This is a genomic window from Coprococcus sp. AM100_B19A (genome assembly GCF_027662015.1).
In the GTDB taxonomy this organism is placed as follows: domain Bacteria; phylum Bacillota; class Clostridia; order Lachnospirales; family Lachnospiraceae; genus Allocoprococcus; species Allocoprococcus comes.
The window spans coordinates 1-115,343 of the sequence record NZ_JAQDKN010000007.1; the positions used below are offsets into that span (position 1 = coordinate 1).

Annotated in this window: 119 protein-coding genes, 1 tRNA gene and 2 pseudogenes; 113 read left to right on the top strand and 9 right to left on the bottom strand. The window is 41.3% G+C overall.

Annotation, left to right across the window (positions count from 1 at the left end):
* From PGQ33_RS08465 to mraW, 19 genes and pseudogenes are all read left to right on the top strand, one after another.
* On the top strand, window positions 1-224 hold a 224-nt coding region (locus PGQ33_RS08465), incomplete at its 5' end, for a hypothetical protein (protein WP_270205596.1).
* Between the two features lie 17 nt (window positions 225-241).
* A complete protein-coding gene (locus PGQ33_RS08470) occupies window positions 242-868 on the top strand; it encodes a hypothetical protein (protein ID WP_007884654.1) in 627 nt (208 codons plus the stop codon).
* 327 nt (window positions 869-1,195) lie between these two features.
* Window positions 1,196-1,630, top strand: coding sequence for a helix-turn-helix transcriptional regulator (locus PGQ33_RS08475; RefSeq protein ID WP_007886453.1), 435 nt, complete (start codon window positions 1,196-1,198; stop codon window positions 1,628-1,630).
* Window positions 1,631-2,164: 534 nt separating this feature from the next.
* Window positions 2,165-4,132: an ATP-dependent DNA helicase gene (locus PGQ33_RS08480; RefSeq protein WP_110102393.1), complete on the top strand. Its 1,968-nt coding sequence runs from the start codon at window positions 2,165-2,167 to the stop codon at window positions 4,130-4,132.
* A 155-nt stretch (window positions 4,133-4,287) separates the two neighbouring features.
* The gene (locus PGQ33_RS08485; protein ID WP_006426957.1) at window positions 4,288-5,412 is read left to right on the top strand and encodes a tyrosine-type recombinase/integrase; all 1,125 of its coding nucleotides are present in this window, start codon (window positions 4,288-4,290) and stop codon (window positions 5,410-5,412) included.
* 28 nt (window positions 5,413-5,440) lie between these two features.
* Window positions 5,441-7,171, top strand: coding sequence for a tyrosine-type recombinase/integrase (locus PGQ33_RS08490; RefSeq protein WP_007886448.1), 1,731 nt, complete (start codon window positions 5,441-5,443; stop codon window positions 7,169-7,171).
* A complete protein-coding gene (locus PGQ33_RS08495; RefSeq protein ID WP_006426955.1) occupies window positions 7,161-8,660 on the top strand; it encodes a tyrosine-type recombinase/integrase in 1,500 nt (499 codons plus the stop codon). Before PGQ33_RS08490 ends, PGQ33_RS08495 begins: the two co-directional genes overlap by 11 nt.
* Window positions 8,635-9,018 (top strand): DUF6262 family protein, encoded by a 384-nt coding sequence (locus tag PGQ33_RS08500; RefSeq protein WP_015513361.1) that lies wholly within the window; start codon window positions 8,635-8,637, stop codon window positions 9,016-9,018. Before PGQ33_RS08495 ends, PGQ33_RS08500 begins: the two co-directional genes overlap by 26 nt.
* Before the next feature lie 140 nt (window positions 9,019-9,158).
* Window positions 9,159-9,902: a hypothetical protein gene (locus PGQ33_RS08505; RefSeq protein WP_006426953.1), complete on the top strand. Its 744-nt coding sequence runs from the start codon at window positions 9,159-9,161 to the stop codon at window positions 9,900-9,902.
* An 81-nt stretch (window positions 9,903-9,983) separates the two neighbouring features.
* Window positions 9,984-10,208 (top strand): annotated as a pseudogene (locus tag PGQ33_RS08510) (flavodoxin); the annotation flags it as partial.
* A 28-nt stretch (window positions 10,209-10,236) separates the two neighbouring features.
* The gene (locus tag PGQ33_RS08515; protein ID WP_270205597.1) at window positions 10,237-11,004 is read left to right on the top strand and encodes a carboxymuconolactone decarboxylase family protein; all 768 of its coding nucleotides are present in this window, start codon (window positions 10,237-10,239) and stop codon (window positions 11,002-11,004) included.
* Window positions 11,005-11,299: 295 nt separating this feature from the next.
* Window positions 11,300-11,605: a hypothetical protein gene (locus tag PGQ33_RS08520; RefSeq protein WP_173685289.1), complete on the top strand. Its 306-nt coding sequence runs from the start codon at window positions 11,300-11,302 to the stop codon at window positions 11,603-11,605.
* A gap of 151 nt (window positions 11,606-11,756) precedes the next feature.
* On the top strand, window positions 11,757-13,109 hold the full coding sequence (locus PGQ33_RS08525; RefSeq protein ID WP_055158302.1) for a DUF2961 domain-containing protein: 1,353 nt from the start codon (window positions 11,757-11,759) through the stop codon (window positions 13,107-13,109).
* 34 nt (window positions 13,110-13,143) lie between these two features.
* Window positions 13,144-14,469, top strand: coding sequence for an extracellular solute-binding protein (locus tag PGQ33_RS08530; protein WP_055158304.1), 1,326 nt, complete (start codon window positions 13,144-13,146; stop codon window positions 14,467-14,469).
* A gap of 24 nt (window positions 14,470-14,493) precedes the next feature.
* The gene (locus PGQ33_RS08535) at window positions 14,494-15,387 is read left to right on the top strand and encodes a carbohydrate ABC transporter permease (RefSeq protein WP_055158306.1); all 894 of its coding nucleotides are present in this window, start codon (window positions 14,494-14,496) and stop codon (window positions 15,385-15,387) included.
* 4 nt (window positions 15,388-15,391) lie between these two features.
* Window positions 15,392-16,198: a carbohydrate ABC transporter permease gene (locus tag PGQ33_RS08540; protein WP_055158308.1), complete on the top strand. Its 807-nt coding sequence runs from the start codon at window positions 15,392-15,394 to the stop codon at window positions 16,196-16,198.
* Window positions 16,199-16,210: 12 nt separating this feature from the next.
* A complete protein-coding gene (locus tag PGQ33_RS08545) occupies window positions 16,211-18,709 on the top strand; it encodes an alpha-L-rhamnosidase-related protein (RefSeq protein ID WP_270205598.1) in 2,499 nt (832 codons plus the stop codon).
* Window positions 18,706-19,695: a LacI family DNA-binding transcriptional regulator gene (locus PGQ33_RS08550; RefSeq protein WP_270205599.1), complete on the top strand. Its 990-nt coding sequence runs from the start codon at window positions 18,706-18,708 to the stop codon at window positions 19,693-19,695. The genes PGQ33_RS08545 and PGQ33_RS08550 overlap by 4 nt, the downstream gene beginning before the upstream one ends.
* 75 nt (window positions 19,696-19,770) lie before the next feature.
* A pseudogene (mraW, locus tag PGQ33_RS16995) lies at window positions 19,771-20,070 on the top strand (16S rRNA (cytosine(1402)-N(4))-methyltransferase); the annotation flags it as partial.
* Between the two features lie 337 nt (window positions 20,071-20,407).
* Here mraW and PGQ33_RS08560 read toward each other — a convergent pair.
* The gene (locus PGQ33_RS08560) at window positions 20,408-21,982 is read right to left on the bottom strand and encodes an IS1182 family transposase (RefSeq protein ID WP_270205600.1); all 1,575 of its coding nucleotides are present in this window, start codon (window positions 21,980-21,982) and stop codon (window positions 20,408-20,410) included.
* A gap of 171 nt (window positions 21,983-22,153) precedes the next feature.
* Between PGQ33_RS08560 and PGQ33_RS08565 the strand changes: the two genes are divergently transcribed.
* From PGQ33_RS08565 to PGQ33_RS08580, 4 genes are all read left to right on the top strand, one after another.
* Window positions 22,154-23,104, top strand: coding sequence for a MarR family transcriptional regulator (locus tag PGQ33_RS08565; protein WP_055158075.1), 951 nt, complete (start codon window positions 22,154-22,156; stop codon window positions 23,102-23,104).
* Between the two features lie 49 nt (window positions 23,105-23,153).
* Entirely contained in the window at window positions 23,154-23,927 is a 774-nt protein-coding gene (locus PGQ33_RS08570; protein ID WP_055158073.1) for a metallophosphoesterase, read from the top strand.
* Window positions 23,928-24,356: 429 nt separating this feature from the next.
* Entirely contained in the window at window positions 24,357-25,610 is a 1,254-nt protein-coding gene (locus tag PGQ33_RS08575; protein WP_055158071.1) for an ATP-binding protein, read from the top strand.
* A 48-nt stretch (window positions 25,611-25,658) separates the two neighbouring features.
* Window positions 25,659-26,120 carry a low molecular weight protein-tyrosine-phosphatase gene (locus PGQ33_RS08580; RefSeq protein WP_270205601.1) on the top strand — a complete coding sequence of 154 codons (462 nt, stop codon included), beginning with the start codon at window positions 25,659-25,661 and terminating at the stop codon, window positions 26,118-26,120.
* A gap of 241 nt (window positions 26,121-26,361) precedes the next feature.
* Here PGQ33_RS08580 and PGQ33_RS08585 read toward each other — a convergent pair whose 3' ends face one another.
* Entirely contained in the window at window positions 26,362-27,219 is an 858-nt protein-coding gene (locus PGQ33_RS08585; protein ID WP_270205602.1) for a class I SAM-dependent methyltransferase, read from the bottom strand.
* Window positions 27,220-27,508: 289 nt separating this feature from the next.
* On the opposite strand from PGQ33_RS08585, the gene yedF reads away from it, so the two are divergent.
* The 14 genes from yedF (at window position 27,509) to PGQ33_RS08655 (ending at window position 44,448) form a co-directional block, all read left to right on the top strand.
* Window positions 27,509-28,108: a sulfurtransferase-like selenium metabolism protein YedF gene (gene yedF, locus PGQ33_RS08590; RefSeq protein WP_117823709.1), complete on the top strand. Its 600-nt coding sequence runs from the start codon at window positions 27,509-27,511 to the stop codon at window positions 28,106-28,108.
* A gap of 357 nt (window positions 28,109-28,465) precedes the next feature.
* Entirely contained in the window at window positions 28,466-29,386 is a 921-nt protein-coding gene (locus tag PGQ33_RS08595; RefSeq protein WP_270205603.1) for a selenium metabolism-associated LysR family transcriptional regulator, read from the top strand.
* 86 nt (window positions 29,387-29,472) lie between these two features.
* Window positions 29,473-30,516 carry a selenide, water dikinase SelD gene (gene selD, locus PGQ33_RS08600; RefSeq protein ID WP_117558478.1) on the top strand — a complete coding sequence of 348 codons (1,044 nt, stop codon included), beginning with the start codon at window positions 29,473-29,475 and terminating at the stop codon, window positions 30,514-30,516.
* Window positions 30,517-30,540: 24 nt separating this feature from the next.
* Window positions 30,541-31,935 carry an L-seryl-tRNA(Sec) selenium transferase gene (gene selA / locus PGQ33_RS08605; protein ID WP_270205604.1) on the top strand — a complete coding sequence of 465 codons (1,395 nt, stop codon included), beginning with the start codon at window positions 30,541-30,543 and terminating at the stop codon, window positions 31,933-31,935.
* Window positions 31,932-33,848, top strand: a complete 1,917-nt coding sequence (gene selB / locus PGQ33_RS08610; RefSeq protein ID WP_270205605.1) for a selenocysteine-specific translation elongation factor — start codon at window positions 31,932-31,934, stop codon at window positions 33,846-33,848. The genes selA and selB overlap by 4 nt, the downstream gene beginning before the upstream one ends.
* Window positions 33,845-34,762 carry a selenium metabolism-associated LysR family transcriptional regulator gene (locus PGQ33_RS08615; RefSeq protein WP_270205606.1) on the top strand — a complete coding sequence of 306 codons (918 nt, stop codon included), beginning with the start codon at window positions 33,845-33,847 and terminating at the stop codon, window positions 34,760-34,762. Before selB ends, PGQ33_RS08615 begins: the two co-directional genes overlap by 4 nt.
* 13 nt (window positions 34,763-34,775) lie before the next feature.
* Window positions 34,776-35,915 carry an aminotransferase class V-fold PLP-dependent enzyme gene (locus PGQ33_RS08620; RefSeq protein ID WP_117834843.1) on the top strand — a complete coding sequence of 380 codons (1,140 nt, stop codon included), beginning with the start codon at window positions 34,776-34,778 and terminating at the stop codon, window positions 35,913-35,915.
* A 181-nt stretch (window positions 35,916-36,096) separates the two neighbouring features.
* Window positions 36,097-37,194: a YedE family putative selenium transporter gene (gene yedE, locus PGQ33_RS08625; protein ID WP_117823714.1), complete on the top strand. Its 1,098-nt coding sequence runs from the start codon at window positions 36,097-36,099 to the stop codon at window positions 37,192-37,194.
* Between the two features lie 69 nt (window positions 37,195-37,263).
* Window positions 37,264-37,467: a sulfurtransferase TusA family protein gene (locus PGQ33_RS08630; RefSeq protein ID WP_022220208.1), complete on the top strand. Its 204-nt coding sequence runs from the start codon at window positions 37,264-37,266 to the stop codon at window positions 37,465-37,467.
* Window positions 37,467-37,703 (top strand): DUF3343 domain-containing protein, encoded by a 237-nt coding sequence (locus PGQ33_RS08635; RefSeq protein ID WP_008372464.1) that lies wholly within the window; start codon window positions 37,467-37,469, stop codon window positions 37,701-37,703. The genes PGQ33_RS08630 and PGQ33_RS08635 overlap by 1 nt, the downstream gene beginning before the upstream one ends.
* A 171-nt stretch (window positions 37,704-37,874) precedes the next feature.
* Window positions 37,875-39,233 (top strand): Wadjet anti-phage system protein JetA family protein, encoded by a 1,359-nt coding sequence (locus PGQ33_RS08640; protein ID WP_270205607.1) that lies wholly within the window; start codon window positions 37,875-37,877, stop codon window positions 39,231-39,233.
* 27 nt (window positions 39,234-39,260) lie between these two features.
* Entirely contained in the window at window positions 39,261-39,887 is a 627-nt protein-coding gene (locus PGQ33_RS08645; protein ID WP_173687094.1) for a DUF4194 domain-containing protein, read from the top strand.
* Window positions 39,871-43,239 (top strand): SbcC/MukB-like Walker B domain-containing protein, encoded by a 3,369-nt coding sequence (locus PGQ33_RS08650; RefSeq protein ID WP_330663250.1) that lies wholly within the window; start codon window positions 39,871-39,873, stop codon window positions 43,237-43,239. Before PGQ33_RS08645 ends, PGQ33_RS08650 begins: the two co-directional genes overlap by 17 nt.
* A 6-nt stretch (window positions 43,240-43,245) precedes the next feature.
* A complete protein-coding gene (locus tag PGQ33_RS08655) occupies window positions 43,246-44,448 on the top strand; it encodes a Wadjet anti-phage system protein JetD domain-containing protein (RefSeq protein ID WP_195251608.1) in 1,203 nt (400 codons plus the stop codon).
* Between the two features lie 273 nt (window positions 44,449-44,721).
* On the opposite strand, the gene PGQ33_RS08660 is transcribed toward PGQ33_RS08655, so the two are convergent.
* Window positions 44,722-45,309 carry a TetR/AcrR family transcriptional regulator gene (locus PGQ33_RS08660; RefSeq protein ID WP_008372489.1) on the bottom strand — a complete coding sequence of 196 codons (588 nt, stop codon included), beginning with the start codon at window positions 45,307-45,309 and terminating at the stop codon, window positions 44,722-44,724.
* 136 nt (window positions 45,310-45,445) lie between these two features.
* Window positions 45,446-46,477, bottom strand: a complete 1,032-nt coding sequence (locus PGQ33_RS08665; RefSeq protein ID WP_117823717.1) for a proline racemase family protein — start codon at window positions 46,475-46,477, stop codon at window positions 45,446-45,448.
* 145 nt (window positions 46,478-46,622) lie between these two features.
* Between PGQ33_RS08665 and PGQ33_RS08670 the strand changes: the two genes are divergently transcribed.
* The 7 genes from PGQ33_RS08670 (at window position 46,623) to PGQ33_RS08700 (ending at window position 52,886) form a co-directional block, all read left to right on the top strand.
* Window positions 46,623-46,720: transfer RNA gene (locus PGQ33_RS08670), tRNA-Sec, on the top strand.
* A 421-nt stretch (window positions 46,721-47,141) separates the two neighbouring features.
* Entirely contained in the window at window positions 47,142-48,470 is a 1,329-nt protein-coding gene (prdC, locus tag PGQ33_RS08675) for a proline reductase-associated electron transfer protein PrdC (protein ID WP_008372495.1), read from the top strand.
* A 77-nt stretch (window positions 48,471-48,547) separates the two neighbouring features.
* Window positions 48,548-50,419 carry a D-proline reductase (dithiol) proprotein PrdA gene (gene prdA, locus PGQ33_RS08680; RefSeq protein ID WP_008372497.1) on the top strand — a complete coding sequence of 624 codons (1,872 nt, stop codon included), beginning with the start codon at window positions 48,548-48,550 and terminating at the stop codon, window positions 50,417-50,419.
* An 11-nt stretch (window positions 50,420-50,430) separates the two neighbouring features.
* Window positions 50,431-50,712 carry a CBO2463/CBO2479 domain-containing protein gene (locus PGQ33_RS08685; RefSeq protein ID WP_022220196.1) on the top strand — a complete coding sequence of 94 codons (282 nt, stop codon included), beginning with the start codon at window positions 50,431-50,433 and terminating at the stop codon, window positions 50,710-50,712.
* Between the two features lie 21 nt (window positions 50,713-50,733).
* Window positions 50,734-51,459, top strand: coding sequence for a D-proline reductase (dithiol) protein PrdB (prdB, locus tag PGQ33_RS08690; protein WP_082421153.1), 726 nt, complete (start codon window positions 50,734-50,736; stop codon window positions 51,457-51,459).
* Between the two features lie 177 nt (window positions 51,460-51,636).
* Complete coding sequence (prdD, locus tag PGQ33_RS08695; protein WP_118198963.1) at window positions 51,637-52,401, top strand: proline reductase cluster protein PrdD; 765 nt, start codon at window positions 51,637-51,639, stop codon at window positions 52,399-52,401.
* Between the two features lie 11 nt (window positions 52,402-52,412).
* Window positions 52,413-52,886, top strand: coding sequence for a glycine/sarcosine/betaine reductase component B subunit (locus PGQ33_RS08700; protein WP_055158009.1), 474 nt, complete (start codon window positions 52,413-52,415; stop codon window positions 52,884-52,886).
* 115 nt (window positions 52,887-53,001) lie between these two features.
* Here PGQ33_RS08700 and PGQ33_RS08705 read toward each other — a convergent pair whose 3' ends face one another.
* Window positions 53,002-53,622: a TetR/AcrR family transcriptional regulator gene (locus tag PGQ33_RS08705; protein WP_118198916.1), complete on the bottom strand. Its 621-nt coding sequence runs from the start codon at window positions 53,620-53,622 to the stop codon at window positions 53,002-53,004.
* Between the two features lie 197 nt (window positions 53,623-53,819).
* On the opposite strand from PGQ33_RS08705, the gene PGQ33_RS08710 reads away from it, so the two are divergent.
* Window positions 53,820-56,081 carry a hypothetical protein gene (locus PGQ33_RS08710; protein ID WP_270203897.1) on the top strand — a complete coding sequence of 754 codons (2,262 nt, stop codon included), beginning with the start codon at window positions 53,820-53,822 and terminating at the stop codon, window positions 56,079-56,081.
* Window positions 56,082-56,157: 76 nt separating this feature from the next.
* Here the strand turns inward: PGQ33_RS08710 and PGQ33_RS08715 are convergent, their stop codons facing one another.
* On the bottom strand, window positions 56,158-56,349 hold the full coding sequence (locus PGQ33_RS08715; protein ID WP_008372514.1) for a hypothetical protein: 192 nt from the start codon (window positions 56,347-56,349) through the stop codon (window positions 56,158-56,160).
* Between the two features lie 425 nt (window positions 56,350-56,774).
* Window positions 56,775-57,266 (bottom strand): nitroreductase family protein, encoded by a 492-nt coding sequence (locus tag PGQ33_RS08720; RefSeq protein ID WP_118198919.1) that lies wholly within the window; start codon window positions 57,264-57,266, stop codon window positions 56,775-56,777.
* A gap of 407 nt (window positions 57,267-57,673) precedes the next feature.
* Between PGQ33_RS08720 and rpsJ the strand changes: the two genes are divergently transcribed.
* From rpsJ to PGQ33_RS08985, 53 genes are all read left to right on the top strand, one after another.
* Window positions 57,674-57,991: a 30S ribosomal protein S10 gene (gene rpsJ, locus PGQ33_RS08725; RefSeq protein WP_008372521.1), complete on the top strand. Its 318-nt coding sequence runs from the start codon at window positions 57,674-57,676 to the stop codon at window positions 57,989-57,991.
* A gap of 90 nt (window positions 57,992-58,081) precedes the next feature.
* Window positions 58,082-58,762, top strand: coding sequence for a 50S ribosomal protein L3 (rplC, locus tag PGQ33_RS08730; protein ID WP_055297549.1), 681 nt, complete (start codon window positions 58,082-58,084; stop codon window positions 58,760-58,762).
* Between the two features lie 30 nt (window positions 58,763-58,792).
* Window positions 58,793-59,413: a 50S ribosomal protein L4 gene (gene rplD, locus PGQ33_RS08735; RefSeq protein WP_008372524.1), complete on the top strand. Its 621-nt coding sequence runs from the start codon at window positions 58,793-58,795 to the stop codon at window positions 59,411-59,413.
* Complete coding sequence (gene rplW, locus PGQ33_RS08740; RefSeq protein WP_008372525.1) at window positions 59,413-59,718, top strand: 50S ribosomal protein L23; 306 nt, start codon at window positions 59,413-59,415, stop codon at window positions 59,716-59,718. Before rplD ends, rplW begins: the two co-directional genes overlap by 1 nt.
* A 69-nt stretch (window positions 59,719-59,787) precedes the next feature.
* Window positions 59,788-60,630 carry a 50S ribosomal protein L2 gene (rplB, locus tag PGQ33_RS08745; RefSeq protein WP_055157800.1) on the top strand — a complete coding sequence of 281 codons (843 nt, stop codon included), beginning with the start codon at window positions 59,788-59,790 and terminating at the stop codon, window positions 60,628-60,630.
* Between the two features lie 25 nt (window positions 60,631-60,655).
* Window positions 60,656-60,937, top strand: coding sequence for a 30S ribosomal protein S19 (gene rpsS, locus PGQ33_RS08750; protein WP_008372528.1), 282 nt, complete (start codon window positions 60,656-60,658; stop codon window positions 60,935-60,937).
* A 31-nt stretch (window positions 60,938-60,968) separates the two neighbouring features.
* Complete coding sequence (rplV, locus tag PGQ33_RS08755; RefSeq protein WP_008372530.1) at window positions 60,969-61,355, top strand: 50S ribosomal protein L22; 387 nt, start codon at window positions 60,969-60,971, stop codon at window positions 61,353-61,355.
* Between the two features lie 11 nt (window positions 61,356-61,366).
* Window positions 61,367-62,023 (top strand): 30S ribosomal protein S3, encoded by a 657-nt coding sequence (gene rpsC, locus PGQ33_RS08760; protein WP_008372532.1) that lies wholly within the window; start codon window positions 61,367-61,369, stop codon window positions 62,021-62,023.
* Entirely contained in the window at window positions 62,023-62,460 is a 438-nt protein-coding gene (gene rplP, locus PGQ33_RS08765) for a 50S ribosomal protein L16 (RefSeq protein ID WP_008372535.1), read from the top strand. Before rpsC ends, rplP begins: the two co-directional genes overlap by 1 nt.
* Window positions 62,450-62,656: a 50S ribosomal protein L29 gene (rpmC, locus tag PGQ33_RS08770; protein ID WP_008372537.1), complete on the top strand. Its 207-nt coding sequence runs from the start codon at window positions 62,450-62,452 to the stop codon at window positions 62,654-62,656. The genes rplP and rpmC overlap by 11 nt, the downstream gene beginning before the upstream one ends.
* 29 nt (window positions 62,657-62,685) lie before the next feature.
* Window positions 62,686-62,940 (top strand): 30S ribosomal protein S17, encoded by a 255-nt coding sequence (gene rpsQ, locus PGQ33_RS08775; RefSeq protein WP_022220191.1) that lies wholly within the window; start codon window positions 62,686-62,688, stop codon window positions 62,938-62,940.
* Between the two features lie 36 nt (window positions 62,941-62,976).
* Complete coding sequence (gene rplN, locus PGQ33_RS08780) at window positions 62,977-63,345, top strand: 50S ribosomal protein L14 (protein WP_008372541.1); 369 nt, start codon at window positions 62,977-62,979, stop codon at window positions 63,343-63,345.
* A gap of 12 nt (window positions 63,346-63,357) precedes the next feature.
* Window positions 63,358-63,669, top strand: coding sequence for a 50S ribosomal protein L24 (rplX, locus tag PGQ33_RS08785; RefSeq protein WP_022220190.1), 312 nt, complete (start codon window positions 63,358-63,360; stop codon window positions 63,667-63,669).
* A gap of 23 nt (window positions 63,670-63,692) precedes the next feature.
* Window positions 63,693-64,232: a 50S ribosomal protein L5 gene (gene rplE / locus PGQ33_RS08790; RefSeq protein WP_008372545.1), complete on the top strand. Its 540-nt coding sequence runs from the start codon at window positions 63,693-63,695 to the stop codon at window positions 64,230-64,232.
* Between the two features lie 13 nt (window positions 64,233-64,245).
* Window positions 64,246-64,431, top strand: a complete 186-nt coding sequence (locus PGQ33_RS08795; RefSeq protein ID WP_008372546.1) for a type Z 30S ribosomal protein S14 — start codon at window positions 64,246-64,248, stop codon at window positions 64,429-64,431.
* A gap of 19 nt (window positions 64,432-64,450) precedes the next feature.
* The gene (gene rpsH, locus PGQ33_RS08800; protein ID WP_008372548.1) at window positions 64,451-64,852 is read left to right on the top strand and encodes a 30S ribosomal protein S8; all 402 of its coding nucleotides are present in this window, start codon (window positions 64,451-64,453) and stop codon (window positions 64,850-64,852) included.
* A 133-nt stretch (window positions 64,853-64,985) separates the two neighbouring features.
* Complete coding sequence (gene rplF, locus PGQ33_RS08805; protein WP_008372550.1) at window positions 64,986-65,528, top strand: 50S ribosomal protein L6; 543 nt, start codon at window positions 64,986-64,988, stop codon at window positions 65,526-65,528.
* 19 nt (window positions 65,529-65,547) lie between these two features.
* A complete protein-coding gene (gene rplR, locus PGQ33_RS08810) occupies window positions 65,548-65,916 on the top strand; it encodes a 50S ribosomal protein L18 (protein ID WP_008372552.1) in 369 nt (122 codons plus the stop codon).
* A 15-nt stretch (window positions 65,917-65,931) separates the two neighbouring features.
* Complete coding sequence (gene rpsE / locus PGQ33_RS08815) at window positions 65,932-66,441, top strand: 30S ribosomal protein S5 (RefSeq protein ID WP_008372554.1); 510 nt, start codon at window positions 65,932-65,934, stop codon at window positions 66,439-66,441.
* A 13-nt stretch (window positions 66,442-66,454) separates the two neighbouring features.
* A complete protein-coding gene (rpmD, locus tag PGQ33_RS08820; RefSeq protein ID WP_008372557.1) occupies window positions 66,455-66,637 on the top strand; it encodes a 50S ribosomal protein L30 in 183 nt (60 codons plus the stop codon).
* A 22-nt stretch (window positions 66,638-66,659) separates the two neighbouring features.
* The gene (gene rplO / locus PGQ33_RS08825) at window positions 66,660-67,100 is read left to right on the top strand and encodes a 50S ribosomal protein L15 (protein ID WP_008372558.1); all 441 of its coding nucleotides are present in this window, start codon (window positions 66,660-66,662) and stop codon (window positions 67,098-67,100) included.
* On the top strand, window positions 67,100-68,452 hold the full coding sequence (gene secY, locus PGQ33_RS08830) for a preprotein translocase subunit SecY (protein ID WP_270205608.1): 1,353 nt from the start codon (window positions 67,100-67,102) through the stop codon (window positions 68,450-68,452). The genes rplO and secY overlap by 1 nt, the downstream gene beginning before the upstream one ends.
* An 86-nt stretch (window positions 68,453-68,538) precedes the next feature.
* Window positions 68,539-69,183 carry an adenylate kinase gene (locus PGQ33_RS08835; protein WP_022220188.1) on the top strand — a complete coding sequence of 215 codons (645 nt, stop codon included), beginning with the start codon at window positions 68,539-68,541 and terminating at the stop codon, window positions 69,181-69,183.
* 3 nt (window positions 69,184-69,186) lie between these two features.
* A complete protein-coding gene (gene map / locus PGQ33_RS08840) occupies window positions 69,187-69,951 on the top strand; it encodes a type I methionyl aminopeptidase (protein ID WP_270205609.1) in 765 nt (254 codons plus the stop codon).
* Between the two features lie 19 nt (window positions 69,952-69,970).
* Window positions 69,971-70,231 carry a KOW domain-containing RNA-binding protein gene (locus tag PGQ33_RS08845; protein ID WP_055157816.1) on the top strand — a complete coding sequence of 87 codons (261 nt, stop codon included), beginning with the start codon at window positions 69,971-69,973 and terminating at the stop codon, window positions 70,229-70,231.
* On the top strand, window positions 70,232-70,450 hold the full coding sequence (infA, locus tag PGQ33_RS08850; protein WP_004607275.1) for a translation initiation factor IF-1: 219 nt from the start codon (window positions 70,232-70,234) through the stop codon (window positions 70,448-70,450).
* 119 nt (window positions 70,451-70,569) lie between these two features.
* Window positions 70,570-70,683 (top strand): 50S ribosomal protein L36, encoded by a 114-nt coding sequence (rpmJ, locus tag PGQ33_RS08855; protein ID WP_005339020.1) that lies wholly within the window; start codon window positions 70,570-70,572, stop codon window positions 70,681-70,683.
* Between the two features lie 451 nt (window positions 70,684-71,134).
* Window positions 71,135-71,503: a 30S ribosomal protein S13 gene (rpsM, locus tag PGQ33_RS08860; RefSeq protein ID WP_022220186.1), complete on the top strand. Its 369-nt coding sequence runs from the start codon at window positions 71,135-71,137 to the stop codon at window positions 71,501-71,503.
* Between the two features lie 40 nt (window positions 71,504-71,543).
* A complete protein-coding gene (gene rpsK, locus PGQ33_RS08865; RefSeq protein ID WP_008372572.1) occupies window positions 71,544-71,939 on the top strand; it encodes a 30S ribosomal protein S11 in 396 nt (131 codons plus the stop codon).
* 26 nt (window positions 71,940-71,965) lie between these two features.
* Entirely contained in the window at window positions 71,966-72,559 is a 594-nt protein-coding gene (rpsD, locus tag PGQ33_RS08870) for a 30S ribosomal protein S4 (RefSeq protein ID WP_022220185.1), read from the top strand.
* 146 nt (window positions 72,560-72,705) lie between these two features.
* Window positions 72,706-73,665, top strand: coding sequence for a DNA-directed RNA polymerase subunit alpha (locus tag PGQ33_RS08875; protein ID WP_008372575.1), 960 nt, complete (start codon window positions 72,706-72,708; stop codon window positions 73,663-73,665).
* Window positions 73,666-73,811: 146 nt separating this feature from the next.
* Window positions 73,812-74,348, top strand: coding sequence for a bL17 family ribosomal protein (locus tag PGQ33_RS08880; protein WP_022220184.1), 537 nt, complete (start codon window positions 73,812-73,814; stop codon window positions 74,346-74,348).
* Window positions 74,349-74,508: 160 nt separating this feature from the next.
* Window positions 74,509-75,738 carry a substrate-binding domain-containing protein gene (locus tag PGQ33_RS08885; protein ID WP_270205610.1) on the top strand — a complete coding sequence of 410 codons (1,230 nt, stop codon included), beginning with the start codon at window positions 74,509-74,511 and terminating at the stop codon, window positions 75,736-75,738.
* A 14-nt stretch (window positions 75,739-75,752) separates the two neighbouring features.
* Entirely contained in the window at window positions 75,753-77,369 is a 1,617-nt protein-coding gene (locus PGQ33_RS08890; RefSeq protein WP_022220182.1) for a response regulator, read from the top strand.
* Window positions 77,370-77,372: 3 nt separating this feature from the next.
* Window positions 77,373-78,860, top strand: a complete 1,488-nt coding sequence (locus tag PGQ33_RS08895) for a sensor histidine kinase (RefSeq protein ID WP_270205611.1) — start codon at window positions 77,373-77,375, stop codon at window positions 78,858-78,860.
* Between the two features lie 137 nt (window positions 78,861-78,997).
* Window positions 78,998-80,095, top strand: a complete 1,098-nt coding sequence (locus PGQ33_RS08900; protein WP_117834863.1) for an ABC transporter substrate-binding protein — start codon at window positions 78,998-79,000, stop codon at window positions 80,093-80,095.
* Between the two features lie 142 nt (window positions 80,096-80,237).
* Complete coding sequence (locus tag PGQ33_RS08905) at window positions 80,238-81,749, top strand: sugar ABC transporter ATP-binding protein (RefSeq protein ID WP_117823726.1); 1,512 nt, start codon at window positions 80,238-80,240, stop codon at window positions 81,747-81,749.
* On the top strand, window positions 81,749-82,816 hold the full coding sequence (locus PGQ33_RS08910; RefSeq protein WP_008372590.1) for an ABC transporter permease: 1,068 nt from the start codon (window positions 81,749-81,751) through the stop codon (window positions 82,814-82,816). Before PGQ33_RS08905 ends, PGQ33_RS08910 begins: the two co-directional genes overlap by 1 nt.
* Window positions 82,816-83,841 carry an ABC transporter permease subunit gene (locus PGQ33_RS08915; protein ID WP_008372592.1) on the top strand — a complete coding sequence of 342 codons (1,026 nt, stop codon included), beginning with the start codon at window positions 82,816-82,818 and terminating at the stop codon, window positions 83,839-83,841. The genes PGQ33_RS08910 and PGQ33_RS08915 overlap by 1 nt, the downstream gene beginning before the upstream one ends.
* Window positions 83,842-84,015: 174 nt before the next feature.
* Entirely contained in the window at window positions 84,016-84,459 is a 444-nt protein-coding gene (gene rpiB, locus PGQ33_RS08920; RefSeq protein WP_022220180.1) for a ribose 5-phosphate isomerase B, read from the top strand.
* Window positions 84,460-84,903: 444 nt separating this feature from the next.
* On the top strand, window positions 84,904-85,998 hold the full coding sequence (locus tag PGQ33_RS08925; RefSeq protein WP_117558590.1) for a GntR family transcriptional regulator: 1,095 nt from the start codon (window positions 84,904-84,906) through the stop codon (window positions 85,996-85,998).
* Between the two features lie 49 nt (window positions 85,999-86,047).
* On the top strand, window positions 86,048-87,643 hold the full coding sequence (locus tag PGQ33_RS08930) for a xylulokinase (protein WP_270205612.1): 1,596 nt from the start codon (window positions 86,048-86,050) through the stop codon (window positions 87,641-87,643).
* A 42-nt stretch (window positions 87,644-87,685) separates the two neighbouring features.
* Window positions 87,686-88,372, top strand: a complete 687-nt coding sequence (gene araD, locus PGQ33_RS08935; protein WP_270205613.1) for an L-ribulose-5-phosphate 4-epimerase — start codon at window positions 87,686-87,688, stop codon at window positions 88,370-88,372.
* Window positions 88,373-88,559: 187 nt separating this feature from the next.
* Window positions 88,560-90,059 (top strand): L-arabinose isomerase, encoded by a 1,500-nt coding sequence (gene araA / locus PGQ33_RS08940; protein WP_022220176.1) that lies wholly within the window; start codon window positions 88,560-88,562, stop codon window positions 90,057-90,059.
* A gap of 272 nt (window positions 90,060-90,331) precedes the next feature.
* Window positions 90,332-91,321, top strand: coding sequence for a LacI family DNA-binding transcriptional regulator (locus PGQ33_RS08945; protein ID WP_270205614.1), 990 nt, complete (start codon window positions 90,332-90,334; stop codon window positions 91,319-91,321).
* 329 nt (window positions 91,322-91,650) lie between these two features.
* Window positions 91,651-92,889: an ABC transporter substrate-binding protein gene (locus PGQ33_RS08950; protein WP_117558541.1), complete on the top strand. Its 1,239-nt coding sequence runs from the start codon at window positions 91,651-91,653 to the stop codon at window positions 92,887-92,889.
* 68 nt (window positions 92,890-92,957) lie between these two features.
* Complete coding sequence (locus PGQ33_RS08955) at window positions 92,958-93,893, top strand: carbohydrate ABC transporter permease (protein ID WP_117558543.1); 936 nt, start codon at window positions 92,958-92,960, stop codon at window positions 93,891-93,893.
* Window positions 93,893-94,714 carry a carbohydrate ABC transporter permease gene (locus tag PGQ33_RS08960; protein WP_022220172.1) on the top strand — a complete coding sequence of 274 codons (822 nt, stop codon included), beginning with the start codon at window positions 93,893-93,895 and terminating at the stop codon, window positions 94,712-94,714. The genes PGQ33_RS08955 and PGQ33_RS08960 overlap by 1 nt, the downstream gene beginning before the upstream one ends.
* Window positions 94,715-94,800: 86 nt before the next feature.
* Window positions 94,801-97,794, top strand: coding sequence for a glycoside hydrolase family 2 TIM barrel-domain containing protein (locus PGQ33_RS08965; protein ID WP_117558545.1), 2,994 nt, complete (start codon window positions 94,801-94,803; stop codon window positions 97,792-97,794).
* 21 nt (window positions 97,795-97,815) lie between these two features.
* Window positions 97,816-100,128, top strand: a complete 2,313-nt coding sequence (locus tag PGQ33_RS08970) for a glycoside hydrolase family 65 protein (protein ID WP_055249431.1) — start codon at window positions 97,816-97,818, stop codon at window positions 100,126-100,128.
* A 22-nt stretch (window positions 100,129-100,150) separates the two neighbouring features.
* Window positions 100,151-101,056, top strand: a complete 906-nt coding sequence (locus tag PGQ33_RS08975; protein ID WP_195502414.1) for a DMT family transporter — start codon at window positions 100,151-100,153, stop codon at window positions 101,054-101,056.
* Window positions 101,028-101,672 (top strand): beta-phosphoglucomutase, encoded by a 645-nt coding sequence (gene pgmB / locus PGQ33_RS08980; protein ID WP_022220168.1) that lies wholly within the window; start codon window positions 101,028-101,030, stop codon window positions 101,670-101,672. The genes PGQ33_RS08975 and pgmB overlap by 29 nt, the downstream gene beginning before the upstream one ends.
* A gap of 17 nt (window positions 101,673-101,689) precedes the next feature.
* The gene (locus tag PGQ33_RS08985) at window positions 101,690-102,706 is read left to right on the top strand and encodes a M20/M25/M40 family metallo-hydrolase (protein ID WP_117558549.1); all 1,017 of its coding nucleotides are present in this window, start codon (window positions 101,690-101,692) and stop codon (window positions 102,704-102,706) included.
* 97 nt (window positions 102,707-102,803) lie between these two features.
* On the opposite strand, the gene PGQ33_RS08990 is transcribed toward PGQ33_RS08985, so the two are convergent.
* Entirely contained in the window at window positions 102,804-103,937 is a 1,134-nt protein-coding gene (locus PGQ33_RS08990) for a cell wall hydrolase (protein ID WP_270205615.1), read from the bottom strand.
* A 146-nt stretch (window positions 103,938-104,083) separates the two neighbouring features.
* On the opposite strand from PGQ33_RS08990, the gene PGQ33_RS08995 reads away from it, so the two are divergent.
* From PGQ33_RS08995 to PGQ33_RS09035, 9 genes are all read left to right on the top strand, one after another.
* Window positions 104,084-104,926 carry a Cof-type HAD-IIB family hydrolase gene (locus tag PGQ33_RS08995; RefSeq protein WP_055249440.1) on the top strand — a complete coding sequence of 281 codons (843 nt, stop codon included), beginning with the start codon at window positions 104,084-104,086 and terminating at the stop codon, window positions 104,924-104,926.
* Between the two features lie 12 nt (window positions 104,927-104,938).
* The gene (locus PGQ33_RS09000; RefSeq protein ID WP_117823736.1) at window positions 104,939-105,757 is read left to right on the top strand and encodes an undecaprenyl-diphosphate phosphatase; all 819 of its coding nucleotides are present in this window, start codon (window positions 104,939-104,941) and stop codon (window positions 105,755-105,757) included.
* Window positions 105,758-105,877: 120 nt separating this feature from the next.
* The gene (locus PGQ33_RS09005; protein ID WP_008372628.1) at window positions 105,878-106,651 is read left to right on the top strand and encodes a basic amino acid ABC transporter substrate-binding protein; all 774 of its coding nucleotides are present in this window, start codon (window positions 105,878-105,880) and stop codon (window positions 106,649-106,651) included.
* Window positions 106,652-106,675: 24 nt separating this feature from the next.
* Window positions 106,676-107,365, top strand: coding sequence for an amino acid ABC transporter permease (locus PGQ33_RS09010; RefSeq protein ID WP_008372629.1), 690 nt, complete (start codon window positions 106,676-106,678; stop codon window positions 107,363-107,365).
* Window positions 107,355-108,098 (top strand): amino acid ABC transporter ATP-binding protein, encoded by a 744-nt coding sequence (locus PGQ33_RS09015; protein ID WP_055261689.1) that lies wholly within the window; start codon window positions 107,355-107,357, stop codon window positions 108,096-108,098. Before PGQ33_RS09010 ends, PGQ33_RS09015 begins: the two co-directional genes overlap by 11 nt.
* Window positions 108,099-108,349: 251 nt before the next feature.
* The gene (locus PGQ33_RS09020) at window positions 108,350-108,889 is read left to right on the top strand and encodes a phosphatase PAP2 family protein (RefSeq protein WP_270205616.1); all 540 of its coding nucleotides are present in this window, start codon (window positions 108,350-108,352) and stop codon (window positions 108,887-108,889) included.
* Entirely contained in the window at window positions 108,879-109,913 is a 1,035-nt protein-coding gene (locus PGQ33_RS09025) for a lysylphosphatidylglycerol synthase transmembrane domain-containing protein (protein ID WP_195502396.1), read from the top strand. The genes PGQ33_RS09020 and PGQ33_RS09025 overlap by 11 nt, the downstream gene beginning before the upstream one ends.
* Entirely contained in the window at window positions 109,907-110,548 is a 642-nt protein-coding gene (locus PGQ33_RS09030) for a CDP-alcohol phosphatidyltransferase family protein (RefSeq protein WP_270205617.1), read from the top strand. The genes PGQ33_RS09025 and PGQ33_RS09030 overlap by 7 nt, the downstream gene beginning before the upstream one ends.
* A 96-nt stretch (window positions 110,549-110,644) precedes the next feature.
* Window positions 110,645-111,511 (top strand): phosphatidylserine decarboxylase, encoded by an 867-nt coding sequence (locus PGQ33_RS09035; RefSeq protein ID WP_270205618.1) that lies wholly within the window; start codon window positions 110,645-110,647, stop codon window positions 111,509-111,511.
* Between the two features lie 273 nt (window positions 111,512-111,784).
* Here PGQ33_RS09035 and PGQ33_RS09040 read toward each other — a convergent pair whose 3' ends face one another.
* Window positions 111,785-112,567, bottom strand: coding sequence for an HAD family hydrolase (locus PGQ33_RS09040; RefSeq protein WP_270205619.1), 783 nt, complete (start codon window positions 112,565-112,567; stop codon window positions 111,785-111,787).
* A 157-nt stretch (window positions 112,568-112,724) separates the two neighbouring features.
* On the opposite strand from PGQ33_RS09040, the gene PGQ33_RS09045 reads away from it, so the two are divergent.
* The 6 genes from PGQ33_RS09045 (at window position 112,725) to PGQ33_RS09070 (ending at window position 115,283) form a co-directional block, all read left to right on the top strand.
* Window positions 112,725-113,144 (top strand): FadR/GntR family transcriptional regulator, encoded by a 420-nt coding sequence (locus tag PGQ33_RS09045; protein WP_330663252.1) that lies wholly within the window; start codon window positions 112,725-112,727, stop codon window positions 113,142-113,144.
* A gap of 137 nt (window positions 113,145-113,281) precedes the next feature.
* Window positions 113,282-113,407 carry a TnpV protein gene (locus PGQ33_RS17000; protein WP_243000005.1) on the top strand — a complete coding sequence of 42 codons (126 nt, stop codon included), beginning with the start codon at window positions 113,282-113,284 and terminating at the stop codon, window positions 113,405-113,407.
* Window positions 113,408-113,621: 214 nt separating this feature from the next.
* The gene (locus tag PGQ33_RS09055; RefSeq protein WP_005608366.1) at window positions 113,622-113,951 is read left to right on the top strand and encodes a DUF6442 family protein; all 330 of its coding nucleotides are present in this window, start codon (window positions 113,622-113,624) and stop codon (window positions 113,949-113,951) included.
* Window positions 113,948-114,154 carry a helix-turn-helix transcriptional regulator gene (locus PGQ33_RS09060; protein ID WP_003865061.1) on the top strand — a complete coding sequence of 69 codons (207 nt, stop codon included), beginning with the start codon at window positions 113,948-113,950 and terminating at the stop codon, window positions 114,152-114,154. Before PGQ33_RS09055 ends, PGQ33_RS09060 begins: the two co-directional genes overlap by 4 nt.
* A 9-nt stretch (window positions 114,155-114,163) precedes the next feature.
* On the top strand, window positions 114,164-114,466 hold the full coding sequence (locus tag PGQ33_RS09065; protein WP_008121271.1) for a hypothetical protein: 303 nt from the start codon (window positions 114,164-114,166) through the stop codon (window positions 114,464-114,466).
* Between the two features lie 19 nt (window positions 114,467-114,485).
* Window positions 114,486-115,283 (top strand): YhfC family intramembrane metalloprotease, encoded by a 798-nt coding sequence (locus PGQ33_RS09070; protein ID WP_226854287.1) that lies wholly within the window; start codon window positions 114,486-114,488, stop codon window positions 115,281-115,283.
* Window positions 115,284-115,343: the final 60 nt, after the last annotated feature.

The following is a 115,343-nucleotide window of genomic DNA, read 5'->3' on the forward strand; positions in this document are numbered from 1 at the left end:
AAAAAATATACAAGCAAATGTCGAATATTAAATTTGAAAGTAAATGTAATAAAAAATATGTACATTTTTTAACAGAAAATGGAGAAGTATTGCTGAGTTTTATTGATAATGGTTATGTGGAGTTTTTTATGTGCATTCCATATAATATTGAAAGAAAAGTTCAAAAGGAGTCAATAGAACAGTATTTAAAAATGTTATTTTCGATAAAAATTGAAGATAAATAAAGCGTGAAGGAGAGAATATGCAAAAGAAGAATTGTGTTTTGTGCATAAGTATAGGAATTATAGTATGTATATTGTTATCAGCTTGCTCCAGACAACCAGACTTTGATGCCAAATCCTACGTCCAAAGTTCTCTTGATGCACACTATCATGGAGAATATAAGGACTATGCGAATCTGTTAGAAATCTCGGAAAAAGATGCCAAGAAAGAAATCGAAGAGGATTTTAATGAGAGTATCCAACAGCAATTTGATGATTCCGATAACATTACGGATAAAGGAATTGCTGATTATGCGGAAAAACTGACAGAAGTAAAGAAACTGGCAAAATACAAAGTACAAGATGTGAAAGAAGAGGATGGAGTCTATACAGTAAGTGTACAAGTTGAACCATCCAATGTATTTCAGACATTGCAACAAAGCTCTACAGAGGTAAGCAATGAAAAAATAAAGCAGGGATTGGATGGAAATGATCCGGAAGTCTTTGCAGCTGTATTAACAGAAAGTGTCCAGAAGAGTCTTGAAAAGAACAGATATGGAAAAGCTGTTACTGTAAACGTATCCGTGGAAAAAGATAACTCAGGAAAATATGGTCTTTTGGATACAGAGATGAATAAGTTGGAAGCAGCGATGTTCCCAACAGAATAAGAATGAATGGAAAGCTATCAGAGGAAAAAAACTGGTAGCTTTCTTTTAAACTCCAAGACAAGAAAACTTGTTAAAAAAGCTATTGTAATAGTAGAAAAATTATAATAAATAATGAATGACAAGAGTCTTTTATTCATTATGAGAAAAAGAAGGAATCTCCTATGAACCAACAAGAAATATTCACGTAAGATGGAAAAAAGTGCTGTAATCGAAGAGGTTGCAGCATTTTTTTCTTCGACATTTTTCGAACATTATAACGTACCTATCCGGTCACCGCCATGCTCCGATTTGATTTCTATATCAAAAATCAGATCGGAGGAAAGATAAATGGCTTATAACAAGACAAGTGAAGAACGAAAGTGGAATTATTGGAAAGAACAGGAAGAAAAGAAATTGCGTGAACTGGGAATGGAAGAAGAGAAGATCCAAAAGCTGCGCCAGATGGACAGGGAAGACTTTCTGGAAGAGCGCAGATACCGGGAACATCTGGATGAAACGATGCAGGATATGGATTCCATAAAAGAAAAGGACAGCGAGCTGTTTGCAAGGGATGTAAAGGAGCTTCTGGATCACATAGGTGATAAGCGAATCTATGAACTATTGAAAGAAACGGAGCATCAGACACTGGAAATCCTCTTACTCAGTACATGGGGATATTCTGGAAGAGAAGTTGCTAAGATTATGGGAATGGCAGAACAGACGATTTATACCAAAAGAAACCGTTTGAGAAAAAAATTAAAAAATTTATCAAAAATTGAATAATTATGGCGTTTTTCGTCGGCTATTTAATAGGCAGGTAAATTTTGCCAGTGTACTTTGACAACCTCATACCAGCATTACAGGTACGTTCCCGTAAGTAGAAGCGTGGCAGGAAGACGCGAGGACAGATGAAAAGGGCATGGAAGAAATTAGACCAGAAAGTGAGAGGCAGAGTTCTTTTGTGGCGTTTTCGTTTCGAGCGAATCATCTTTAACTGAAACAGGACCGTGGCGGTCTTTTGCGAGGATCACTTACGAGGGGATAATGATACATAGGAACTGCCAGTGAGCAGAGGATGGACTTTGGGTTGTAATCAGCAAGACTTTTAGAAAATCCGTGAGCGGTGCAATGCCAAGCATCCGCCTGTAATGTTCCCGTAAGGCAATGGGGGAGTCGAGGACAAATACAACGCCAAAAATCAAAAGTATAAGAAATCAAGGAAGAATGTGTCGTTGATATCAGATACATACGGCTGTAGGGAGAAATCCTTTACAGCCGTATTGATGTGATATCAGCACGCATATCAGGTAACAAATTATGTATTACACAAGAGAATATCTCAATAGAGCGCATCGAGAAATTGATACTATTTTCCGAGTGCTGTTCCCGGAACATGGAATGGCAGTAAGGGAAGAACAGATTATGTTATGCCACAAAATGCTGGATAACCTGCTGGGAAGAAACATAGCACTGTGTGACGCGGGTGTCGGTATCGGCAAGACGTATGCCTATCTGGTGGCCTGTGTTCTGATGAGAAAATATTCCCTCCTTGCAGAAGGATGTTCCCCTTATGAGCAGCGTCCGGTCGTGATATCCACTTCCAGCATTGCACTCCAGAAAGCAATTCTTACAGAATATATCCCTTTTCTCTCCCGGATTCTTCAGGAGAACGGGACGATTCAGGCCCCTATTAAAGCTGTGATACGAAAAGGGAAAGAGCATTTTGTCTGCGATGAGAGGTTGGAGCACCGAATCGTTGCAATCGAAGAAAAAAACAAAAATGCGTTGCAGAAAGAAGCTCTGCTGTCGTTGAAAGAACATTATGATATGGACGAAGTGTCCAACTTAAGTGGGTTTGACAGAAGGATGGTGAGTGTACCGAAGTTCTGTTCGGGAGACTGCCCGAAAAGAGGCTCATGCAGGTATCAGCAGTATCTGGAGCGTTCCAGAGATCATGAAATGTTCATTCAGATCTGTAATCACAATTATCTGCTGGCTGATGGTTATCACAGGCTGCAGGATTACCGCCCGTTATTAAAAGACTACCGAGCATTGATTGTCGATGAAGCACATAAGCTGCCGGATGCGGCAAAGCAGATGTTTGGGAAGAGCCTCTGTTATGACGATATCCGAGAAATCTGCTTTTATCTTGGGAATGAGTACCAAGGCCCGGAGATAAGAAAACTGTCCGGGACGATCCGGATGGTGCTGGACATCATAGGAGAAAACCACAGAACCAGATATGGGATAAAAGAAGAATTCCACATGACAGAAGAGTGTGCAATGTATTTATATGAGGGGATACAGACCATGAATAAGATCATAGAAAAATTAGAAAAGAAGATTCCAAAGTGGATCAGAAACAAGCTGGAAGAAACCAAAAGTGTGCTGGAATGCTTTTTCCATCAGGATAAGAAGTATGTGCTGCATCTGAAGCAGGACCATGACCACCGGATTATATTGTGTGCATCCAGCAGACGGATTCCACAGTATCTGGACCAGATGTTATGGAGCAGAGGAATGGGAGCGATTCTGACAAGCGGAACTTTAAAAACCGGACAGGGATTTTCCCACATTCGGAAAATGACAGGATTACAGAGAGTGCGGAGAGTCCGGGAATATGTGGCAGACTCCCCGTTTGAATATCAGAAGAACTGTCTGTTATATCTGCCAAAGAATTTGAAGACATGCAGAAGAGAAAGTCAGGAAGAGGCAGAGATGATAGCAGACCATATCCATTCACTGATCTGTTCGACTTACGGGCATACGCTAGTGCTGTTTACATCTTATCATTTGATGGGAAACGTTTACCAGATGTTAAGGGATGAAATTCCGTTCCCGATGATAGAGGTGTGGAGACATTCACCGGAAGAGATCACAAGATTTAAACAGATGGACAATGCTGTCCTTTTTGCAGCCGGCTCCTGTTGGGAAGGAGTAGACTTCCCTGGAGATATGGTATCTTCGCTGATTATAGTAAAACTGCCCTTTGCTGTTCCTGATCCCATCAGTGAAGCACAGAAGAAGGAATATGCCAGCCTGAAAGATTATATTCAGGCAGTGATTGTTCCAGACATGCAGAAAAAACTAAGACAGGGATTCGGACGTGCTCTCCGCACCGAGACAGATACTTGTGTCGTGTCCATTTTAGACGAGCGTGCAGGAGAAGGTGGCAGGTATCATGAGGAAGTAATGTGTGCGCTTCCGAGCTGCAAGATGGCAAAAGATATCAAGGATGTCCAGCACTTTATTCGAAACCGGAAAGGCGTGGAATACTACCTGTAACCGTTCGTGGTTCTGCTACAGAAAAAGCAGATTTTGCACGAAAAGTTTGGTGGTATTTCAAGGGCGTTTTCGGTGGGATTGTTGGTATTGATGAATAGCTATTTCGGCATGAAGTGGGTATACTGTGTATAGCGTTAGAGGAAAGGAGGCAGCTTATGATATACAAGGTGGAAACGATAAAAGATGGAACAGAAAAATATTTTTTCATCAGAAATCTGGAAACAATGAGTATTGAAGAACTGCCAAGTAAATATCTAATGCATAAGATTAAATGTAAACGTTCACCAAATACAGTGAAACGCACAGCATTTTCAATCTGCTATTATATGAAATATATGGCAGAGAAAGAAATGGAACTCACAGAAGTCTATCAGTTAGATTATGAAAAACAGACAGAACACTTTGTGGAATTTTTATACTGGCTTAAAGCCGGAAACCATACAGAGCAAACGGCTGGAGAAAAGAAGTGTCCGAATGAAGGAACCTGCAACGCATACTTAAAAGATGTGTTCAGGTTCTATTTATTTATAGAGGCAGAATATGAACAGTACGGAAGTCTCAAAACCTTATCGTATAACCAGATTATAGCGGTTAATCAGGTGGGAGTAAAAAAGGTACTGCGGAATCATTCTTTTAAAGCCTATCTGAAGGAAGAGGAACATCGTGGGAGAACAGCAAAAGAAAATCAGATTATTACAATTTTACAGGCCTGTACGAACCGAAGAGATCAGCTTCTGTTACTTATGTTAGCAGAAACCGGATACAGAATTGGGGAACTACTGGGAGTAAAATATGTCAAAGATATTGATTATAGGAATCACATGATAAGGGTATGCTTCCGGGAAGATAATGAAAATGAAGCGAGAGCCAAAAATGCGGAATACAGAAGTGCCAAGATAAGTAATGATACGTTTGAATTTCTCATGGATTATCTGGCAAAATATCGGAAAATCCTGCAACATCAGGATTACCTGTTTGTGAATATCATGGGTGAGAACATTGGAAAGCCATTAAGAGTGGACAGTGTATATGATATGTTGGACCGAATGGAAAAGAAAACCGGAGTTAAAATCACACCCCACATGTTACGTCACTATTTTGCAAATATGCGAAAGCAGGCAGGATGGGAACTGGAAATGATCAGTCAGGCATTGGGGCATAAACATTTGGATACGACTATAAAGTATCTGGACTGGCTGGATGATGAACTGATAGAAGCAAGTAATGAGTTTTATGCACAACACACTGCTATTTATGGGGCGGAACGTCTGCTGGAGTAGGGAGGTGTGAGAAATACCTATATATTTATTGCAACAGGCAGAACACATAACAGAATCTGAAGTAGATATTGAGAAGAAAAAGCAGGAACTATATTCAGAAATTGATGCACTTGGAATAAAAAGCGATTCAAGAATTAACAAATTGAAAAAGTTCTTGGCAGATAGAAAAATCTGGCATCTGGAAGAAATGGATTATCCTTTGCGAAATTCGTATGAACAATATTTAAGAGGACAGATACGATCACAAATTGTATCTTTCTATTTGAAAATATATGATACGGTAAAACAACAACATATCTATCAACAAATGCAGACGCTAAATGGAAAGCGGATATATGAATGGAAATATCAAAATAAAATTTATTTTCTGAAGTATTATCCGGAAAAGGAAATAGCTGAGACCTTTGAAACTTCTTATAAAACAAACCTATTGGTGTGGGATTTTACACAAAATTGTTCAGAAGTTTTAAAGAAACAAATTTTTTATACGTTGAGTCGTATCATTGCCAATACTTCAATGTCTAAGGCTTATAGAAATGTCAGGTTAAAATCCTTAAAACTTCTTTATGATTCTTGTGTTCAGTTAAATATTACGGATATTGGATTGCTGGAAATGGAACAAGTGGAAACTATTTTAAAGAATTTTCCCGAAACGAGTCAACGAAGTATTTTAGGTGAATGCAGAAGAGATGCGTTTATGCAGCAGGAACAGATCCAATGGGAAGCAAATGTATGGTATCTGGAACGATTACATCTTGGAAAACATCGGATAGACGAAAGTAAATCCTTAATTAGCATTTCTTTTATGGAAGTCAAGGAAATACAGAATCGAGAAATTTTACAGGCATACATGAAATATGAACTGGGAATTACTGGACAGGCAGTCAGCACGATTGTACGAAGATTTGTATGTATTAGAAATTTTATTGAACTGCTGGAACAAGAAAAGATACTGGCGATTCATGCAACTGTCGCAGAAGTAAAAAAGTATGCAGACGGCTTGCGAGAACGGGGAATACAGGCAAAGGGATTTAATGAAAGAATTTTCGGTATCGGTCATTTTTATAAATTCATGGAAGTTAAACAGTATATTACAAGAATGCCATTCCGAATTGAATATTTCCAACAAAAAGAAGTAATAGTACATCATGATCGTAGCGTTGAGGAAACAGTATATATGGAAATTTTGAAAAAATTATATCTTTTTCCAGAGCGATTACGATGTATGTTCCTACATCTGTGGTGTCTAGGATTACGGGCGAGTGAAGTGTGTACATTGAAAGGAAATGCTTATTATCAGCAGGGCGAGGATTATTGGATTCAGGTGTATCAGGTCAAAATGAAGAATTATAAAAGGATTCCAATCCCACAGGCACTTTATCAGATTATGAAAGTATACTTGAAAAAACATGAAATTCAGCCTGAAGAATTCATTTTTAAAAACAGCAGAGGTGGTGCTTGTCTATATGGTACATTCCGAACTCAGATGATAGAAGCGTGCCGGGAAAATAAGATTGCAAATGGAGAATATTTATTTCAATCACACGATTATCGACATACAGTAGCAACTATGTTTTATGACAGTCATGTATCACTGCAAAGTATCAGGGATTATCTTGGACATACTTATGAAGAGATGACAAGACAGTATATTGATTATATGCCGCAAAGGATTGCAAAAGCAAATGATGAGTTCTTTGAAATGCAAGGAAGTAGTTTAGCATCATGGCTAAAGAAAGAGGAAAAAGATGGAAAATGATATTATATACTTCAGCGATTTCCCCAATTTACAAGAAACAGGGACACGTAAGGATAATGGAAAATTTGATTTAACGTTGCTTCCAACGCAAGAATTAAAGGAAGAGTTTCGAGGTTATATTATGTATCGCTGCAAAAACGGAACGTTTAGAGCATTGATTCAGGATCGAACAGCTTATAATCATATTGCAAAGTTTTTGAACAGCAGAATAAATCGGAGAATCAAAAGCCTTGGAGATAGAAATCCAGAAAAATGGATATCACTTTTAAAAGGCTGGATGTTAGAACAGGGAATAACTATTGTAAAAGAAAAGAAGAGTGTGTATGGTACAGTAAGCTATGGCGAAGCAGTGACGATATTATATTTCAGAAACGTACTGAAATTTTTAGGGCCAGAAGATTTACGGGATGAGATAGAAAAAGATGTTTGGGAACTAAAAAATCTGGATATTAAAATCAGATCCAATCCAATTTATAATGTAAAAACACTGGATTTCAGAAAAATATATCAGCCAGATATCAGGGAAGAATGTAAGAAAGCTGTTTATATGAATCTGCAGTATGAAGCAATAGGAACTGTACAGGGAGAATTGACAATAATGAGGATATTCTCAGAATATCTCCAAAAAGAGTATTCCAAAATAAAAAGCTGCAGTGAAATAGACAGAGAAGTGTTGGAAGAATTTTTGATACATCTGTCAACAAAAGATACTTCCCATAGTGCGAATAGTTCTTATGTAATTTCATTAAGACGACAGTTAGAGACAATCGGAAAAATTTACAGCTATGAAAGATTGGAGCATTTATTTATTAATACGGATATTCCACCGGAAGTAAATGCAGAATTTAGAGTGTATTCTGATGATGAAATGAAACGACTGAATGCGGAAATTACACAGATGGATGTACAGATTGCAAGATGTCTTCTGATACATCAGATGCTTGGAACTAGGATATCAGATACCCTTACACTGAGACCAGATTGTCTGACGAGAGAAAATGGCCAAGATATGATTGAAATATATCAAGTTAAAACTAAAAGATATAAAAAACCGATCAGTAAAGAACTTGCAAAACTGTTACAGAGTTCTATTGAATATACACAGGAAAAGTTCGGTGATACAGAATACATATTTGTTAATGAAAAAGAACCTGACCGCCCGATGCAGTATATGGCTATAAAAACAAAAGTCATGTCCATGATACAGGAAAAGCAGTTGAAAGATGATCATGGCGAATTATTCGGGTTTGGAACGCACATGTTCCGGCACTACTATGGCGTCAAACTTACAGAAATGCATCTGGATGACTGGACGATAGCGAGACTATTGGGGCATAAAAGACTGAATAATGTACAGCATTACCGGAAAATGAGCAATCAAAGAATGGCAGACGAAACCAGAGAAGTAAGACAGAGGATGAGTGACATCATATATATGAGTCTGGCAAGATGGGGTGAAGAATATGAGCAAATACGACAAGATGATTGAGGAAAATCAGAGAAAAAGTAAAGAGAAAATTGAACTGGCATTGCAAGCAATACAAGATATGCTGGCAAATAAAGAACGTATCAGCGTTCCAAAGCTGATGAAGAAAACTGGATTGTCGAGAGGATTCTTTTATAAAAATCCAACCGTCCGGGATACATTGAACCAAGCAGTAGAGCAACAGGCCGGAATGATAGATCCAAGAAGAGAAATTCTGAACATGGCGATGGAAAAACAGATTGAACTGTTGAACCAGAAGGTGGCAGCTCTGAGCAGAGAAAATAAGGAACTGAAGAGAAAGAACGAAAAGTTACAGAAGGCATTACGGAAACAGGATTTGAATTTTATTAAGAACTTATAACATTGAAAATAATAAGATGGAAGAGATGTGTGCAGACACATCTTTTCATCGTTGAGGATAAAATATATAGAATGAGAATGGGATTGTTTTATGGTATACTAAAAGTGAAATGCTAACTTTGATATGAGGTATAAAACAATATGACAGAAATACAAATTAAAAATTTAATTAAAGAATATGAAAAAGAATATATTGAGTTTATGGAAATTGAGAAATTACCACAGTATAAGATAGATTTTTTTGAAATTAATGTTGAGGAAAGCGATGCAGCAGGATTCGCTTCAGCCGCCCAAGCTTACTATAATACGAAAACAGATGAACATATATTAAGGATATGCAAAAGTTCGGAAATACCAAGGTATATTGTGTTTCATGAATTTACGCATATTTTAGATACGGAAATGTATGCAAAGCAAGATTCTTGGAAATATATGGCTTTGTCTGGTTATACAGAATATCATGCAGCACAAGTTGAATTGATGATAATGTTAGGAGCAGATAGTATACAAACTCAAGATTTTTCATTTACAGTTGATGTTGAAATAGGTAATAGTACAGTTAGGAATTACCTAAACTCAAGACATCAATTAGTAGTGAATATGATGAATAGAACAGATTTTCCAAGAGATATTGAAGCATTAAAAACAACGGTAGGTGTGCTATATAATTATTTTGGAGTGCGTTCTATATGTAAAATGTATGCGAAAGATTATACTGAAGAAGTGGATAACACAATTATTATTCAGAAACTTTCAAAAGTATTATTTGAAGAGATAAATAGCTTTATGGTTGGATGGTTTAATGAAGCACAAGTAGAGCTGAGCTTTGTGTCATATATGAAAATAATGTGGCCTATGCTTCAAAGCTATTTTGGAAAAGAATGAAAGATAGTAACAGTAAACACAGTTTTGTATACAGTTAAACCCAGTAAAATCAACGCATGAGGGGAACTGGCTACATTTTAATTCCCAATCTGGTGGTATGTGGCTCCGACAATCATCAATACATTTTTAGAAGCTTACGATTTCAGTGGTAAAAAGATTGTGCTTTTTGCAACATCCGGAGGAAGTGGATTTGGGAACACTGTGAAAGAATTGCAGTCATCTGCATCAGACGCAGTTATTACAGAAGGCAGACTGTTAAATTGTGGAACGAAACAGGAAATCACTGAATGGGTAAACTCTTTATAAATAACAGCGTTATGGAGGTATACAGAATATGGGAAAAATAGTACAGACAGCAGGGAGAAATACACTTGGTGAATTCGCACCGGAATTTGCACATTTTAACGATGATGTACTTTTCGGCGAAAACTGGAATAATCAGGACATCGACGTAAAAACAAGAAGCATTATTACAGTGGTTGCTCTGATGGCTTCCGGAATTACGGATTCATCTTTAAGATATCATCTTCAAAATGCAAAAAATCATGGTGTGACACAAAAAGAGATTGCTGCAGTGATCACACATGTCGCATTCTATGTAGGTTGGCCAAAAGCATGGGCTGTTTTCAATCTTGCAAAGGAAGTGTGGGAAACAGGCGAAGGAGATTTGTCATACGAAGAGGAAGCGATGCGGGCGCATGCAAAAAAGATGGTATTTCCAATTGGTGCACCAAACGATGGCTTTGCACAGTATTTTTCGGGCAGAAGTTTTCTTGCACCGATTTCTACTTCTCAGGTTGGAATTTTCAATGTGACATTTGAACCAGGATGCAGAAATAACTGGCATATCCATCATGCAAAAAGTGGAGGCGGACAGATTCTGGTATGCGTTGCCGGAAGAGGATATTATCAGGAAGAAGGTAAAGAAGCTATAGAAATGAAGCCAGGTGACTGCATCAATATTCCTACAGGTGTTAAACACTGGCATGGTGCTGTACCGGATGAATGGTTTTCTCATCTGGCAATAGAGGTTCCGGGCGAAAATGGTTCTAATGAATGGCTTGAACCGGTAAGTGATGAAGAATATGGGAAATTACAATAGGCAGGGGAATGAAATGTTTGATAACAGTATTGTATTGAACATTCTGTACTAAAATGTGCGCGATTCCACTAATATCATGAACTTATGGGAACGTATTGCGGATACTTTGTGAACTTTATCCTGATACAATGATTATGCTGATGAAAGAGGGCATAGATAACTGAATACAAGAAAGAGACGAAAGCCTCAGTAGTTAAGAAAAACTACCGGGGCTTTTTTTCGTGCCCGAATTTCTCAGCCAATAACTGCGGATATGTCGACATTTCAAGCACCATATAAAGCAGTGTTGGTATCTTTGTATGAATATGCTATACAAAGTGAAAATGAAAAGCTTTGTGGCAAAATCAAAGAAGTATTTGACCTTCAGTTTGATGATTTACCAAACAGATTCAGAAGGCTTGGATTGGATGACAGTCTGGTATGCCCTTCTTATGTCATTAATACATCTTTTTTACAAGAGAAAATAAAGAGGACAAGAGATGAAAATCCGGAACTTCGTTATCATGAAGATAATGAGGAGTATTTAATCAGGAAAACAAAGAAACAATATACGCTCTCGATCCGGTGGAGGAATGGGAGACATGTAAAAATTAATTTTTAAATAATGAATGCAAAAAAAACATTAACGAAATTTGAGAATTAATATTGTTAAAAAATACTAATTGACAATTTCAAAGTGAATGATATACTAAATACATAAAAACGTTTGCGCAAACGTTTATCTACAGAAAGTTCAATCAGGAGGAGAAAAAATGCAGAAAAATAATATGTCTTTTTTAAAAAATCTTACAACAGTAGCAGATGCAAGAACTGCCAGAGCTTCAAGCTGGGATCAGAGTGGCAGAAATAAAGATTACTGGCTTGTAAATGCAGGGGATACAGCGGTTATGGCGGACGTTGAAGGACCAGGTTGCATCAATCATATCTGGGTAACGACTTTTTGCAGAGAAATTCTCGGACCGTCTATTCAGCATCCGGTTTTAAGTGGCTCTGTTGCACCGGTAACTGAAATGGAAAATGCGGAAGGCGTTAACTGGGAAATCAATGATCCGGATTATTACCGTAAGGTCCTGATTCGTATGACCTGGGATGATTTTGATGGTCCCAGTGTGCTGGCACCGCTGGGAGATTTCTTCTGTATTGGTCATTCTATGCCGTCAAGTTTTTCGTCAATTCCTTTTAATGTATCTTCAAGACCGTGTGAGGAACTGACTTTTGGTGGAACGGCTTCCATGAACTGCTATTTTCCGATGCCGTTTAACAAACGGGCCAAAATAGAAGTTATCAATGAAAATGAAAGACCGCTTGGATTGTTTTTCCATATTGATTATGAACTTTATCACGAAGAGACTCCGGATATTGCTTATTTTCAGGCAGCATGGAGACGTGATATGCCATGCAGTGGCTGGGGAAATGATCTTTGCGTAAACTCTCCGGAAGTAAACAGTGTTCCTAATTTTGACGGTAAAGAGAATTTCCTGATGCTGGATACAAAAGGCCGTGGTCATTATGTTGGTTGTAATCTTTCTGTGCTTCATTTCCAGGGCAGCTGGTGGGGCGAAGGCGATGACATGATTTTGATTGATGATGAAGAAGAACCAAGTATTAATGGAACTGGTGCAGAGGATTATTTTAACCATGCATGGGGAATGCAGAGAAATCAGTCACCTTATAATGGTACGATTATGCATGACGGAGATACAAAAGGTTATCAGGTATCCTATAGATTCCATCTTACAGATCCGATCCATTTTAAAAAGCATATTCAGATCAGCATGGAACATGGTCATGCAAATCATCTGTCAGATGACTGGTCATGCACAGCGTACTGGTATCAGGCAGCTCCTGTTACTTCGGTAACGATTCAGCCGGTAGAAGAGAGAATTCCGCTTAAGAGAACTTTTGATATTCCGAAACCGGCTCATCAGGTAGAACTTACACCGGAGATGCAGGAAGCTTACAGAAGCAGAAATGAAAGAATGGAAAAATTTAAAGTTGAAAAGGCTGAACAGATCAGACTCAATGCAGCAAGAACAGCACCGTCAGAAACTGGAAACAAAGAACTGGCACATAAAGTAAAGAAAGAATTTGATAAAGAAAAATAAATAAGCACGTGTGTAGCAAAAGGAGGGGCTTTTTATGAATTTAAAAAAATTTTTATCAATGATTATGGTTTTGAGTATGACAGCAGCGGTATTTACCGGATGTGGAAGCAGTTCAGACAGTACATCAGATGACAGTGCAGTAGCTGGAAAAAAAGGAACAGAAAATAATACCGGTGAAGAGGATTCTTCAGAGGGCGATAAAGAAAAACTTACTTTCTGGGATTTCCATACAGGAACTGAGGCAGATGTTATTCAGGATATGGTAAATGCATATAATCAGTCACAGGATAAAGTCAAGGTTGAATATTCAAGTGTCAATCAGACAGATTATACGACAACACTTGTGACAACCGCATATGCAAATGGCGAATGCCCTGATATCCTCTGGGTGGAACCGGCGACTTTTAAAAAATTCTCGGATGCGGAAATGCTTGCAGATCTTTCTTCTTATTATACGGATGATCTGAAAAAAGATATTCTTCCGTCGTTTCTTGAAGCGGCAAGCGGAGATGACGGAAAAATCTATACACTGCCATTTGAGTGTGAAACCCTTGGACTGTTTTATGATGCAGATGCACTTGAAGAAGAAGGTATTGAACCACCGAAAACATGGGAAGAACTGAAAAGTGCAGCTGAAAAACTCACAACAAAAGACAGATACGGAATTGTTCTTCCGGTAGAAAAAACAGCATATACGTTGTTTAACTGGTGGCCATTTATGTGGATGGATGATGCAGACATTTATGATGCTGATGGAAATGTAACGGCCGGCAAAGACAGCATGGCAGATGCTCTTGATTTCTGGGGTTCATTTTATCAGAATGAATACTGCCCGTCATCATTACAGAACGGACCATGGAGTATTGATAATGTTGCAAATGGCGTCGCAGCTATGCAGATTGGCGGAACATATATGATAAATGCAGCAGAAGAATACAACAAAGATGGGCATAATATTGGAGTTGTACCACTTCCGTCACCGAAGGGAAAAGATCCTGTAACTGTTGCAGGAGGTCAGATGATGGCAGTTTCCAGCCAGAGCAAAGATGTTGATGCAGCAGCTGACTTTATTTTCTGGTGCTTTGGAAGTGATGATACAACTTATGTCACAAAATGGTGTACAGAAGCCAAATTTGCATATCCGGCGCGCCAGTCTGTAATTGAAGAAAATAAAGAACTTTTTCAGGAAGGCATGAAGGCAATATTCACCGAATTTTATGATACGGCAAGACCTGAACCACAGTATTCATCTGAAGTAACTGATATTATGGGAGATACATTGCAGTCTGTGATGTTTGGCGGAAGTTCAGGAGCGGATGCGGCACAGTTGGCACAGGAACAGATTGAGGCATTAAACTAAAATATTAAATCAAGAGGTAGAATTATGAAGCAGAAAGGAAAAATGTCCGGTAAAAAATTGAAACAGATGTTTGTAACATATACATTTGTTCTTCCTGATTTTATTGGTCTTCTGGTTTTTATTATCATACCAATCATATATTCATTTTATATGAGCCTATATGACTGGAACTTCGCTAACATTAAGCAATTTATCGGAATACAGAATTATGTCACAATGTTTAGTGACTCTGAATGGTGGCAGTCTCTGGGAAGAACTTTTAAATTAACTTTACTGTATGTTCCGGCATTATTTATATTATCAATATTATTTGCAGTTTTGATTAACTATGTCAAAAACGAAAAAGCTGCCGGATTTGTAAAAACAGCTTTTCTGCTTCCATATTCTATCACATCTGTAATTGCAAGCTGTCTGTGGATGTTTCTTTATATGGACAGAAGTGGATTTATCAATGTATTTCTGAAGGCCTTTGGACTGAAAGGAGAAAAGTTTCTGGGATCTACTTCTCAGGCAATGGTTTGCATTGCAGTTGTTTTGATATGGATCAATCTGGGTTATAATATTATTCTTTTTCTATCAGCAATAAAAGATATACCTTACAGCTATTATGAAGCAGCAAAACTGGATGGAGCAAATTCCTGGCAGACTTTCTGGAAGATAACGTTTCCGCTATTAAAGCCAACCAGCGTTTTTGTACTGATCACATCAGTGATTGCATCGTTCCAGTGTCTGGATCTTATCATGGTAATGACCGGGGGTGGACCGGCAAAATCGACAGAAGTTGCCAGTCTGTATATATACAAACAGTCATTTGAAATGATGAAGGCTGGATATGGAGCCGGATTGTCAGTTGTAATGTTTCTAATTTTGACAGTGCTTGCCGTTATTATGTTAAAAATAAATGGAAAGGAGGAATGATGATATGAAGAAAAAAACAAATAACATACTTGCAGTAATTCTTATAATATTGGGAATTGTAATGTTGTTTCCGATTTACATTTTATTTATGGTAAGTTTCAGAAATGAAAAAACTGTTTTTGTAGGATCACTGATCACAGCATCTCCTTCTTTTGAAAGTATAAAATCAGCGATAACACCGGATTTTCTTGTTGCAATCGGTAATTCATTCCTTATTGCAGTAGCAGTTACGATTATTGCTTTAATTCTTCATTCAATGTGTGGATACGCATTTGCAAGAATGAATTTTCCGGGGAAAAAGCCAATGTTTACAGTGATCATCAGTACTTTGATGATTCCGGTATCGTCTATTCTTGTACCTTTGTTTATGATATGTAAACAATTAGGAATTACAAACAGTTATGCTGGAATTCTGTTACCGGCATTGTTTAATGCTTATGGTATATTTCTGTTCAGACAGTTTTATATGAGTTTCCCTGCGGATCTTGAAGAGGCTGCAAAACTCGACGGATGTTCTACATACAGAATGTTTTTTACAATCATATTTCCGCTTTCACGACCAATTATTATCCCACTGAGTATTGCTTTTTTCCTGGGGAACTGGAACAATTACCTGTGGCCGTTGATTGTAAATAAGAAACCGGAATATCGAACAGTTATGGTTTATCTTGCTAACATGGTAGGCGGCTATAATACTAAGTGGAATGTGGTTATTGCAAGTGCAATGCTTGCATGCCTTCCGGTATTCTTGATATCACTTCTTCTGCAAAGTCACCTGCAGAACAGTATAAAAATGTCTGGCATCAAATAGGAGGGAAAACTTGTGAAAATCAGAGAAAGTTATGGAAGCAGGCGGTATGAAGAAGAATACAGGGCAGCTCTGGAAAAGTCAGTACATTATTTCAGACAGAACAGCTGTATTACAGAACTCAGAAAAATGGGTTATGCTCAGACGAAACTGCAGGTAGAATATGAAGCAGAAGAGTACGGAAAGAGTGAAATCTGCTGTCTAGATGCAGAAACAAATACTTTTTTTAATTCAGAATCTGCAGAAAAATTTATTGCAGAAAATGATCTTTCGAAGTGTGAAAATGTAAACATTTATGGTGATATCAGGCAAATCTATTGCTTTGGATACGATGATAAAAAAGTGGTTTACGCATTGACAGAGTCTGATGGTATGCAGAACTACATCACGATTCCCTATATTTCGGGAGAAAACGGGGAATTTTGTACAGATATTTCTTCTCACAGGATCTGGAAGCGTGAATTTAGCGAAAAAACATCAAATTTGGATTGTGCACTGAGATTTCGTATAGCACCGGATACATGGCCGAATATAAAAATCAAAGAGGCAGACATGTCTCCCGATGATATTTTTGCACATGCTTATGAAGCCATATTTAACATGGAAATAAACAGTGAAAAACAGGTTGAAATTCAACTTCCATATCAAAAACTTTGCTGGAATTCTGAGAAAAAAGTGCTTACATGTGGAAAGTATCAGATGGAAATAAAATGCGATAAGAAACTGTCTTTTGTCACTATATTTGATCAGTATCTGACGGAAATAATCGCAGATAACAAAGTATTGGTACTGCTAAATAATCTGACTAATAAAGCAAAAGAAATCAGTGTTATTGATATTAGTGGAAATCTTGGGAAAATCCGAGTAGGCGAAGACAATGATCCACATATTCAAGTAGAAACGGATAAAGATACAGAGACTGAGATTGTTGTATATGGACTCAGAGGACTGGCATACAGTAAAGATGCGACAGAAGCATTGCGAAGAAAAAAGAAAGAGGACAGGCTTATTTTCGCAAATGATAAATTCAAAGTTTTCGATAACCATGTTGAAGACAGCTGTTATGGTAGACCAGATGCTTATATCATCAGTCCGGAGGAAATTGTGTCAGCAGACAGGATTCTTGAAGAATTTCAGTGGAGAAAAACGAAATGGGGCGACATGACAAGAAAGTCATGGAGAACTGATAAGTGGACCGCAGATCTGTCACTGAAAAAATATCCGACACTGAAATCTGCTTCAGATATTCTTTCAGCAACATGGAATCTGGCGATGACAGTCTTCGATTGTTGTACGAATGGTGGCTATGCACTCCCTGGGCAGGAGCATCTGTGGCAGGCAGGACTCTTTCAGTGCAAAGGTGAAGGGTTTGGAGTCTGGCTCAGAGACTCTGTACATATAGCAATGCGTGGCGGAAACCTGATCGATCCGGAAACAGCAGGACGCTCACTCTTGTATGCTGTAAAAAAAGGATTTGACAATGGAAGTGACGGACCGGCAATGGGGGCTGTTGGATTGTGGGATTATTATCTGGCTACAGGTGACAGAAGTGCACTTGAAGAGGGATATGAAACACTGTTAGAAACAATGACAGAAATTGAAAATAGATATAATGAGGAAAAAGGTCTTGTACGTGCAGAACAGTCTACTTCTAATGATGCGTTCCCTGAACCGGAAAATGCAGGATATTCACTTGGCAGTGAATGTTATTATATGAAAGCATATGATTCTATGGCCAAAATAGAAAAGCTTTTGCATGGAGAAAATGAAAAATCCAAAAAATGGAGTAAGATTTCCGAACAATTATGTGAAAAAATCCGTGAAGAATACTGGAATGATGAGGCAGGATACTTTACAAGTGGTCCAAAAGGCAGTGAAGCATATGAAAATCAGATATGGGAGACTTCCGGTGAGGAAGCCGCTCTGTGGGATAAGTTCCATATTGCAACACCGGAGCAGAAAAGAGAAATCCTGAACAGTGGAATACATACTGCAATGACTCCATATGGAATACGTTTGTTTCCTCATCGCAAAGAGCATAATCATTTTGTAGGACCAGTCTGGCCGGTGTGGGAATCAGGATTTGCTTCTGCTGCGGCTGAATCGCAGAATAAAGAATTATTGCTGACTATGATTGCACAGCAGATGAGAACAGCTGTTTTGCATAAAAATTTCCATGAAGTTCTTGAAGCGGATACAGGAAAATCCTGGAGATGGCCTGGACAACTTTGGCATGCTTGCGGGTTTGCAGCTCAGATTTTATATGGTGTTTTCGGAATTAGTTATGATGAACAGGGCATGAGATTTAATCCGTGTGTTCCAGAAATATTTAAAGAGATTGAAATACAGAATCTGAATTATCAATCGGCAAAATTAACTGTTAAAATAAGTGGAACTGGAACTGTCGAATGTGTTATACTGGATGATGAAAAGGTTGATTTTATACCATATAGTCTGACAGGAAATCATATAGTCCATATAAAATTAACAGAAACAGAGAGTGAATGTATATGAAAGCAAAGATTACAGATGTGGCTCAAAAAGCCAATGTTTCTATATCTACAGTGTCGCACGTGTTGAATCATACACGTTTTGTATCCGAAGAGACCAGAAAAAAAGTCATGGATGCAGTAGAAGAATTGGGGTATTCACCAGATGCGTCTGGCAGGACTTTTCGTACCGGAAAAAAAATGATGATAGGACTTGTTGTACCGGATATTACAAACTCTGTTTTTGCTGCACTTATTGAAGATGTAGATGATGTGATATCAAAGCAGGGATACAATCTGGTCATTTCCAATACAAGGGACTGCCTCAAGATGGAAAAACAGGCACTGAGAAATCTGGCTTCGGGGGTCGTAGATGGGATTGTAATTGCTTCTACATCAGAAGATTTTAAGACAATAAAGAGGCAGATACCGGACAAATTCCCAATGATATTTATGGATCGGGTGCTCCCGGACAGAAATTATGACAGTGTTATTCTTGACTGTCAGGAGGCAACTGCAAAGATGCTGGAAGAAATGATCCAAAATGGTTTCAGAAAGATTGGTTTTCTGGTTGGATTGCCACAGATTAGTCCGACTTATGAAAGGGTAAAAGTATACCAGCAGATTTTGAAACAATATGAGATACCGGAGACAGAACAGTATGTTCGATATATTGACCGAAAAAAAGACACCTATGATGTAGCTGGCGAATTGGTAGAGGCCGGATGTACGGCAATTATAGCCACAAATACGGCAATGACTCACAGTGTACTGAACTATGTGGAGGATAGAAATCTGAAACTCGGCGAGGAAATTGCAGTAGGTGGTTTTGTGGATTCTGATTTTGCAAATCGCTTCATGCACAGGATTCCAGTGGTATATGAGCCAATGAAAGAAATGGGAAAACTTGCCGGAGAGATGATTGTAGAAAAAATCGAAGATAAAAATAGAAAAATTCCTGTTAAAACGCTGACATGCGAATATGACTCTAATGATTTTTATAAAAAATAGGCAGGGAGAACGAAATGGAACAGGAAACACAGACACCACACAAACGAAGAGCACGATATAAGGGAAATACTCCGGCTGGAATGCCTGCATGGTGAAGGTCATATGTATGCAACAGATGTGGATCAGGAGGAATCTGCATAGCCTCGTAAGCGTCTGGCAGAGCAGAGCTTTGGAGAGGACATTCTGACGGTCAAACTTCAGAATTTCTGTACAATCGATGAGATTGCAAAAGAAGCCGGTGGATTTGATTTTATTCTTGCAGATTTCGGGGGATCGTTCATGCAGATCGACAATCTGAAGCGTGGTTTTTCTTTCCGTGCAGACGGACCGCTTGATCTTCGCCTGAATCAGGAAAAGGGAATCAGCGCGGCAGAGCCAGATCCACAAAAATGTGCTGGCGGTTAAGGCATGCGTCCGTCCTATATGCTAAAAATGAAGATTCTGTGAAGCGAATCAAAAGTATTGACAGTAAAACAAAGAATTATTACAATAAGCCTATCATAAAGATATGTTAAACGAGGCTGTTACAGTAGATAAATGAACTGCTCCCCGTCAAGTAGACAATTGAAAAAATATAAATTTTTCGGGGATGTGAAAAAACTCGATTGAGTTTTTTCGCATCTCCCTTTTTGTACCTGTTGTGTATAAATGACTGAAATCATGCGCAAAGAAAGCGCACTTCCCCTACCCCATAGAAATTCTTTTTTTGAATCTATGCGGCAGTTCTGTTTCTCATCTTTTTTTTCTGATATTTATATAGATTATGGCCTATCGCCACGAGTAAAACTTCCAGTTTGACTGAATGAATGCCTCTTCGGACAATTCTCTTGTACCAACGGTCGTTTTTCATTATTCCGAAAGTGCCTTCTGCTTGTATCGAACGGTTCATTCGTAATAACGCACCGTGGATACTTTCTAGGTTTTCGATTACCTCCTGATGCATGGAAGTTAATTCCTGATTGATCCGAACGGTTCGATTCTTATCTGTTTTCTTACATTTCTCTGCATATGGACATCCACTACAGTCTTCGCATTCATACAGTTCTTCCTTACGTCCGTATTGATTTCCCCTCACATTTTTTCTGTATAAAAAATGGAATGCTTTATCGTTAGGACATCTCATGACACCTTGCTCATCAATTCTGAAGTTAACTGCACGAAATGGATCTTCATGATATTTCCGATCCTTAGTTTCCTTTTTAAACATTGGAAATTTCATATACTTTTCAATTCCGTTCTGTTCACAGAAAATATAATTGTTGTATGAGCCATATCCGGCATCTGCCACAGGATATTTGGGATAGAATCCATAAGTTTGTTTGAAGTGCTCCATCAAAGGAACGAAACAATCCATATCCGAACGATAATGGTTCACGTCAACAACTGCAATATATTCATCTGCTACACCAATCTGTACATTATATGCTGGCAGAAGCTGATCATTGCCCATGTAATCCGTTTTGATACGCATAAAGGTAGCTGAGTTATCTGTTTTAGAGTAACTGTTTCGATTGGGACCACAGATTTCAATTTTTTGCATGTATTCTTGAAGTTTCTGACAGAAAGTAGTCAAGTGTTCATAATGTCGCTGTTCTTTGGATTTTCGCTTTCCACTTCCGTAAACAAATGTACTTTTATCCAGTTCCCATAAAAGTACTAGCTGCTCAACGATTTCATTCAGATAATCCGGTACATACTCCGGATTTGTTGTGATCTGCACCCCGCTCCATGCGATTTCTGCATTAATTTCCTCAATCTCCGCAGTGATTTTTTCGTAAAGCTTGTAACGGAACTTTTCGGTAGCCTTCTTCCATACCCAGGTATACTTGTTTGCGTTTGCTTCAAACTTGGAGCCGTCGATGTAGAGATGTTGCAGATCTACATGCTCCTCGTTAAAGATAGCATGATTGATGTCGTTAAAAATGTTTTCAATCTTATCTTGAAGTATTTCATTAATGAAATATCCAAAGGTTCTGTATGACGGAGTCTGGTGATCCATGAGATACATGAACCTGATATTAACTTTGCAGTTGTCTTCCAGTTCTCTCAGAGAGCAGTAGCCGCTAGTCATAAATCCGAAAAGTACTGTTTTTAACATGTTGACTGGATTATATCTGAGTCGTCCGGTTGTATACTCCGGAATATCCGTCAGATACTTGTTTAAATCGATTCCGCCCATCAATCTGTCAAATGTTAAAACAGGATCCAGCAGATCCAAATAATCTGAAAGAAACAGTGGTAAATATCCTTGTTTTGAATTACAATAATTATTGTGTAAAGTTTTCATCGCAAGTTAATTTTACCACAAAAATAGGACCTTTCGCATGAACGAATGGTCCTATTTCTTTTAGGGACTTATTTCACAGCCCCTTTTCGTTTGCATAAAAACCAAGATGTTACAATATAATAACAGAAAATATGTTATTATACATAAAAATATGTTACAAGGAGACGCCGGATGAAAAATCAATTAGAGCAGTATTTCGGCTGCAAAGTAAAAATAGCAGAATACAAGAATAAATTGCCATTGCCGATCTTTATGACTATGCGTGATATTATGATGGTTGAAATATATGGTGTTAGCTTTGCCATAATAGATGTTATGAAGGAAACGGAGCTAAGTGTTGCAGCAATGAAAAAACAGAAAGTAAAGTATGAGGAAGCATTGCAGTGCCCGGTTGTATTTCAAGTGACATTAAACAGTGTGTCCATGAGGAATGCTCTGGTGAAAATCGGAGTTCCGTTTGTGGATCTACCGGGAAATGTATTCTTACCATTTATGGGAATAGTGTTGCAGGATGTTTATAGAAAGCATCTTGTTAAAGTGGACAAGATGATGCCGGCAACACAGATGGTATTTCTTGAATTGCTATATATGAATGATGAGGAATCAGCATTAAAAAGCGAGGTTGCGAATAAGTTGAATCTTACAAAAACATCTGTTACAAGAGCGACGGCGCAATTGGAGAAAATGGGTCTTATTGAGCAGCTTAAATCAGGAACAGAGATTTCCATTAAAAGGAATTATTCACGCAAAGAGTATTATGAAAAGGCAAAAGCATATTTGATTAATCCGGTGCAGAAAGTGATTACAATTATGCGATGTGAAGCAACCTTTGAATCATTTGTCGCAGGAGAAAGTGCACTTAGTCAAGTGTCAGAACTAAATCCACCTAGAATAGAGGAACGCGCAATCTACAAGGGTGAGGAAGTTGTTGATCAGTTGGAAATTGTGGATGCCAGATCTGAAGATCCGGATGACTGCTTGAAAGTACAATTATGGAAATACAATCCTTCCTATTTCGCAAAGGAAGGATGTGTTGATCTTGTTTCACTTGTATGTACATTCAGAGGTAACGAAGACGAAAGAATAGAAATGAGTATTGAGAAACTGTTGGAGGAATTATAATGGTACTAAACTAATATAAGTTTGTGTTTCAATTTTAGGAGATGGAGTTATGCGAGTACTTGTAATACCGGATATTCATCTGAAAACATGGATATTCGACAGGGCAGAGAAAATTTTAAAAGACGGTAAGGCAGATCGGGCTGTATGCCTAATGGATATTCCGGATGATTGGAATATGGAATTTCAGATAGAGCAATATAAGGAAACATTTGACCAGGCAATCACATTTGCTGTGGACTATCCGGATACTCTCTGGTGTTATGGTAATCATGATGTTAGCTACCCGTGGGGCAGACTAGAGACCGGGTATTCTCCTTATGCTGAGAGGATGGTTATATCAAAGTTTGAAGAACTTGAGAACAGCCTTAAGAGTCCAACACAGATCGACATAATGCATCGGATTGACAATGTGCTTTTCTCACATGGAGGGCTTACGGCTGATTTCCTGAAATGGTTAGACGAGGATTTGTTGGATGCCGAGATAGATGATGTCATTGCAGCGGTGAACGATGCTTCTCATGATTTCCTCTGGAATGACGAATCACCCTTATGGTTCAGACCACAGTACGAGACCAGAGAGATATTTAGGCCAGATACCTACAAACAGGTGGTAGGGCACACTCCGGTGGAGAAGATATTTGAAAAAGAAAGCATCATATCGACAGATGTGTTCTCTACCTATGGAGACGGAAGACAGATTGGAGAATCTGCGATGATTGTTATTGATTCGGAAACCGGAAAATACGAGAAGATAGAGGTTATGGGGAAATGGGAGTGTGATAGCGATGAACGAACCGACATAGCAATATTCAGATTTAATTAATTCATTACAATCCAGGATACAGGCATTGGAGGATGAAAACCGACTTTTGAAAGAGCGTTTGGATGAAGCCGGTGTTTCCGTATGCGGATGTTGTGTCTGGCGACGCTGAAGGAGTTGTGGAATTGTATGATCCAGATCAGGGTGCTCGTATAAAGAAATTTGATGTTACGAGAATCGAATTAGTAGCGCATCGGAAATGACAAAGAGCCAATTCGTGAGATTTGAGTCATCAAGCTACATAGCAGGAGATATTTTTCAAGAAGAGAAGAATTAAAACTTACAAGGGATCAAGCAAGTGAATTACTTGAATCAATTCCACCAGAGAGAATTGAAAAAATAGCCATAAAACAATCACAAAAATTTACGATTGTTTTTTCGCGCATTTATGCATATAATATAATCAATGAAGTTGGAAAGGATGCGATCATTATGCGTGAAACGAGAATATTAGAGTTCAAAGAAACGATTACGAATACTTTTTTAAAAACAGTCAGTGCCTTTTCGAATTACGATGGTGGAACAATTCTTTTTGGAGTAGATGATGATGGAAATGTAAAAGGCTTGCCGGATGTAAAGCAGGCGTGTCTGGATATCGAAAATAAAATCAATGACAGTATTTCGCCTCAACCGAACTATACACTTGAAATACAGAATAATGATCAGATGATAAAACTCACTGTAACCAGTGGCTTTCAGAAACCATATTTATATAAATCAAAAGCATACAAACGAAATGATACAGCAACGATAGAGGTAGATACTCTGGAATTTTCAAGACTTGTATTAGACGGCAAAAATATTAGATTTGAAGAATTACCTTGTAAAGATCAGGATTTGTCTTTCGAAGTTTTACAGTGTAAGTTGAAAGAAAGTATTCAGATTGAAACTTTTAATCAAGATACATTGAGAACATTGAACTTGTATGACAATGTAAATGGTTTTAATAATGCAGCAGGTCTTTTGGCGGATAAAAATCATTTTCCGGGAATTGATATTGTCAAGTTCGGGGAAAATATCAGTATTATTCAAAAGAGAACAACGGTTGAAAATATATCCATTTTGGATGCGTATGAAAAGGCACTTGCTGTATTTAGGGATTACTATCAGTATGAAGTAATACAAGGTGCTGACAGAAAGAAGATGGAGAAGATACCAGAAGCAGCCTTCAGAGAAGCGATTGCGAATGCTCTGATCCATAGGGTATGGGATGTGGATTCACACATCAGAGTTTCCATGTTTGATGACAGAGTAGAAGTTGTATCTCCAGGTGGATTGCCGTCCGGAATAACAGTAGAAGAATATTTGTCAGGTAAACTTTCCGTTTTAAGAAACAGAAATCTTGCAAATGTGTTTTATAGATTAGGATTTGTCGAGATATTTGGAACCGGAATTACAAGAATAAAACAACTGTATGCAGAAGGTCTGGTGAAACCGGATTTTGAAGTGTCAGAGAATGCTATAAAAATTGTGCTTCCTTTATTTGAAAAGGATGCTAATTTAACCGGAGACGAAAAAGTAATTTATAAACTCTTAAGCAAGACTATGCTGAAACCAATAAGTGAAATTGCACCATATATACCTTTTGGAAAATCAAAGACAACAAAGTTGCTGAAAGATATGTGCGAAAAAGGTGTGATAGCAATTGAAGGTAAAGGCAGAGGCACGAAATATATAATTAAGTAATTAGGTATATAGGAGATTTTAAATTTATAAGAGAGGAAGTAAAATTGCATGATAAAAGTGCTCTTTATCTGCCACGGCAATATCTGCCGCTCCACCATGGCAGAATACGTTATGAAACATTTAGTTAAACAATCCGGCATAGAATCCGATTTTTTCATCGATTCCGCCGGTACAAGCAACGAAGAACATGGAAACCCGGTCCACCGCGGCACGCAGAAGAAACTCCGCGAGGAAGGCATCCCGTGTGGCAATCACCGTGCACGCAAGATGCGTAAAGAAGAATATGCCGCATTCGATTACATTATCTGTATGGAGCGATACAATATACAGAATATTATGAGAATTATCGGAAGTGATCCGGAACACAAGGTACAGAGACTTCTGGACTACACGGATCGCCCGGGAGACATTGCAGATCCATGGTATACGGGGAATTTTGATGAGACATTCGATGATGTGATGGAAGGATGCCAGGCATTTCTAGGCTATCTGATGGAGCATCCTCAATAAATCATCAGATGGGTAATCCAAAGAAAAGATGTAACCAAAGGAAAACGAAAAATAAAAAGAGAAGTCATCTGAGTTTAGAAAAGGATTTCACTTTAAAGCACAAGCTTTATGGCAAGGAAAATCCATTTCATATCAGATGACTTCTCTTTTATTTTAGAACTCTTATGATTGCATAAATCAAATTTATACTATTCATAAAATAATCGATTCTAAGAAAGAATGAACAACTCGGTTCCCAGTCTTATTTCTCCCATCTTCCACTTGCCCCACAAGGAAGCACCAGTCCATTGGAAGATACCGGAAGTCCAATCTCCTGTGAATCCACATGTCCACCGTATTTCTTAAGCTCAGTCGCGATCATATAAGTCAGTACTGCCGGGGCAAGTCCTGTCGTATAAGAATTGATCAGGAAGAACAGCGGATCATCGGATAAAATCTTCGTACAGAGTTTTACCAGTGGATGAATTGCGTCTTCAATCTTCCAGATCTCGCCCTTTGGTCCACGACCGTAGGAAGGTGGATCCATGATGATCGCATCGTAATGATTGCCACGGCGGATTTCGCGTTCTACGAATTTGACACAGTCATCAACCAGCCAGCGGATCGGTGCATCGCCGAGTCCAGAAGAAACAGCATTTTCTTTTGCCCATGTAACCATTCCCTTGGAAGCGTCTACATGAGTTACGTGTGCGCCGGCAGCAGCTGCTGCAAGTGTTGCGCCACCGGTATAGGCGAATAAGTTTAGTACTTTTACCGGGCGCCCGGCATTGCGGATCTTTTCAGAGAACCAGTCCCAGTTGGTTGCCTGTTCCGGGAAAAGTCCGGTATGTTTAAAATTAAACGGTTTTAAGTTAAATGTAAGATTCTTATAACTGATTTGCCACTGTTCCGGGAGATCGAAGAATTCCCATTCACCGCCGCCTTTTTTACTGCGGTGATAGTGTGCGTTCGGATGCTTCCAGCGTTTGTCTGTGCGAGGTGTATCCCAGATCACCTGCGGATCTGGACGAACCAGGATGTACTGCCCCCAGCGTTCCAACTTTTCTCCGTCTGAGGAGTCAATTACTTCATAATCTTTCCAACCATCTGCTAACCACATATATTATTAAATCCTTTCTGAAGCGTTTTTCGATAGATTCTCAGTTTTCTATAGTTTTGTTCAATGCATATTTATAGACATACTGTCTTACTTTTCTATTTTATTATAGAAGAAAGGATACTGCAAGAAGCGAATGTAAAATATCGCAATAATATACAAAAAGCTATCGCGATAACAATTGGTTTTTGGTAAAAATAACGGGACTATCTGTTTACATAAGGGAAGAAGGGTGATAGAATGTATCTATAAGTGAAAAGATTCACGTAAAAGAAAGGTGGAAATGAATATTATGGTAACAGTTAATGCAATGGGAGATAACTGCCCGATTCCGGTAATCAAAACAAAAAAGGCAATGCAGGCTCTTACAGGACCGGAGACAATTGAAGTACTAGTAGATAATGAGATTGCTGTACAGAATGTTACAAAGCTGGCAAAAGAACAGGGCGGAGAAGTAAGCTCTGAAAAGCTTGGAGAAAAAGAATACAAAGTAACGATCAAGATGCAGGGAGCACCGGCAGCAGATGCAGAAGTTGTATGTACACCGGATCAGAAGGGAGACCTCATTGTAGTTGTATCTTCTGACCGTATGGGAACAGGTAATGATGAACTTGGTAAAGTCCTGATCAAGGGATTTATTTATGCAGTTACACAGCTTGATACACTTCCGAAGAAGATGCTTTTCTACAATGGAGGAGCTACTCTTACAACAGAAGGATCAGATTCTATTGAAGATCTGAAGTCTCTGGAGGCACAGGGCGTAGAGATTCTTACATGTGGTACATGTCTTGACTACTATCACTTAAAAGACAAGCTTGTTGTTGGTGGTGTAACCAATATGTACAGTATTGTTGAATCTATGGCTGAAGCAGGAAAGATCATCAGACCATAGTTTGAGAACTATATAACAAAGAAGTCCGTATAACGGACAGAGAATATTTAAGAAAAGTTGAGAAATTAAGTATGAATAAAGATATCAGAGAGACACAGTGTACAAGGACATCATGTTGAGGCATCAAAGCAGGTCGAAGGACCCTTGTTCAGGTTCTGGACAAGTTGTTAAAAACTGAAGATGGTAACCTCCTGGACAGAAAGAATTTGTCTGTTCGGGCAGATGCACTTTGCTCTCTGGTATTTGATATCGGATAGTAGAAGATGGATGTGGCTGCGCGATTTGATCAAAGGAAATAAAGGAATCCAGAGAGGTTGTATTTATACGAATTTGATCGAATAGAGAGAGGGAATAATTATGAACTTAAAGCAGCTGGAAGCATTTATTAAAGTATCCGATTCAAAGAGCTTTTCAAAAGCAGCACAGGAACTATATCTGACACAGCCAACAGTAAGTGCACATATACAGACACTTGAAAAAGAACTGAAAGTGAGATTGTTTGTGCGTAATACCAAGACTGTCAAATTATCTGAGGATGGAAAGACACTTTATCAGTATGCACGTCAGATGATCGAACTGGAACAGGAAATCCAGTCAATGTTTTCAAAAGCAGCAGAGCAGAAAGAAAGATGTATTACAATCGCAACATCTACGATGCCGGCGCAGTATATTTTGCCGGATATTCTGGTGAAATTCCGGGAGAGATTTCCGGAAGAACAGTTCAGAATCGTAGAAAGTGACAGCAGTACTGTCATTGAACAGGTAGCATCGCATCTGGTTGACATTGGATTTTCCGGTACAGTAATCGAAAAAGCAAATTGTAAATACATACCGTTTTACCAGGATGATCTGGTTGTTATTATGCCGAATACGAAAGAATATCAGAAAATCGTAAAAGAGCAGAAGGATTTAAAATGGCTGGAAGGAGAACCTCTGATTATGCGTGAGGAGGGATCCGGTACCAGAAAAGAAGCAGAAAAGCAATTAAAAAAGATGGGAATCTCTTTGGATGATTTGAACATTGTTGCGACAATTGAGAATCCGGAAGCGGTCAAGAGATCTGTCAAAAGCGGTCTTGGCATTACGATCATTTCAAGACTTGCGGCTGCAGATGAGATCCAGTCAGGAGAAGTTCTGGAATTCCCGTTTTCACAGGCTGGCAGCGGTCGAAACCTGAATCTTGTATACAATAAGAACTACAAACTTCCGGCGGCGGCTGAACATGTGAGAGAATTGATCATAGAAAAGTATGAATTGCAAAAGCAGTCTTTACAATAGAAAATACCAATGATAGAATGTGTCTATGTGCGCATTTTTTGCGGTAGGTAACATGTTAAATACAAAGTATAAGTTGGGGATAAGCAATGAATAAAGAAAAAGTAAGACTGACACAGTATGCAAAAACTTCCGGATGAGCCGCTAAAGTAGGTCCGGAGACCCTTGCCCAGGTTCTGGGTAAGTTACCAAAATTTGAAGATGAAAATTTGATCGTCGGAATCGAGACATCAGATGATGCTGCGATTTATAAGGTTACAGATGATATTGCGATGATTCAGACGGTAGATTTCTTTACACCGATCGTGGATGATCCGTATATGTTTGGACAGATTGCAGCAGCAAACTCGCTCAGTGATGTTTACGCAATGGGAGGAGAGCCGAAGGTAGCACTTAATATCGTAGGATTTCCGAACTGTCTTGATCCACAGATCTTAGGAGATATTCTTGCCGGTGGAGCCGATAAGGTAAAAGAGGCGGGAGCTGTTCTGGTTGGTGGACACACAGTACAGGATGATGAGCCGAAGTACGGACTTTGTGTGTCCGGATTTGTACATCCGAAGAAGATATTTAAGAATTACGGATGTAAACCGGGGGATGTGCTGATCCTTACCAAACAGGTCGGAACAGGAATTGTTAATACGGCAATCAAAGGAGAGATGGCATCTGCAGCCGCAATCAGGGAAGCTGAGATTGTCATGTCTTCTTTAAATAAAAAAGCAAAAGAAGTTGTGGATCATTTCCCTGTAAATGCATGTACGGATATTACAGGATTTGGTCTTTTAGGTCACTGTGTTGAAATGGCAGAGGCAAGCAATGTGACATTTGAACTGAATGTTCACGATATTGCATATCTTGATGAAGCAATCAGCTATGCAAAGATGGGCCTTGTTCCGGCGGGGGCTTACAAGAACAAGGGATATTCTTATCAGAAAGTAGATTTCAGAAATGTAGAAGATCATTTTATCGATCTGTTATATGATCCGCAGACATCAGGTGGACTGCTCATCAGCGTGGAAGCGCAGTATGCGGAAGCCGTGATGGAAGCATTCGAGAAGAAGAGGCTGGATACCAAGGTATCCCTGATCGGAACCGTAACAGAAAAGAGCGATAAACTGATTCGGCTGCACTAGGAATCCAAAGAGGTAGAGGAGAAAATGAATAAAAATTTATTATTTCGCAGTATTCCGAAAGTAGATATTCTGCTTGAAGAACAGGAGATACAGAATCTGATTGATGTATATGGACGTGAATTTGTGATGGATGTGATCCGTGAAGAGATGGATGCGCTCAGAACATTTATCGGAAAGTGCGAGGAAGAAGAGAAAGCGAAAGCGCAGATCGGGATGCTTACGCAGAATATAAAACGGCATGCCGGAAAGCTGCATGAGCCGAATATGAAAATGGTGATCAACGGAACAGGAACAGTTCTCCACACCAATCTCGGCCGTGCACCGATCAGTAAGGAGCATGTTGAGAGACTGGCAGGAATTGTGAGTGGTTACTCCAATCTGGAATATAATCTGGAAGCAGGAGCACGTGGAGAGAGATACTCTCATTTTGAAAAACTGCTTTGCAAACTGACCGGGGCAGAGGCTGCGATGGCGGTTAACAACAATGCTGCGGCTGTTATGCTGATCTTAAGTTCAATGGCAAAAGGCGGGGAAGTTGTAGTATCCCGCGGAGAGCTGGTTGAGATCGGTGGCAAATTCCGGATTCCGGATGTAATGGAGCAGAGCGGAGCTTCACTTGTGGAAGTCGGAACGACGAATAAGACACATTATTCTGATTATGAAGAAGCGATTACAGAGGAGACAAAAGCACTCCTTAAAGTTCATACAAGCAATTACCGTATTGTTGGATTTACAGAGACGGTTACGATCGATGAATTGATTCCGATTGCGCAGGAACACGATATCCCGATTATCGAAGATCTTGGAAGTGGCGTGCTGATCGACCTGAGTAAATACGGACTGACCTATGAACCGACGGTTCAGGATTCCATCCGCAAGGGAGCGGACGTTGTATGCTTCAGCGGAGACAAGCTGCTCGGTGGTCCGCAGGCTGGAATCATCATCGGTAAGAAGAAATATATTGACCAGATGAAGAAGAATCAGCTGACACGTGCACTGCGAATTGATAAATTTACAGCAGCAGCACTGGAACTGGTATTACAGGAATATTTATCAGAAGAAAAGGCAATCCAGAATCTTCCGGTACTGCGTATGATCACAGAGTCCAAAGCGGATGTGGAAAAGCGTGCAAGATCTCTGAAGCGGATTCTGCAGAATGCACAGCTTGCTGCAACGATCGGGATGGAACCGTGTGAATCACAGATCGGTGGAGGCTCTCTTCCACTTGAACGCATTCCGAGTATGGCAGTTACGATTAAGCCGGAGAATATCAGTGTACCGAAGCTGGAAGAAGAGATGCGGCATCTTTCTATGCCAATCATTCCGCGTACAGCCAACGACACGATTTATCTGGATGTGCGGACAATTGAATCCTGCTACTTTAAGAAGATAGCAGAGATGCTGGGAGAATTATTATGAAAAACATTATCGTAGGAACCGCAGGTCACATTGACCATGGGAAAACGACACTGATAAAAGCACTTACCGGACGTAACACGGACCGGTGGGAAGAAGAACAGAGAAGAGGGATCACCATTGACCTCGGGTTTACTTATTTTGATCTGAAAAATGGAGACCGTGTAGGGATCATTGATGTTCCGGGACATGAAAAATTTATCAACAACATGGTTGCGGGAGTTGTCGGAATGGATCTGGTACTTTTGGTTGTGGCAGCGGATGAAGGTATCATGCCGCAGACAAGAGAACACATGGACATTCTGGGACTCCTTGGGATCAAGAAGAGCATTCTGGTGATCAACAAGTGTGATCTGGTCGATGAAGAATGGCTGGAACTCGTTGAGGAAGAAATCCAGGAAGAACTGGAAGGTACTTTTCTGGAAGGTGCACCGGTTGTTAAAGTATCGGCTGCAACCGGGCAGGGGCTTGATGAACTGACGGATACGATACAGCAACTGATGTCGGATGAGGTGGTTGCAAAGGATACACAGACTATTCCAAGACTTCCGATTGACCGGGCATTTACCCTGTCAGGCTTTGGGACAATTATCACAGGGACACTTATCTCCGGTACGATCACCAGGGAAGACGTTCTGGAAATGTATCCGATCGGAAAAGAGTGCAAGATTCGTAATATTCAGGTACATGGGCAGAATCAGGACAAATGCTATGCCGGACAGAGAGTGGCGATCAATCTGTCAAATGTGAAGAAAAAGGAGATTCGCAGAGGGTGTGTGCTTGCGCCGAAGAACAGTATGAAAAATACAGATCTTCTGGATGTGAAGCTGAAAGTTCTGGAAGACTCCATGCGTATCCTTACAAATCATGAGAGATTGCATTTATACACGGGTACGAGTGAGATCCTCTGCCGTGCTGTTCTGCTGGATAAGGAGCAGATCGGACCGGGAGAAGAGGGACTGGTACAGCTCAGACTGGAAGAAGAGATTGCGGTCAAACGAGGCGACCGTTTTGTAGTACGTTTCTATTCGCCGATGGAGACTATCGGAGGCGGGATCGTTCTGGAACCGAATCCGGTGCGTAAGAAACGTTTTGATGCACAGACAATCGAAGAACTGAAGAAAAAAGAATCCGGTTCACTTGGCGATGTTATGGAGCTTCAGATCAAAGAACACGGCGACACGATGATCACACTTGCTGAGCTTGCAAAGGTGATGGCACATTCCGTAGATGAACTGAAGGAGTATCTTGAAGAACTGGAAGAATCGGGCACAATCTTTGTATTCCCAATGAAGAAGGACACATATTTGTGGCACAGAGACAGCGAATTTGCAGTACGTCAGAAGATAGAGGAGACATTGCAGAAATATCACAGTGAGCATCCATACCGATATGGAATGAAGAAAGCCGAAATTCACAACACATTCCTGAAAAAGATCAAACCAAACATATTTGATGCGTATATCGAAAGAATGACGGGAGAAAACGTCTATGGAAGAAGGGAAGAATATCTTTCGCTTCCGGGATATGAAGTTCCGAAGGACGCGATGTATCTCCAGACAGAGAAGCTGATCGAAGATACATTTGAAAAAGCAGGATATGATTTTGTGAGATTTTCAGAGATTGATTTTGGAAAAATTCCGCGCCAGACAGCGGAAGATGTGGTTCTCATGATGATTGACGAAGGAAAAGTAATCCGTATCAATGAAGAGATGTTTACAATGAAACACCTGATGGATGAAGCGAAGGAAAAAATTCAGAATCATCTGAAGGAAGAAAATCTGATCACGATCGCACAGGTGAGAGATATGTTCTCAACAAGCAGAAAGAGTGCGAAACCGATTTTAGAATATATGGACAGCATTAAGGTGACAAAGAAGACAGGCGGAGAAAGTGAGAGGGTGGCATATTTATGAATTTAAAGCAGCTGGAGGCATTTGTTAAGGTAACTGAGTCGGGAAGTTTTTCAAAAGCGGCAAAGCTTTTATTCCTGACGCAGCCAACGGTCAGTGCACATATCTCTTCTCTGGAGAAAGAACTGGACTCACGGCTTTTTGTCAGAAATACAAAGGAAGTAAAATTGTCGGAAGAAGGAAAGCAATTATATCAGTATGCGCGCCAGATGGTGGAACTCGAAAAAGAAATCGAGCAGGTATTTTCCAAGGATGCGCATCGAGAGGAAAAATGTATTACAATTGCGACCTCTACGATTCCGGCACAGTATGTTCTTCCGGCGATTCTGGCGAAATTCAGAGAGACTTATCCGGATGAGCAGTTCCGGATTTCAGAAAATGACAGCTGCGGTGTTGTTGAACAGGTAGCAGGGCATATGGTAGATATTGGATTCACAGGTACGGTACTTGAAAAAAAGTATTGCAGATATATGCCTTTTTATAAGGATGAACTGGTTGTTATCATGCCGAATACCGAGTTTTATCAGGAAATACAGAAGCGCTATAAGACAGCAACATGGATAAAGAATGAACCGGTCATTATGCGGGAAGAAGGATCGGGAACCCGCAAGGAAACAGAAAAAATATTGAGAAAAGCAGGAATTATGCCTGATACTCTCAATATTGTAGCAAGCATCGAGAATCCGGAAGCGATAAAAAGGTCAGTAAAGAGTGGGCTTGGAATCACGATCATATCAAAACTTGCAGCAGAAGAGGAGATCCGGACCGGACAGGTTCTGGAATTCTCGTTACAGAAGGACGAAAGCAGTCGTTATCTGAACCTTGTATACAATAAAAATTATCAGCTGCCTGCAGCAGCAGAGCATCTGATCCGGATTGTAAAGGATTTTTATCCAGATGCACATATGGGGAAATGAAAAGAGGATCAATATGATATATTTAGATAATGCAGCAACCACAATGCGCAAACCACAGGAAGTAATTGATGCGATCACCGCAGCAATGTGCTCAATGGGGAATGCAGGAAGAGGTGTCAATGAGGCATCTCTCGGAGCAGCAAGAACCGTATATGACACAAGAGAGAAGCTTGCAGGTTTTTTCGGGGCGGAAGATGCAAGACAGATCGTATTTACCATGAACTCAACGGAGAGTCTGAATATTGCGATCAAGGGGATCTTAAATCCGGGAGACCATGTGATCTCTACGGTTTTGGAACATAACTCTGTTCTCCGACCACTTTATGAGATGGAGAAAAAGGGAGTTGAAGTGACATTCCTTGGATGTGATGAAAAAGGAACTCTGGATTATGCAGATTTTGAAAAAGCAATCAAAGAGAATACAAAAGCAATTGTCTGTACCCATGGTTCTAATCTGACGGGAAACAAAGTGGATGTGGAGCGGATCGGGGAGATTGCCCAGAAGCATGGTCTGTTGTTTGTGGTAGATGCATCACAGACTGCCGGTGTATTTCCGATCGATGTGCAGAAGATGCATATTGATATTCTGTGTTTTACCGGCCATAAGGGACTTCTGGGACCGCAGGGGACCGGTGGAATGTACGTGAGAAAAGGCGTTCATGTCCGGCCGCTTCTTTCAGGCGGTACCGGTGTGCAGACCTATAGTAAGACACAGCCGGAAGAGATGCCGACAGCACTGGAAGCAGGAACACTTAACGGACACGGAATTGCCGGACTGGATGCTGCGATCGGATATCTGGAAGAAACAGGAATTGATACGATCCGTGCAAAGGAACAGGCATTGATGAAACGGTTTTATGAAGGGGTAAAGGAAATCCCGGGAGTCAAAATTTATGGGGATTTCAGCAGCATGGACCGCTGTGCGGTAGTGAGCCTGAATATCAGAGATTATGATTCGGGAGAAGTCAGCGATGCACTTCTGACAGATTATGGGATTTCTACCCGTTCAGGAGGACACTGTGCACCACGGATGCATGAGGCGCTTGGAACCGTAGAGCAGGGGGCTGTCAGATTCAGTTTTTCCCACTATAACACAGAGGAAGAAGTGGATACTGCAATCCGGGCAGTCTGCGAGCTTGCAGAAGAAGAGTAAAATTTTATAAGATCAGAGATTGATAGAAGACCGGTATAGTATTGATAGTATCAATATATATATCGGTCTATTTTAATTATGAATTGGACAAAAAGTTGTGCAAAAGGTATAATTATAAGGTAATAAAAAAGCCTTTAATAGTCAAAATGACGAATGAGAGAAAGACGAAGGAGGAAGAAAAATGAATTTATCAGATTCAAAGAAGAAGCTTGCACTTGCGGGGGTTCTGTGTGGGCTTGTAGCTGCATGTCTGGCTTACTTTGGTAATCCGGCAAACATGGCATTCTGTATTGCCTGCTTTATCCGTGATACGGCAGGAGCACTGGGATTTCACCAGGCCGAAGTTGTACAGTATGCAAGACCGGAGATCATCGGTCTTGTAATCGGAGCATTTATTATTTCAGTGGCAACAAAAGAGTACCGTTCAACAGCAGGATCTTCACCGATGATCCGCTTTATCCTTGGTATGGTAATTATGATTGGTTCCCTGATTTTTCTTGGATGCCCGCTCCGTATGGTAATCCGTATGTCAGCAGGTGACCTGAATGCATGGGTAGCACTGATTGGATTTGTACTTGGAGTAGGAACAGGAGCATTTGCCCTTAAAAAAGGATTCAGCCTTGGACGTGCGCATGAGACGAATAAAGAAAGTGGAGCAGTGCTTCCGGTATTGATGCTTGGTATTCTGATTCTTGCAACTTGCTCAACACTTCTCAAAGCAAGTGAAGCAGGTCCTGGAAGTCTTCATGCACCAATTATCATGTCACTGATCGGCGGACTTATTTTCGGAGCACTTGCTCAGAAATCAAGAATGTGCTTCGCCGGCGGAATCCGTGATGCGATCTTAATGAAGAACTTTGATCTTCTTACAATTATTGCAGGTCTTTTTGTAGTAATGCTGATCTTCAACCTGGCAACAGGAAGATTCGTACTTGGATTTAACACACCTGGAATCATTGCACATTCCAACCATCTGTGGAATATCCTTGGCATGTATGCAGTAGGATTCGCGGCAGTTCTTGCCGGCGGATGCCCGCTTCGCCAGCTGATCCTTGCAGGACAGGGCTCTTCTGATTCAGCAGTTACTGTACTTGGCATGTTCTTTGCAGCAGCACTTTGCCATAACTTCGGACTTGCATCAAGCGGAACCGCAATGAATGCAGAGACAGGCGAACTCGTTGCAGGAGCCGTAACGCCGAATGGAAAAGTTGCTTGTATCATCTGTATTATTGCATGCTTTATCATTGCATTTACGAACAAGAGAGAACAGGCAAAATAATCAGAAGTTACAAAATTTGGATAGATAATCCATAAGGAATATGATATGCTAGGAAGGCAGGTAAAAAATATGAAAGAAGTAGATGCAAGAGGACTTTCGTGTCCGGAACCGCTGATGCTTACCGCAGAGGCACTGAAGAATGCAAACGGACCGATCAAGGTTCTTGTGAGCGAACCTCACCAGAAGACGAACATTGAGAAGTTTGCGAAGGACAAAGGAAAGAAGGCAACTTCTACCGAGAAGGGCTCTGAATTTGAAATTGTGATTGAATAATGAGAAAAAAAGAGTTAAAGCTGGTCATCACATTCCACACAACAGCGGATGCGATGGCGATGGAAAAAGAATGTAAAAAAGTTGGTGCACAGGGACGTATGATCCCGGTACCGAGAAGTATTTCAGCAGGATGCGGGCTTTCCTGGTGCGCACCGCTGGAATGCAGGGAAGAACTGAAAAATGTCATGCAGGGAATTGGTCTTGAAGAAGAAGAGATTCACGAGTGTATGGTATAAGAAGAGGTAAAAAGAGGAAACCGCAAGATGAGGAATCATTTTTGCGGTTTCCTTTTTCCGTTTACTGAGAATATTCGTGGAACAAGAAAAATAATTTTTTCCATTTAGAGACTAGAATATGGTATACTTATAGATAATGGAAAAATTTATGAATTTACAGAAAGGCAAGGCATGCAGTTACGTTTTGAAATTCCGGAGAGTTTCTGGAGTCTGTTTCGTTCTGTGAACAGAGAGACATACATTGAGGCTTTGATGGCGATCAATGAAGAATACCAATACAGCAATTATTTCCTGACCAGGGAAGTCTGTATTCAGGTGCTTCGGGATCTGTATATGAAGAAACAGATCGAACTTAAGCGGGAGGAAGATGAGACTGAGTTTGATATGTTGGAGACTCCGTCGGCAAGGATTCTGAACTGGCTGATCCGAAAAGGATGGCTGAAGAAAATTGAAGATTATAATACATTGGTGACGAATATCGTAATTCCGGATTATGCAGCAATATTTGTGGATGCCTTTGAGCGGCTTTCTACGGAGGACCTGGAGGAGACAGAGATCTATATCCAGAATGTCTATGCGACATTGTTCTCGTTTAAAAATGATCCGAGGGTGAATCTGAATATGCTCCGGACAGCACTTATCAATACCAGACGGCTCAACAAAGCACTGCAGGATATGCTGCATAACATGGATAAATTTTTTGCAAGGCTTCTGGAACAGCAGTTTTACGGGGATCTTCTGAAGGAGCATCTGGACGGATATGTGGAAGAGATTGTCCGGAAAAAATACCATATACTGAAGACTTCGGATAATTTTTATATCTATAAGACAGATATCAAAGAATGTCTGCGTCAGATGCGGGATGATGAGGAATGGATCGAGAAGATCCGTGAGCGCGCCCGTGCAACCGGAGATACGGGAGAAGATGTGCTGGAACTTCTGGATATGATCGAGAGAGGCTTTGATGATATCGAGCACCGCATTTCCAATATGGATAAGGAGCACAGCAAATATGTGCGTGCGACGGTGACGAGGCTGAATTATCTTTTGAGCGGAGAGAGTGACACGAAGGGACTGGTGATTCAGCTCCTGAACCGGATGTCAGAGGATGATTATGAAGAGGTCATTCAAAAGACGGGGGAGAAGATGAATCTGTCTTTGGTCGAAATCCTATCAGAAAAATCTCTTTATAAGCGAAGAAGAAGCCGGAAGGATTTTGTCAGCAAGATGGCACAAGAAGAGGAAGTAGACGATCTGGACAGAGAAGATGTGCTTCGCCTGAACCGGATCAAGCTCAGATTCAGCAAAAAGCAGATTGAAGAATTTATCGAAGAGCATATGGAGAAAGATATGCTGGATACGGAAAAGCTTTCCCTTACATCAGAGGATGATTTTGAAAAGCTAATTCTTGCATACGACCTCAGTACCCGTAAGAACAGCAAATACAAAGCGCTGGAAGAGGATGCGGAAACGATTGAAAAGAACGGATATCGTTATCCAGCACTGAAATTTGTAAGAAGGCATTTATAAAAAGTATACGGAAATTGGAGAGAATGGATGATAGAATATTTTGAGCAGCTTACACAGGAAGAACAGGAAGATCTGACAGATGTGATCAGGCTTCTCTATAGACAGACATTTCTTCTGGAGAGGAAGTTTGACAAGCGTGCGGGCAGACTCCAGTATCAGAGAGAGTACCGTATCTGCGAAAAGCACATTGATTTTCTGAAAATGTATTTCCAGATTGCCGGCATTACGTTATGCGAGAATGTACATCTGGGTCTGATCTATATTCAGGATGAGATGGTCTGGGGAGAAAAGCTTCCGCGTCTTGCGACTATTTACATATTATTGCTGAAACTGATCTATGATGAGCAGATGGCATCGGTTTCGTCGAGCAGCCAGATTGTGACAACCTTGGGGGCACTCAACGGAAAAGCAGGAGATTTTCGCGTGCTTCGCAGTATCCCGTCACCGACCGAGATGAAAAGAACTATTGCCATGCTGAAAAAATACCAGCTGATCGAGCCATTGGATGTACTGGAAGAGTTAAATGAAAGTACAAGACTTCTGATCTATCCGTGTATCCATGCAGTATTGCAGGGAGATGCGGTGAGAAAAGTTCTGGAATCATTTGGAAGCAGCCGGGAAGAAGAGGAGGAGACTCTTGGAGACATTGGATAACAGGCAGCCGTTCTGGGCGATTTCAAAAATCTGCCTGAACAACTGGCATTATATAGACAGAAAAATACTGACTTTGAGTGAAGGGATCAATTTTTTCACCGGGCATTCCGGAAGTGGAAAATCAACGGTTATCGATGCAATTCAGATTGTGCTCTATGCTAACACGGACGGACGTGGATTTTTTAATAAAGCGGCAGCAGATGATTCCGACCGTACCTTGATCGAGTATTTGCGCGGAATGGTAAACATCAGTGAAAATAATGAGTCCCAGTATCTGCGAAATAAGAATTTTTCCAGTACGATTGTGATCGAGCTGGAACAGACGAGAACCCATGAGAAACAGTGCGTGGGCGTTGTATTTGACGTGGAGACAGCAACAAATGAGATCAACCGCCTGTTTTTCTGGCACAGAAGCGGTCTGCTTGCGAATGCTTACCGGGGAGAAAAGAGATGTCTTTCTACTGTGGAAATAAGAGAATATCTGCAGCGTACCTTTGGTGAAGAGGCATTCTACTGTGGACCGAGCAATGAGCGTTTCCGCCGTCAGCTTTATGATGTGTATCTGGGCGGATTGGATAAAGAAAAGTTCCCACGTCTTTTTAAGCGGGCAATCCCGTTTCGGATGAATATCAAGCTGGAAGAATTTGTAAAAGAATATATCTGTATGGAACAGGATATCCAGATTGAGGATCTGAAAGAAAGTATCATGCAGTATGGCAGAATGCGCAGCAAAATTGAGTCAACGATGGAAGAGATTGAGGAACTGAAGAAGATCGATGGAATCTATCAGGATTTTGATGATAAGCGAGAAAAAAGCAGGGAATGTGACTACCGTCTTACCCGTCTGGAAATGCTCCGGCTTCAGGCGGACATCCAGGGACTCCATGATAAGATTAAAACCAGAGAAGAAGGTATCAAGGTACAGGAGCATACGAAAGCCGAGCTGATGCGCCAGAGTGGAGAACTGCAAAAGGAGCATGAGGAGCTTTTACTTCGTCTGAATAACAGTGGTTATAAAGCACTGGAAGCAGAACTTGCAGGACTTAACGAGACTCTGGAACATCTGGGAAAAAGCAAGGCGAGTCTCACAAAGACAGCACAGAGACTTGCAGCATGGAAAGAACAGGAGATTACGTCCAACCAGACAATCTGGGATATTGATAAATTTGAAGCCGGTACGATTTCGGAGGGCGAACTTACAAGGCTGAAAGAAAATATCGCACAGATGCGTGCGGAGATCGAAGAAGAACGTCGGGATACGGACAGTACACTTCGTCAGATCAAGAAAGAAGAACGGGAAGCTAAAGAAGAGCTAAAAGAGCTGAAACAGGGAAGAAAAGCATATCCAAAAGAGCTAGAAGAAGCAAGGCTGGAATTGCAGAACCGGTTGCAGGAGAATTGTGGAAATTTTGTTTCCGTGCAGATTCTCGCAGATCTTCTGGAAATCCGGGATGAAAGATGGCACAATGCAGTGGAAGGCTATATGGGAAATAATAAACTTCTGCTGATCGTAGAGCCGAAGTACGCAAAAGCGGCAATGGATATTTATCAGGAGATGGATAAGAAGAAATTCTTCCGTGCTGCAATTCTGGATACGGAAAAGGTTATGGAAGAAGAGCACATTGTCCGGCAGGGCGCTCTTGCAGAAGAAGTAAAAGCAAAAGAAAAATACGTGCAGTCTTACATCAATTTCTTTCTTGGTAATGTCATGAAATGTGAGAACATTGAGGAACTCAGGGAGTGCAGGATTGGTGTGACACCGGACTGTATGCTGTATCACAGCTATCGTCTGCAGCATATTAATCCGGAAAATTATATGAGACGTGCTTATATCGGAGAGATTAGTCTCCGTCAGAGGATCCGGCAGCTTCAGAAGCACTGTGATGAGCTTCAGGAGAAGAGGCTTCCACTTGCGGCACTTGTGGAAGAGGCAAAGAAACTTCTGGAACTGGAAGCAATGCCACTTCCGACAGAGGATTATATCAGCCAGATCCTGGATGCAAAGGCGATAAAGGGAAAAGAAACCCGTAAGAAAGATTTACTTGAAAAGCTGCAGAAACTGCGTGCAGAATCAGTCGATACTCTGGAAGCACAGATGAAAGAAGTGCAGGAAAGACGGGATGCAAAGCAGAAAGAGATCACGAAGACAGAGAAAGAAATCTGGAAAAACGGGGAAGAAATCGAAAAATTCAGAAACAGTATTACAGAGTCGGAATTTGCACTTTCTGGAATCCAGAAAGAATTTCAGGAAAACGAAAGGTTTGAAAAGCAGTTTGAAGAGTATCTGGAAGCACAGAAAAGCAGAAACTATATTTATTTAAAAGAGGCAAGTGCAAGGCAGCTGCAGCAGCTTGGAAAGAAAAAAGAAGAGATCTATCAGGAGTTGGTGGCAGCCCGCAGTGCTTATACCAAAAAATATACGCAGCGTAATTTTTCAGTGGTAGAAGAAGATAATAAGGTTTATCAGGAGCTTCTGGAAAGCCTGTCGTGTGATAATCTGGAAACCTACCGGCAGGCAGCGAATGAACAGGCAAAGGCAGCGGTCGAGCACTTCAAGGATGACTTTGTTTTCAAGATCCGCAGTGCGATCCGCGAGGCCTACCAGAGAAGAGATGAGCTGAACCGGATCATCAGTCGGCTGGATTTCGGAAAAGATAAGTACCAGTTTGTGATCACGAAGAATAAGGGTGCAGACGGAAAGTACTATAAGATGTTTATGGATGATACCCTGCAGATCAATCCGGCACAGCTTTCAGGTTCTATTGAGAACCAGATGAATCTGCTCACGATGGAGCATGAAGAAAACTACGGTGATATGATGAATGAACTGATCGGCATATTTATCCCACCGGAAAATGCTACCCATGAGGAACTGGAAGAGGCGAAGAAAAATATGGACAAGTACGCGGATTACCGTACTTATCTTTCCTTCGACATGCAGCAGATTGTCCAGGGTGAGGAAGACATGAAAATCGGTCTTGGCAAGATGATCCGTAAGAATTCCGGAGGAGAAGGACAAAATCCTCTTTATGTTGCACTTCTTGCAAGCTTTGCACAGATTTACAGGATCAATCTTTCCCCGAAAATCCACAGGAATCCGACACTCAGACTGGTCGTTCTGGATGAGGCATTTTCAAAAATGGATGCCGAGAAGGTGGCAAGCTGTATTGCGCTGATCCGTGGACTTGGTTTCCAGGCGATCATCAGTGCCACAAATGATAAGATCCAGAATTATCTGGAAAATGTTGATAAAACCTTTGTATATGCCAACCCGAATAAACGGCATATATCAATTCAGGAATTTGAAAAAACCGAGTTCGCACAGCTTGCGGATGAGGAAGAACAGGGGTGATAGAAAATGTATCTGGTAGACAGGATTATAGAAAGATGTGAGAACAGCAGCCGTGACTGGCGGGAAGGAGCGACTGGAGGGAGGACCCTTCGGATCACACAGGAGGATTATGATGCCTGTGGGAAAGAAGAGCTGATCGAAGAGGTGCAGCGCCTGGAAAGAGCAGGACTTGTGACTGTGAAAAAATGGGTTGTTCCGGACAGTGATGTAGAGCTTGTGGCATATCAGGTGGAGCATCTTCCGGATTTTTACCGTCTTGCAGACAGCGAAAGCGGAGAAGAATACTGGCCGAAGCAGGCGAAGGTAAATTATTATATACGTATGATTGACCAGGAGCTTTCGGAAGGCTTTCAGAAAGAATGGATCGAGAATTATCTGGAAAAGCTGAAAGAGCGGATCACAGAAGGTGATCTGCCGAAAAATATAGAGAAGCTGGAAAAATATCTGGACTGTTACCGGGGACTGGACTCTCTGGAAGAACCGATGATGAAGCGGATTTTCAGTAAACGCTATCTGAAGGACAGCAAGATCTTCGAGCGGGAGATGGAACGAAATGTGGTGACGGCTGCAAGGAGATATTGCCCGGAGATTACGGCAGATATGGATATCCAGACGGTTCTGGAGCAGCTGCTGATCGAAGAAAATTCCCAGGAACTGGCAGTTAAAGGACCGCTTAAACTGAAGATCTGGAAAGGATCAGAAGCAAAAAGAGTGGATCTTTCCGATTTTACATATGGAGTTGTGCTGAACAGCCAGACAGTCAAGCATGCAATGGTTGAGGTAGAGCAGCCGGCACTGAAAAAAATCGTGACGATCGAGAATAAGACGAATTACCTTGCGATGGAATATGATCCGGAGATCCTTTATATCTACAGTCATGGATATTTTTCACCACTTGAAAGAGAATTTCTGAAGAAGCTGCAGAGAGTGATCGAAGGGAAAGACGTGGAAGTATTCCACAGCGGAGATATGGATTACGGTGGAATCCGGATTTTTGAATATATCCAGAAGCATATTTTCCCGGGAATAAAGCCATTGCAGATGGATGTGGAGACCTACGAGAAATACGAAGAATATGCGAAAACAATCTCGAAAGAGACGATGGAAAAGCTGGAAAAGGTAAATGTTCCACTTTTAGAGGAGTTAAAAGAAAAGCTTCTTGAAACCGGAAAGGGAATCGAACAGGAAAGCTTCCTGATTGAAGAATAGAGTACAGTGCATAAGGGAAAAGTGCGGCAGTGAAAAGAAAAAGACCAGAATGCCCTGGTAGTGGGGCGGGTTCTGGTCTTTTTGTGTATACGATGAGCCAAGTGCAGATTTGTGCTTGCACAAGGATCTGCATTTGACGAATGTACATCATCGAGCTGTTAAGCGAGGTGATGTACAAAGTATAAGAATCGAGTAGGAGTCAGCCTACTCGATTGTAGTGCGATGATCCATGTGCAGAAGGGTGTCTATACTGTCAATGAAAAAATGACAAAATTAAAATCCTTCTACAAACTGGTCAAGTACATGTGGAAGAAGCTTGTCGCTGTATGCGGTGAGAGAATACTTGCCTTTGCATAATGCCCAGTCATAAAGAACAGCACGTTCGTACATTGCATAAATCTTCAGAAGTTCATCAGCAGTACTGGTGCCGTTGAATTCTCCATTTTTCAGTGCAGTGCTGATTGTCTCAGTGAGCCACACGAAATAGTAACGATCGTTTTCAAGAAGGGAGCGCTTATCTTTGGTGATCAGCTGGGACGAGTAGAGGGAGGCTAAAAGCCCGACATCGACACTGGTCTCAATCATATGAAATAGTTCATGGTTAAAAAATAACAGCTTGTCATAAGCGGAAAGATCCGGATCTACGATTCCTGCAAGCTCTTCATACTTTTCGTCAAACAGATAAGAAAGTGTGTTGAGAAGAGCTTCTTTTCCCTTAAAATAGTGGTAAAAGGTTCCTTTTGAGGTCTTAGAAGCCGAGATGATCTCATCAACAGTGGTCTGTTCATAACCATGCTTGTAGAATAGATTCCACGCGGCTTTTATGATACGGCTTTTGGTGGAACTTCTTTTCTTTGGCATGAAAATTCCCCTCCTTTGAAAATAGTAATCTTTTTTTATTATAGCAGAATGGACATGAAATAACAAGAAAGTAATTTGTTTACAAAAAAAGAAGACAAAGCCATATACATAGCTCTGTCTCCTGAAAGATTATGACTTAACGGCCTACTTTGAAGCCATATTTTAACGGATCATCTGGATCGATCACATAAGTAGATTCCCCTGTCAGATAAGCACTTCCGGTAATCTGCGGAATAACGGCATCATAGTCGGCAACCTTTGTAGTGTCTAAGATTACGCCTTTGAACTGAGAGCCGATAAAGCTTTCATATACGAAAGGCTGTCCAACTTTGATCTCACCTTTTTTGTAAAGGGTGGCGAGCTTTGCGCTGGTTCCGGTTCCGCAAGGAGAACGGTCAGCCATATGATCTCCGAAGATAACGACATTACGTTTGTCACATCCAGGAGTATCGGTAGAGCAATAAAGCTCTGCAAGGTCGACAGTTGTGATATCAAGTTCCGGATGCCGAATCTCTACTTCAGCATTGACCTTTTCAATCAGCTTCATACCGAAATCGGTAAGCTGTGGGATTGACTGTGGATCTACGTGCCATCCGAACTGTTCGATATCAACAAGTGCGAAGAAGCTTCCGCCGAAAGAAATATCATAGTGAACTTCTCTGCCATCAACTTCTGTGGTGAGGTTTTCTTTGTAAAGGAAAGCCGGTACATTAGTAAGTGTTACATTAAGTACCTTTCCATTTTTGACTTCTGCTTTGGTACGGATAATTCCTGCAGGAGCATCCAGAACAACTTCTGTATAAGGTTCTACGGCAGGAACAAGTCCTGTTTCGATGATTGCTGTAACCGAACCGATTGTTCCGTGACCGCACATATTCAGATATTCTCCAGTGTCCATGAAGATTACACCAAAATCAGCTTCCGGGTGGATCGGATCTGTCAGAAGCGCACCAAACATATCATGATGTCCACGTGGCTCAAACATCAGAGCCTGACGGTATTTGTCGTAATGCTTTGCAAGAAAGTTCTTACGTTCGATCATGGTATCCCCTTCAAGCTTCGGGAAACCTGATGTAATGATTCTTGTAAATTCCCCAACTGTATGTGTGTCAATCGCATGGAAAGATGCCTCAAATGCGTCAAGATTCAGTTTTGGATTGATTTCCATTTTTAATATTCCTCCTTAGTTGAAAGACCAGACCAGAGTCTAGTATGCAGTTCAGTTTTCTTTAAAAATATTATGTACGAAAATACTTGAAAAGTCAATGGTAATTTGCTATAATGAATAAGCTTGATTGGAATAATCAATATATGGGGGTAGATGGATAACTGGTGTGTCTCCTGGTCTTCAAAACCAGTGTGGGGCGTTAGGAGCGTCCTGGGTGGGTTCGATTCCCACATGCCCTCGCCAAAAAGAGAGGTTTTTGGGCGAAAAGCCTTAAAAAGATAAAGAGAAAAGCTGCTGTATTGTTTTAGGGGAAACAGTACGGTGGCTTTTCTTTTTTGACGTAAATCCTCTTGACCAGAATACTTATAGATAATGCGGATAAGTAAAATGAGAAAAAATAGACAATCTGTAAAAATCAGACAGAACCGATGAAAAAAATAAATAGATTATATATAAAAAAGATATTGAATTTTCAAGTAAAATCATATAGACTATAGTACAGATCAATCACTAGACTAGATTCTAGTATTGAGTCCAACATGAAAAGTGAAAATCTATAAATGCTATTGAAAAAAATATATCTATTTGTTAAACTATAGTCAAATACGCGTAGGACAAGATAAGATATAGATTTCGACGTAGAGGAGAAAGGAAGAGAAGAGACATGGCAAACTTACAGATTTTGCTGCGTCAGCATGTAGGAGCTCCTTGTGCACCGGTTGTAAAAGCCGGAGACAGAGTAGAAAAAGGGACTCTGATTGCAACACCGACAGGCCTTGGAGCTAATATTTTTTCAAGTGCATATGGTGTGGTAGAAGACGTACTGGAAGACCGTATCATCATCAAGCCGGATGAAGAACAGAAGGATGAATATGTAAAGATTCCGGAAGGCAGCAAGCTTGATATGGTAAAAGCGGCAGGTGTTGTCGGAATGGGTGGCGCCGGATTCCCGACAGGTGTAAAACTCGGAACAGATCTGCAGGGAGGATATATCCTTGTAAATGCAGCGGAGTGTGAGCCTGGACTTCGTCATAACATTCAGCAGCTGGAAGATGACTGTGCGAAAGTTATCCGCGGAGTAAAACACTGCATGGAGATTTCCAATGCATCAAAAGCTATTTTTGCAATTAAGAAGAAAAATGAAAAAGCAGTAAAGGCACTGCGCGAGGCATTAAAAGATGAAGAGGCGATCACGATCCACTTACTTCCGGATATTTATCCGATGGGAGAAGAACGTGCGGTTGTAAGAGAATGTCTTGGAATCGAACTGAATACAACACAGCTTCCGTCAGCAGCGAATGCAATTGTCTGTAATGTAGAAACTCTTGCAAGAGTTGCGGAAGCAATTGAAGAGAGAAAGCCATGCTTTTCTAAGAACCTTACTGTTATCGGTAAGATCAATGGAGGTAATGAGCCACATGTATTTATGGATGTACCGGTCGGCACAAGCGTTGGGGAAATGATCGAACGTGCCGGTGGTATTGATGGTGTATATGGGGAAATCATCATGGGTGGTCCATTTACCGGACATGCTACTACAGAGGATGCACCGATCACAAAGACAACTGGTGGAATCATTGTTACAATTGATTTCCCGGATCTTCATGGTGCAAGTGTAGGTCTTTTGGTATGTGCCTGCGGTGGTAGCGAAGAACGTATGAGAGATATTTGTCAGAAGATGAATGGTGTAGTGAAATCAGTAGCCAGATGTAAACAGGCAATTGAAAACAAACCGGGAGCTCCGCTTAAATGCGAAAGACCTGGAAACTGTCCTGGACAGGCTAAGAATAATATTCAGTTCAAGAAGGATGGATGCGAGTACATTATTATTGGTAACTGCTCAGACTGTTCAAATACAGTAATGGGATCAGCACCGAAGATGGGACTTAAGGTATTCCACCAGACAGACCATGTAATGCGTACAATCGGACATCCACTTTACAGATATCTGCGTGTTTCAAAACAGGTAGAACAGTTACCGGAAGGTAAATAGATAAGTTGATACCTCACTTCGGTGAGTGTATAAATAGTTAATTGAGTTATTGTTAAATTAACAAGGAGGAAATTATTATGTCAATTACAGCGGAAACCGCAAAAGAACATGCAAAAGATCCTGCAGTATTATGCTGTAGAGCAGAAGGCGGCATTACAATCCAGGCTGCAAACCTTGAAGATCCGGCTATCTTTGATGATCTGGTAGATTCAGGACTTCTGAAACTTGATGGAACACTTACAATCGAACAGGTACTTGGAGCAAAGCTTGTTAAGACCTGCGATTCTCTTACACCACTTACAGCTGATCTTGTTGAAGGCGCAAAAGCACCTGCAGCAGAGGAAGCACCGGCTGAAGAAGCAAAAGAAGAAGTGAAAGAAGAAGCACCAGCAGTTACTGCAAATCCTACAGCAAGTGTACAGAAAGTTGGCGGCGTGTTAAAAATCCACATTGGAGAAGGCAAAGATATCGATATCGAAATGCCGATGGGTTTTAATAACGGTGTTGCAGTAGCGGAAGTACCGGCAGAGGTAGAATTACCGGCAGGCGTGGTTTCAGGCGCAACACCGACAAAAGAGCTGGAACCGAAAGTCGTAAGAAGCGTTACCAGAAAGCATTATAAAATTACAGAAGTAAAGCGTGGACCGGAGACAAAAATCGAAGGAACAACTCTTTACATCCGAGAAGGAATTGAAGAAGAAGCAGTTGCTTCACAGGAACTGGTTCATCAGTTAAAGATTGATATCATTACACCGGATCAGTACCATACTTATTCTAATACAATCATGGACGTACAGCCGATCGCTACAAAAGAGGGCGAAGACGAAATCGGTACAGGTACAACAAGAGTACTTGATGGCGTTATCATGATGGTTACCGGAACAGACGACAATGGTGTTCAGATTGGTGAATTCGGTTCTTCCGAAGGATACCTGGATGAAAATATCATGTGGGGACGTCCGGGAGCTCCTGATAAAGGTGAAATCTTCATCAAGACAGAAGTTATCATCAAAGAAGGAACCAACATGGAAAGACCTGGCCCGCTTGCTGCACATTCTGCAACAGATGTGATCACACAGGAAATCCGTGAAGCTCTGAAGAAAGTAGAAGACGAAAGCCTTGTAGTAGATACAGAGACATTCAATCAGGTAAGAAGACCTGGTAAGAAGAAAGTCGTTATCGTAAAAGAAATCATGGGACAGGGTGCTATGCATGACAACCTGATTCTTCCTATGGAACCAGTCGGAGTACTTGGTGCAAGACCAAACGTCGACCTTGGAAACGTACCGATTATGGCATCTCCACTGGAAGTACTTGACGGATGTATCCATGCACTTACCTGTATCGGACCTGCATCAAAAGAAATGTCAAGACATTACTGGAGAGAACCACTGGTTCTTGAAACTCTCCATGATGAAGAAGTTGACCTTTGCGGTGTTATCTTTGTAGGTAGCCCACAGATCAATACAGAGAAATTCTATGTATCAAAACGTGTTGGTATGATGGTAGAAGCTCTTGATGTTGATGGCGCATTTGTTACAACAGAAGGATTTGGTAACAACCACATCGATTTCGCAAGCCATATCGAACAGATCGGTATGAGAGGAATTCCGGTTGTTGGACTTTCATTCTGCGCAGTACAGGGAGCACTTGTAGTTGGAAACAAATACATGCAGTACATGGTAGATAACAACAAATCTGAATCAGGAATCGAGAACGAAGTTCTTGCCTGCAACACACTTTGCCAGGAAGAAGCAATCCGTGCACTTGCTATGCTGAAAGCTGGAATGGCTGGAGAAGAAGTGAAGAAGGCAGAAAGAAAATGGAATCCGAATGTAAAAGCAAATAACATCGAACTGATTTCAAAGACTATGGACAGAACAATTGAATTGGTTAAGAACGAGCAGTCACTGCCGATGAGCCAGAAGAGAAAAGAAAAATACGATTAAGGTGAATGACTATGAAATATGGCGATAAGATCATCTATATGGAAGGCGTAATCGTAGAGATCCATGATGGATGTGTTGGAATCGATTTGAAGGGACGATTAGGTTATCTGAAAATCCCGATGAGAATGCTGATTACGGATTATCCATTAGTGGTAGGACAGGAAGTTGGATGGAATATGAGTTTTGTCGAACAGCTTGGACCGGACGCCAATGAAAAATATGTTAGTAACCTGCAGACGTATCAGAGACGTCAGGAAGAAATGAAGTCTCATAAGAAGAATGATGAAGTGTAATTATATCAGGAGGAAATAGACATGAGTTTGACCGTTGTTAAAGGACTTCAGTCAGAAATCTTTGTTCCGGTAACTCCGCCGCCAGTATGGGCTCCGGTGAAAAAAGAACTGAAGGATATGACAATTGCCCTCGCCACAGCAGCAGGTGTGCACCACAAGGATCAGAAGAGATTCAACCTTGCCGGTGACTTTACCTGGAGAAAAATAACAGATAAAATGCCGTCAGATGAATTAATGGTATCTCACGGTGGATATGACAACAGTGATGTAAACAAAGACATCAACTGTATGTTCCCGATTGACCGTATCCATGAGCTTGCTAAAGAAGGATTTATCAAAGCATGTGCACCGGTACATGCCGGATTCATGGGTGGTGGCGGAAACCAGGAAAAATTCAAACATGAAACTGGTCCTGCCATTGCAAAGATGTTTGTAGAGGAAGGCGTAGACGCAGTTATCCTCACCGCTGGTTGAGGTACCTGCCACCGCTCTGCAGTTCTGGTGCAGAGAGCGATTGAAGCCGCAGGAATTCCTACAATTATTATTGCTGCGCTTCCGCCGGTTGTTCGTCAGACCGGTACCCCACGTGCGGTTGCTCCGCGTGTTCCTATGGGAGCTAACGCTGGTGAACCACACAACGTTGAGATGCAGACAGGCATCGTAAAAGCAACTCTGGAACAGCTCGTGAAGCTGGATACTCCAGGAAAAGTTGTTCCGCTGCCGTTTGAATATGTAGCGAAAGTATAATCAAATAGTAAAAAGGGGACATCCCCGGCAGGATTGGGGCGAAAGCTCTGATTTGCCGGAGATGTCCTTTTTATTTAACTGGATATTTTGATAAAATTTCCTGTTAGATAAAAGGTGCTATGTGCCTCAAATGTGCCAGGGCGCATTTGGGTTCAATTTAGAATTGAGGATGATTATATGGAGAAAGAAATAGATCTGCGCCGGCTTGTGATCAAAGCTTTCCATATTACTGAGGTGGAAGAAGGCGGAGAAAATAAAGTGACAGCATCTGGAAAGATGACGATCGAGAAGAAAATACTGGATGAAATTTTACCGAAATATCCACAGCTTTCCAAATTAGATGTACAGATTATAAGACCGGGAGAACATGACCGTTATACCAATACGATGATGGATATCATTCCGATATCGACCAAAGTACTTGGAAAGATTGGGGACGGGATTACGCATACGCTCACCGGCGTTTATGTAATCCTTACCGGTGTAGATGAAAACGGAAAACAGGCACACGAATTTGGGTCCAGTGAAGGTAATCTGAAAGAGAAGCTGTATCTGAACCGTGCGGGTACTCCGGGGGATGATGATTATATTGTGTCATTTGATGTTGTTCTGAAACCTGGAATGGGACAGGAAAGAGAAGGTGTACTTGCAGCCCACCATGCCTGTGACGAGTTTATCCAGATTTTCCGGGAACAGATGAAGAAGTTCAGGGGCGATCTCTGCACAGAGAGACATGAGTACCATGATGTGGTTCGCCCGGGGAAAAAACGTGTTTTGATCGTAAAACAGGTTGCCGGACAGGGTGCGATGTACGATACTTCGTTATTTGCAAAAGAGCCTTCGGGAACTGAAAACGGTCGCTCGATCATTGATATGGGAAATATGCCGGTGATCGTTACACCAAACGAATATCGTGACGGAATTATCCGTTCTATGCAGTAGGAGGTGCGATTATGGGAATTGGACCATCGACAAAGGAAACATCACTACACCATTTCAGGGATCCTCTTCTTGATGTGGTATCATCGGATGAAGATCTGGATCTGATGGGAATCATAATTGTTGGAACGCCGGATGATAATACAGATAAATTGCTTGTTGGAACCCGTGCGGCAGTATGGGCGGAAGCTATGCGGGCAGACGGAGTTATCCTGTCGTCCGATGGATGGGGAAACAGTGACGTAGATTTCGCAAATACGGCTGAACAGATGGAAATCAGAGGAATTCCGGTAACCGGTCTGAAATTCAGTGGTACAGTTGGCCAGTTTGTGGTAGAAAATGATCATCTGGGAGAAATTCTGGATATCAATAAAAGTGAAGAGGGCATTGAGACAGATGTACTCGGAGAAAATAATGTGACGGAGCTGGATGCGAAAAAGGTTACTGCAATGCTGAAGCTGAAAATGCGGAAAAATGAGAAGCGTTAAGGTTTTGAAATTTGAAGAAAACTGTCAAAAGTAAAGCTGGCAGGGAAAGAAGATATAGAAAAGTCCTGCTGAGAATCCGGATTCGATATTCGGATTCTGACAGGACTTTTGTTGTTTAATTTTCTGCGGTATCTTCGATAATATGGTTACGGATGATCGCGCGGATACTTTCGTTAAGATATGGCTTCAATTCTTCAAACGACATCGGATCGTTGTCCAGGATCGTGCTGTATGAAGTAGAACTTGCAAGTTCTATGATCAGAAACAGCATAGTTTCCGGCGCACGAAGTTTGATTGTCGGATGATCCAGAAGGATATTACTAAAATATGCAAGAATTTCACCCTCATCATCCTGCGTATTATTGGTGATAGCCTGTCTGAAAATGCCCCAGCTGAGATTCTTAGAGATAAATCTCAGAATCAGTTTATTTTTCTGCATGGCATTTAAAACGTAATCTACAATAAAAATAATCTTATCTTCGAATTCGGGGATGTCGGCTGTCTCCAGAGCTTTGTGTGCTCTATGGAAAAGTCGGCTGGCTGTCCGTGCGATCAGCCGGTCGCGTATCTCGTATTTGTCTGCAAAATATAAATAGAACGTTCCTTTCGCAACTCCGGCCTTTTTTGCTATATCGCTGATTGATGTTTTCTCGATTCCCTGATTCAGAAATAAATCGTATGCGCTTTGAAAGAGAGCATCCATTTTCTGATGCTTGTTTTCATCTACTTTTCCCATGATTCATTCCTCTTTTCCTTTGAATTATCTTTATTATAAAATCAAAATGACTCAGCGTCAACTTTTTTGTAGAAAAATATTGACTTGTGGTCATTTTTGAGTTATAGTAAGTGCGAGCTAGAAAATGACCAGTAGTCAAAAAAGAAGAAGGCATACCGACAGGAAAGTCAGTAGAGGCTTACAGGAGGTTTTTAAACATGAAGAACAGGGAATACAGAGTATTAGTTACACTTGCACTTATGGCATCACTTGTAGTTGGAAATATTGCAGGAACATCTGTAAATGTACAGGCGGCAGATAATAAAGATAAAAGTACAGAGACAAAGAAAACAAGCGAAACAAAAACAAGCAGCAGCGCAACACCTGTAAAAGATGAGACTGTATATGTAAAAGTAGATGACGCAGGAAACCAGAAAGATGTTACGGTATCGGATCAGCTGAAAAATATTTCGAGTCTTGGAACAATCGATGATGTATCAGATCTGAAAGATATCAAGAATGTAAAAGGTGATGAAACCTTTTCTGAAAATAACGGTAAACTGGTATGGCAGGGAGATAAGAAAGATATCTGTTATCAGGGAACAACCACAAAGAAGATTCCTGTAGGAATGAAGGTTACTTATGAACTTGACGGAAAGAAAGTCAGCGCAGATGATCTGGAAGGAAAGAGTGGACACTTAAAGATTCATTATGAATATCAGAATACAAGTGCTGACAGCGGGAAATACACACCATTTTTGATGGCAACCGGACTTCTGATGGATGGAGAGAAGTTTTCAAATGTAACCGTTGATAATGGAAAAGTAATCTCAGATGGTGACAGAGATATCGTGATCGGAATGGGACTTCCACAGTTGAAAGAACAGCTTACATCAGTTAGTAGCAAGGTGGATGATCTGGATATCCCGGATTCCTTTACAGTAGAAGCAGATGTGACAGATTACGAAAAAGTAGAAGCCGTTACAGTTGCAACAAACGAAGTGTTCAATGAAGTAGGTACCGATAAATTTGACAGCCTGGATGAACTGAAGGATTCTATGACAGAACTTCAAGATGCATCGAACAAACTTGTCAGCGGCTCCGGAGAACTAAAAGACGGACTGGATACACTGCTTTCTTCATCAGGAACACTGGTAAGCGGAGTAGATCAGCTGGCAAGCGGCGGAAAGGAACTGGCAAGTGGAACAGGAAGTCTGGTCAGTGGGGCAAACACATTGGCCGATGGAAGTAAGAGTCTTGCAAAAGGAACGAGTCAACTGGCAGATGGTACAGAAAGTTTGAAAACAGGGGCAGCACAGGTTGAGGCAGGAGCACAAAATGCCAGTGCGGGAGCAGCTAAACTTGAAAGCGGAGCAAAAGATCTGAATAATGGAATTGCACAAATGCAAAACCAGGTTGGTGCAGGTGTGGATTCTTTGAGCAGTGGTGCAGAACAACTGAATGGTGGAATTAAACAGGCTAAAGCCGGAGCAGAAAATCTGAAAAATGGAGCTGCAAGTGCTGCAGAAGGTGCGCAGAGTGTAAGTGGTGGAATTACACAGGCACAGACAGGAGCCAGCGGACTTGCGGACGGAGCGGCAAATCTTAAAAGTTCACTTGATCAGATTGCGGCAGGGAATGATAATTCAGCAATGATTGCAGCACTGACAAGTCTTTTTGAGTCAGCAACACCGGAGCAGCAGGCTGTACTGAATAATGTTATAAGTGGACTTCAAACACAGCAGCAAGCTGTGAACAGCGGAATTACCCAGGCATCAGCAGGTGCGAATGAACTTGCAGCAGGTGCGAAAAATTTATCTGATAACCTCGGAAGCATCGGATCCGGAGCAAGTCAGGTTGTTGCAGGATTACAAAATATACAAGGAGGAGCCGGCTCGTTAGAAGAGGCACTGGAACTTCTGGGAGCTGGAGCAACAGAGCTTCAAGGCGGTGTTGGAAGTATGAAGACTCAGCTTACAGCTGGAACAAAACAGCTCTTAGATGGAAGTGGAAATTTACTTGCAGGAACACAAGATCTGAATTCGGGACTCGGAACATTAAGTGCCGGAGCTTCACAAGTAAGTGCGGGAAGTGCTACTTTAAATACGAATATGAAGACAGCAAATGCCGGAGCACAGACTGTTGCAAATGGATCTGGTCAGCTTGCAGCAGGTGCACTTAAACTTGACAGCGGAGCTGTCGCACTTTCGACAGGTCTTAACACTCTTCAGAGCAACATAGCACCATTGATTTCCGGTGTTGAGAAACTTGATTCTGGCGCAGCCGAATTAAACAGTGGTATGATTCAGTTTAATGAAGAAGGAATTAAAAAGCTTGTAAGCGTATTTGATGGCGATATTGATGAACTTCTTAATAAAGCAAATGAACTTCTTGATGCATCTAAAGAATATAAGAACTTCTCTGGAATTGCAGATGGAATGGATGGAAGTGTGAAGTTTATTTTCGTGAGTGAAAAATAAAGTATAATAAAGAGCGGCTGGGAAATCATATAATCGATTTTCCAGCCGCTCTTTGAAAATATTCCTGTGAATGGAATTAATATCTCAGTTGAATCCCCTGCTCCTCAATCCAGTCTTCGAGTTCATCCTGGGAATCAGCGGCCCATTCGGAGTTGGAGCCTGCTTTGAATTCATCTTTCAGATCTTCCTGCACCAGCTCTTTTGAAAATACGGGTTTTTCGTCTGTACGGGGATCTTTCGGGTTATCTATTGGTCTTGAACTACTCATATTTTCACGTCTCCTTTACTTTTGGAAAGAAAAAACATGACCCCTCGAGGTCATGTCTTTTCTTTTTGGTATGTCATTGAGAGGTTTTTCCTCGTTGCATTGCAGTTTGCCTTATATACAAAGCTGGGGAATGCTCCTACAAAGAGGATGTATATATAAATTGGAGTTTTATCATTGCAAGATCATTCTTGGGGGAAACGACCGGCAACAATATAACTGCAATAACAACCAATGTTGTAGCTTAATCAAGTCTTTTTAAAATAGCGGTATCCTCGTGTTGGAAACCGCCTTTGGTTTAGCTCTCTGATTAAGTTGGTTACACTATATCACTTTATCACAGTAGTGTCAACAAGAAACTGGTAAATTTCTAGATAATTTGTGTATTAGAATATGTACAACACGGTCAACTGTACGACAGTGAGAGATTAACGGTATTGGAGCAGCTCCTGGACTGATTTACGTGCCGGAACAGTTGGGCTGACAGCCGGATGACCGATTGCAATCAGGGCAGATACATTCAGGCTGTCATCGAGACTGAGAATTTCTTTTACTTGTGTTTCATCGAAGATGCCCATGACAACAGAACCGATTCCACATTCGTGTGCAGCGAGCTGGAAGGTCTGCGCAGCGATACCGGCATCAAACATTTCCCATTTATCCTTTTTTGAGGTGGAATAAGCTCCGTCCTTTTCGTAACCGCTTTTTCCCGGAACGGAAGCGAGAACAACCAGTACCGGTGCACCAAGAATGATGCCTGTATTCCATTCAAATCCCATAACAGCTTCTCTGGCAATCCTGTCTTTGAGAGCTGTTTCTTCTATTATAATATATCTTGCTGTCTGCGTATTCTTCCAGGATGGAGCGTAGGCACTTGCTTCTACGATTTTCTCGATCACTTCATGTGAGACAGGCTGCATTTAGCGAAGAAGCCTATGGATCTGGTACCCCGCTGAATATGAGAATATTATACCGCAAAAAGGGAATAAGAAAAATAGCACAAAAGGAGAAGATTTTTTAAGAAAATTTTGTATGAAAAAAAGTACAAAAAATAAAATAAAATGCTTGCAAAATGCAGAAACATCGGGTATACTAAAAAAGCTGTGACATGATAGCAAAGAAGCGCGAGGTTGCTGCCGAGAAGAATGGCAGGTTTTCCGTGGAGCGAATGTCAAGTTAGGAAACTGGCGACAAGTCACTGTACGAAATCATAACAGCTGCTGAGATGCAGTAACAACGTGTGAGTTTCTCACGACACACACGGGGAAGTGTACAGTCACCGCTTGTCGTACTGAGGTTTAAGTACGAAAAGGAGGCGACTTTTTTTATGGCAAGTCAAGTAATGAGAATCACATTGAAGGCATATGATCATCAGCTTGTAGATGCATCTGCCAAGAAAATTATCGAAACTGTAAAGAAAAATGGAGCAAAGGTTAGCGGACCGGTACCGCTTCCGACAAAGAAGGAAGTTGTAACAATCTTAAGAGCGGTTCACAAATACAAAGATTCCAGAGAACAGTTCGAACAGAGAACTCATAAGAGACTGATCGATATCATTGCACCGACACAGAAGACTGTAGATGCTCTGTCAAGACTGGAAATGCCAGCTGGTGTATACATCGATATCAAAATGAAGAACAAATAAGTTCTAATAAATTAAAACACAGTAGTTCCTAATATTTAGGATGAACACCCATAAGGGCGTTCCGCTGTAAATCACAGGAGGTAAAATAAAATGAAGAAAGCTATCTTAGCTACCAAAGTCGGAATGACTCAAATCTTCAACGAAGATGGAGTACTTACTCCGGTAACTGTTCTTCAGGCTGGACCATGTGTTGTAACACAGATCAAAACCGTTGAAAATGACGGATACAGCGCAGTTCAGGTTGGATTCGTTGACAAGAAAGACAAAATTGTTAACGTTGACAAGAACGGAAAGAAAGAAATCGTGCACAGACACGGTGTTACAAAGGCTGAAAAAGGACACTTTGATAAAGCCGGAGTAACAGGAAAGAGATTTGTAAGAGAATTCAAATTCGAGAACGCTGATGAATATCAGTTAGCTCAGGAAATTAAAGCAGATATCTTTGAAGCTGGCGACAAAGTAGACGCAACAGCAATTTCCAAAGGTAAAGGATTCCAGGGTGCTATCAAGAGACACAACCAGCACAGAGGACCTATGGCTCACGGTTCTAAGTTCCATCGTCATGCTGGTTCCAACGGTGCTGCATCTGACCCGAGTAAAGTATTTAAGGGCAAAAAGATGCCAGGACACATGGGAGCAAAGAAGATTACAATTCAGAACCTTGAAATCGTAAGAGTAGACGTTGAAAACAACCTTCTTCTGGTTAAGGGCGCAGTTCCGGGACCAAAGAAATCTCTTGTAACGATTAAAGAATCTGTAAAATCTATCTAAGATTGGCACTAGGAAAGGAGGAACATACAGATGGCAAACGTATCTGTTTACAATATCGAAGGTAAAGAAGTTGGAACAATCGACTTAAATGATGCTGTATTCGGTGTAGAAGTAAACGAACACCTTGTACACATGGCAGTTGTAAGCCAGCTTGCAAATAAACGTCAGGGAACACAGAAAGCGAAAACTCGTTCAGAAGTTTCCGGCGGCGGAAGAAAACCATGGAGACAGAAAGGTACCGGTCATGCAAGACAGGGATCTACAAGAGCTCCGCAGTGGACAGGCGGTGGAGTAGTATTCGCTCCGACACCGAGAGATTACTCTTTCAAACTTAACAAGAAAGAAAGAAGAGCAGCTCTCAAATCCGCTCTGACATCAAGAGTAGAAGAAAAGAAATTCATCGTTGTTGATGAAATTAACTTTGATGAAATCAAGACAAAGAAATTCCAGGATGTTCTTAATAACCTGTCAGTATCCAAAGCTCTCGTAGTTCTGGAAGACGGAAACAAGAACGCAGAACTTTCAGCTAGAAACATTGCTGATGTTAAAACTGCTAAGACAAACACAATCAATGTGTATGACATCCTGAAATACAATACAGTAATCGCAACTAAGGCTGCTGTACAGGCAATCGAGGAGGTGTACGCATAATGGCAAACATTCAGTATTATGATGTAATCCTTAAACCGGTAGTAACCGAAAAGACAATGGCTCTTATGGCTGACAAGAAATACACATTCCTTGTACACACAGAAGCTAATAAGACTCAGATCAAAGAAGCTGTAGAAAAAATGTTCCCAGGAACAAAAGTTGCTGGCGTTAACACAATCAACATGGACGGAAAGAACAAACGAGTTCGCGGAACCATGACATTCGGAAAAACAGCTAAGACAAAGAAAGCAATCGTTCAGCTGACAGAAGAATCAGCAGAGATCGAAATCTTCCAGGGACTGTAAGAAACTGGAACCTAAACGGTGCAAATCCGTGACAAAAATAACTAGCAAAATGCGAAAGGAGATAGAGTAATGGGAATTAAAACATACCGCCCATATACACCTTCCAGAAGACATATGACCGGCTCTGATTTCTCAGAAATCACAAAAACAGCACCGGAGAAATCTTTAGTAGTTTCTCTGAGCAAGACTGCCGGACGTAACAATCAGGGTAAAATCACTGTTAGACACCGCGGAGGCGGAGTTAAGAGAAAATATAGAGTAATCGACTTCAAACGTAAAAAAGACGGAATTCCGGCAACTGTAATCGGAATCGAATACGATCCGAACAGAAGTGCTAACATTGCACTTATCTGCTACGCTGATGGAGAAAAAGCTTACATCATCGCACCAGAAGGACTTACAGACGGAATGAAAGTTATGAACGGACCAGAAGCAGAAGTAAGAGTAGGAAACTGCCTGCCGCTTTCAGCTATCCCGGTTGGTACACAGGTTCATAACATTGAGCTTCATCCTGGAAAGGGCGGACAGATGGTTCGTTCGGCAGGAAACAGCGCACAGCTCATGGCTAAAGAAGGAAAGTATGCAACACTTCGTCTTCCTTCAGGAGAAATGAGAATGGTTCCGATCGAATGCCGCGCATCAGTTGGTGTTGTTGGAAATGGCGATCACAACCTTGTAAACATTGGTAAAGCAGGACGTAAACGTCACATGGGTATCAGACCTACAGTTCGTGGTTCCGTTATGAACCCGAATGATCATCCGCATGGTGGTGGTGAAGGTAAGACTGGAATCGGTCGTCCGGGTCCGTGCACTCCTTGGGGTAAACCGGCACTTGGTCTTAAGACTCGTAAGAAAAACAAACAGTCTAACAAGCTGATCATCAGAAGAAAAGACGGTAGAGGAATCAAATAGTTAATTTTCAAGGAGGTTAGAACCTATGGCTCGTTCACTTAAAAAAGGACCATTCGCAGACGCAAGCCTGCTTAAGAAAGTGGAAGCAATGAACGCATCAGGAGACAAGGGTGTTATCAAAACATGGTCTCGTCGTTCTACAATCTTCCCGATTATGGTTGGACATACAATCGCAGTTCATGATGGAAGAAAACATGTTCCGGTATATGTAACAGAAGATATGGTTGGACATAAACTCGGAGAGTTCGTAGCAACCAGAACATACAGAGGACATGGAAAAGACGAAAAGAAATCGAAAGTTAGATAATATTTAACGTATTGAAAGGAGGTTTCATCCCATGGCAAAAGGACATAGAAGTCAAATTAAGAGAGAAAGAAATGCAAACAAGGACACCAGACCTTCAGCTAAGTTATCTTACGCCAGAGTTTCTGTTCAGAAAGCATGCTTCGTATTAGATGCCATCAGAGGTAAGGATGTAACAACAGCGCTTGGTATTTTAACATACAATCCAAGATACGCTTCAAGCATTATAAAGAAATTATTGGAATCAGCTATCGCAAATGCTGAGAATAACAACGGTATGAGTGTTGAAAACCTTTATATTGAGGAATGCTACGCAAATAAAGGACCAACAATGAAGAGAATCAGACCGAGAGCACAGGGCAGAGCTTACAGAATCGAAAAGAGAATGAGTCATATTACACTTGTGCTTAATGAAAGATAAGGAGGGCAATAATGGGACAGAAAGTTAATCCTCATGGCTTAAGAGTCGGTGTTATCAAAGACTGGGACTCTAAATGGTATGCAGAAAAAGATTTTGCTGACTATTTAGTAGAAGATCATAAAATCAGAAAATTTCTGAAGAATAAATTATACAGCGCAGGAGTTTCTAAGATTGAAATCGAAAGAGCTTCTGATCGTGTTAAGATCATCGTTTATACTGCTAAACCGGGTGTTGTAATCGGTAAAGGCGGTTCTGAGATCGAAAAAGTAAAAGCTGAACTTCAGAAAATGACAGATAAGAAAGTTATCGTTGACATCAAAGAAGTAAAAAGACCTGACAAAGATGCTCAGCTCGTTGCTGAAAACATCGCACAGCAGCTGGAAAATCGTATTTCCTTCCGTCGTGCAATGAAATCTTGCATGTCAAGAACTATGAAATCAGGAGCACTTGGTGTTAAGACATCCGTATCCGGACGTCTCGGCGGAGCTGATATGGCTCGTACAGAGTTCTACAGCGAAGGAACTATTCCGCTTCAGACACTGAGAGCAGACATTGACTATGGCTTCGCTGAAGCAGACACAACTTACGGAAAAGTTGGTGTTAAGGTATGGATTTACAAAGGCGAAGTACTTCCAACAAAGGCAGGTAAGGAAGGGAGCGATAAATAATGTTAATGCCAAAAAGAGTAAAACGTAGAAAACAGTTCCGTGGCTCCATGAAAGGTAAAGCATTAAGAGGAAACAAGATCACGAACGGTGAATATGGTCTTGTAGCAATGGAACCATGTTGGATCAGATCTAACCAGATTGAAGCTGCCCGTATCGCTATGACACGTTACATCAAACGTGGTGGTAAGGTTTGGATCAAGATCTTCCCTGATAAACCAGTAACAACGAAACCGGCTGAGACACGTATGGGTTCTGGAAAAGGAACTCTTGAATACTGGGTAGCTGTAGTTAAGCCAGGACGTGTAATGTTCGAACTTGCAGGAGTACCTGAAGAAGTTGCGAAAGAAGCATTACGTCTTGCTATGCACAAATTACCATGTAAATGTAAAATCGTTTCTCGTGCAGACTTAGAAGGCGGTGATAACAGTGAAAATTAAGACATTTGTAGAAGATTTAAAAGCAAAATCTGTTGCAGAATTAAATGAAGAATTAGTAGCTGCTAAAAAGGAACTCTTCAATCTGAGATTCCAGAACGCAACAAATCAGTTAGATAATACAAGCAGAATCAAAGAAGTAAGAAAGAATATCGCAAGAATCCAGACAGTGATCACAGAAAAAAGCCAGAATGCTTAATTAGGTGATATTCAGAAAGGAGTATAACCGTGGAAAGAAACCTGAGAAAAACGAGAGTTGGTAAGGTTGTAAGCAACAAGATGGACAAGACAATCGTCGTTGCAGTAGAAGACCATGTAAAACATCCGCTTTACAATAAGATCGTAAAAAGAACTTACAAACTGAAAGCGCATGATGAAAATAATGAATGCAATATTGGTGATAGAGTAAAAGTTATGGAGACAAGACCGTTATCTAAAGATAAGAGATGGAGACTTGTTGAAATCGTAGAAAAAGTTAAATAGTTTGACTTTGATAAAAGTATAAGGAGGTTTACCTGCATGATACAGCAAGAAAGCAGATTAAAAGTAGCAGATAATACAGGTGCTAAAGAATTACTCTGTATCCGTGTATTAGGCGGTTCTACAAGAAGATATGCAGCTATCGGTGATGTAATCGTTGCTTCGGTTAAAGATGCAACACCAGGCGGCGTTGTTAAAAAAGGTGATGTCGTTAAAGCTGTAGTTGTTCGTACTGTAAACAGCACTCGTCGTAAAGATGGATCATACATCAGATTCGATGAAAATGCTGCTGTTATTATTAAAGATGACAAAAACCCAAAAGGAACTCGTATTTTTGGACCTGTAGCCAGAGAACTTCGTGAGAAACAATTTATGAAAATTGTTTCACTGGCTCCGGAAGTACTGTAAGGAGGTTCGAGTATGTCAACAATGAAGATCAAAAAAGGCGATACCGTTAAAGTTATCGCTGGAAAAGATAAAGACAAAGAAGGCAAAGTAATCGCAGTAGATCAGAAAAACGGTACAGTCCTGGTAGAAGGCGTTAACATGAGAACAAAACATGCTAAACCAAGCGCTTCTAATCCGGAAGGCGGAATCCTTCATCAGGAAGGACCGATCGATGCATCTAACGTAATGTATGTTCACAAGGGAAAAGCTACAAGAGTAGGCTTCAAACTTGATGGAGACAAAAAAGTACGTGTTGCAAAATCAACAGGCGAAGTAATTGATTAGTTCTAGGAAGGAGGTCAAAGGCTTTGAGTAGACTTAAAGAACAGTACCAGAACGAGATCATTGACGCAATGATCAAAAAATTTGGTTATAAGAATATTATGGAAGTGCCGAAGCTCGACAAGGTTGTTATCAACATGGGCGTTGGCGAAGCAAAAGACAATGCAAAAGCATTAGACTCAGCTGTAGCTGATATGGAAAAGATCACTGGACAGAAAGCAGTTCTGACCAGAGCTAAAAATTCAGTAGCTAACTTCAAAATCCGTGAAGGAATGGCTATCGGATGCAAAGTTACTTTAAGAGGAGAAAAGATGTATGAGTTCGTTGATCGTCTCATCAACCTTGCATTGCCTCGTGTACGTGACTTTAGAGGAGTTAATCCGAACGCATTCGACGGAAGAGGTAACTACGCTCTTGGTATCAAGGAGCAGCTTATCTTCCCAGAAATCGAATATGATAAAGTAGATAAGGTTAGAGGTATGGATGTTATCTTCGTAACAACTGCTAATACAGACGAAGAAGCACGTGAATTGTTAACACAGTTCAACATGCCATTCACAAAATAAGGAGGAAATTTTCATGGCAAAGACAGCAATGAAACTGAAACAGCAGCGCAAACAGAAATTCTCTACAAGAGAATATAATCGTTGCAGAATCTGTGGACGTCCACATGCATATTTAAGAAAATATGGAATCTGCCGTGTATGCTTCCGTGAACTGGCATACAAAGGTGAAATTCCGGGCGTAAAGAAAGCAAGTTGGTAGAAAAGGAGGATAATCCACAATGACTATGAGTGATCCAATTGCAGATATGCTTACAAGAATCCGTAACGCAAACACTGCAAAACATGATACAGTAGATGTTCCGGCTTCAAAGATGAAGATCGCTATCGCTGACATTCTCGTTAACGAAGGATACATCACAAAATATGACATCGTAGAAGAAGGAAACTTCAACACAATCCGCATCACATTAAAATATGGTGCAGATAAGAACGAAAAAGTTATTTCTGGAATCAAAAAGATTTCTAAACCAGGTCTTCGTGTTTACGCTGGTAAAGACGAACTTCCGAGAGTACTTGGAGGACTTGGAACTGCAATCATCTCTACAAACCAGGGCGTGATTACAGACAAAGAAGCCAGAAAGCTTGGCGTAGGCGGAGAAGTTCTTTGCTTCGTATGGTAATAACCAGATAAAATGGAGAAAACGAATGAAATCATATTTCCTGTGATTTCATTCGATACTCAATAAATTGCAACTGAAAACAGAGCAGCCATAAGGTGCTGTTCCGAAAATGTAAGTGTAGGAGGTAAAAGGTATGTCACGTATCGGAAGACATCCAGTAGCGATCCCGGCAGGCGTAACTGTTGAAATCGCAGAGAAGAATGTAGTGACTGTTAAAGGTCCTAAGGGAACTCTCGTAAGAGAACTTCCAGTTGAAATGGAAATCAAAAAAGAAGGCGAAGAAGTTATCGTAACAAGACCGAACGATCTCAAGAAGATGAAATCTCTTCATGGTCTTACAAGAACACTGATCAACAACATGGTAATCGGTGTTACTGAAGGATATGAAAAAGTTCTTGAAGTAAACGGTGTAGGTTACAGAGCTTCCAAATCAGGAAACAAATTAACATTGAATTTGGGATACTCTCACCCGGTTGAGATGGAAGATCCGGAAGGAATCGAAACTGTTCTTGACGGACAGAACAAAATCATCGTTAAGGGAATCAGTAAAGAAAAAGTTGGCCAGTACGCAGCTGAAATCAGAGATAAGAGAAGACCGGAACCTTATAAGGGCAAGGGAATCAAATATGCTGATGAAGTTATCAGACGTAAAGTTGGTAAAACTGGTAAAAAATAAGTAAGGAGAGTGTGAACAAATGGTTAGTAAGAAATCAAGAAGCGAAGTTCGTGTAAATAAACATAGAAAACTGCGTAACCGTTTCAGTGGTACAGCTGAAAGACCGCGTCTCGCTGTGTTTAGAAGTAATAATCATATGTATGCTCAGATTATTGACGATACAGTTGGAAACACTCTGGTTTCCGCTTCCACTCTTCAGAAAGATGTGAAAGCAGAACTGGAAAAAACCAACAACGTTGAAGCAGCAGCATACCTTGGAACAGTAATTGCAAAGAAAGCAATCGAGAAAGGTATCACTTCTGTTGTATTTGACAGAGGAGGATTTATCTATCACGGAAAAATCAAAGCATTAGCAGACGCAGCAAGAGAAGCTGGTTTGAATTTCTAGAAGGAGGACGGACACATGAAACAGGAACGTATTGATGCTAATCAGTTAGAACTTACCGAAAAAGTAGTATCAATCAAACGTGTTACCAAAGTTGTTAAGGGTGGTCGTAACATGAGATTCACAGCTTTAGTAGTTGTTGGCGACGGAAACGGCCATGTTGGTGCAGGTTTAGGAAAAGCAGCTGAAATTCCGGAAGCAATCCGCAAAGGAAAAGAAGATGCTATGAAGAAACTTATCAAAGTTACTTTAGATGAAAACGACAGTATTACACATGATTATATTGGAAAATTCGGAAGTGCTTCTGTACTTCTGAAAAAAGCTCCGGAAGGTACTGGTGTTATCGCAGGTGGACCGGCTCGTGCCGTAATCGAACTTGCAGGTATCAAGAACATCCGTACAAAATCTCTCGGATCTAACAACAAACAGAACGTAGTACTTGCTACTATCGAAGGTTTAAGTCAGCTGAAAGCTCCAGAAGACGTAGCTAAACTTCGCGGTAAAACTGTAGAAGAGATCTTAGGCTAGGGAGGAGATTACAATGGCAAATTTAAAAATCACATTAGTAAAATCAACAATCGGTGCTGTTCCGAAACACAGAAGAACAGTAGAAGCATTAGGCCTTAAGAAGGTTAATAAGACAGTTGTCCTTCCGGATAACGCTGCAACCAGAGGAATGGTTCAGCAGGTAAGACATCTGGTAAAAGTAGAAGAAGAAGCATAAATCTTAGATAGGAGGTGTCACAATGGACTTATCTAATTTAAGACCGGCTGACGGATCAAAACATAGCGATAATTTCAGAAGAGGTCGTGGACACGGCTCAGGAAATGGTAAGACTGCTGGTAAGGGACACAAAGGTCAGAAAGCTCGTTCCGGAGCTCCGAGACCAGGTTTCGAAGGTGGACAGATGCCATTATACAGACGTATTCCTAAGAGAGGTTTCACTTGCAGAAACTCTAAGGAAATCGTTGGAATCAATGTCAGTGCTCTTGAAGTATTTGACAACGATGCAGTAGTTTCTGTTGAAACTCTGATTGAAGCAGGAATCGTAAAACATGCCAGAGATGGTGTTAAAATTCTTGGAAATGGAGAGTTAACCAAAAAGCTTACTGTTCAGGCAAATGCATTCAGCGCAGGTGCTGTAGAAAAGATTGAAGCTGTTGGTGGAAAAGCAGAGGTGATCTAATGCTACAAACATTCCGTAAAGCATTTCAGATTGAAGACATACGGAGAAAAATATTGTATACCCTTGCAATGCTGTTTGTAGTAAGACTCGGATCTCAGCTTCCGACACCGGGAGTTGATCCGACCTATATTCAGAATTTCTTTGCGAACCAGACCGGTGATTCGTTTAACTTTTTTAACGCTTTCACCGGCGGTTCGTTTGAGACGATGTCCATCTTTGCATTGAGTATTACCCCGTATATCACATCTTCTATTATCATCCAGCTTCTTACAATTGCAATTCCAAAGCTTGAGGAAATGCAGAAAGAAGGGGAAGATGGAAGAAAGAAGCTTACCGCATTAACTCGTTATGTGACAGTTGTGCTTGCTCTGATTGAATCTACAGCTATGGCTGTTGGATTTGGACGTCAGGGACTTCTGGAAAAGTTCAATTTTGTAAATGCTGCAATTGTAGTTCTTACATTAACTGCAGGATCTGCATTCCTTATGTGGATCGGGGAACGAATTACAGAAAAAGGAGTGGGAAATGGTATTTCTATCGTCCTGCTCATTAACATTTTATCACGCATTCCAAGTGATATGACCTCACTGTATGAGAAGTTCATCAGCGGCAAAGGTCTTGCCAGTGGAGGACTTGCAGCAATCATCATCATTGCAATCATTCTCGTACTTGTAGTATTTACGGTAATACTTCAGGATGCGGAGAGACGAATTCCGGTTCAGTATTCGCAGAAAGTACAGGGGAGAAAATCAGTAGGTGGACAGTCAACGAACATTCCGCTGAAGGTTAATACCGCCGGAGTAATTCCGGTTATTTTCGCTTCATCTATTATGCAGTTCCCGGTTGTAATTGCTTCATTTATGGGCAAGGGCAACGGAAAAGGCATCGGAAGTGAAATCCTCAGAGGCTTAAGTTCAGGAAACTGGTGTAATCCGAATAAGATTTACTATTCCTGGGGACTTATAGTATATATCGTACTTACGATTTTCTTTGCATATTTCTATACGAGCATTACTTTTAACCCGTTGGAAATTGCAAATAATATGAAAAAAAGCGGTGGATTTATCCCAGGTATCAGACCTGGAAAACCTACTGTGGACTACTTAAATAAGATATTAAATTATATTATCTTTATTGGTGCATGCGGACTTGTAATTGTACAGGTAATTCCGTTTGTGTTCAATGGTGTGTTTGGAGCGAATGTATCATTCGGGGGAACTTCTCTGATCATTATCATCGGTGTTGTTCTTGAGACACTCAAACAGATTGAGTCTCAGATGCTCGTTCGTAATTACACAGGATTTTTGAATGTCAAAGGAAAATCTATGAAAAATAGTTTTCTTAGATATTAAAACAATTGTAGCCCGTTGTCTTTTAGAGTATAATCAAAGACAACGGGCTCTTTTGCCATTATGACATTTGAAGGAGGAATAGTAAAATGAAAATCATTATGTTAGGTGCTCCTGGTGCAGGAAAAGGTACACAGGCAAAAAAAATTGCCGCTAAGTACGGAATTCCTCATATTTCAACAGGAGATATTTTCCGCGCAAATATTAAGAACGGAACTGAACTTGGAAAGAAAGCGAAGACTTATATGGATCAGGGACTTCTTGTTCCGGATGAATTGGTCGTAGATCTTGTTGTAGACCGTGTGAGTCAGGATGACTGTACGAAGGGATATGTACTGGACGGTTTTCCACGTACAATTCCACAGGCTGAGGCGCTTGATAAGGCACTGGAAGCGAAGGGACAGAAGATGGACTATGCAATCGATGTAGATGTTCCGGACGAAAATATTGTAAAGCGTATGGGTGGAAGACGCGCATGTGTAGGATGTGGCGCAACTTACCATCTTGTATATGCTGCACCAAAGAAAGACGGAATCTGTGATGTCTGCGGAGGAGAACTGATCCTTCGTGATGATGACAAACCGGAGACAGTTGAAAAGAGGCTGCATGTATATCATGATCAGACACAGCCGCTGATCGATTATTATACAAAAGCGGGAATTCTGAAAAGCGTTGATGGAACAGTGGATATGGAAGATGTATTCGGAGCCATTGTTTCTATATTAGGAGAGTAACAGATGCCGATTACGATTAAATCAGAAAGAGAAATTGAACTGATGACAGAAGCCGGAAGGATTCTGGGGATCGTACATAAGGAACTGGAGAAGGCATTAAAACCAGGAATGAGTACACTGGATATCGATGCATTAGGTGAAGAAGTTATTCGCAGCTATGGCTGCGAACCTTCTTTTCTGAATTACAATGGATATCCGGCGTCTATCTGTGTTTCTGTAAATGATGAAATCGTTCATGGGATTCCGTCAGCAAAGCACCTCATAAAAGAAGGTGACATTGTGAGCCTGGACGCAGGAGTGATCTACAAAGGTTATCATTCCGATGCTGCAAGGACACATGCTATCGGTGAGATCAGACCGGATCTTCAGAAACTGATCGATGTAACGAGGGAAAGCTTCTTCGAAGGAATAAAGTTCGCAAAAGAAGGCAATCATCTATATGATATATCCCGAGCAATCGGTGATTATGCGGAAAGCTTTGGATATGGTGTTGTCAGGGAACTGTGCGGACATGGAATCGGGACCAGTCTTCATGAATCACCGGAAATTCCGAATTTCCAGATGCGAAGAAGAGGACCGAAGCTGAAAGCCGGAATGACACTGGCAATTGAGCCGATGGTCAATCTCGGAACAGAGCGGATTCGCTGGATGAGTGATAACTGGACGGTGGTGACGGCAGACAGAAAAGAATCAGCACATTATGAAAATACAATTCTGATCACAAAAGACGAACCGAAGATCCTGTCGATTGCAGATGGAAATGTATAACAGAACAGAGGAACAGAAAATGGATAGATGGGAAACAGGAATGCTTGCGAAATCTCTGGCCGGTCATGATAAAGATAAGGTATACGTGATCGTCGGACTGGATGAACAGTTTACATATCTTGCAGACGGGGAGAGGAAAACGCTTCAGAGTCCAAAGAAAAAGAAAAAGAAACATGTACAGCTCATTAGAGAACAGCATGAGATTTCCGAAGCGGATGATGTAAAGCTGAAACGGATATTAAAAGAATATAAGATGTCAGAAAAGAAGGAGGACAAATAAATGTCTAAAGCAGATGTAATTGAAATCGAAGGAACAGTAGTAGAAAAACTTCCGAATGCCATGTTTCAGGTAGAACTGGAAAATGGACATCAGGTACTTGCACATATCAGCGGAAAGCTGCGTATGAACTTTATCAAAATTTTACCGGGTGACAAAGTTACTCTGGAACTGTCACCATACGATTTATCTAAAGGAAGAATTATCTGGAGAGATAAATAAAATATTACTTGACAAAAACAAAACCCAGGTGATATAATTTTATGCGAACTGTGCGAAGGATTTTTTCTGCGCACAGGGGGAAAATGCAGACCAGGCAAGGTATGAAAGGAGGATTTGACGTGAAGGTTAGATCATCAGTAAAACCGATTTGCGAAAAATGCAAAGTTATCAAGAGAAAAGGAAGCGTCAGAATTATCTGCGAGAATCCGAAACATAAACAGCGTCAGGGATAGGTTCTGAACACTTAATGAAAGCAAGCCACAGGCGCAGCTTGAATTTAATGAGAAGACCGCTCCCAAGCCTTAGTGACGACGAGCCGTAGGCGACAGAGGAACTTAGGCGCACGGAGCAGCGAAAGACAGATTTATGTAAACTTAATTAGGCGGCTGATAGAGGATACGCCAGGGTGTGTGTAGAGCGTTATCCACTATTTAATATACATGAACACCACGGGCAAGTGGTTTCTAGTATATTGCTTAAAAACCGGCGGTCATTAGCCGAGAGATCGGTTGCCGGAAAGGATGCGGATACCGAACCGCATCTGGGCTGGGATATCGGACGTGTCTGAGGCATTGGATACATTTTGAAAAGTCCGGTAGGGCTCTTTTTGATAACGGGATGCCCGCAGCCTCATTATAGGACAATGTGAAACCAAAAAAAGAAAGAAAATGGAGGAAATCACAAATGGCTCGTATTGCAGGTGTAGATTTACCAAGAGACAAACGTGTAGAAATCGGATTGACTTATATCTATGGAATCGGAAGAACAAGTGCAACCCGTATTCTCGCAGAAGCAGGAGTTAATCCTGATACTCGCTGCAGAGATCTTACAGACGACGAAGTTAAAAAGATCAGTGCAGTGATCGATGAAACTCAGACAGTTGAAGGTGATCTTAGAAGAGAGATCGCTCTTAACATCAAGAGACTTCAGGAAATCGGATGCTATAGAGGAATCCGTCACAGAAAAGGACTTCCGGTTCGTGGTCAGAAGACAAAGACCAATGCAAGAACAAGAAAAGGTCCTAAGAGAACAGTAGCAAACAAGAAGAAATAATTTCGACAAATAATAAAAAGGAAAGTGTAGGTTAGTTTAAATGGCTAAGAAAGTTACAAAAAAAGTGACAAAAAAACGTGTCAAGAAAAACGTTGAACGCGGACAGGCACATATCCAGTCATCTTTCAATAATACAATCGTTACTTTGACAGATGCACAGGGAAATGCTTTATCATGGGCAAGTGCCGGTGGTCTTGGTTTTAGAGGTTCAAGAAAATCTACTCCATACGCAGCTCAGATGGCAGCTGAAACAGCAGCTAAAGCAGCTCTGCCGCATGGTCTTAAATCAGTAGACGTATTCGTAAAAGGACCAGGTTCAGGAAGAGAAGCAGCAATCCGTGCTCTTCAGGCATGCGGAATTGATGTAACAAGCATCAGAGACGTAACACCGGTACCACACAATGGATGCCGCCCGCCGAAGAGAAGAAGAGTCTAGTCGAATTATTATAGGAGGATACGAACATGGCAGTAAATAGAGTCCCGGTTCTTAAAAGATGCCGTTCCCTTGGAATGGATCCGGTATATCTTGGAATTGATAAAAAGTCTAACAGACAGTTAAAGAGATCCAATAGAAAAATGAGCGAGTATGGTCTTCAGTTGCGTGAAAAGCAGAAAGCTAAATTCATCTATGGTGTATTAGAAAAACCGTTCCTGAACTACTTCAAGAAAGCAGATCAGATGAGCGGAATGACAGGTGAAAACCTGATGGTTCTTCTTGAATCAAGACTGGATAACGTAGTATTCCGTCTTGGATTTGCAAGAACAAGACGTGAAGCAAGACAGATCGTTGATCACAAACAGGTTCTTGTTAACGGAAAACAGGTTAACATCCCTTCTTACCTCATTAAAGCAGGTGATGTGATCGAGATTAAAGAAGGTAAAAAATCTTCACAGAGATACAAAGATATCGTAGAAGTTACAGGTGGACGTCTTGTTCCGGAATGGCTTGAATCAGATATCGAAAACCTGAAAGGAACAGTTAAAGAACTTCCTACTCGTGAAGCAATCGATGTTCCAGTTGACGAAATGATGATCGTCGAGTTATATTCTAAATAGAACGCATTCATATAAAATGCAATACTTAACGAACCTGATTTCTGGGTTCGTTAAGGTTCTGTTAGGAAATATCCTGTTTTTTATCGAAAACAGGACAAAAACTGACACCCTCAACATACAAAAACCCATAAGGAGGGACCAAAATAGTGTTTGATTTTAATAAACCTAATATTGAAATTGCAGAAATTTCAGATGATAAGAAGTATGGCAGATTTGTTGTAGAACCACTTGAAAGAGGATATGGTACAACACTTGGAAACTCTCTGAGAAGGATTATGCTTTCTTCTCTGCCGGGAGCTGCAATCAGCCAGATTAAAATCGACGGAGTATTGCATGAGTTCAGTTCTATTCCGGGCGTAAAGGAAGACGTAACTGAAATTATCATGAACTTAAAAACACTCGCAATTAAGAATTCTTCCGAGACAGATGAGCCGAAAACAGCTTACATCGAATTTGAGGGAGAGGGCGTAGTTACAGCTGCTGATATTCAGGCAGATTCTGATATTGAAATCATGAATCCGGAAACTGTAATCGCTACACTTAACGGCGGTGCAGACAGCAAGCTTTATATGGAACTGACTATCACAAAGGGAAGAGGATATGTAGGTTCTGATAAGAATAAGACAGAAGATATGCCGATTGGTGTGATTCCGATCGACTCTATCTATACACCGGTTGAGCGTGTAAATCTTACAGTTCAGAATACTCGTGTCGGACAGATTACCGATTATGATAAACTCACACTTGATGTTTATACAAATGGTACTCTTGCACCGGATGAAGCAGTCAGCCTTGCTGCAAAAGTATTAAATGAACATCTCAAGCTCTTTATTGATCTTTCTGAAGTTGCTCAGTCAGCGGAAGTTATGATTGAAAAGGAAGACGATGAAAAAGAAAAAGTTCTTGAAATGAGTATTGATGAACTTGAACTTTCTGTTCGTTCATATAACTGTCTGAAGAGAGCAGGAATCAATACTGTAGAAGAACTTACAAACAGAACATCAGAAGATATGATGAAAGTTCGTAACCTTGGACGTAAATCTCTTGAAGAAGTTCTTGCTAAATTAAAAGAACTTGGTCTTGAACTCAGCCAGGGAGACGAATAAGGAGTTCCCGTTTCGCATGTGAATACAGGCAGAAACACTGACACACGATCTGGCTAGTAAGCCCGATGAAAGCATAACCAGATGGCATATCCGCAGTAAGACCGAAGGTGCATGCCGGTATGTCCCGAATAATGGAGGATAAAAAAATGGCAAAGTATAGAAAACTTGGAAGAACAGCAAGTCAGAGAAAAGCATTACTGAGAAATCAGGTAACAATGCTTCTTCAGCACGGAAAAATCAGAACAACAGAAGCTAAAGCTAAAGAAATCCGTAAGATCGCAGAAGGTCTTATCGCTTCAGCTGTAAAAGAAAAAGATAACTTCGAAGAAGTTACAATCAAAGCTAAAGTTGCTAAGAAAGATGCAGAAGGCAAGAGAGTTAAAGAAGTAGTAGATGGTAAGAAAGTTACTGTATACGAAGAAGTTGAAAAGACAATCAAAAAAGACAATCCGTCAAGACTTCATGCAAGACGTCAGATGCTGAAAGTACTTTACCCTGTAACAGAAGTTCCGACTGCTGCAGCTGGAAAGAAGAAAAATACAAAAGAAGTTGATCTGGTAGACAAACTGTTTACAGAGATCGCTCCGAAGTATGCAGACCGCAACGGCGGATATACAAGAATCATCAAAATTGGACAGCGTAAAGGTGACGCTGCAATGGAAGTTATTCTTGAGCTTGTATAATCAAATGAGATCGAAAGCCACAGGCATTTATGCCTGTGGTTTTTTTGTGTATATAGTGAGTTGGTCTGCTCGATTTCTACCTTTCTTTCTGATAAAAGTCAGTGTATAATAGAAAACATCTGAAAAGAATGTCCTTTAACAGACGTGAAGGAGGAACGACATGGGACGTGTAGGGCGATTTATTTTAAAGGTTGCGGCAGTATTGATATTGATTGTATCGGCGGGTACATTTGCACTTTCTTTATTTACAGGAGAGACAAGAAATGGGGATAATCTGCAAAGCGAGTTCGATTATCTGATCACAGTGGGAATTTCACAGAGTGGAGAAGAAAGCTCATGGAAGGATGCAAATACAGCGTCTTTTATGGATACATTTGTCAAATCAAACGGTTATGAAGCGGTGTATGCAGATGCAGGTAGCGATCAGGAAAAACAGATTGAAGATGTGGAAGGATTTATAAAACAGGGTGTGGACTATATCATTCTGAATCCGATTTCTGAAATTGGCTGGGATGATGTGCTGGAAGATGCAAAAAAGGCACATATTCCTATAATCCTTGTGAATAACGGTGTAGATACGGATGACAGCAGTCTGTATTCGTGCATGCTTGGAAGTGATTACGGAAAACAGATGAAAAAGGCAGGAAAATGGTTGGATGAATATCTGAAAGAAGAGGACGAGAAAAAGGCAGAGAAAGAAAAGGCGGCTTCTGAGGCACCGACTCAGGAAGAATCGGAACAGACGGACAGTGAAGATACGGAAGTAAATACAGACAGTTCAAAAGCGACAGATAGCAGTGCATCCATTTTTGATAAAATTATGAAAAGCAGTTCAACGGCGAAGGATGAGACGGATTCGACAGAGGAGGAGCAGACAGAAGAAGACATTACCATCAAGATCGCCGCGATTCAGGAATCCATCGGCTCGGAGGAGCAGCTGATGAGAGCGCAGGGATATCAGACTATGCTGGAAAGGTATTCGGACTGGGAGATGGTGGCACAACAGACCGGTGACAATTCCAGAGAAGAGGCAGAGAAAGTCATGAAACTATTTCTTGAGCAGGAACCGGATTTACGGGTAGTGTTTGCTGAGAGTGACGAGATGGCACTGGGAGCCATCGATGCGATCGGGAAATCAGGAAAGACCTGTGGAGAGGATGGAGATATTATTGTGATTTCATTTGGTGGAAGCAAAGCGGGGATCGAAGCTGTAAAAGAAGGTAAATTGAATGTAACCTTTGAATGCAATCCGGGCCAGGGACCGAAAGCGGCAGAACTGATCCAGAGACTGGAATCGGATATTTCTATTGATAAGGAACAATACGTGGAAGAAACATATTTTGATGGAACTATGGATTTGGATGAAATTATAGAAAACAGAACATATTAAAGGCAGGAAGAAGAATGATAAAAGTATTTTTGGTTGAAGATGAAATTATTATCAGAAATGGGATCAAGAACAGTATTAATTGGGAAATGCATGGATATGACTTTGTCGGAGAGGCAAGTGATGGAGAACTTGCGTTACCGATGATTCTTGAAAAGAAACCAGACATCCTGATCACGGATATTAAGATGCCTTTTATGGATGGACTGGAACTCAGTGAGCAGGTTAAAAAAGTACTTCCGGCTACGAAAATCATGATTCTGAGTGGATATAATGAGTTTGATTATGCAAAGATGGCGATTAAGATTGGTGTAACCGATTACCTTCTGAAGCCAATTTCTTCAGAAAAATTGTTGGATGCAGTTAACAAAGTAGCAGAAGAAATCCGGAAAGAGCAAAGTGAAAAAGAGCAGATGAATCAATATGCCCGTGAAATGCAGGAAAACAAAGAAAGTGAAAAGTTTCAGTTTTTCAATCAGGTGTTTGCAGGAAGTATGCCATTTGGAGAATGTCTGGAGCAGGGAAAGCAGCTGGGAATTGAAATCAGTGCAGAGGGATATTGTGTGATCCTCTTTAAGATCATTATGATCGATCATCCGATGGATTATAGCGAGGATATTGTAAGTGCAACTGAAGATATAGAAAATCTGAGTGAGCAGACAGAAAAGCTCCTGTGGTTCCGGAGAGGTGTAGAAGGATGGGGATTTATTGCACAGGGAGCTGTTGGTGAAGAACTGACTGCGAGAGCTCAGACATTTAGGGAAGATCTGGAAAAAGTTCTGGAAAAATATAAAAATCTGGAATATTTTGGAGGAATTGGAAGTCAGGTGGGGAGGTTCAGTGAGATTAAAAGATCCTACAATGATGCAAACAGAGCCTTTGCAGAGCGTTTTTCAAGAAGTTTGAGACAGTTTGTGAGTTATTCAGAGGTTCATCAAATGGGGGTTCAGAATGACGTTGAGATGCACAGACTCGGAACCATGGCGGAGAACCGGAAAATGCTGGAGCGTTTCCTGAAGACAGGAACGGAAAATGAAGTAAAAAGCTTTATGGATGCATATTTTGATGCAATTGGTGAGCAGAACCTGCAGTCGATGATGTTGAGACAGTATATTGTAATGGATACTTTTATCAGCGTCCAAAGTCTGGGAGACAGTTTGAACATTGAAAAAGAAGATATTGAAAGAGAGCTTGGCGATGTGCAGGAGGTATCGCAGTATGTGCAGGAACTGGAGGCAACGAGGAAGTACCTGGAAAATATAGTCAGACGAATGATCCGGTTAAGAGAGCAGGCATCGGGCAGACGCTATTCAGAAATTATTGAAAAAGCGAGAGATTATATCGGACAAAATTATATGTCAGAGAATATTTCACTGAACCTGGTGGCTTCGAGCGTCAACATCAGTCCGAGCTATTTCAGCTCTTTGTTTAGTCAGGAGGTTGGCTCAACCTTTGTAGAATATCTGACGGGTGTTCGTATGGAAAAAGCAAAAGAGCTTCTGATGTGTTCGGATAAGAGGACATCGGACATCGGATATGAGGTGGGATACAAAGATTCCCATTATTTCAGCTATATATTCAAAAAGACACAGGGATGTTCGCCGAAGGAATTCCGTTCAAGAGGAAGGGGATAAAATATGAAGGTGAAATATAAGAACTGGTCGATCAATAAGAAACTGCTTTCCATTTCGCTGTCAGCATTTCTGCCAATGGTAATTCTGGCCGCCTATTTGATCGTGTCTTTAAATAATGCGGCATCAGCTTATTCTGAGATTACAAAAAGTATTGCCTATGCCAACCGTTATGTGAAAGACTTTAAAAGTCGGCTGGACTATAGTGTGTATCTTGCTGTGGTAAGTAATAAGCAGCTTAAGGAGGTCGGAGATGGAGTTACAACGGTAAATGGAGTAGTGACGGTGAATCCATACGACTATATTACGGAGATGGAAGAGGCGTGTGATAAGATGGTGCAAAATGCGACGGTTCCGCTCACCCAGTCACAGGCGGGACGTATTAAAAATTCACTGTCTTCACTCCGTTTTTGTGTACAGGATCTGGATAAACAGATTAAAGAACGGACTTCTTATGATGAGAGAATGGAATATTTTAACAGTAATGTCAAAGATCTGACGACACTGGTACAGACCGGAATCCAGGACTATGTCTATCTGGAAACTTCCAATTTTGTGACTGTACAGACGGAACTGAACCGGAATAACCGTAATTCGACCATTTTGGCGGTCGGAGTAGCAATTGTTGCGATGAGTATTTCCCTGCTGCTCAGTGGACGAGCAGCACGAAGTGTGACAAGACCGATCCGCGATCTGTGTGATCTGACAGAGAAGGTTGCCGGTGGTGATTTCTCTGTAAAAACACAGGTCGAAGCAGGGGACGAGATTGCGGTGCTCACGCGGAGCTTTAACGATATGACAGAGGAAATCGGGATTCTGGTAGATGATATCCGGAAAAAACAGGAAAATCTCAGAATTATTGAGAACCGACTTCTGCAGGAACAGATCAATCCACATTTCCTTTACAATACTCTTGATGCCATTGTCTGGCTTGCTGAGGAAAATAAAAGTGCAGAGGTTGTGAAAATGGTAACCTCGCTCTCTGATTTTTTCCGCACAACCTTAAGCAAAGGACATGATTATATTACAGTGAAAGAAGAGCGGACGCATATTGAGAGCTATCTGGAGATCCAGCAGTTCCGCTATCAGGATATTCTGGACTATGAGATCCAGATGGATGAGGAGATCTACGGCTACATTATACCGAAGCTTACACTGCAGCCTCTTGTCGAAAATGCGCTTTATCATGGAATTAAGAATAAGCGGGGGAAAGGTAAAATCCTGATTACCGGTAAAAAGCAGGGAGATAAAATCATTTTCCAGGTCATTGACAATGGAAAAGGTATGACAGAGGAAGAACTGAACAGTCTCCGGAAAAAGATGGCAGGGACGGATACAGGAGATGAAGCGAAGGGCTTTGGTGTATCGAATGTGAACCAGAGAATCAAGTATTATTACGGGGAAGAATACGGAGTGTTCTTTGAAAGCAAGGAAAATGAAGGCACAAATGCAACGATCATCATAGCAGCTAAAAATATTCAACTTCCATCATAAAAAAACTAACTTTTTCACGGAAAAGCAGAAAATATTCTACCAAAAGAGGAAGATTTTCCGTATTAAAAGTATGAAAATTTTATTATTATAAGTACATCAAGAGGTTAAGAAAACCCAATGAAGGAGGAACATGTAAAATGAAAAAAAGAAAAGTGTTAGCAGTATTGTTATGTGCAGCGATGACAGCAGCTTTAGCAGTTGGATGTGGTGGAAGCAAAGGATCTGACAGCAGCGACAAGAGCAGTGATTCATCAAGCTCATCCGATGATGTGATCACAGTAGGCTTCTCACAGGTAGGTGCAGAATCTGACTGGCGTACAGCAAACTCTCAGTCAATGAAAGACACATTCAGCAAAGAAAACGGATATGACCTGATCTTTGATGATGCTCAGCAGAAACAGGAAAACCAGATCACAGCAATCCGTAACTTCATCCAGCAGGAGGTTGATTACATTCTTCTTGCACCTGTTACAGAGACAGGATGGGATACAGTTCTTCAGGAAGCAAAAGATGCAGACATCCCGGTAATCATCGTTGACCGTATGGTTGATGTATCTGATGACAGCCTTTACACAACATGGATCGGAACCGATGCTCTTTGTGAAGGTCGTAAAGCAGCTGAATGGCTGAACGGATTTGCAGAAGCAAAAGGAATCGCAGCATCTGATATCCATATCGCTGATATCCAGGGAACAATCGGATCTACAGCTCAGATCGGACGTACAAAAGGTCTTGAAGAAGGCGTTGACAAATACGGATGGGATCTTGTAGCTCAGCAGACAGGTGAATTTACACAGGCTAAAGGTCAGGAAGTTATGGAGTCTATGCTGAAACAGTATGACAACATCAACGTAGTATACTGCGAGAACGATAACGAAGCATTCGGAGCAATCGATGCAATCGAAGCAGCAGGTAAGACAGTTGGATCTGATATCGCTAACGGCGAAATCATGGTAATTTCTTTCGATACAACACATGCAGGACTTCAGGATGTTCTTGATGGAAAGATCGAATGCGATGTAGAGTGTAACCCACTTCACGGACCACGTGCTGAAGAACTTATCAAAAAACTTGAAGCTGGCGAAGACGTTGATAAACTGAACTATGTAGATGAAGAAATCTTTGCTCATGATGACACAGTTAAATCTGTAAAAGCTACAAACAGCTTAGACGAAGAAAAAGATTTTGATGTAACACCACTTACACAGGATATTCTTGACAAACGTGCATACTAAAATGCATTAGGAAAGTCGGATATATAATTTGACAGACACATAAGGGTGGATGAATAGAGAGGCGTGGTAGATAATAATCGGAATGTGCCGGATATTTATACTACGCCCTCTTTATTGAAAAAAGGAAAGCAGGTGGAAGAGTATGGAGGGTAATGTTGTACTTACAATGCGGGATATTTCCAAGACATTTCCCGGTGTAAAAGCATTGCAGCATGTTGATTTTACACTTCGCAAGGGCGAAATTCACGCTCTGATGGGTGAGAACGGTGCAGGTAAATCTACACTGATCAAGGTTCTTACCGGTGTACATGAATTTGAAAATGGCGAGATCCGTCTGGATGGAAAAGACGGTCCGATTATTAATAAATCACCTCAGGACGCACAGAACAATGGTATCAGTACTGTATATCAGGAAGTTAACCTTTGTCCGAACCTGACGGTGGCAGAAAATCTGTTTATTGGACGCGAACCAAGAAAAGCAGGATTTATTGACTGGCGTACAATGAACAAACGTGCAACAGAATTGCTTAAGAGTCTTGAAATTGATGCTTCAGCTACCCAGAAGCTGGAAGAGGTTTCTCTGGCAAGACAGCAGATGATCGCAATCGCACGTGCAGTTGATATGAAATGTAAGGTTCTGATCCTTGATGAGCCAACTTCATCTCTGGACGATGATGAGGTTGCAAAACTGTTCAAACTGATGAACAGACTGAAAGATGAAGGTGTAGGTATTATTTTCGTAACACACTTCCTGGAACAGGTATATGAGGTCTGTGACAGAATCACAGTTTTACGAAATGGGGAACTGGTTGGCGAATACGAAGTCAAAGATCTGCCAAGAGTTATGCTTGTTGCCAAGATGATGGGTAAAGACTTTGATGATCTTGCAGATATCAAGGGAGATCATGCAGAACTCAAAGAATTCATCCCGGTTATCGAGGCAGAAGGACTTAGCCATAAAGGAACGATCAAACCGTTTGATATGACGATCAACAAAGGTGAGGTTGTCGGATTTACAGGGCTTCTTGGATCCGGACGTTCGGAACTTGTCCGTGCAATTTATGGAGCTGATAAAGCGGATTCCGGTAAACTGAAAGTTAACGGAAAAGAAGTGAAGATTCATGCTCCGATCGATGCAATGAAGCTTGGTATGGCATATCTTCCGGAAGACAGAAAGAAAGATGGTATCATCGCAGATCTGTCTGTCCGTGAAAATATTATTATCGCACTTCAGGCGAAAAAAGGTATGTTCCATCCAATGAGCAGAAAAGAAATGGATGAAGCAGCAGATAAATATATTAAGATGCTTCAGATTAAGACAGCAAGCCGTGAAACTCCGATCAAGAGTCTGTCAGGTGGTAACCAGCAGAAGGTTATCATTGGTAGATGGCTTCTTACCAATCCGGATTTCCTGATCCTGGATGAACCTACAAGAGGTATTGATATCGGAACCAAGACAGAGATCCAGAAACTGGTACTTGATCTTGCAGATCAGGGAATGGCGGTTGCATTTATTTCTTCAGAAGTAGAAGAAATGCTCCGTACCTGTTCACGTATGGCAGTTATGCGAGACGGTAAGAAGGTTGGAGAAATTTCCGGTGATGAATTATCACAGGAAGGTATCATGAAAGCAATCGCAGGAGGTGAAGAGTAATGAGCACAAATAAATCAACATGGAAAAAGCTTACCTCTATGAGGCTTTTCATGCCACTGGTGTGTCTGCTTGCAATCATTATCGTAGCTACAATTACAATTCCGGGCTTCTTAAGCATGTCTCTTAAGAATGGAGTTCCATACGGATATCCGGTCGATGTGATCAACCGTGCATCCGAGCTGGTTATTTTGTCAGTTGGTATGACACTTGTTACAGCAGCTTCCGGAGGACAGGACATCAGTGTCGGAGCTGTTATGGCGGTCGCAGGAGCCGTATGCTGCCAGATCCTTTCCGGTGGGGAAGTATCTGTAAACTCTCTGTCAGCACCGATTATCGTTGCATTCCTTGCAGCACTGGTTGCTTCAGGAATCTGCGGTGCATTTAACGGATTTCTGGTTGCAAAGCTGAATATTCAGCCGATGGTTGCGACATTGATCCTTTACACAGCAGGACGTGGTATCGCCCAGCTGATCACAGACGGACAGATTACATATATCCGTGTGAAATCTTATCAGGTATTCGGAAGCTATGTCGGAAAATTCCCGATTCCGATGCCAGTTGTAATTGCAATTATCGTAGTTATCATTGCATATGTTATTTTGAAAAAGACAGCTCTTGGACTTTATATCGAGAGCGTTGGTATTAACGGAACCGCATCCAGACTGGTCGGACTTAATTCAACCATGATCAAGTTCCTTACTTACCTGATCTGTGGTGTACTTGCAGGTGTTGCAGGATTTGTGGCTTCCAGCCGTATCTACTCAGCAGATGCCAACAACATTGGTCTGAACCTTGAAATGGATGCCATCCTTGCAGTTGCCCTTGGTGGAAATGCCCTTGGTGGTGGTAAGTTCAGCCTGATGGGATCTGTGATCGGAGCTTATACAATCCAGGCACTTACAACTGTTCTTTACGGATTGAATGTATCAGCCGATCAGCTTCCGGTCTACAAGGCAATCGTTGTTGTAGTCATCGTTGTCCTTCAGAGCCCGGTATTCAAGAAATTTATTGCAGTGCAGAAAGAAAAAAGAACATCAAAGGCTGCAGTGAAAGGAGGAGCTAACTAATGAAAGCAAAAGTATCCGGAACAAAAAAGAAAATTAACGGAACGACATTCCTCCTTATGATTACAATTTTACTGTTTGTTGTAATGTACGCAGCAGGTATGATCGTATTTAACGACAAAGGTTTTGCAAAACCGCAGATGTTCCTGAATCTGTTCATTTCCAATGCAGGTCTTCTGGTTATCGCGATGGGCGAAACGATCGTTATGATCACAGCCGGAATCGATATCTCAGTTGGTTCTGTTACAGCACTTGTATGTATGGTTGCTGCAAACCAGATGGAAAATCACGGTGCAAGCGCTTATACCGCACTTCTTATGGCACTGGTGATCGGACTTCTCTTTGGTCTGGTTCAGGGATTCCTGGTATCTTATCTGGAGATCCAGCCATTCATTGTAACACTGGCAGGTATGTTCTTTGGACGTGGTATGACATCAATCATCAGTACAGATATGATTTCTATCAAAAATGCAACTTTCATGGCATGGGCTAAATACAAAATTTACATGCCGTTTGGTTCTTACAGTAAGAGGGGAAAATTCCTCCCGGCATATATTTATCCGACAGTTATCATTGCAATCATCGTTCTGATCGTAATCATAATCGTTATGAAGTATACAAAATTCGGACGTTCTGTATATGCGATCGGTGGAAATGAACAGAGTGCACTTATGATGGGACTGAATGTTAAGAGAACAAAAATGGCTGCATACCTTCTGGACGGCTTTCTTGCAGGACTCGGCGGATTCCTTTTCTGTATGAACAGCTGTGCCGGATTCGTAGAACAGGCAAAAGGTCTTGAGATGGATGCGATTTCAGCAGCCGTTATCGGGGGTACACTACTTAGTGGTGGTGTCGGAACTCCATTCGGAACCCTGTTCGGTGTACTGATCAAAGGAACGATTTCCAGTCTGATCACTACACAGGGAACACTTTCAAGCTGGTGGGTACGAATCGTACTTTCCGCACTCCTCTGCTTCTTCATCGTTCTGCAGTCTGTATTTGCAAGCCTGAAGAAGAAAAACTAAAGAAAGAACAGTACTTGAAATATTACAGGCGAAAAGAAAAAACGACGGGTATTGACGGAAACTTTTTAATTGCCTATAATAAAAAAGTAGGATTTAAACACCGGATGTTCATATCGTACATCCGGTGTTCTTTTTGTAAGTATTGAGTATAAAGGGGAAGGAGGAAGATGAGATATGAAAATAGGGATTGCGAATGACCATTCTGCAGTGGATATGAAAAAGCAGGTGGTAGAGTATCTTGTGGAAAAAGGATATGAAGTTGTCAATTACGGAACTGATTCTTATGAGAGCTGTCCTTATCCGAAATATGGGGAAAAGATTGGAAAAGCAGTTGCAGACGGAGAAGTGGATCTCGGAGTTGCAATCTGTGGAACCGGTCTTGGCATTTCCATGGCAGCCAATAAGGTTCACGGTGTCCGCGCAGCGGTGTGTTCTGAACCATATACGGCAAAGATGGCAAGAGAACATAATAATGCAAATGTGATTGCGTTCGGTGCAAGAGTAATTGGAATCGAGATGGCAAAGATGATCCTTGATACATTTCTTGGTGCAGAGTTCCTTGGGGGACGTCACCAGGATCGTGTAGATATGATTATGGCGATCGAAGAAAATCAATAGCGCGGATGAAAAACAACAAGAGCGGATAAAGGCAATGAAAAAGCTTTTATCTGCTCTTTTTGTGTATATGGTGAGCCAAGTACAGATTGGCGCCTGCACAAGGTTCTGCATTTGGTGAAGGGAAGAGGTTACAGAAGTACGTGAATCGAAAAAAGCTTGTTATACTTGTTTTGGTGGCGTCAAAAAACAATACCATATTATTTGATGTTTTATAAGAAGTGCACAAAAGATGCAAAAAGAAGAATACAAGTTAGGACCTCGATGAAAAACAAATATGTATTCAAGTTGTACACATATAATAAATACAACTTAGCAAAAACATACAAAAGTTGTACGATAATTTGTAACATATTACGGGTTGAAAATCAGGTGTTCCTTAAGGTATATTAGAGGTAAGGAGAGCAGGGGATTTGTACGTAAATCAGGGGGGAAAAGAAGAAAAAAGTGAAAGAAACATCAGCAAAATATGAAGGAATTGTAAGATGGATCCGAGAACAGATTGAAGCGGAAGAACTGCAGCCGGGAGAGCGGATAGAGTCGGAATACCAGCTTTGTGACCGGTTTGGGGTAAGCCGTCAGACCGTCAGACATGCGATCGCTGTTCTGGAAAAAGAAGGTATGATCGAGAAACGCCGTGGAAGTGGGACCTATATAAAGGAAAGCGGCATCATCGGGGTCAGACGAAAAAAAACGATGCAGATCGCAGTGATGACAACCTTTGTTCAGGAATATATTTTTTCTGGTATTATTCAGGAAATCGAGAACAAGATGTCACGCGCCGGATATGGAATCCAGATTTCCATCACCAACAATTCTGTAGAAAAAGAACGTTTTATATTGAAAAGCATTCTGGATAAGAAAAGAGTGGATGGAATTATAGCGGAACCGACAAAGAGTGGCCTTCCTAATCCAAATCTCGATCTGTACAGGCAGATCATGGAGCAGGGAATCCCGGTGATCTTTATCAACAGCTATTATCCGGAACTGAAAGCGCCGCATGTAAGTCTTGATGACAAGATGGCAGGGAAGATGGCGACGAAATATCTGATCCAGTGCGGACACCGTGAGATCGCAGCGATTTTCAAGGCAGATGACGGGCAGGGACACAGAAGGTATGCCGGTTATATCGAAGCTTTAATGGAAGCAGATATCAGGATCGAAGATAAACGGATTGTCTGGATTGATACCGAAGATGTGCGCAATCGCAATATGCGTGAGGAGAGCAGCTGGATTTTAAGAAGGATTCAGGGATGTACGGCATGTGTATGCTACAACGATGAGGTTGCGAGCAACCTTGCGGCGACATGTCTGGAACAGAAGATCAAAGTGCCGGACAAGATGTCGATCATTGGAATCGATGATTCTGATCTGGCAAATTATTGCGAAGTACCGCTCGCTTCTGTGAAGAATCCGATCCGGGAGCTAGCGAAGAAGGCAGCAGAAGAGATCCTTGATCTTATGCAGGAGAAAGAAGTGCCGGACAGTGTAGAACTGAAACCGGAGATTATCAACCGGAGTTCTGTAAAAATCATCAAATAAAAATATTTATCAAATCAAATATATTTTATGAAAGGAAAGGTAAAGAAAAATGAGTGATGTAAAAAGTATGATCGAAGCAGGAAAGACTTCTCTTGGAATCGAGTTTGGTTCCACACGAATCAAAGCAGTTCTGGTAGGAGAAGATAATGCACCGATTGCTTCGGGAAGCCATGAATGGGAGAACCGTCTTGACAACGGTGTCTGGACTTACACATTAGAGGATATCTGGACAGGTCTTCAGGACTGCTACAGAGATCTTGCCGTAGATGTGAAGAAGCAGTATGACGTAGAGCTTACTACTGTCGGAACACTTGGATTCAGTGCCATGATGCATGGATATATGGTATTTGACAAAGCAGGAGAACAGCTTGTACCGTTCCGTACATGGAGAAATACAATGACAGAGCAGGCAGCAAAAGAACTGACAGAATTATTCCGTTTCAATATGCCACAGAGATGGAGCGGAGCACATCTGTATCAGGCAATCCTGAACAAAGAAGAACATGTAAAGGATATTGATTTTATTACAACGCTTGCAGGTTATGTACACTGGAAACTGACAGGAGAGAAAGTCCTTGGCGTTGGTGACGCATCCGGAATGTTCCCGATCGACAGCACAACACGTAACTGGAATAAAGAGATGCTTGCCAAGTTCGATGAACTGGTTGCACCGAAAGGATATCCTTGGAAAGTAGAAGATATCCTTCCAAAAGTCCTGGTTGCAGGTGAAAAGGCAGGAACACTTACCGAAGAAGGTGCAAAGCTTCTGGACCCAACAGGAAAGCTTCAGGCAGGCATTCCGGTATGCCCTCCGGAAGGTGATGCAGGAACCGGTATGGCAGCTACGAATAGCGTCAGAATCCGCACCGGTAATGTATCAGCAGGAACCAGTGTATTTGCAATGGTTGTTCTTGAAAAAGCACTTGAGAAAGTACATGAAGAGATCGATATGGTAACAACACCTGCAGGAGATGCCGTGGCAATGGTTCACTGCAACAACTGTACTTCAGATCTGAATGCATGGGTAAATATTTTCAAAGAATTTGCAGAAGCATTCGGTATGAAAGTCGATATGAACGATCTGTTTGGAACTCTTTACAACAAAGCTCTGGAAGGTGACGCAGACTGTGGCGGTCTGATGTCTTATAACTTCTTCGCAGGAGAACCGGTTGTTGGATTTGACGAAGGACGTCCGTTATTTGTTCGTATGCCAGACAGCAAATTCAATCTTGCAAACTTCATGAGAGCAAATTTATATGCATCTCTGGAAGTCCTGAAAGTCGGAATGGACATTCTTCTGAAAGAAGAGAAGGTAGCCGTTGATGAGATTCTCGGACACGGTGGACTCTTTAAGACAAAAGGCGTTGGACAGAGCATCCTGGCAGCAGCACTTGACACACCGGTATCTGTTATGGAGACAGCCGGAGAAGGCGGAGCATGGGGAATCGCACTTCTTGCATCTTACATGAACAACAAGGCAGAAGACGAAGCCCTGGATGATTATCTGGATGCAAAAGTATTTGCAGGACAGAAGGGTACAAAGATGGATCCGGATCCGAAGGATGTAGAAGGATACAATACATTTATCGAACGCTTCAAGAAGACGCTTCCGATCATGAAAGCTGCAACAGAGACTATGAAATAGAACCCGAAATATTTTACATAAACACAGTAGGAGGCTAAAGCAATGTTAGAAGAACTGAAAAAAGAGGTTTATGAAGCCAATATGCTTCTGCCTAAGTATGGACTTGTCACATTTACCTGGGGCAATGTCAGCGGAATCGACCGCGAAAGCGGGCTTGTTGTGATCAAACCGAGCGGTGTGGATTACGACAAAATGACAGCAGAAGACATGGTTGTTGTAGACCTGGAAGGAAACCGCGTGGAAGGCAACTTAAATCCGTCTTCTGATACGGCAACACATCTGGAACTCTACAAAGCGTTCCCGGATATGGGTGGTATCGTCCATACACATTCCCCATGGGCAACCAGTTGGGCACAGGCAGGAAGAGGAATCCCTTGCTACGGAACCACACATGCCGACTATATGTACGGTGAGATCCCATGTGTCCGCAATCTGACAAAAGAAGAAATCGACGAAGCATATGAGAAGAATACAGGAGTTCTCATTGTGGAACATTTCAAAGGTACAGAATACATGGCAATGCCTGCAGTACTCTGCAAGAACCACGGACCATTCACCTGGGGAACCGATCCACACAATGCAGTACATAATGCAGTCGTACTCGAAGAAGTAGCCAAAATGGCAGCCCGTTGCGAAATGATCAATCCAGACGTAAAACCTGCCCCACAGGAATTACAGGATAAACACTATTACAGAAAACATGGTAAGGACGCGTACTACGGACAATAAGCTGTGCTCGTGAGATGGGTCACATAGCGTAGTAAATTATTCGACACATGAATTTAGTGCGTTGCCTGTTCGGCGCACTTAGCGAGCGGGAGCGTATGCGACTGAGAGCTTAGTAAGACCGAACTTGTGTTGGAGAGATAGCGTAAATCAATCAACAAAGAAATCAAATAAAAAGGAGAATAAAAACATGTTAGTACAGAAAGATTACAAATTTTGGTTTTGCACAGGATCACAGGATTTATACGGAGATGAATGCCTCGCACACGTAGCAGAACATTCACAGATCATCGTAAAAGCCCTCAACGAATCAGGAATTCTTCCATACGAAGTAGTCTGGAAACCAACTCTGATCACGAATGAAGTAATCAGAAGAACCTTCAACGAAGCAAATACAGATGAAAACTGTGCAGGTGTTATTACATGGTGTCATACATTCTCACCGGCAAAATCATGGATCCTCGGATTAAAGGAACTGAGAAAACCATTACTGCACCTTCACACACAGTTCAACCGTGAAATCCCATACGACACCATCGATATGGACTTCATGAATGAGAACCAGGCAGCTCATGGCGACCGTGAATTCGGACATATTTTCACACGCCTTCATAAGAACCGTAAAGTCATCATGGGTTACTGGGAAGACAAAGAAACACAGGAAAGAATCGGTGACTGGATGCGTACAGCAGTTGGTGTCATCGAAAGCAGCCATGTACGTGTTATGCGTGTAGCTGACAACATGAGAAACGTTGCCGTAACAGAAGGTGACAAAGTAGAGGCTCAGATCAAATTCGGATGGGAAGTTGATGCTTACCCGGTAAATGAAGTTGCTGACGCAGTAGCTCAGGTTGGACAGGGTGATGTAAATGCACTTGTTGAAGAATACTATGACAAATATCAGATCCTTCTGGAAGGAAGAGATGAAGCTGAATTCAGAAAACATGTAGCAGTTCAGGCTCAGATCGAACTTGGATTTGAAAGATTCCTTGAAGCGAACAATTATCAGGCAATTGTTACACACTTCGGAGATCTCGGATCACTTCAGCAGCTGCCGGGACTTGCAATGCAGAGACTGATGGAAAAAGGATATGGTTTCGGTGCGGAAGGTGACTGGAAGACAGCAGCTATGGTTCGTGTAATGAAGATCATGACACAGGGTAAGAAAGATGCAAAGGGAACTTCCTTCATGGAAGATTACACATACAATCTTGTACCTGGAAAAGAAGGTATCCTGGAAGCTCATATGCTGGAAGTTTGCCCGACAATCGCAGATGGACCGATCAGCATCAAGTGCCAGCCGCTTAGCATGGGTGACAGAGAAGATCCTACACGTCTTGTATTTACAGCCAAAGAAGGACCGGCTGTTGCAACATCGCTTGTTGATCTTGGCGACAGATTCCGTCTGATCATCAACAGCGTAGACTGCAAGAAGACAGAAAAACCGATGCCGAAGCTTCCGGTTGCAACTGCATTCTGGACACCACAGCCAGACCTCAGAACAGGTGCCGAAGCTTGGATCCTTGCAGGTGGAGCTCACCATACAGCATTCTCTTATGACCTGACACCGGAACAGATGGGTGACTGGGCAGAAGAAATGGGAATCGAAGCTGTTTATATCGATAAAGATACAAAGATCAGAGATTTCAAAAATGAATTAAGATGGAATGAAGCTGCGTATAGAAAATAAATAGTAGCAGATGAATTCTAAGAAATAAACAACCGGGCAGAATCACATTTAAAAGTGAACTGCCTGGTTTTTTGCAACGTATAAAGTTCTAGGTAAAAGTAAAAGTTGAAAAACAGAGCAGTAAAAAAGTTAAATTTTACTAAAGTTATTTATTTCTCCGAAATGTGTGCTATAATGAATTAAATAAATTGCAAAGGAAAGTCATCAAGGGAAAATGCATTAAGGCAATATTGAAAGAAAATAAAAAGAAAGAGAAATAATGGGGGAAGGACATGGCGACGATTAAGGACATTGCGGCAAAAGCGGGGGTTTCCATAGCGACAGTATCCAGAGTGTTGAATCATGATGAAACTTTGAATGCGCAGGATGAGACAAAAAAAAGAATTTTTGAAATTGCAGAGGAATTAGAATACGAAGTACGCGCACAGAAAAAACGCAGGCGAAAACTGAAGATAGGTGTATTTTATTCTTATTCTCCTGAAGAAGAACTTCAGGATCCTTATTATCTTTGTATCAGGCTTGCTATAGAAAAAAAACTGGAAGAAGAAGGATATACAAAGGTGATTGTGAAACTGGATGATTCGCCGGAGATGATCAACGGATTAGATGGTGTAATCTGTACCGGTACATTCACAAAAAAAATGGTAGAAGCAATAGAGATATGGGAATGCCCGGTTATATTTATTGATGCAGATCCAAACCCAAAGAGATTCGATTCAATTGTGGTAGACTATAGACGGGCAGTAGAAGAGATTGTTTCCTATCTGGTAGGGTGTGGACATACGAAAATAGGGATGATCGGCTGTCGAGAAGTTGATAAGGAGGGGGATGAAGTACTGGATACGAGAATACAGCATTTTCAGAACGCTTTGAAAAAACGGGGACTGTATCACCCGGAATATACAAAGTTTGGCGCTTATTATGCAAAATATGGATACAAACTTCTGAAAGAGTTTTACGAGGAAGGGAATCTGCCGACTGCCTTGTTTGTTGCGAATGATTCGATGGCAGCAGGAAGTTATCGGGCTGCATATGAACTTGGACTTAAAATACCGGATGATATCAGTATTATTGGCTTTAATGATATCCCAACTGCGAAATACATGGTTCCTCCACTTACTACGGTGAGATTGTACATGGAGTTCATGGGAGAATATGCAGTAAAACTTCTGGAAGAGCGAATTATACATGGAAGAGAGATTTGTGTAAAAGTTTCAATCCCGACTAAACTTTATATACGTGACAGTGTTAAAAAATTTTAATAAGGTAAAAAAGTAAGAGGCTATGGAACGGAGAATGTCCTATAGTCTCTTTATGTATATAGATCGAGTGATGACAGATTGTTTTGTTATGATTTTTTAGCTAAAAATAAAGAGTTAAAATCAATCAAGTAAAAACAGACAACTTTATTTAAAATAAAAATATAGTTTTACCAAGATAAAAATTGTGAAAAGTATATAAAAATATGGTGTAAATAATATGTAAAATAGAGAAAAAATATTTATAGGGTAAAAAGTATTTACATTTAACCAGTAAAATAGTATAGTGGTTTTACCAAATAAAATGAGTGAATCAAAGGAGGAAATGATTTATGAAGAGGAAAATTGCAGTAATGTGCGTACTTGCACTTACAGGAACAATGATGCTGACTGCTTGTGGAAACAAGAAAGACAGTAATAATGGAAAGACAAGTGACGGAAAGACAGCAATACGTTTTGCAACATGGGATGTAGCTGATGATGTAGATGCTCAGCAGAAACTTGTAGATAAATTTAATGAGGAACATGATGACATTGAAGTAACACTGGAAGCATACGGAAGTGATTTTGATACAAAGATCAGTGCAGGTATGGGATCTGGAGATACACCGGATGTTATGTATATGTGGAACTACCCGGCATATGCAGATGGTCTTGAACCTCTGGATGAGTATATCGACAAAGAAGGCGATGACTATAAGAATGATTTCTACAGCACACTGTGGAATTACAACTCATTAGACGGAACAACATATGGTATTCCAGTGGGATTTACAACACATTCACTTTTCTATAACAAAGACCTTTTTGCACAGGCTGGTGTAGAAGAACCTACAGATGACTGGACATGGTCGGATCTTCAGGCAGCTGCCAAGACAATTGAAGAAAAGACAGGTCAGAAAGGTTTTGCATTCCAGATGAAACCAGATCCGTATGATTTTGAAATGTATCTGTGGAGCAATGGAACTGCTTATTGTGACGAAGACGGACAGATGGCAGGTCAGATTGATTCAAAAGAATCTCAGGAAGTATTTAAAATGTTCCAGGATATGGAAAAAGACGGATATGCAATTGCAACAGAAAAGAACGGAACTGATGAATTCCGTGCCGGTACAGCAGCAATGTATGTATATGGATCATGGTCAATTGCTTCTCTTAATGAGGATGGAATGAATTATGGTGTGGCAAAAATTCCTTCTTTTGACGGAAAGACCTCTGTAAGTATTCTGAGCTCTTCAGGACTTTCTATTTCAAAGGACAGCAAGAATAAAGATGCTGCATGGGAATTTGTAAAATACTGGACAGGCGAAGAATGCAACAAAGCAAGAATCGGTATGGAACTTCCGGTACTTAACAGTGTTGTAGAATCTGAAGGTATCATGGATGAACCAGAATATGCACCATTCTATGAGATGCTTGAGCAGAGTGACGGACATACTCCGGCAAGCTTCCTGATTGAAGACTGGTCAGAAATTTCAGAAAACCTCAGCTTATCATTTGAACAGATTTTCAATCCAAGCTCATACATGGATGTAAAAGATGTTTTAAAAGAGGCAGCAGACGCACAGTAATAGCATACAAACAAACCGGCGCCGGAACAATTTATGATTCCGGCGCCGATAAATAGGAGAGAAGAAAAATGAAGCAGAGAAAATTCCTGAAGACGGCCACACCGTATTTGTTTATTATGCCGTGGATTATCGGGTTCCTTGTATTTACAATCGGTCCCCTGATTCTGTCTTTGATCATGAGCTTTTTTGACTGGCCGCTTACCACAGCACCAACATTCAGGGGACTTGGAAACTATATTGATATGTTTACAAAGGACAAACAGTTCTGGAAATCCCTTATAATCAGTTTGAAATATGCGGCAATTTTTGTACCGCTTAACATGATTATTGCATTGTTCCTTGCAATGCTGATTACACAGCCGGTTAAAGGAGTAAAAGTATTCCGTACAATTTTCTATATTCCGGCAGTTATCTCAGGTGTAGCGGTTTCTATCATCTGGGGATGGATCCTCAACGGAGATTATGGCGTACTGAATTATCTGTTATCTCTTCTGGGAATCAAAGGACCGAAGTGGCTGGTTGATCCGGCATGGGCACTCCTTGCAGTTATAATTGCAAGTGCGTTTGGTGTTGGAACGATGATGCTTATCTTCTACACAGATATCAAAAATATTCCGGTTGATGTATACGAAGCTGCATCTATTGATGGAGCAGGTCCTGCAAGAAAATTTTTCAGTATTACACTTCCGATTATTACACCTACAATTTTATTTAACCTGATTACGTCAATTATCAGTTCTTTCCAACAGGTAACATTGGTTATGCTTCTTACCGGAGGCGGACCGCTTAAATCTACCTACTTCTATGGACTGTATACATACAATAACGCATTCAAACATCACAAACTTGGATATGCCAGTGCAAACGCATGGGTAATGTTTATCATCATTCTGCTGCTGACTGCCGTGGTATTCAAGTCATCATCCGCATGGGTATTCTATGAGACAGAAGCTAAAAACAGCGGAGCAAAGAAAACAAAAAAGAAAAAAGGGGGTAGAAAGTAATGAAGATGTCTAAAAAATCAAAAATTGTAATTTACATATTACTCGGACTGGTAGCCATTTACTTTCTTGCACCGTTTATTTACATGCTGTTTTCTGCATTTAAGACAGAAGGAGAAGCAATTGCATATCCGCCGAAACTTCTGCCGGCAGAATGGCATTTTGAGAACTTTATTAATGCATGGAAATCACAGCCGTTTGGAACATATCTTTGGAATTCAATCCTTGTAACAGTTCTGACAACAGTCGGACAGGTTCTTTCATGTTCACTGGTTGCTTATGGATTTGCAAGATTTAACTTTAAAGGAAAAAATATCCTCTTTATGATCCTGCTTTCAACAATGATGATTCCATGGGATGTTACCATGATTCCGCAGTACATGGAATTCAACTTATTCGGATGGATCAATACACTGAAGCCGCTGATCGTGCCGGCATGGTTCGGATCTGCCTATTATGTATTCCTGATGAGACAGTTCCTTATGGGAATCCCGAAGGATTTTGAGGAAGCAGCACGAATTGACGGCGCAAATCAGTTCCAGATTTACTGGAAGATTTTCATGCCGATCATGAAACCTTCATTGATTCTTGTCGGTGTACTTAATATGCTGACTGTATGGAATGACTATCTTGGACCACTCATTTTCTTACAGGACAGAAGCAAATATACATTGGCACTTGGACTTGCTTCATTTAAAGGAGTTCACAGTACACAGATTATTCCGATGCTCTGTATTACGATTATTATGATTATTCCGCCGATCATTATTTTCATTATCGCGCAGAAATATATTGTTGAAGGAACCAGTGGTTCTATCAAATAGACAGGCGTATGGAGCGGTCAGGCAGACTGTATCTGTCTGACCGCTGTTGCTGTCTTATATGGGATACCACTTGAGAGGAGAAAATTATGGCAAGAAAAAAAGTAAAAAGATGGGAAGACCATCGGATTACCGGAATTGGGAGAAGAGAAGCACGAACGGCTTTTTATAAAGATTCGCAAAAGAAAATCAGTTTAAATGGAGAATGGGATTTTAAATATGTTGATGCACCGGAATTATCGCCGGAAGGATTTGAACAGTCGGGGGCATGTGAAGGATGGGATAAGATTGATGTTCCGTCCGTATGGCAACTTAGAGGGTATGACAAGATGCATTACACAGATGTGTTATATCCATTTCCGGTAAACCCACCGCATGTACCAGATGAAAATCCAACTGGAATTTATAAAAAGACAGTTGTATTAGATGAACAGTGGATGGAAAAAGACACGGTTCTGAAATTCCATGGTGTTGACAGTGCATTTGATGTATGGGTAAATGGAAAACATGTTGGATTTGGAAAAGTCAGCAGACTGCCTTCAGAATTTGACATTACCGGGTTTGTAAAAACAGGTGAAAATGACATTACCGTTCGTGTATACAAGTGGTCAGACGGTACTTATCTGGAAGATCAGGATATGTGGTGGTTATCAGGAATCTACAGGGATGTAGAACTGATCAATGAGGAAAAGAATGCAGTTCTGGATCTTCGTGTAAATGGAACACTGGATGACAGCTACAAAAATGGTTTTTTTACAGCTGGAATTACAATGAAACAGGCTGGTACAAATCTTGGCTGGAAGCTTTCTTATAAAGGAAAGACTGTTCTTGAAGGTGAACTTGTTTCGGAAGGAAAAGATATATGTATTGAGGCTGAGATCCCGGAAGTTCATACATGGACAGCCGAGACACCTGAGTTATATGAATTTACAGTAATGACAGAAAATCAGGAAGTAACAGTCAGATGTGGATTCCGCAAAATCGAGATCAAAGATAAGAACTTCCGTGTCAATAATCAGGTAATCCTTCTGAACGGAGTCAATCATCATGATTATAATCCGAGAGAAGGAAGAAGAGTGACAAGAGAGCAGATGGAATCAGATATTCGTCTGATGAAACAGTACAATATCAATGCTGTTCGTTGCTCGCATTATCCGGCAAATGAATATTTTTATGATCTGTGTGACGAATATGGACTTTATGTGATCAATGAAGCAGACCTGGAATGCCATGGATTTGAATGGGTAGAAAATTACACATGGATCACAGATGATGAGACCTGGAAAGATGCTTACGTAGACCGTAGTGTCCGTATGGTAAAGAGAGATAGAAATCATCCATCGATTATTATGTGGTCTATGGGAAATGAATCCGCATTCGGATGCAATTTCCGCAGTGCAGCAGAAGCAATCCGTGAGTTGGATGATACCAGACTGGTTCATTACGAGGGAGATTTTGAGGCAGAAGTGACAGACGTATATTCTACGATGTATACCAGACTGAAAGGTCTCAAAGAGATTGCAGAATATCAGATCAAAGGGGATAAGCCACACGTAATGTGTGAATATGGACATGCGATGGGAAATGGTCCTGGAGGATTAAAAGCATACCAGGATATGTATCGCAAGTACAAACGTCTTCAGGGTGGATTTCTCTGGGAGTGGTATGATCATGGAATTTACACTGAAGAAAAGGATAAGAAATATTATAAATATGGTGGAAATTATGGAGATTTTCCAACAAACGGTAACTTCTGCATCGATGGGATTTTGATGCCGGACAGAACACCGTCTCCGGGAATGGAAGAATACAAACAGATCATTGCACCAGTAGAAATTACAGCTGTTGAAGGAAGTATGAACAAGCTTCAGATCCGGAATTATTATGATTTCCTGAATCTGGATACGACAACACTTTATTGGGAAGTAAAAGCGGAAGATCAGACGATACAGGACGGAACCGTTGAAGGACTTTCGGTTGCTCCGCATGAAGGCAAGATCATTGCCCTACCAATTACAGCATTTGAATTACAGGAAAATACAGACTATTATCTGAATCTGACTGTATGTCAGAAAGAAGAAAGAAACTATGCACCAGCAGGGTATGAAATCAAGAAAGTCCAGATTCCGATGCAGATCCGAAAAGATGGATTTTCGGTAAGAGAAACAGCTGATAAGCTTCAGGTAACAGAAGGACAGGGGGGTCTTACTGTAGAAAACAGCCGTGTGACAGCAAAATTCAGTACTGTATTTGGAAAATTGATTTCTTTTGGAAAAGATGGAAAAGAGTATCTGACTGAAGGACCGAGAATGAATGTATACCGTGCAACAATCGATAACGATATGTACAAGAAAGAGGACTGGATGAATAAATATTTTATTCAGAAACCGGTAGAAGAGACAGAATATGTCAGCTGTCTGAAAGAAGACGATAAGGTGATCGTCCGGATCGGAACATTCTTCAGTTGCTATAACCAGTCCTGGGGATTTGAATGTGATTACACTTATACGGTTTATTCTTGTGGACAGATGAAGGTGGAAATTCAGGGAAAAGCTGTTCAGAGAGGAAAACTGGAACCAGCATTCTTACCACGTATCGGAGTCATTATGAAAGGAAATAAAAACTTTCAGAAGACGATGTGGTATGGTATGGGACCTGGTGAGAGTTATGTAGACAGTAAGGCTGCATCTATTATGGGAATTTACGAAAATACAGTTGACGGAATGATGACAGATTATGTATTCCCACAGGAAAACGGACATCATGAACAGGTGAAATGGTTCCGTATTGGAGATGGAAAAGATGGTCTGTTATGCAAGATGGAGGAGAAGCTTGGTCTGAACCTTGCTAATTATACCGATGAAAGTCTGGAAAAAGCACAGCATCCATTTGAAATTGAAAAAGCGGATGATGTGATTATCCATCTGGATTATCGCCAGTCAGGACTTGGAAGCAACAGCTGTGGAGAAGAACAGTTGGAAGAAAATAAAGTAAAACTTCAGGATTTTGCAATGGCATTTACTGTGCAGGCAGCAGAATGCGGAACCGAAATCCGGAAAGCAAGAAAACAGTATATCGATTAAGAATAAAGGAGACAATCATATATGAGCAGAGAAATGTTTTCAGGAAATCTGAGAAACAGATTACATAGCGATGAATGGCTCATCTGGCAGGATCAGTATGAGGCAAAAGAGAATCTCAAATATGAGAGTTTGTTTGCACTTTCCAATGGCTACCTCGGAATCCGGGGAAGTCATGAGGAAGGAACAAAGATTACACTTCCATATCTTTATATCAATGGAGTGTTTGACAAGTCAGAGACATTTATGCGTGAACTTTCCACACTTCCGAACTGGCTTGGAATCAGACTTTATGTAGAAAAAGAATTGATTGGAATTGAAGACTGTGAAATTTTGGAATTTTCAAGAGTGCTTGATATGAAAGGAGCTTTTCTTGGAAAGAGAGTTCGTCTGAAGGACTCAAAAGGAAGAGAGACTTTGATCGAAGGAATCCGGTTTGTGAGCAGAAACAATGTACACAGGATGGGAATCCGGCTTTATGTGACACCGCTCAACTACAGTGGAATTATTGAAGTAGAAAGTATTATTGATGGTACGATCATTAATTTTTATGATGCACCACGCTTTAAGGTAAAACATACTTATATGACAGCGAATGAAAAGCTGGCAGCAGATGGATGTTATGTGGAAGTTGCAACCAGAGAAAATCATCTGCATGTAGGTTGTGGATGCCGTATCGAAGCTTATGCAGATGGAAAACAGATTCTTGGAAACAGAATGATAAGCAGATTTGGTGAGCAGAGTGTGGAATTTGGTGATATCCATGTAGAAGAAGGAAAAGAAGTAGAAATCGTAAAATATGTTTCGATGTATACAGAAAGAGAATGCCCGGCTTATGCTCTTCATACAACAATCGAAAAAGAAATTGAAGGATTTGTTGAAACGGGATTTGATCAGGAACTGAAAGCGCATGAAGATGTTTATAAGAATATGTGGGAAAATGCAGATATTCAGATTACAGGGGATGATGAATTGAACCGTGCAGTCCGTTTTAACATCTTCCATCTGATGAGTACGGGAAACGAACATGATGACCATGTGAATGTTGGGGCAAAGCTTTTAACAGGAGAAGAATATGGTGGACATGCTTTCTGGGATACCGAACTTTTTATGCTTCCGTTTTTCTCATGGGTATTTCCGAAGACTGCACAGAATCTGGAAAATTACAGATACCATCTTCTGGATGCAGCGCGTGCAAATGCACATAAGAATGGATATAAAGGAGCACAGTATCCGTGGGAGTCAGCAGATGATGGTACAGAGCAGTGTCCGGACTGGACCATTGAGCCGGATGGGACCTGTTATAGATGTTATGTTGCGGTATATGAGCATCATGTAACAGCAGCAGTTGCTTATGGAATCTATAATTATGTTAAGATCACGCAGGATATGGATTTCCTTTACAGCAAAGGAGCGGAGATTCTGACAGAGACAGCAAGATTTTGGGCAAGCCGCTGTGAGTACAACAAAGAGCAGGATCGTTATGAAATCAATCAGGTAACGGGACCGGATGAATGGCATGAACCGGTTAATAATAACCTCTATACCAATTATCTGGCGAGATGGAATCTCGGATATGTTCTGTCACTGCTTGCATCAATCAAGAAAGAGAATCAGGAAGCGTATGATATCCTGATTGAAAAGACAGGACTTACAGAGGCGGAAACTGCACACTGGAAAGAAGTGCAGGAAAAGATGTATCTGCCAAGAAAAGAAGGCACAAGACTTCTGGAACAGTTTGAAGGATATTTCGAGCTTGATAATGTAACAATCGAAAAATATGATGAGAATGACTGGCCAGTACGTCCGGATGCACTTAAGACAAAAAGAGCAAGAGAGACACAGATCAATAAGCAGGCAGATGTTGTTATGCTGTTACACCTTATGGGAAATGAATTTGATGAAGAAACGATTAAAGAAAACTACGCTTATTACGAAAAGCGTACACTTCATGGTTCTTCATTGAGTCCGAGTATTTTCTCTGTTATGGGGCTTAAAGTAGGGGATGATTCAAAAGCATATCGGTATCTTCGCCGCGCAGCCTTTATTGACCTGTTGAATATGCAGGGAAATACAAGAGAAGGAATCCATGCGGCAAATACTGGTGGAGTATGGCAGACAATTGTATTTGGGTTTGCAGGTGTAGCGCAAAGAGAAGATGGTATGTTGAAAGTTCATCCGAATATGCCAAAGGAATGGCAGGGATTAACATTCCGTCTGCATTATAGAGGGGCATGGCTTGAAATTACGGCGGATGGAAGTAATCAGGCAAAGGTCATTCGTCTTGCAGGAGAACCTGTAGAAGCTGAAATAAATGGAAAAGTAACAACAATCTAAAAAAGAGACGGGAGGATATATGATGAAAAAATGGCTGGCAATCGGAGGACTTATACTGGTTACGGTCATATGGGGAGGCGGCTTTGTCGCAAGTGATATGGCACTGGGAAGCATGAAGCCTTTCCAGATTATGATGGTAAGATTTTTGTTGGCATCTGTGCTGATGGGGATGATCAGCATGGGACAGCATAAAAAAGAAGGGGAACTTGAGAATCGTGCAGGTGCAATAAAAGCAGGTATTCTGATGGGAATTGCACTTTTTGCAGGATTTGCACTTCAGATTATCGGTCTGCAATATACAACACCTTCCAAAAATGCATTCCTTACAGCACTGAATGTAGTTATAGTGCCGTTCATTGCATTTATAATTTTGAAGAAGAAAGTAGGCATGAAAGGAATCATTGGAGCAATCATGTCCGTTATTGGAGTAGCACTGCTTTCTTTGAATGGAAATCTTACACTGAGTCTGGGAGATGGTCTTACACTTCTCTGTGCGGTAGGATTTGCGTTCCAAATCTTTTTTACCGGAGAATTTGTGAAAAAATATCCGGCATCTGTACTGAACATGGTGCAAATGATCACAGCATTTGTATTATCGGCAGTCAGTCTTGTGATTTTTGGAGAGAACGATTTGCAGGTTACAACACAGGGATGGTTAAGTGTTTTGTATCTGGGAGTAATCAGTACGACTGTATGTTATCTGCTCCAGACCGCATGCCAGAAGTATGTAGATGAGACAAAAGCAGCGATTGTACTTTCAATGGAATCTGTATTTGGAACGATTTTTTCTATCATCATTCTGCATGAAGTGATTACACTTCGCATGGTGATCGGATGTGCGATCATCCTGGCCGCTGTCATCATTTCTAACTTGTCTGAAACAGAAGGAGAAGCAAAAGATGAAGAAATACAATGCAGTAATTTTTGATTTGGATGGAGTAATCTGTCATACAGATAAATATCATTATCAAGCATGGAAAGCAGTTGCAGATGAACTGGGAATCTATTTTGATGAAGAAATCAATAACCGACTCAGAGGGGTGAGCCGTATGGAAAGTTTTGAAATTATTCTGGAACGCTATGAAGGAGAAATGAGCGAAGAAGAGAAAGAATGCTGGACAACAAAGAAAAATGATATCTATAAAGAACTTCTGAAAAATATGAGTCCTGCAGATCTGTCTGCAGAAGTAAAGGAAACATTGGATGATCTTCGTGCGAATGGACATAAACTGGCGATTGGATCATCTAGTAAAAACGCAAGATTTATTCTCGGGCAGTTGGGACTTGGAGAGTATTTCGATGCAATTTCAGACGGAAATAATATTTCAAAATCAAAGCCGGATCCGGAAGTATTTGTGAAAGCAGCAGAGTATGTAGACGAACAGGCTGATAAGTGTTTGGTTGTAGAAGATGCAAAAGCAGGACTGCAGGCAGCAATCGCAGGGGGAATGGATTGTGCTGCTATCGGGGATGCAGTTGCAAGCGGACTTGGAACCTATAATCTGTCTGCATTTGCAGATCTTTTGAAAGTTACGGCTAAGTAAGAAAGAAGATGACTAGAATGAATGAAAAATTTTTAAATAACCTTCTTAACAGTATTTCGGTATCGGGTTATGAGGAGCAGGTGCAGGATATTGTAACAGAAGAAATGAAAGAATATACAGATGAGATTCGCCGTGATGAGATGCAAAATCTGACATGTATTCTGAATCCGGAAAACGATGTACGTATCATGCTTTCGGCACATGCAGATGAAATCGGACTTATGATTTCGAACATCCGGGAAGATGGAAGACTGCAGGTGATTGACCGAGGCGGAATTGTTCCGGCAACTTATCCGGGACGTCAGGTGCGTATCAAGACAAAAAACGGAGAGGTTTACGGTGTTGTCGAAGCATATCGTGATTTGTTCAAAGAAGAAAATCTGGGAACAAAACATTTTCTGATCGATATTGGGGCGAAAGATAGAGAAGATGCTTTAAAGAATGTAAGTCTGGGAGATCCGATTGTTCCGGATACACATATTCGTAAGATGAAAAATGGTAAATTTACAGCCAGAGCATTGGATGACAGACTTGGTGTTTATATCATTATGGAAGCAATCAAGAGAGCGAAAGAGCTTGGATGTAAAGTTGGTGTCTATGGAGCTTCTACAACTGGAGAGGAGACAACGAAAACCGGAGCTTTCTGGACAAGTACACGGATTAATCCGACACTTGCGATTGTTGTGGATGTGACTTACACAAGCGACTGCAGTGGAATGAATCCGGCTGAGATGGGAACGGTTCTTCTGGGGGGTGGACCGGTTCTTTGCAACAGTCCGATCGTGGTAAAAACTTTAAATGCCAAAATGGAAGAATGTGCAAAAAAAGTAGGAATTCCAGTTCAGAGAGAAGCTGCAAGCAGGCTTAGTTATACGGATGGAGATAAGATTCATTTTTCAAATCAGGGCGTACCGATGGTATTGGTATCAATCCCGCTTCGTTATATGCACATGCCTGCAGAGGTAGCAGATGAAAAAGATGTGGAAGGTTGTGTGGAATTGATAGCACAGTTTCTTGCAAACTATAATGCGTAGAAAATAAAAAACGGTATTTACTCGTGAAGATGAGTAAATACCGTTTTTTGTATTCTGTCCTGTGAATGAATCGAACGCACATCCACTGGGATAGGATTTAGAAAAATACATTTCCCCCAACGTTGATCCCGGACATTCCGGTACTTGCGCTTCGGAACTGGTAACATCCGCTTACGGATGCAAGCCGTGCTCCGCCGAGTGCTTCCTGAGCGACCTGATAGCATAAGGATACAGGTCCGCGTTGCAAGACGCAGCTTAAGCTTCCGTCCCAGGTTGGAGCAAACTGACCGCTCTGGTAGACGACACCGCTGATCGTATTCGGATACAGCGGACTCGCTACACGGTTCATGATGACTGTAGCAACGGCAAGAATACCGTCATAATTGTAACCGCCGGCTTCACACTGCAGAATTGCAGCAAAGAGAACCAGATCTGTGGTCTCGGCAGGAGTATCCGGAACTGTAATCGTCGTATTGCCGCCGGAACTACCGGAATCCGTGTTCCCGGAGCTGCTTGAAGTATTATTGGAAGCAGTCTGTGCAGCTTCTGCCTGTCGTTGTTGCTCAGCAGCTTCTTCTTCCTGTTTTTTCTTAAGTGCGGCAGCAGCGGCTGCCTGTGCTTCTTTTGCTTTTGCCAGTGCTTCGGATGAAGCCTGAAGTTCACCGGAAGTAGAGGAAATCTTATCATTCAGTTCCTGTTCCTGTTGGTCGAGATTTGTTTTCATCTCTGCCAGAGAAGCCTGCTCTGCTTTCAGATCAGAGTCCTTTTTAGCGACAAGCTCGTGAACCTTCTGTAATTCATCCAGCATATTTCTGTCGTATTCTGTAATGTTCTTGACAAATTCTGCTTTGTTTAAGAAATCTCCCATGCTTTCAGAAGAAAAGATGATCTGCAAGAGTGACGTATTTCCTGTTTCGTACATATATTTGATTCTTTTCTTCATAGCATCATACTGTAACTGCTCGTCCAGTTTTGCGGCGGCAAGATCCAGTTCTGCTTTCTGTACGGAAGCATCCGTATCCTCAATTTTTGATGCAAGATCTGTGATCTCAGCGCTGAGACTTGTGAGGTCCTGATTCAGAGAGTCGAGCTGGTTCTGAAGACCGTTTGTCTGCTTTTCGAGAGAGTCTACAGTGTCATCGGCGTAAGCTTTTGTAAACGGGGAACAGACCAGGGCAGCGGTAAGGAGTGCGATGGTTGTCCTTGAAAATGCTTTTAACCTTTTCTTCATAATTCTTCCTTTCTTCAAAATTGAGCCTTTATCAGTATACTACAAAATGCCTGAATCCGCAAATTTTGTTATACATGCACGGGAAATCGTGCTATACTAAGATTTGAAATGTATTTTTAGCTTTACCATAAATGAGGGAATTATTCATGAAAAAGATAAAAATGATAGGGCTTGATCTGGATGGTACTTTACTGAATGATAAGAAAGAACTGACCAGTCATACAAGAGAAATACTTACACGTGCGATCGATCAGGGAGTAACAGTACTGGTTGCAACAGGACGTCCGGTGACAGGGATCCCGGAAGTGCTCCGGAATTTCCCGGGGATGCGGTACGCACTGACATCGAACGGCGGAAGGATCCTGGATTTACAGGAAGACAAAGTACTTTATGCCAATATGCTCTCTTATGAGATGGGCGCGGCGATCCTTAAGATTTTTGGAGATTATGATACGTTCAAGGAGATTTATTTTGATGGAAGAGGTTTCGTGCAGGCAGATGAACTTCTGAAAGTCGGAGAGTATCTGCGGAATCCTGCGATGGCAGATTATATCCGAACCACCCGCAAAGGCATTACGAGTCTCTGGGAGAAGATGGAAGAGATGAATGGGCATGAGATGGATAAGATCCATGCACTTTTTAAGAATCAGGACGAACGGCTGGAAGCAAAGCAGCGGATCATGGAGCTTGGGGATTTAAGCATCAGTGATTCGATGGGAACGAACCTGGAGATCAATGCACCGGGAGTCAACAAAGGCATGGGACTGATCCAGCTCGGCAGGCTTCTTGGAATTGAACGGGAAGAGATCATGGCATGCGGGGATGGCAACAATGACCTGATGATGTTAAAAGAAGTCGGATTTGGTGTTGCGATGGCAAACGGAGCAGATGAAGTAAAAGAGGTGGCAGATTATATCACTTTGTCCAATGAGGAGGATGGCGTGGCGGCTGCCATTGAAAAATTTGTATTGAATCCCGAGAGGGGATAGAAAGAGGGAAAAATGTTAGATATTTTAATTGCTGTCATTCTGGGTATCGTGGAAGGTATCACAGAATGGCTTCCAATCAGTAGTACAGGGCATATGATCCTGGTAGAGCAGTTCTTACATATGAGTACAAGTCATGAATTCAACAGTATGTTCCGTGTTGTGATCCAGCTCGGTGCGATCATGGCGGTCGTTGTTTTGTATTTCAATAAGCTGAATCCGTTTTCAAAGAGAAAATCAGCGAAGCAGAAGAGAAATACAATCAACCTGTGGTGCAAAATCGTTGTGGCTTGTCTGCCGGCAGCTGTGATCGGGCTGTTATTTGATGATATCCTTGACAAGTATCTTTACAATTATGTAGTTGTTGCACTGATGCTGATCATTTATGGTATCTTCTTCATTCTGATCGAGAAAAAGAATGAACACACCAGACCGCAGGTTACAAAGCTGACAGAGCTTACCTATCAGATGGCACTGATCATCGGAGGCTTCCAGGTCCTGGCACTGATCCCGGGTACTTCACGTTCAGGAGCAACCATCCTTGGAGCACTGCTCATCGGAACTTCCCGCTATGTGGCAACAGAATTTACCTTCTACCTTGCAATCCCGGTTATGTTCGGAGCAAGTATCTTAAAGGTTATCAAATTCGGATTTCATTATACCGCGATCGAAGTGGTCATTTTGCTTGTGGGATGCCTGGTAGCGTTCTTCGTATCCGTATTTGCAATCAAGTTTTTGATGGGATATATCAAGAAGCATGACTTTAAGGCATTCGGTTATTACCGTATTGTACTTGGAGTTCTGGTACTTCTTTATTTCCTGATCTTCGGCTAAAAGAGAATAATCACGAAAAAAAGTGGGAATTTATGCAAAAAAATGTATAAAAACCCACTTTGTTTTTTCTTTATAACATGATAGAATAGGGGAAATGGATAAAATTTGGAGGTTGGTATTATGAAAATGAAAAAAGTAATCAGTGTTGTACTTGCATGTGCATGCGTATTCAGTTTTGCAGCTTGTGGATCAAAGAGTGATTCATCAAAGAGTGACTCTGCAAAATCAGACAAGAAAGAAAAGCTTGTTATGGCTACAAACGCAGAATTCCCACCATTTGAATACTATGACGGAGATGAAGTTGTCGGAATCGATGCAGAATTCGCAGCAGCGATCGCTGACAAACTTGGAATGGATCTGAAGATCGAAGATATGGCATTTGATTCTATTATCCCGGCCGTTCAGAGCGGGAAAGCAGATATCGGAGCAGCAGGTATGACTGTAACAGAAGACCGTGCTACACAGGTTGATTTCTCTGACAGCTATTACACAGGAGTTCAGGTTATCATTGTAACAGATGACAGTGATATTACAGAACCGGATGATCTGAAAGGAAAGAAGATTGGTGTTCAGCAGGGAACAACAGGGGATATTTATTCTACAGATGATTTCGGTGATGATAATGTAGAGCGTTTCAACAAAGGTATGGAAGCTGTACAGGCTCTGCAGCAGGGCAAGATCGATGCAGTGATCATTGATAACCAGCCGGCTAAGACATTCGTAGAAGAAAATGAAGGTCTGAAGATCCTGGAGACTTCTTATGTAGAAGAAGACTATGCACTGGCAATCAAAAAAGGTAATGATGATCTGGTTAAGAAAGTCAATGATGCGATCAAAGAGTTAAAAGAAGATGGAACATTTGATAAAATCGTTGCAAAATATATTACAGACTAATCGGGTACAGACTGGTGGTGTCTTATGAGTGATTTTAAAGCAAGATTTATAATGAATTTTATAAAAGATGACAGATGGCACTACATTGCAGACGGACTTAAGGTTACATTAATTGTAACCTTTTGTGCTGTCCTGATCGGTGTAGTTCTCGGATTCCTTCTGGCAATTGTCCGTTCCACATACGATAAGACCGGCAAGCTGAAGCTCCTGAATCTGATCTGCCAGATTTACATCACGGTCATCCGTGGTACACCGGTTGTTGTACAGCTGCTTATCATTTACTTTGTAATTTTTGCAAGTGTGGATGTCAGTAAGACGATCGTAGCGATTCTGGCATTTGGTATGAACTCCAGTGCTTATGTTGCTGAGATTTTCCGTTCCGGTATTATGGCAGTTGATAACGGACAGTTTGAGGCAGGACGAAGCCTTGGATTTAATTATCGTCAGACAATGATCTATATTATCATGCCGCAGGCGTTTAAAAATGTCCTTCCGGCACTTGGAAACGAATTTATCGTTCTCTTAAAAGAGACTTCTGTTGCCGGATATATTGCCCTTCAGGATCTGACAAAGGGCGGAGATATCATCCGAAGCAGAACCTACGATGCGCTTATGCCACTGATGGCAGTTGCGATCATTTACCTGGTTATGGTTATGATCTTCAGTAAACTGGTAAGTATGCTGGAAAGGAGGTTAAGGAACAGTGACCACTAATGGAGATGTATTGATCCGTGTAGAAAATCTGCAGAAAGCATTTGGCGATTTTCATGCACTGAATGGAATTACAGAAGAGATCCACAAAGGAGAAGTTGTGGTAATCATCGGGCCGTCAGGATCCGGAAAATCTACATTCCTCCGTTCCCTGAACCTTCTGGAGGTGCCGACCGGAGGTCATATTTATTTTGAAGGTGTGGATATTACAGATGCAAAGGTAGATATCGACAAACATCGTCAGAAGATGGGAATGGTGTTCCAGCACTTTAATCTTTTCCCACATAAGACGATTCTTGAAAATATCACACTGGCTCCGATTAAGCTCCTGAAAAAGGATAAAGCAGAGGCAGAAAAAGAAGCAAGAGTACTTCTTAAGAGGGTTGGACTGGAAGAGAAGGCAGATTCTTATCCGTCACAGCTTTCCGGTGGACAGAAGCAGCGGATCGCGATCGTGCGTTCCCTTGCCATGAACCCGGATGTAATACTCTTTGATGAACCGACATCCGCACTGGATCCGGAGATGGTTGGAGAAGTACTGGAGCTGATGAAACAGCTTGCCCAGGAAGGCATGACCATGGTTGTTGTTACACATGAAATGGGATTTGCAAGAGAGGTTGCTGACCGTGTCATGTTTGTGGATGAAGGAAGAGTAAAAGAGCAGGGAACTCCGGAAGAGTTCTTTGCAAATCCTAAGGATGAGCGATTAAAGGAATTCCTGTCAAAGGTTCTGTAAAAATAAAGAAATATAAAAGAAAAAAGTTCTGTTTTCTTAAGAGACAGAACTTTTTTCTTTAAGAATTGCGAAAGACTATTGCTATTTTTTTATTTATGTATAGTATAGATTGTATGAAGAAAATAAAAACTATAATTCCACTTATTATTACATTTTGTATGAATGCTGTGGTATATTGGGGAGTGCCGCTATTACGGACGGGAATCAAGACTCATAATCTTTCTGGTCCGGCGGATGAAGTGATTCCTTTTATGCCACAGTTTATTATTATTTATTTTGGGTGTTATCTTTTCTGGGTAGTGAACTATTTCATGGCATCGATGCGGGAGGAGAAGGTGAAATACCAGTTTTTTACTGCGGATTTTTATGCGCGGCTGGTATGTATGCTGTGCTTTATTTTTTATCCGACCACGAATACGAGGCCGGTTCTGACAGGGACGGATATCTGGACGCAGGCAGTACGGTTTCTGTATACGGTTGATAAGCCAATCAACCTGTTTCCGTCCATTCACTGCATGGCAAGCTGGTTCAGCTGTATTGCGGTCAGGAAGAATCGGAAGATTTCCAACTGGTATAAAGCTTTTTCAGTCCTGATGACGGTACTGGTTGTGATTTCGACACTGGCGCTTAGGCAGCATGTATGGCAGGATGCAGCAGCAGGAATTCTTCTTGCAGAAGTAACCTGGCAGATCAGCAGACGGACAAATGGATGGCAGATCTATCGGCGTCTGACAGAAAAAATAGCAAATAAACTTGGAAACTGGACAGGAATGAAGAGAGATGGGAAATAAAAAGAAGACGATCTTCAATGTCATATTTTTGCTGGTGGTATTTGCCGGTACAGTGTATGGCGTATTTCATGGGGAAGATATTGGTGAGATTGCGAAGATCCTGGGGCAGATCAATGTATTATGGCTGATTCCGGGAGTGATCTGTGTTGTGGTTTTTATCTGGGGAGAATCGATCATTATCTATTATATGATGCGGACACTGAAAATTCGGCTGAAAAAATGGACATGTTTTTTGTTTTCATCGGTTGGATTCTTCTTCAGCTGTATCACACCTTCGGCATCTGGAGGACAGCCGGCGCAGATTTATTATATGAAAAAAGAAAAGATACCAATACCGGTTTCAACGCTGGTGCTGATGATCGTTACGATCACTTATAAATTGGTACTGGTGGTTGTCGGATTGTGGCTGGTACTGTTTGGACAGGGATTTATCCATAAGTATCTCTGGAGTATCCGGCATATCTTTTATCTGGGGACAGCTCTGAACGTTTTCTGCGTGACGGCGATGCTGGTGCTGGTGTTTCATCCGCGGCTTGCAAGAGAAATCCTGGTAAGAGGAATGGCACTGCTTGAAAAGCTGCACTTTCTACGCCATAAGGAAGCGCGTATTGAAAAACTGAATGCATCAATGGACCAGTACCGGGATACAGCAGTTTTTCTGAAGGAGCACAAGCAGGTAATCGTGAATGTATTTGCGATCACCATGTTCCAGCGGTTTGCGCTGTTTACGGCTACATGGTTTGTATATAAGGCATTTGGGCTTGGAGGTGTAAAAGCAGTCGCAGTTATTACACTTCAGGCGGTCATTGCGGTATCGGTAGATATGCTTCCTCTGCCGGGAGGTATGGGAATCAGTGAAAAATTATTTGCCATGATTTTTATTCCGGTATTCGGAAAACGGCTTCTTTTGCCGGGAATGATCCTGAGCCGTGGGATTGGATATTATACAGAGCTGGGGCTGAGCGCCTTGCTTACGATCGTAGCAAATTTTACAATTGGAAGAAAGAGGGAGATAGAATGTTAGGGGTTTATGATTATACGGTAGTACTTACATATGTCAGTTTGATGGTATCAATTGGAGGAATGATGTTTGCAGTAAACGGGCATCTGCATCTGGGCGTGATGTGTCTTGCAATCTCCGGTCTTTGTGATATGTTTGATGGAAAGATTGCAAGAACAAAAAAGAACCGGACAGAAGTGGAAAAGCGTTTCGGAATCCAGATTGATTCGTTAAGCGATATTGTTTGCTTCGGAGTTGCGCCGGCTGCTCTTTGTTACTGTTTCGGAATGCGCGGTGTGATCGGTGTGGCAATCCTGATGTTTTATGTACTTGCAGGTCTGATCCGTCTTGCGTGGTTCAATGTGATGGAAGAACAGCGTCAGGAAGAAACAGCAGAGAAAAGAGAATGTTATCAGGGGCTCCCGATCACATCCATGGCAATCGCACTTCCGCTTGTGGTTGTATTAAAACCATTTTTAGGTTGTGAATTTATGCTTGCGCTTCATGTGGTCATGCTGGTGGTCGGCATTCTGTTTATCACCAATTTCAAACTGAAAAAGCCGAAAAATGTGACCATGGGTGCGATTGTAGCTGTTGTGGCAATGGCAGTGATCGCTATTCTGGTCCGGCACTATATGCGTTATATGAGCATGATGTAATGAAACCAGGTTATGAGCAAGCAGCAAAGTAAAGGGCAGAGATCTGCCTGACAGCTACATTATCAGGCATGGATAAGGCGGACAGGAGGTAGAAAAATGGATTATATAGACAGAGAAGGTCATCGGATAAAAAAGACAACCAGTCAGGATAAGTTTTTAAAATTTGTGTATACCCATACAGCAACCAGAGTACTGATGCGCCCGCTTCTTTTACCGGCAGTATCCAGACTGGGAGGGAAGCTGTTGAATACAAAAGTGTCCGCTGTTTTTGCCGGACTATTTGCCAGAACCCACGGGATCGATCTGAACAAATATGAAAAACAGAAATTTGATTCCTATAATGATTTCTTTACCAGAAAAATAAAAGCTGAGGAACGCCCGGTTAACAGGGAAGATACCGTACTGATCAGTCCATGTGACGGGAAAGTGAGTGTCTATCCAATTCACGAAAACGGACGATTCTTCATTAAACATACACCATATACAACCCACAGCCTCATTCGCGATGCAAAGCTTGCCAGACATTATATGGGAGGCTGGGCGGTAGTGATCCGTCTTACAGTAGACGATTACCACAGATACTGCTACGTGGCGGATGGAGAAAAGACCTATCAGAGGAGGATTCCGGGAATTTTTCACACTGTAAATCCGATTGCAAATGATATCTGCCCGATCTACAAAATGAACAGCAGAGAATACTGTCTTGTAAAAAATGAAAAACTCGGCACCGTCCTGATGATGGAAGTCGGTGCACTGATGGTAGGAAAGATCCGGAATTATAAAAAAGAACGCTGCCAGGTAAAACGCGGCGAAGAAAAAGGAAGATTTGAATTCGGAGGTTCAACGGTTGTGCTGTTCCTGGAACCAGATAAAGTCTTGCCAGACAGTGATCTGATCCGGAACACGTTGCAGGGAGCAGAAACCATTGTGAAGATGGGAGAACGCATAGGGGGAGTTATATAGGCTTGCTGGTTCAAAAGGGACGCGCAACTGAATGTTTCCATCTTGCCGGACAGGCTTGAGGCATTAAGGGACTCTAAAATTTTGAAAAGATGCTAAAAACAGGGGAAGAAATCCACAAACTCGCTGTCGCTCAGACAGTGTGGATTTCTTCCCCTAACGCATCTTCTCAAAACCTAAGATTCCCTAAAAGTCTCAAATGCCGTCAAGACGGAAACATTCAGCTGCGCTGTTCGTTTCAGAAAATTATTTAGCTGCAGCGTCCCCATTTTCACTCTACAACAACCCCTGCATCACCGGCAAAGGTGATTCCACAACGTAATCTGCCGCCTTTTTGGCGAGAGGGTGGCCGGTTGCCATGACATACGCTGTTCCAGCAGCTTTCAGCATCTCGATATCATTCTGCTGGTCTCCGAAGCAGATGCATTCCTCTTTTTTGATCCCGAATTTTTCCATTAGAACTTTCAGTGCCGTTCCTTTATTTGCATTTGGCGCAATAAAATCAATCCAGTGATCCGCAGAAGTTACAACGCAGATTTCATCCCCGATTCTTTTGTGGAAGAAGGGTTCCAGATTCTTTGTGCCACCAAAATCACAGATGGCTGCTTTGATGATCGGTTCTTTGATCGCATACAGATCCGGCACGTAGGTAACGATGTTATGCATATCATTTTCCATATAATCAATGAAACGTTCATCGGTTGAGTCGCTGTAATAAGTATCTTTTACAGAAAGGATACAGTGTCCGGTGTGATAGATCTTCCGGTATTCCATCAGGGCATCCAGAATATGCCGGATGGTTTTGGATGGAGTCAGACCGGTGGCGAGTACTTCTTCTTTATAGACGCACATGGAACCATTTTCAGCGATATATGGAATGTCAAAGCCGAGAGGAGCGAAAAGCCTGCGGATATTGGCATACTGGCGTCCGCTTGCGGCAGTGAAGATGATTCCTTTTTCATGAAGTGCTTTAATCGTATCATATATTTCTTTCGGCACAGTCTGCTGATAGTTGTGAAGCAGAGTGCCGTCCAGATCACTTGCAACTAATTTGATCATAAATTTCCTCCTGAGTCAAAATAACGATACGCCGGAAACTATGGCGTAAAACTACATTGACAGTATAGCAAAAATGAGAAGGGCAGGCAATGCAGAGCTGAAAAGAGAAAAAACAAATGCTAAAATTTGAGAAAGCGGATAAGCAGGAGGTGACGAAATGCAGCAAAGCGGAAAAGATGTAAAACGGACACTGGGACAGAAGACAGAGGATCGTCTGATGAAATATATTCTGGATAAACCGGTAAAAATAGGAGAGAGGATACCTACTGAAGGTGAACTGACAGAATTATTTGAAGTTGGACGAAGTACGGTAAGAGAGGCGGTTAAAGGGCTGGTCACAAGAGGCGTGCTGGAAGTGCGCAGAGGAGACGGAACTTATGTCATCAGTACCATTTATATGGAAAATGATGTTCTCGGGTTTGGAAACATGGAGGACCGTTATCGGTTGGCACTGGATCTGTTTGATGTACGTCTGATGATCGAACCGGAGATTGTAACCTGGGCGTGCAGAAAAGCAACGGAAGAGCAGATTCAAAAGTTAAAGCAGTTATGCGATGAGCATGCATCTGACCGATAACAGACAAGTGATTATTGAGATGCTGGCAAAATGTGGAAAAATAAAAATACATCTGATGTTTGCAAATAAAAACGGATGTCATCTGGCAAAAAATATGTAAAATATATAAAAAACAGGCGGTATATCTGATAAAGGAAATGGCAAAGAAGCAGGGTGTAACGGAAGAACTGAAAGCAACGGATATGATGAGATGGATAGAATTGATGAATAACATTCGAGCCTGTGCCGATGAGATTGTATTGAATGATATTGTGTATTCCTAACGGATACCAACCGAAGAAGAACTGCTGTCAAACCGATGGCAGTTTTTCTTTTTCGGCAAGTATTCAAGAAGTCATTAAGTTGTGAGTATAATCGAAGTGGTAGAAAAGTTATCTCTTATATCTGTTGTAACTTTTTTATGGACTCTATTGACAAGAAAACTTGGCGTGTGTATAATTAAAATATGCAAAGAAAACTTGGCGTGGAGGTGTTTTTATGAAAAAGGACGAAATCTTAAATGCAAGCAGAAAAGAACATCGCAATAAGGACTTGGCTGAAATGGAAGTGGTATATCAAGCCGGAAGTCACGCAAGCAGAGTTGGTGCTTTAGTGTGTTGTTTGCTTTCGCTGTTATCTTCTGTGCTTGCTCATACTATGATTTACAGTCCGTGGGTTATATACTTCAGCATTATTGCAACACAATGGTTAGTTCGTTTTATCAAAATGAAGCGAAAGAGCGATTTGGTCTTGACTGTTCTGTTTTTTGTGCTTTCTATTTTGGCATTTGTTGGATTTGTTAGCCATCTTTTAGAGGTGAGAATATGAAAGAACAATTACAACTGAAAAATCACTTAAAGGAAGTTCGCACAGAAGCAAATCTTTCTCAAGCTCAGCTTGCAGAAATGGTAGGGGTATCAAGAAATACCATTAGTTCTATTGAAACAGGACAGTTTAATCCAACTGCAAAATTGGCTCTAATTCTTTGTATTGCATTGGACAAAAAATTTGAGGAACTATTCTATTTTTAGGAGGTCATTATGGAAAATATTATAATGTTGATTTTGGGAGTGTTCATATCTGTTGTGGGAATTGTAAATATCAAAGGCAATATCAGCACAATTCACTCTTATAACAGGCGAAAAGTAAAGGAAGAAGATATACCAAAGTATGGAAAAACAGTCGGCACAGGAACGCTGATTATAGGAATATCTCTTGTATTAGGTTTTATTGTTTCGTTTTGGAGTGAAATAATTATAGATTATATCATTCTTCCAGCAGTTATTGTCGGATTAGGCTTTATATTGTATGGACAGTTCAAATACAATAAAGGAATTTTTTGAGAATCAGGGAGGTATAAAGATGGAATTGAACACAATATCAGGTCTGGCGATAGCGGGAGTTATCTGCTCCGTTGTCCTCTCGATGGGGGTACCGATTGCTTTGTTCATTGCAGGAAGGGTGAAGCTTAAGGCAAGGATTTCCTCGTTCTTTATCGGAGCAGGAACCTATCTGCTGTTTGCCATGCTGTTGGAGCAACAGCTGCATGTTCTTGTCATTCAGTTCTGCGGACTGAACGCACAGAGCAGGCCATGGCTTTACTATGTGTACGCGGCTTTGGCTGCAGCGGTTTTTGAAGAGACCGGAAGACTGATTGCCATGAAGTTCTGGATGAAGAAATGGCTGGATTTTCCAAATGCACTGATGTATGGAATCGGGCATGGCGGTGTGGAGGCCATTCTGATCGGAGGACTCTCCGGAATCAGTAATCTTGTGTCCATGCTGATGATCAACAGCGGAGCCATGCAGAATACGCTGGCGGCACTTCCTGCTGAGTCTGCAAACCAGACCGTGTCACAGCTGTCGGCCCTATGGACAACACCGGCACCACTCTTTTTTGTAAGCGGAATCGAAAGAATCAGTGCCATCATTCTGCATATCGGGTTGTCACTGCTGATCTACCGGGCGGTAAAGGCAGGCAAATGCAGGACAGCGGCTTTTACAGCGGTTCTTGCATATGGGATTCATTTTATCGTGGACTTCTTTGCCGTGGCAGGTCCGGCGCTTCTTCCCATCTATGTGATTGAAATTGGTGTCTTTGTGATGGCAGCCGGAACTCTTGTTATGGCGCTGAAGATGGGAAGGATGGAAGAACTGTGAATTCCAGTTTTCTGCTATCATAAAACAGAATATATCTGACAGAACACACCGTAGAAATAC

What these genes read in the sequence shown, in the direction of transcription:
- infA (WP_004607275.1), top strand. Translation starts at nt 70,232, where the DNA reads ATGTCTAAAGCAGATGTAATTGAAATCGAAGGAACAGTAGTAGAAAAA.
- rplC (WP_055297549.1), top strand. Translation starts at nt 58,082, where the DNA reads ATGAAGAAAGCTATCTTAGCTACCAAAGTCGGAATGACTCAAATCTTC.
- rpiB (WP_022220180.1), top strand. Translation starts at nt 84,016, where the DNA reads ATGAAAATAGGGATTGCGAATGACCATTCTGCAGTGGATATGAAAAAG.
- PGQ33_RS08585 (WP_270205602.1), bottom strand. Translation starts at nt 27,219, where the DNA reads ATGTGGTTAGCAGATGGTTGGAAAGATTATGAAGTAATTGACTCCTCA.
- PGQ33_RS08560 (WP_270205600.1), bottom strand. Translation starts at nt 21,982, where the DNA reads ATGAAAACTTTACACAATAATTATTGTAATTCAAAACAAGGATATTTA.
- PGQ33_RS08910 (WP_008372590.1), top strand. Translation starts at nt 81,749, where the DNA reads ATGAGCACAAATAAATCAACATGGAAAAAGCTTACCTCTATGAGGCTT.
- PGQ33_RS08965 (WP_117558545.1), top strand. Translation starts at nt 94,801, where the DNA reads ATGGCAAGAAAAAAAGTAAAAAGATGGGAAGACCATCGGATTACCGGA.
- rplD (WP_008372524.1), top strand. Translation starts at nt 58,793, where the DNA reads ATGGCAAACGTATCTGTTTACAATATCGAAGGTAAAGAAGTTGGAACA.
- PGQ33_RS08470 (WP_007884654.1), top strand. Translation starts at nt 242, where the DNA reads ATGCAAAAGAAGAATTGTGTTTTGTGCATAAGTATAGGAATTATAGTA.
- PGQ33_RS09065 (WP_008121271.1), top strand. Translation starts at nt 114,164, where the DNA reads ATGGAAAATATTATAATGTTGATTTTGGGAGTGTTCATATCTGTTGTG.
- rpmD (WP_008372557.1), top strand. Translation starts at nt 66,455, where the DNA reads ATGGCAAATTTAAAAATCACATTAGTAAAATCAACAATCGGTGCTGTT.
- PGQ33_RS08660 (WP_008372489.1), bottom strand. Translation starts at nt 45,309, where the DNA reads ATGCCAAAGAAAAGAAGTTCCACCAAAAGCCGTATCATAAAAGCCGCG.
- PGQ33_RS08505 (WP_006426953.1), top strand. Translation starts at nt 9,159, where the DNA reads ATGACAGAAATACAAATTAAAAATTTAATTAAAGAATATGAAAAAGAA.
- PGQ33_RS08615 (WP_270205606.1), top strand. Translation starts at nt 33,845, where the DNA reads ATGAATTTAAAGCAGCTGGAGGCATTTGTTAAGGTAACTGAGTCGGGA.
- PGQ33_RS08705 (WP_118198916.1), bottom strand. Translation starts at nt 53,622, where the DNA reads ATGGGAAAAGTAGATGAAAACAAGCATCAGAAAATGGATGCTCTCTTT.
- PGQ33_RS08795 (WP_008372546.1), top strand. Translation starts at nt 64,246, where the DNA reads ATGGCAAAGACAGCAATGAAACTGAAACAGCAGCGCAAACAGAAATTC.
- PGQ33_RS08665 (WP_117823717.1), bottom strand. Translation starts at nt 46,477, where the DNA reads ATGGAAATCAATCCAAAACTGAATCTTGACGCATTTGAGGCATCTTTC.
- prdD (WP_118198963.1), top strand. Translation starts at nt 51,637, where the DNA reads ATGGAGAAAGAAATAGATCTGCGCCGGCTTGTGATCAAAGCTTTCCAT.
- prdC (WP_008372495.1), top strand. Translation starts at nt 47,142, where the DNA reads ATGGCAAACTTACAGATTTTGCTGCGTCAGCATGTAGGAGCTCCTTGT.
- rplF (WP_008372550.1), top strand. Translation starts at nt 64,986, where the DNA reads ATGTCACGTATCGGAAGACATCCAGTAGCGATCCCGGCAGGCGTAACT.
- PGQ33_RS08970 (WP_055249431.1), top strand. Translation starts at nt 97,816, where the DNA reads ATGAGCAGAGAAATGTTTTCAGGAAATCTGAGAAACAGATTACATAGC.
- PGQ33_RS08890 (WP_022220182.1), top strand. Translation starts at nt 75,753, where the DNA reads ATGATAAAAGTATTTTTGGTTGAAGATGAAATTATTATCAGAAATGGG.
- PGQ33_RS08525 (WP_055158302.1), top strand. Translation starts at nt 11,757, where the DNA reads ATGCAGAAAAATAATATGTCTTTTTTAAAAAATCTTACAACAGTAGCA.
- PGQ33_RS08900 (WP_117834863.1), top strand. Translation starts at nt 78,998, where the DNA reads ATGAAAAAAAGAAAAGTGTTAGCAGTATTGTTATGTGCAGCGATGACA.
- PGQ33_RS08945 (WP_270205614.1), top strand. Translation starts at nt 90,332, where the DNA reads ATGGCGACGATTAAGGACATTGCGGCAAAAGCGGGGGTTTCCATAGCG.
- araD (WP_270205613.1), top strand. Translation starts at nt 87,686, where the DNA reads ATGTTAGAAGAACTGAAAAAAGAGGTTTATGAAGCCAATATGCTTCTG.
- rplR (WP_008372552.1), top strand. Translation starts at nt 65,548, where the DNA reads ATGGTTAGTAAGAAATCAAGAAGCGAAGTTCGTGTAAATAAACATAGA.
- PGQ33_RS08995 (WP_055249440.1), top strand. Translation starts at nt 104,084, where the DNA reads ATGAAAAAGATAAAAATGATAGGGCTTGATCTGGATGGTACTTTACTG.
- rpsC (WP_008372532.1), top strand. Translation starts at nt 61,367, where the DNA reads ATGGGACAGAAAGTTAATCCTCATGGCTTAAGAGTCGGTGTTATCAAA.
- rpsJ (WP_008372521.1), top strand. Translation starts at nt 57,674, where the DNA reads ATGGCAAGTCAAGTAATGAGAATCACATTGAAGGCATATGATCATCAG.
- rpsK (WP_008372572.1), top strand. Translation starts at nt 71,544, where the DNA reads ATGGCTAAGAAAGTTACAAAAAAAGTGACAAAAAAACGTGTCAAGAAA.
- araA (WP_022220176.1), top strand. Translation starts at nt 88,560, where the DNA reads ATGTTAGTACAGAAAGATTACAAATTTTGGTTTTGCACAGGATCACAG.
- PGQ33_RS08845 (WP_055157816.1), top strand. Translation starts at nt 69,971, where the DNA reads ATGGATAGATGGGAAACAGGAATGCTTGCGAAATCTCTGGCCGGTCAT.
- PGQ33_RS08960 (WP_022220172.1), top strand. Translation starts at nt 93,893, where the DNA reads ATGAAGATGTCTAAAAAATCAAAAATTGTAATTTACATATTACTCGGA.
- PGQ33_RS08655 (WP_195251608.1), top strand. Translation starts at nt 43,246, where the DNA reads ATGTATCTGGTAGACAGGATTATAGAAAGATGTGAGAACAGCAGCCGT.
- PGQ33_RS08635 (WP_008372464.1), top strand. Translation starts at nt 37,467, where the DNA reads ATGAGAAAAAAAGAGTTAAAGCTGGTCATCACATTCCACACAACAGCG.
- PGQ33_RS17000 (WP_243000005.1), top strand. Translation starts at nt 113,282, where the DNA reads ATGGCAAAGAAGCAGGGTGTAACGGAAGAACTGAAAGCAACGGATATG.
- PGQ33_RS08975 (WP_195502414.1), top strand. Translation starts at nt 100,151, where the DNA reads ATGAAAAAATGGCTGGCAATCGGAGGACTTATACTGGTTACGGTCATA.
- rplO (WP_008372558.1), top strand. Translation starts at nt 66,660, where the DNA reads ATGGACTTATCTAATTTAAGACCGGCTGACGGATCAAAACATAGCGAT.
- yedF (WP_117823709.1), top strand. Translation starts at nt 27,509, where the DNA reads ATGGTAACAGTTAATGCAATGGGAGATAACTGCCCGATTCCGGTAATC.
- PGQ33_RS08540 (WP_055158308.1), top strand. Translation starts at nt 15,392, where the DNA reads ATGAAGAAAAAAACAAATAACATACTTGCAGTAATTCTTATAATATTG.
- PGQ33_RS09060 (WP_003865061.1), top strand. Translation starts at nt 113,948, where the DNA reads ATGAAAGAACAATTACAACTGAAAAATCACTTAAAGGAAGTTCGCACA.
- selA (WP_270205604.1), top strand. Translation starts at nt 30,541, where the DNA reads ATGAATAAAAATTTATTATTTCGCAGTATTCCGAAAGTAGATATTCTG.
- PGQ33_RS08645 (WP_173687094.1), top strand. Translation starts at nt 39,261, where the DNA reads ATGATAGAATATTTTGAGCAGCTTACACAGGAAGAACAGGAAGATCTG.
- rplP (WP_008372535.1), top strand. Translation starts at nt 62,023, where the DNA reads ATGTTAATGCCAAAAAGAGTAAAACGTAGAAAACAGTTCCGTGGCTCC.
- PGQ33_RS09055 (WP_005608366.1), top strand. Translation starts at nt 113,622, where the DNA reads ATGAAAAAGGACGAAATCTTAAATGCAAGCAGAAAAGAACATCGCAAT.
- rplB (WP_055157800.1), top strand. Translation starts at nt 59,788, where the DNA reads ATGGGAATTAAAACATACCGCCCATATACACCTTCCAGAAGACATATG.
- PGQ33_RS08905 (WP_117823726.1), top strand. Translation starts at nt 80,238, where the DNA reads ATGGAGGGTAATGTTGTACTTACAATGCGGGATATTTCCAAGACATTT.
- PGQ33_RS09070 (WP_226854287.1), top strand. Translation starts at nt 114,486, where the DNA reads ATGGAATTGAACACAATATCAGGTCTGGCGATAGCGGGAGTTATCTGC.
- rpsH (WP_008372548.1), top strand. Translation starts at nt 64,451, where the DNA reads ATGACTATGAGTGATCCAATTGCAGATATGCTTACAAGAATCCGTAAC.
- map (WP_270205609.1), top strand. Translation starts at nt 69,187, where the DNA reads ATGCCGATTACGATTAAATCAGAAAGAGAAATTGAACTGATGACAGAA.
- PGQ33_RS08715 (WP_008372514.1), bottom strand. Translation starts at nt 56,349, where the DNA reads ATGAGTAGTTCAAGACCAATAGATAACCCGAAAGATCCCCGTACAGAC.
- PGQ33_RS08495 (WP_006426955.1), top strand. Translation starts at nt 7,161, where the DNA reads ATGGAAAATGATATTATATACTTCAGCGATTTCCCCAATTTACAAGAA.
- PGQ33_RS08685 (WP_022220196.1), top strand. Translation starts at nt 50,431, where the DNA reads ATGAAATATGGCGATAAGATCATCTATATGGAAGGCGTAATCGTAGAG.
- PGQ33_RS08930 (WP_270205612.1), top strand. Translation starts at nt 86,048, where the DNA reads ATGAGTGATGTAAAAAGTATGATCGAAGCAGGAAAGACTTCTCTTGGA.
- PGQ33_RS08950 (WP_117558541.1), top strand. Translation starts at nt 91,651, where the DNA reads ATGAAGAGGAAAATTGCAGTAATGTGCGTACTTGCACTTACAGGAACA.
- PGQ33_RS08575 (WP_055158071.1), top strand. Translation starts at nt 24,357, where the DNA reads ATGCGTGAAACGAGAATATTAGAGTTCAAAGAAACGATTACGAATACT.
- rplV (WP_008372530.1), top strand. Translation starts at nt 60,969, where the DNA reads ATGGCAAAAGGACATAGAAGTCAAATTAAGAGAGAAAGAAATGCAAAC.
- pgmB (WP_022220168.1), top strand. Translation starts at nt 101,028, where the DNA reads ATGAAGAAATACAATGCAGTAATTTTTGATTTGGATGGAGTAATCTGT.
- PGQ33_RS08700 (WP_055158009.1), top strand. Translation starts at nt 52,413, where the DNA reads ATGGGAATTGGACCATCGACAAAGGAAACATCACTACACCATTTCAGG.
- rpsE (WP_008372554.1), top strand. Translation starts at nt 65,932, where the DNA reads ATGAAACAGGAACGTATTGATGCTAATCAGTTAGAACTTACCGAAAAA.
- PGQ33_RS08915 (WP_008372592.1), top strand. Translation starts at nt 82,816, where the DNA reads ATGAAAGCAAAAGTATCCGGAACAAAAAAGAAAATTAACGGAACGACA.
- PGQ33_RS08990 (WP_270205615.1), bottom strand. Translation starts at nt 103,937, where the DNA reads ATGAAGAAAAGGTTAAAAGCATTTTCAAGGACAACCATCGCACTCCTT.
- PGQ33_RS08530 (WP_055158304.1), top strand. Translation starts at nt 13,144, where the DNA reads ATGAATTTAAAAAAATTTTTATCAATGATTATGGTTTTGAGTATGACA.
- PGQ33_RS09035 (WP_270205618.1), top strand. Translation starts at nt 110,645, where the DNA reads ATGGATTATATAGACAGAGAAGGTCATCGGATAAAAAAGACAACCAGT.
- PGQ33_RS08630 (WP_022220208.1), top strand. Translation starts at nt 37,264, where the DNA reads ATGAAAGAAGTAGATGCAAGAGGACTTTCGTGTCCGGAACCGCTGATG.
- PGQ33_RS08570 (WP_055158073.1), top strand. Translation starts at nt 23,154, where the DNA reads ATGCGAGTACTTGTAATACCGGATATTCATCTGAAAACATGGATATTC.
- PGQ33_RS08895 (WP_270205611.1), top strand. Translation starts at nt 77,373, where the DNA reads ATGAAGGTGAAATATAAGAACTGGTCGATCAATAAGAAACTGCTTTCC.
- rplN (WP_008372541.1), top strand. Translation starts at nt 62,977, where the DNA reads ATGATACAGCAAGAAAGCAGATTAAAAGTAGCAGATAATACAGGTGCT.
- PGQ33_RS08480 (WP_110102393.1), top strand. Translation starts at nt 2,165, where the DNA reads ATGTATTACACAAGAGAATATCTCAATAGAGCGCATCGAGAAATTGAT.
- PGQ33_RS08835 (WP_022220188.1), top strand. Translation starts at nt 68,539, where the DNA reads ATGAAAATCATTATGTTAGGTGCTCCTGGTGCAGGAAAAGGTACACAG.
- PGQ33_RS08535 (WP_055158306.1), top strand. Translation starts at nt 14,494, where the DNA reads ATGAAGCAGAAAGGAAAAATGTCCGGTAAAAAATTGAAACAGATGTTT.
- PGQ33_RS09020 (WP_270205616.1), top strand. Translation starts at nt 108,350, where the DNA reads ATGCCACAGTTTATTATTATTTATTTTGGGTGTTATCTTTTCTGGGTA.
- PGQ33_RS09005 (WP_008372628.1), top strand. Translation starts at nt 105,878, where the DNA reads ATGAAAATGAAAAAAGTAATCAGTGTTGTACTTGCATGTGCATGCGTA.
- PGQ33_RS09045 (WP_330663252.1), top strand. Translation starts at nt 112,725, where the DNA reads ATGCAGCAAAGCGGAAAAGATGTAAAACGGACACTGGGACAGAAGACA.
- rpsM (WP_022220186.1), top strand. Translation starts at nt 71,135, where the DNA reads ATGGCTCGTATTGCAGGTGTAGATTTACCAAGAGACAAACGTGTAGAA.
- PGQ33_RS09010 (WP_008372629.1), top strand. Translation starts at nt 106,676, where the DNA reads ATGAGTGATTTTAAAGCAAGATTTATAATGAATTTTATAAAAGATGAC.
- PGQ33_RS08955 (WP_117558543.1), top strand. Translation starts at nt 92,958, where the DNA reads ATGAAGCAGAGAAAATTCCTGAAGACGGCCACACCGTATTTGTTTATT.
- PGQ33_RS08580 (WP_270205601.1), top strand. Translation starts at nt 25,659, where the DNA reads ATGATAAAAGTGCTCTTTATCTGCCACGGCAATATCTGCCGCTCCACC.
- PGQ33_RS08885 (WP_270205610.1), top strand. Translation starts at nt 74,509, where the DNA reads ATGGGACGTGTAGGGCGATTTATTTTAAAGGTTGCGGCAGTATTGATA.
- PGQ33_RS09025 (WP_195502396.1), top strand. Translation starts at nt 108,879, where the DNA reads ATGGGAAATAAAAAGAAGACGATCTTCAATGTCATATTTTTGCTGGTG.
- prdA (WP_008372497.1), top strand. Translation starts at nt 48,548, where the DNA reads ATGTCAATTACAGCGGAAACCGCAAAAGAACATGCAAAAGATCCTGCA.
- PGQ33_RS08485 (WP_006426957.1), top strand. Translation starts at nt 4,288, where the DNA reads ATGATATACAAGGTGGAAACGATAAAAGATGGAACAGAAAAATATTTT.
- yedE (WP_117823714.1), top strand. Translation starts at nt 36,097, where the DNA reads ATGAATTTATCAGATTCAAAGAAGAAGCTTGCACTTGCGGGGGTTCTG.
- PGQ33_RS09040 (WP_270205619.1), bottom strand. Translation starts at nt 112,567, where the DNA reads ATGATCAAATTAGTTGCAAGTGATCTGGACGGCACTCTGCTTCACAAC.
- PGQ33_RS08500 (WP_015513361.1), top strand. Translation starts at nt 8,635, where the DNA reads ATGAGCAAATACGACAAGATGATTGAGGAAAATCAGAGAAAAAGTAAA.
- PGQ33_RS08880 (WP_022220184.1), top strand. Translation starts at nt 73,812, where the DNA reads ATGGCAAAGTATAGAAAACTTGGAAGAACAGCAAGTCAGAGAAAAGCA.
- PGQ33_RS08550 (WP_270205599.1), top strand. Translation starts at nt 18,706, where the DNA reads ATGAAAGCAAAGATTACAGATGTGGCTCAAAAAGCCAATGTTTCTATA.
- PGQ33_RS08985 (WP_117558549.1), top strand. Translation starts at nt 101,690, where the DNA reads ATGAATGAAAAATTTTTAAATAACCTTCTTAACAGTATTTCGGTATCG.
- PGQ33_RS08620 (WP_117834843.1), top strand. Translation starts at nt 34,776, where the DNA reads ATGATATATTTAGATAATGCAGCAACCACAATGCGCAAACCACAGGAA.
- secY (WP_270205608.1), top strand. Translation starts at nt 67,100, where the DNA reads ATGCTACAAACATTCCGTAAAGCATTTCAGATTGAAGACATACGGAGA.
- PGQ33_RS08515 (WP_270205597.1), top strand. Translation starts at nt 10,237, where the DNA reads ATGGGAAAAATAGTACAGACAGCAGGGAGAAATACACTTGGTGAATTC.
- PGQ33_RS08595 (WP_270205603.1), top strand. Translation starts at nt 28,466, where the DNA reads ATGAACTTAAAGCAGCTGGAAGCATTTATTAAAGTATCCGATTCAAAG.
- rplX (WP_022220190.1), top strand. Translation starts at nt 63,358, where the DNA reads ATGTCAACAATGAAGATCAAAAAAGGCGATACCGTTAAAGTTATCGCT.
- PGQ33_RS08720 (WP_118198919.1), bottom strand. Translation starts at nt 57,266, where the DNA reads ATGCAGCCTGTCTCACATGAAGTGATCGAGAAAATCGTAGAAGCAAGT.
- PGQ33_RS08710 (WP_270203897.1), top strand. Translation starts at nt 53,820, where the DNA reads ATGAAGAACAGGGAATACAGAGTATTAGTTACACTTGCACTTATGGCA.
- PGQ33_RS08565 (WP_055158075.1), top strand. Translation starts at nt 22,154, where the DNA reads ATGAAAAATCAATTAGAGCAGTATTTCGGCTGCAAAGTAAAAATAGCA.
- PGQ33_RS08475 (WP_007886453.1), top strand. Translation starts at nt 1,196, where the DNA reads ATGGCTTATAACAAGACAAGTGAAGAACGAAAGTGGAATTATTGGAAA.
- rplW (WP_008372525.1), top strand. Translation starts at nt 59,413, where the DNA reads ATGGCAAACATTCAGTATTATGATGTAATCCTTAAACCGGTAGTAACC.
- rpsD (WP_022220185.1), top strand. Translation starts at nt 71,966, where the DNA reads ATGGCAGTAAATAGAGTCCCGGTTCTTAAAAGATGCCGTTCCCTTGGA.
- selB (WP_270205605.1), top strand. Translation starts at nt 31,932, where the DNA reads ATGAAAAACATTATCGTAGGAACCGCAGGTCACATTGACCATGGGAAA.
- PGQ33_RS08640 (WP_270205607.1), top strand. Translation starts at nt 37,875, where the DNA reads ATGCAGTTACGTTTTGAAATTCCGGAGAGTTTCTGGAGTCTGTTTCGT.
- rpsS (WP_008372528.1), top strand. Translation starts at nt 60,656, where the DNA reads ATGGCTCGTTCACTTAAAAAAGGACCATTCGCAGACGCAAGCCTGCTT.
- PGQ33_RS09030 (WP_270205617.1), top strand. Translation starts at nt 109,907, where the DNA reads ATGTTAGGGGTTTATGATTATACGGTAGTACTTACATATGTCAGTTTG.
- PGQ33_RS09000 (WP_117823736.1), top strand. Translation starts at nt 104,939, where the DNA reads ATGTTAGATATTTTAATTGCTGTCATTCTGGGTATCGTGGAAGGTATC.